The sequence below is a fragment of the Agrobacterium sp. 22-214-1 genome (assembly GCF_053522465.1).
Map to the genome: position 1 here is coordinate 227,844 of NZ_JBNWCK010000003.1, position 113,724 is coordinate 341,567.

106 protein-coding genes (2 of these 106 running past the window's edge) are annotated in these 113,724 nt (G+C 60.4%); 48 read left to right on the forward strand and 58 right to left on the reverse strand.

Annotation, left to right across the window (positions count from 1 at the left end; genetic code table 11):
- Positions 1–272, forward strand: the end of a protein-coding gene (locus tag ACQZ5G_RS14065) for a ribose-phosphate pyrophosphokinase (protein ID WP_003522877.1). Its footprint begins 661 nt before the window's first position; 272 of the gene's 933 nt are visible here — the last part of the coding sequence; its start codon lies beyond the left edge, outside the window; it ends in the stop codon at positions 270–272.
- Between the two features lie 250 nt (positions 273–522).
- On the opposite strand, the gene ACQZ5G_RS14070 is transcribed toward ACQZ5G_RS14065, so the two are convergent.
- Genes ACQZ5G_RS14070 through ACQZ5G_RS14085 form a run of 4 tightly spaced genes read right to left on the reverse strand, consistent with a single transcriptional unit; the run spans position 523 to position 3,991 of the window.
- Positions 523–1,371 (reverse strand): phosphatase PAP2 family protein, encoded by an 849-nt coding sequence (locus tag ACQZ5G_RS14070; protein ID WP_448736545.1) that lies wholly within the window; start codon positions 1,369–1,371, stop codon positions 523–525.
- Complete coding sequence (locus ACQZ5G_RS14075) at positions 1,361–2,869, reverse strand: ArnT family glycosyltransferase (protein ID WP_448736544.1); 1,509 nt, start codon at positions 2,867–2,869, stop codon at positions 1,361–1,363. Before ACQZ5G_RS14075 ends, ACQZ5G_RS14070 begins: the two co-directional genes overlap by 11 nt.
- Complete coding sequence (locus ACQZ5G_RS14080) at positions 2,844–3,131, reverse strand: lipid-A-disaccharide synthase N-terminal domain-containing protein (RefSeq protein WP_031233742.1); 288 nt, start codon at positions 3,129–3,131, stop codon at positions 2,844–2,846. Before ACQZ5G_RS14080 ends, ACQZ5G_RS14075 begins: the two co-directional genes overlap by 26 nt.
- Positions 3,132–3,151: 20 nt before the next feature.
- Positions 3,152–3,991 (reverse strand): glycosyltransferase family 2 protein, encoded by an 840-nt coding sequence (locus ACQZ5G_RS14085; protein WP_448736543.1) that lies wholly within the window; start codon positions 3,989–3,991, stop codon positions 3,152–3,154.
- Positions 3,992–4,179: 188 nt separating this feature from the next.
- Between ACQZ5G_RS14085 and ACQZ5G_RS14090 the strand changes: the two genes are divergently transcribed.
- On the forward strand, positions 4,180–6,444 hold the full coding sequence (locus tag ACQZ5G_RS14090) for a methyl-accepting chemotaxis protein (protein WP_448736542.1): 2,265 nt from the start codon (positions 4,180–4,182) through the stop codon (positions 6,442–6,444).
- 132 nt (positions 6,445–6,576) lie between these two features.
- Here ACQZ5G_RS14090 and adh read toward each other — a convergent pair whose 3' ends face one another.
- The 3 genes from adh to ACQZ5G_RS14105 form a co-directional block, all read right to left on the reverse strand.
- The gene (adh, locus tag ACQZ5G_RS14095) at positions 6,577–8,094 is read right to left on the reverse strand and encodes an aldehyde dehydrogenase (protein ID WP_059757421.1); all 1,518 of its coding nucleotides are present in this window, start codon (positions 8,092–8,094) and stop codon (positions 6,577–6,579) included.
- Positions 8,095–8,267: 173 nt separating this feature from the next.
- Positions 8,268–9,227 (reverse strand): helix-turn-helix domain-containing protein, encoded by a 960-nt coding sequence (locus ACQZ5G_RS14100; RefSeq protein ID WP_003522885.1) that lies wholly within the window; start codon positions 9,225–9,227, stop codon positions 8,268–8,270.
- 105 nt (positions 9,228–9,332) lie between these two features.
- Positions 9,333–11,417, reverse strand: coding sequence for a putative bifunctional diguanylate cyclase/phosphodiesterase (locus tag ACQZ5G_RS14105; protein WP_448736541.1), 2,085 nt, complete (start codon positions 11,415–11,417; stop codon positions 9,333–9,335).
- Between the two features lie 306 nt (positions 11,418–11,723).
- On the opposite strand from ACQZ5G_RS14105, the gene ACQZ5G_RS14110 reads away from it, so the two are divergent.
- The 5 genes from ACQZ5G_RS14110 (at position 11,724) to ACQZ5G_RS14130 (ending at position 17,043) form a co-directional block, all read left to right on the forward strand.
- The gene (locus ACQZ5G_RS14110; protein WP_004430287.1) at positions 11,724–12,332 is read left to right on the forward strand and encodes a 50S ribosomal protein L25/general stress protein Ctc; all 609 of its coding nucleotides are present in this window, start codon (positions 11,724–11,726) and stop codon (positions 12,330–12,332) included.
- 297 nt (positions 12,333–12,629) lie between these two features.
- Positions 12,630–15,017, forward strand: coding sequence for an EAL domain-containing protein (locus ACQZ5G_RS14115; protein WP_448736540.1), 2,388 nt, complete (start codon positions 12,630–12,632; stop codon positions 15,015–15,017).
- A 17-nt stretch (positions 15,018–15,034) separates the two neighbouring features.
- On the forward strand, positions 15,035–15,748 hold the full coding sequence (locus ACQZ5G_RS14120) for a substrate-binding periplasmic protein (RefSeq protein WP_035260425.1): 714 nt from the start codon (positions 15,035–15,037) through the stop codon (positions 15,746–15,748).
- Between the two features lie 118 nt (positions 15,749–15,866).
- On the forward strand, positions 15,867–16,583 hold the full coding sequence (pth, locus tag ACQZ5G_RS14125) for an aminoacyl-tRNA hydrolase (protein WP_448736539.1): 717 nt from the start codon (positions 15,867–15,869) through the stop codon (positions 16,581–16,583).
- Positions 16,584–16,590: 7 nt separating this feature from the next.
- Positions 16,591–17,043 carry a GNAT family N-acetyltransferase gene (locus ACQZ5G_RS14130; protein WP_448736538.1) on the forward strand — a complete coding sequence of 151 codons (453 nt, stop codon included), beginning with the start codon at positions 16,591–16,593 and terminating at the stop codon, positions 17,041–17,043.
- A gap of 3 nt (positions 17,044–17,046) precedes the next feature.
- Here the strand turns inward: ACQZ5G_RS14130 and clpS are convergent, their stop codons facing one another.
- Entirely contained in the window at positions 17,047–17,358 is a 312-nt protein-coding gene (gene clpS / locus ACQZ5G_RS14135) for an ATP-dependent Clp protease adapter ClpS (protein WP_035260429.1), read from the reverse strand.
- 241 nt (positions 17,359–17,599) lie between these two features.
- Between clpS and ychF the strand changes: the two genes are divergently transcribed.
- The 3 genes from ychF to ACQZ5G_RS14150 all read left to right on the forward strand — a co-directional run bounded on the left by ychF (position 17,600) and on the right by ACQZ5G_RS14150 (position 19,932).
- On the forward strand, positions 17,600–18,703 hold the full coding sequence (gene ychF, locus ACQZ5G_RS14140) for a redox-regulated ATPase YchF (RefSeq protein WP_035260423.1): 1,104 nt from the start codon (positions 17,600–17,602) through the stop codon (positions 18,701–18,703).
- A gap of 291 nt (positions 18,704–18,994) precedes the next feature.
- Positions 18,995–19,468, forward strand: coding sequence for a MaoC family dehydratase (locus ACQZ5G_RS14145; protein ID WP_269829134.1), 474 nt, complete (start codon positions 18,995–18,997; stop codon positions 19,466–19,468).
- Positions 19,465–19,932 (forward strand): MaoC family dehydratase, encoded by a 468-nt coding sequence (locus ACQZ5G_RS14150; protein WP_065655709.1) that lies wholly within the window; start codon positions 19,465–19,467, stop codon positions 19,930–19,932. The genes ACQZ5G_RS14145 and ACQZ5G_RS14150 overlap by 4 nt, the downstream gene beginning before the upstream one ends.
- Before the next feature lie 43 nt (positions 19,933–19,975).
- Here ACQZ5G_RS14150 and ACQZ5G_RS14155 read toward each other — a convergent pair whose 3' ends face one another.
- From ACQZ5G_RS14155 to petA, 5 genes are all read right to left on the reverse strand, one after another.
- Positions 19,976–20,518, reverse strand: coding sequence for an adenine phosphoribosyltransferase (locus tag ACQZ5G_RS14155; protein WP_003494623.1), 543 nt, complete (start codon positions 20,516–20,518; stop codon positions 19,976–19,978).
- 92 nt (positions 20,519–20,610) lie between these two features.
- The gene (locus tag ACQZ5G_RS14160; protein WP_448736537.1) at positions 20,611–21,003 is read right to left on the reverse strand and encodes a GFA family protein; all 393 of its coding nucleotides are present in this window, start codon (positions 21,001–21,003) and stop codon (positions 20,611–20,613) included.
- An 84-nt stretch (positions 21,004–21,087) separates the two neighbouring features.
- Positions 21,088–21,999 carry a cytochrome c1 gene (locus ACQZ5G_RS14165; RefSeq protein WP_127757800.1) on the reverse strand — a complete coding sequence of 304 codons (912 nt, stop codon included), beginning with the start codon at positions 21,997–21,999 and terminating at the stop codon, positions 21,088–21,090.
- 22 nt (positions 22,000–22,021) lie between these two features.
- Entirely contained in the window at positions 22,022–23,344 is a 1,323-nt protein-coding gene (locus tag ACQZ5G_RS14170) for a cytochrome b (RefSeq protein ID WP_080816276.1), read from the reverse strand.
- Positions 23,345–23,358: 14 nt separating this feature from the next.
- Positions 23,359–23,937, reverse strand: a complete 579-nt coding sequence (gene petA / locus ACQZ5G_RS14175; RefSeq protein WP_080816272.1) for a ubiquinol-cytochrome c reductase iron-sulfur subunit — start codon at positions 23,935–23,937, stop codon at positions 23,359–23,361.
- A gap of 309 nt (positions 23,938–24,246) precedes the next feature.
- On the opposite strand from petA, the gene ACQZ5G_RS14180 reads away from it, so the two are divergent.
- Positions 24,247–25,179: an endonuclease/exonuclease/phosphatase family protein gene (locus ACQZ5G_RS14180; protein ID WP_448736536.1), complete on the forward strand. Its 933-nt coding sequence runs from the start codon at positions 24,247–24,249 to the stop codon at positions 25,177–25,179.
- 9 nt (positions 25,180–25,188) lie between these two features.
- On the opposite strand, the gene ACQZ5G_RS14185 is transcribed toward ACQZ5G_RS14180, so the two are convergent.
- The 3 genes from ACQZ5G_RS14185 to ACQZ5G_RS14195 form a co-directional block, all read right to left on the reverse strand.
- Positions 25,189–27,057, reverse strand: a complete 1,869-nt coding sequence (locus tag ACQZ5G_RS14185) for an ABC transporter ATP-binding protein (RefSeq protein ID WP_448742670.1) — start codon at positions 27,055–27,057, stop codon at positions 25,189–25,191.
- Positions 27,058–27,399: 342 nt separating this feature from the next.
- Positions 27,400–29,250, reverse strand: coding sequence for an ABC transporter ATP-binding protein (locus ACQZ5G_RS14190; protein WP_003523098.1), 1,851 nt, complete (start codon positions 29,248–29,250; stop codon positions 27,400–27,402).
- A 380-nt stretch (positions 29,251–29,630) separates the two neighbouring features.
- A complete protein-coding gene (locus tag ACQZ5G_RS14195; RefSeq protein ID WP_448736534.1) occupies positions 29,631–30,506 on the reverse strand; it encodes a phosphodiesterase in 876 nt (291 codons plus the stop codon).
- A 234-nt stretch (positions 30,507–30,740) separates the two neighbouring features.
- On the opposite strand from ACQZ5G_RS14195, the gene ACQZ5G_RS14200 reads away from it, so the two are divergent.
- Together ACQZ5G_RS14200 and ACQZ5G_RS14205 are read left to right on the forward strand one after the other, a co-directional pair.
- A complete protein-coding gene (locus tag ACQZ5G_RS14200) occupies positions 30,741–31,202 on the forward strand; it encodes a tRNA (cytidine(34)-2'-O)-methyltransferase (RefSeq protein ID WP_448736533.1) in 462 nt (153 codons plus the stop codon).
- Between the two features lie 172 nt (positions 31,203–31,374).
- Positions 31,375–33,027 (forward strand): Na/Pi cotransporter family protein, encoded by a 1,653-nt coding sequence (locus ACQZ5G_RS14205; protein ID WP_448736532.1) that lies wholly within the window; start codon positions 31,375–31,377, stop codon positions 33,025–33,027.
- 61 nt (positions 33,028–33,088) lie between these two features.
- Here ACQZ5G_RS14205 and ACQZ5G_RS14210 read toward each other — a convergent pair whose 3' ends face one another.
- Entirely contained in the window at positions 33,089–33,364 is a 276-nt protein-coding gene (locus ACQZ5G_RS14210; RefSeq protein WP_003523094.1) for a hypothetical protein, read from the reverse strand.
- Between the two features lie 129 nt (positions 33,365–33,493).
- Between ACQZ5G_RS14210 and hemF the strand changes: the two genes are divergently transcribed.
- The 3 genes from hemF to ACQZ5G_RS14225 all read left to right on the forward strand — a co-directional run bounded on the left by hemF (position 33,494) and on the right by ACQZ5G_RS14225 (position 35,209).
- Positions 33,494–34,405, forward strand: a complete 912-nt coding sequence (hemF, locus tag ACQZ5G_RS14215) for an oxygen-dependent coproporphyrinogen oxidase (protein WP_003523093.1) — start codon at positions 33,494–33,496, stop codon at positions 34,403–34,405.
- A 123-nt stretch (positions 34,406–34,528) separates the two neighbouring features.
- Positions 34,529–34,795: a hypothetical protein gene (locus ACQZ5G_RS14220; protein WP_003523092.1), complete on the forward strand. Its 267-nt coding sequence runs from the start codon at positions 34,529–34,531 to the stop codon at positions 34,793–34,795.
- 228 nt (positions 34,796–35,023) lie between these two features.
- The gene (locus tag ACQZ5G_RS14225) at positions 35,024–35,209 is read left to right on the forward strand and encodes a DUF1059 domain-containing protein (RefSeq protein WP_003523091.1); all 186 of its coding nucleotides are present in this window, start codon (positions 35,024–35,026) and stop codon (positions 35,207–35,209) included.
- 24 nt (positions 35,210–35,233) lie between these two features.
- Here the strand turns inward: ACQZ5G_RS14225 and ACQZ5G_RS14230 are convergent, their stop codons facing one another.
- Genes ACQZ5G_RS14230 through ACQZ5G_RS14240 form a run of 3 tightly spaced genes read right to left on the reverse strand, consistent with a single transcriptional unit; the run spans position 35,234 to position 37,745 of the window.
- Positions 35,234–36,490, reverse strand: coding sequence for a CCA tRNA nucleotidyltransferase (locus ACQZ5G_RS14230; RefSeq protein WP_003523090.1), 1,257 nt, complete (start codon positions 36,488–36,490; stop codon positions 35,234–35,236).
- Positions 36,487–37,119: an NUDIX hydrolase gene (locus ACQZ5G_RS14235; RefSeq protein WP_003523089.1), complete on the reverse strand. Its 633-nt coding sequence runs from the start codon at positions 37,117–37,119 to the stop codon at positions 36,487–36,489. Before ACQZ5G_RS14235 ends, ACQZ5G_RS14230 begins: the two co-directional genes overlap by 4 nt.
- Positions 37,116–37,745, reverse strand: coding sequence for a DUF1285 domain-containing protein (locus tag ACQZ5G_RS14240; RefSeq protein ID WP_003523088.1), 630 nt, complete (start codon positions 37,743–37,745; stop codon positions 37,116–37,118). Before ACQZ5G_RS14240 ends, ACQZ5G_RS14235 begins: the two co-directional genes overlap by 4 nt.
- 175 nt (positions 37,746–37,920) lie before the next feature.
- Here ACQZ5G_RS14240 and ACQZ5G_RS14245 point away from each other — a divergent pair, with 175 nt between their 5' ends.
- From ACQZ5G_RS14245 to ACQZ5G_RS14265, 5 genes are all read left to right on the forward strand, one after another.
- On the forward strand, positions 37,921–38,931 hold the full coding sequence (locus ACQZ5G_RS14245; protein WP_003523087.1) for an AAA family ATPase: 1,011 nt from the start codon (positions 37,921–37,923) through the stop codon (positions 38,929–38,931).
- Between the two features lie 25 nt (positions 38,932–38,956).
- Positions 38,957–39,883 carry a DUF58 domain-containing protein gene (locus tag ACQZ5G_RS14250; protein WP_003523086.1) on the forward strand — a complete coding sequence of 309 codons (927 nt, stop codon included), beginning with the start codon at positions 38,957–38,959 and terminating at the stop codon, positions 39,881–39,883.
- On the forward strand, positions 39,880–42,690 hold the full coding sequence (locus ACQZ5G_RS14255) for a DUF4159 domain-containing protein (protein WP_448736531.1): 2,811 nt from the start codon (positions 39,880–39,882) through the stop codon (positions 42,688–42,690). Before ACQZ5G_RS14250 ends, ACQZ5G_RS14255 begins: the two co-directional genes overlap by 4 nt.
- Position 42,691: 1 nt before the next feature.
- The gene (locus ACQZ5G_RS14260; protein WP_448736530.1) at positions 42,692–44,776 is read left to right on the forward strand and encodes a hypothetical protein; all 2,085 of its coding nucleotides are present in this window, start codon (positions 42,692–42,694) and stop codon (positions 44,774–44,776) included.
- Between the two features lie 89 nt (positions 44,777–44,865).
- Entirely contained in the window at positions 44,866–45,279 is a 414-nt protein-coding gene (locus ACQZ5G_RS14265) for a GNAT family N-acetyltransferase (protein ID WP_448736529.1), read from the forward strand.
- On the opposite strand, the gene ACQZ5G_RS14270 is transcribed toward ACQZ5G_RS14265, so the two are convergent.
- Complete coding sequence (locus ACQZ5G_RS14270) at positions 45,276–46,229, reverse strand: LysR substrate-binding domain-containing protein (protein ID WP_142845435.1); 954 nt, start codon at positions 46,227–46,229, stop codon at positions 45,276–45,278. The genes ACQZ5G_RS14265 and ACQZ5G_RS14270 overlap by 4 nt on opposite strands.
- Positions 46,230–46,316: 87 nt before the next feature.
- On the opposite strand from ACQZ5G_RS14270, the gene ACQZ5G_RS14275 reads away from it, so the two are divergent.
- Positions 46,317–47,282: an MBL fold metallo-hydrolase gene (locus ACQZ5G_RS14275; protein WP_448736528.1), complete on the forward strand. Its 966-nt coding sequence runs from the start codon at positions 46,317–46,319 to the stop codon at positions 47,280–47,282.
- Between the two features lie 57 nt (positions 47,283–47,339).
- Here the strand turns inward: ACQZ5G_RS14275 and ACQZ5G_RS14280 are convergent, their stop codons facing one another.
- Both ACQZ5G_RS14280 and ACQZ5G_RS14285 read right to left on the reverse strand, forming a co-directional pair.
- Positions 47,340–48,653, reverse strand: coding sequence for an MFS transporter (locus ACQZ5G_RS14280; protein WP_448736527.1), 1,314 nt, complete (start codon positions 48,651–48,653; stop codon positions 47,340–47,342).
- A gap of 320 nt (positions 48,654–48,973) precedes the next feature.
- Positions 48,974–49,543 (reverse strand): GNAT family N-acetyltransferase, encoded by a 570-nt coding sequence (locus ACQZ5G_RS14285; RefSeq protein WP_035220162.1) that lies wholly within the window; start codon positions 49,541–49,543, stop codon positions 48,974–48,976.
- A gap of 296 nt (positions 49,544–49,839) precedes the next feature.
- Between ACQZ5G_RS14285 and ACQZ5G_RS14290 the strand changes: the two genes are divergently transcribed.
- Positions 49,840–50,832, forward strand: coding sequence for a glutathione S-transferase family protein (locus ACQZ5G_RS14290; protein ID WP_448736526.1), 993 nt, complete (start codon positions 49,840–49,842; stop codon positions 50,830–50,832).
- 16 nt (positions 50,833–50,848) lie between these two features.
- Here ACQZ5G_RS14290 and ACQZ5G_RS14295 read toward each other — a convergent pair whose 3' ends face one another.
- Positions 50,849–51,340: an NUDIX domain-containing protein gene (locus tag ACQZ5G_RS14295; protein WP_448736525.1), complete on the reverse strand. Its 492-nt coding sequence runs from the start codon at positions 51,338–51,340 to the stop codon at positions 50,849–50,851.
- A gap of 66 nt (positions 51,341–51,406) precedes the next feature.
- Between ACQZ5G_RS14295 and ACQZ5G_RS14300 the strand changes: the two genes are divergently transcribed.
- Positions 51,407–52,357 carry a metallophosphoesterase family protein gene (locus ACQZ5G_RS14300; protein ID WP_448736524.1) on the forward strand — a complete coding sequence of 317 codons (951 nt, stop codon included), beginning with the start codon at positions 51,407–51,409 and terminating at the stop codon, positions 52,355–52,357.
- Between the two features lie 213 nt (positions 52,358–52,570).
- Here ACQZ5G_RS14300 and leuA read toward each other — a convergent pair whose 3' ends face one another.
- From leuA to ACQZ5G_RS14320, 4 genes are all read right to left on the reverse strand, one after another.
- Positions 52,571–54,280, reverse strand: coding sequence for a 2-isopropylmalate synthase (leuA, locus tag ACQZ5G_RS14305; protein ID WP_448736523.1), 1,710 nt, complete (start codon positions 54,278–54,280; stop codon positions 52,571–52,573).
- Between the two features lie 317 nt (positions 54,281–54,597).
- A complete protein-coding gene (brnA, locus tag ACQZ5G_RS14310) occupies positions 54,598–54,840 on the reverse strand; it encodes a type II toxin-antitoxin system BrnA family antitoxin (protein WP_020808480.1) in 243 nt (80 codons plus the stop codon).
- Complete coding sequence (locus ACQZ5G_RS14315; RefSeq protein ID WP_448736522.1) at positions 54,797–55,090, reverse strand: BrnT family toxin; 294 nt, start codon at positions 55,088–55,090, stop codon at positions 54,797–54,799. The genes brnA and ACQZ5G_RS14315 overlap by 44 nt, the downstream gene beginning before the upstream one ends.
- 36 nt (positions 55,091–55,126) lie before the next feature.
- A complete protein-coding gene (locus ACQZ5G_RS14320; RefSeq protein ID WP_448736521.1) occupies positions 55,127–56,305 on the reverse strand; it encodes a benzoate/H(+) symporter BenE family transporter in 1,179 nt (392 codons plus the stop codon).
- Between the two features lie 277 nt (positions 56,306–56,582).
- On the opposite strand from ACQZ5G_RS14320, the gene ACQZ5G_RS14325 reads away from it, so the two are divergent.
- Positions 56,583–57,665, forward strand: coding sequence for an esterase-like activity of phytase family protein (locus tag ACQZ5G_RS14325; RefSeq protein ID WP_448736520.1), 1,083 nt, complete (start codon positions 56,583–56,585; stop codon positions 57,663–57,665).
- A gap of 63 nt (positions 57,666–57,728) precedes the next feature.
- Here the strand turns inward: ACQZ5G_RS14325 and ACQZ5G_RS14330 are convergent, their stop codons facing one another.
- Positions 57,729–58,373, reverse strand: coding sequence for an NrsF family protein (locus ACQZ5G_RS14330; protein ID WP_448736519.1), 645 nt, complete (start codon positions 58,371–58,373; stop codon positions 57,729–57,731).
- On the reverse strand, positions 58,370–58,918 hold the full coding sequence (locus ACQZ5G_RS14335) for a sigma-70 family RNA polymerase sigma factor (protein WP_120357025.1): 549 nt from the start codon (positions 58,916–58,918) through the stop codon (positions 58,370–58,372). The genes ACQZ5G_RS14330 and ACQZ5G_RS14335 overlap by 4 nt, the downstream gene beginning before the upstream one ends.
- Positions 58,919–59,103: 185 nt before the next feature.
- Between ACQZ5G_RS14335 and ACQZ5G_RS14340 the strand changes: the two genes are divergently transcribed.
- Complete coding sequence (locus ACQZ5G_RS14340; RefSeq protein WP_448736518.1) at positions 59,104–59,373, forward strand: pentapeptide MXKDX repeat protein; 270 nt, start codon at positions 59,104–59,106, stop codon at positions 59,371–59,373.
- Between the two features lie 72 nt (positions 59,374–59,445).
- Here ACQZ5G_RS14340 and ACQZ5G_RS14345 read toward each other — a convergent pair whose 3' ends face one another.
- Positions 59,446–60,027, reverse strand: a complete 582-nt coding sequence (locus ACQZ5G_RS14345; RefSeq protein ID WP_003523060.1) for an ATP-dependent Clp protease proteolytic subunit — start codon at positions 60,025–60,027, stop codon at positions 59,446–59,448.
- Positions 60,028–60,263: 236 nt separating this feature from the next.
- On the opposite strand from ACQZ5G_RS14345, the gene ACQZ5G_RS14350 reads away from it, so the two are divergent.
- The gene (locus ACQZ5G_RS14350; RefSeq protein WP_448736517.1) at positions 60,264–60,854 is read left to right on the forward strand and encodes a HupE/UreJ family protein; all 591 of its coding nucleotides are present in this window, start codon (positions 60,264–60,266) and stop codon (positions 60,852–60,854) included.
- Between the two features lie 100 nt (positions 60,855–60,954).
- Positions 60,955–61,710, forward strand: a complete 756-nt coding sequence (locus tag ACQZ5G_RS14355) for a DUF2076 domain-containing protein (protein WP_003523057.1) — start codon at positions 60,955–60,957, stop codon at positions 61,708–61,710.
- 24 nt (positions 61,711–61,734) lie between these two features.
- On the opposite strand, the gene queF is transcribed toward ACQZ5G_RS14355, so the two are convergent.
- The 4 genes from queF to ACQZ5G_RS14375 form a co-directional block, all read right to left on the reverse strand.
- Entirely contained in the window at positions 61,735–62,199 is a 465-nt protein-coding gene (gene queF, locus ACQZ5G_RS14360; protein ID WP_003523055.1) for a preQ(1) synthase, read from the reverse strand.
- 16 nt (positions 62,200–62,215) lie between these two features.
- Entirely contained in the window at positions 62,216–63,118 is a 903-nt protein-coding gene (locus ACQZ5G_RS14365) for a cation diffusion facilitator family transporter (protein ID WP_035239589.1), read from the reverse strand.
- Between the two features lie 155 nt (positions 63,119–63,273).
- Positions 63,274–63,675 (reverse strand): glyoxalase superfamily protein, encoded by a 402-nt coding sequence (locus ACQZ5G_RS14370; protein WP_003524063.1) that lies wholly within the window; start codon positions 63,673–63,675, stop codon positions 63,274–63,276.
- A 68-nt stretch (positions 63,676–63,743) separates the two neighbouring features.
- The gene (locus ACQZ5G_RS14375) at positions 63,744–64,850 is read right to left on the reverse strand and encodes a branched-chain amino acid ABC transporter substrate-binding protein (RefSeq protein WP_003524064.1); all 1,107 of its coding nucleotides are present in this window, start codon (positions 64,848–64,850) and stop codon (positions 63,744–63,746) included.
- 285 nt (positions 64,851–65,135) lie between these two features.
- Between ACQZ5G_RS14375 and ACQZ5G_RS14380 the strand changes: the two genes are divergently transcribed.
- Positions 65,136–66,311: a DUF3095 domain-containing protein gene (locus ACQZ5G_RS14380; protein ID WP_003524066.1), complete on the forward strand. Its 1,176-nt coding sequence runs from the start codon at positions 65,136–65,138 to the stop codon at positions 66,309–66,311.
- A 130-nt stretch (positions 66,312–66,441) separates the two neighbouring features.
- Here the strand turns inward: ACQZ5G_RS14380 and ACQZ5G_RS14385 are convergent, their stop codons facing one another.
- From ACQZ5G_RS14385 to ACQZ5G_RS14400, 4 genes are all read right to left on the reverse strand, one after another.
- Positions 66,442–66,762, reverse strand: coding sequence for an ArsR/SmtB family transcription factor (locus ACQZ5G_RS14385; protein WP_003524068.1), 321 nt, complete (start codon positions 66,760–66,762; stop codon positions 66,442–66,444).
- Between the two features lie 544 nt (positions 66,763–67,306).
- A complete protein-coding gene (gene choV / locus ACQZ5G_RS14390) occupies positions 67,307–68,353 on the reverse strand; it encodes a choline ABC transporter ATP-binding protein (RefSeq protein WP_003524070.1) in 1,047 nt (348 codons plus the stop codon).
- On the reverse strand, positions 68,350–69,201 hold the full coding sequence (gene choW, locus ACQZ5G_RS14395) for a choline ABC transporter permease subunit (RefSeq protein ID WP_080857067.1): 852 nt from the start codon (positions 69,199–69,201) through the stop codon (positions 68,350–68,352). The genes choV and choW overlap by 4 nt, the downstream gene beginning before the upstream one ends.
- Positions 69,202–69,486: 285 nt before the next feature.
- Positions 69,487–70,389 (reverse strand): choline ABC transporter substrate-binding protein, encoded by a 903-nt coding sequence (locus ACQZ5G_RS14400; RefSeq protein WP_448737054.1) that lies wholly within the window; start codon positions 70,387–70,389, stop codon positions 69,487–69,489.
- Between the two features lie 387 nt (positions 70,390–70,776).
- Here ACQZ5G_RS14400 and ACQZ5G_RS14405 point away from each other — a divergent pair, with 387 nt between their 5' ends.
- The 3 genes from ACQZ5G_RS14405 to ACQZ5G_RS14415 all read left to right on the forward strand — a co-directional run bounded on the left by ACQZ5G_RS14405 (position 70,777) and on the right by ACQZ5G_RS14415 (position 73,314).
- The gene (locus ACQZ5G_RS14405) at positions 70,777–71,358 is read left to right on the forward strand and encodes a thymidine kinase (RefSeq protein WP_080851141.1); all 582 of its coding nucleotides are present in this window, start codon (positions 70,777–70,779) and stop codon (positions 71,356–71,358) included.
- A 113-nt stretch (positions 71,359–71,471) separates the two neighbouring features.
- The gene (locus ACQZ5G_RS14410) at positions 71,472–71,924 is read left to right on the forward strand and encodes a pseudoazurin (protein WP_003524080.1); all 453 of its coding nucleotides are present in this window, start codon (positions 71,472–71,474) and stop codon (positions 71,922–71,924) included.
- Between the two features lie 238 nt (positions 71,925–72,162).
- A complete protein-coding gene (locus ACQZ5G_RS14415) occupies positions 72,163–73,314 on the forward strand; it encodes a DUF2333 family protein (protein ID WP_059754200.1) in 1,152 nt (383 codons plus the stop codon).
- A gap of 30 nt (positions 73,315–73,344) precedes the next feature.
- Here ACQZ5G_RS14415 and ACQZ5G_RS14420 read toward each other — a convergent pair whose 3' ends face one another.
- Both ACQZ5G_RS14420 and ACQZ5G_RS14425 read right to left on the reverse strand, forming a co-directional pair.
- Positions 73,345–74,061: a helix-turn-helix transcriptional regulator gene (locus ACQZ5G_RS14420; RefSeq protein ID WP_448733628.1), complete on the reverse strand. Its 717-nt coding sequence runs from the start codon at positions 74,059–74,061 to the stop codon at positions 73,345–73,347.
- A gap of 100 nt (positions 74,062–74,161) precedes the next feature.
- Positions 74,162–74,683, reverse strand: a complete 522-nt coding sequence (locus ACQZ5G_RS14425) for a TIGR00645 family protein (RefSeq protein ID WP_003524933.1) — start codon at positions 74,681–74,683, stop codon at positions 74,162–74,164.
- A 359-nt stretch (positions 74,684–75,042) separates the two neighbouring features.
- Between ACQZ5G_RS14425 and ACQZ5G_RS14430 the strand changes: the two genes are divergently transcribed.
- Positions 75,043–77,283 (forward strand): TonB-dependent hemoglobin/transferrin/lactoferrin family receptor, encoded by a 2,241-nt coding sequence (locus ACQZ5G_RS14430; protein ID WP_448736516.1) that lies wholly within the window; start codon positions 75,043–75,045, stop codon positions 77,281–77,283.
- Between the two features lie 56 nt (positions 77,284–77,339).
- On the opposite strand, the gene ACQZ5G_RS14435 is transcribed toward ACQZ5G_RS14430, so the two are convergent.
- Complete coding sequence (locus ACQZ5G_RS14435) at positions 77,340–78,263, reverse strand: extensin family protein (RefSeq protein ID WP_448736515.1); 924 nt, start codon at positions 78,261–78,263, stop codon at positions 77,340–77,342.
- A 336-nt stretch (positions 78,264–78,599) separates the two neighbouring features.
- Between ACQZ5G_RS14435 and ACQZ5G_RS14440 the strand changes: the two genes are divergently transcribed.
- Both ACQZ5G_RS14440 and ACQZ5G_RS14445 read left to right on the forward strand, forming a co-directional pair.
- Entirely contained in the window at positions 78,600–80,789 is a 2,190-nt protein-coding gene (locus ACQZ5G_RS14440; protein ID WP_127757767.1) for an anthranilate synthase, read from the forward strand.
- Positions 80,786–81,298, forward strand: a complete 513-nt coding sequence (locus ACQZ5G_RS14445) for an N-acetyltransferase family protein (RefSeq protein WP_448736514.1) — start codon at positions 80,786–80,788, stop codon at positions 81,296–81,298. The genes ACQZ5G_RS14440 and ACQZ5G_RS14445 overlap by 4 nt, the downstream gene beginning before the upstream one ends.
- Here ACQZ5G_RS14445 and ACQZ5G_RS14450 read toward each other — a convergent pair.
- Positions 81,295–82,239 (reverse strand): HD-GYP domain-containing protein, encoded by a 945-nt coding sequence (locus tag ACQZ5G_RS14450; protein ID WP_448736513.1) that lies wholly within the window; start codon positions 82,237–82,239, stop codon positions 81,295–81,297. The genes ACQZ5G_RS14445 and ACQZ5G_RS14450 overlap by 4 nt on opposite strands.
- Before the next feature lie 278 nt (positions 82,240–82,517).
- Between ACQZ5G_RS14450 and ade the strand changes: the two genes are divergently transcribed.
- Positions 82,518–84,212: an adenine deaminase gene (gene ade / locus ACQZ5G_RS14455; RefSeq protein WP_448736512.1), complete on the forward strand. Its 1,695-nt coding sequence runs from the start codon at positions 82,518–82,520 to the stop codon at positions 84,210–84,212.
- A gap of 66 nt (positions 84,213–84,278) precedes the next feature.
- Here ade and ACQZ5G_RS14460 read toward each other — a convergent pair whose 3' ends face one another.
- The 3 genes from ACQZ5G_RS14460 to bglA all read right to left on the reverse strand — a co-directional run bounded on the left by ACQZ5G_RS14460 (position 84,279) and on the right by bglA (position 87,256).
- Entirely contained in the window at positions 84,279–84,830 is a 552-nt protein-coding gene (locus ACQZ5G_RS14460; protein ID WP_448736511.1) for a hypothetical protein, read from the reverse strand.
- Positions 84,831–85,136: 306 nt separating this feature from the next.
- Positions 85,137–85,595 carry an aminoglycoside 6'-N-acetyltransferase gene (gene aac(6') / locus ACQZ5G_RS14465; protein WP_448736510.1) on the reverse strand — a complete coding sequence of 153 codons (459 nt, stop codon included), beginning with the start codon at positions 85,593–85,595 and terminating at the stop codon, positions 85,137–85,139.
- Entirely contained in the window at positions 85,592–87,256 is a 1,665-nt protein-coding gene (gene bglA / locus ACQZ5G_RS14470; RefSeq protein ID WP_448736509.1) for a beta-galactosidase BglA, read from the reverse strand. Before bglA ends, aac(6') begins: the two co-directional genes overlap by 4 nt.
- 154 nt (positions 87,257–87,410) lie before the next feature.
- Between bglA and ACQZ5G_RS14475 the strand changes: the two genes are divergently transcribed.
- A complete protein-coding gene (locus tag ACQZ5G_RS14475; RefSeq protein WP_059754223.1) occupies positions 87,411–88,331 on the forward strand; it encodes a sugar kinase in 921 nt (306 codons plus the stop codon).
- A 172-nt stretch (positions 88,332–88,503) separates the two neighbouring features.
- Complete coding sequence (locus tag ACQZ5G_RS14480) at positions 88,504–89,553, forward strand: bifunctional monoglucosyl/glucuronosyl diacylglycerol synthase (RefSeq protein WP_035240305.1); 1,050 nt, start codon at positions 88,504–88,506, stop codon at positions 89,551–89,553.
- Positions 89,554–89,740: 187 nt separating this feature from the next.
- On the opposite strand, the gene ACQZ5G_RS14485 is transcribed toward ACQZ5G_RS14480, so the two are convergent.
- The 5 genes from ACQZ5G_RS14485 to ACQZ5G_RS14505 all read right to left on the reverse strand — a co-directional run bounded on the left by ACQZ5G_RS14485 (position 89,741) and on the right by ACQZ5G_RS14505 (position 94,246).
- Entirely contained in the window at positions 89,741–90,352 is a 612-nt protein-coding gene (locus ACQZ5G_RS14485; RefSeq protein ID WP_162935833.1) for a hypothetical protein, read from the reverse strand.
- 121 nt (positions 90,353–90,473) lie between these two features.
- Positions 90,474–91,082: a DUF2026 domain-containing protein gene (locus ACQZ5G_RS14490; protein ID WP_137003879.1), complete on the reverse strand. Its 609-nt coding sequence runs from the start codon at positions 91,080–91,082 to the stop codon at positions 90,474–90,476.
- Positions 91,083–91,272: 190 nt separating this feature from the next.
- Positions 91,273–92,703 carry a ribosome biogenesis GTPase Der gene (der, locus tag ACQZ5G_RS14495; protein WP_448736508.1) on the reverse strand — a complete coding sequence of 477 codons (1,431 nt, stop codon included), beginning with the start codon at positions 92,701–92,703 and terminating at the stop codon, positions 91,273–91,275.
- 131 nt (positions 92,704–92,834) lie between these two features.
- Complete coding sequence (locus ACQZ5G_RS14500; protein ID WP_142779591.1) at positions 92,835–93,506, reverse strand: tetratricopeptide repeat protein; 672 nt, start codon at positions 93,504–93,506, stop codon at positions 92,835–92,837.
- A gap of 155 nt (positions 93,507–93,661) precedes the next feature.
- On the reverse strand, positions 93,662–94,246 hold the full coding sequence (locus ACQZ5G_RS14505; RefSeq protein WP_448736507.1) for an NnrU family protein: 585 nt from the start codon (positions 94,244–94,246) through the stop codon (positions 93,662–93,664).
- 150 nt (positions 94,247–94,396) lie between these two features.
- Between ACQZ5G_RS14505 and ACQZ5G_RS14510 the strand changes: the two genes are divergently transcribed.
- A complete protein-coding gene (locus tag ACQZ5G_RS14510) occupies positions 94,397–95,380 on the forward strand; it encodes a polysaccharide deacetylase family protein (RefSeq protein ID WP_448736506.1) in 984 nt (327 codons plus the stop codon).
- A gap of 53 nt (positions 95,381–95,433) precedes the next feature.
- On the opposite strand, the gene sbmA is transcribed toward ACQZ5G_RS14510, so the two are convergent.
- The 4 genes from sbmA to ACQZ5G_RS14530 all read right to left on the reverse strand — a co-directional run bounded on the left by sbmA (position 95,434) and on the right by ACQZ5G_RS14530 (position 100,260).
- The gene (sbmA, locus tag ACQZ5G_RS14515; RefSeq protein WP_035240299.1) at positions 95,434–96,702 is read right to left on the reverse strand and encodes a peptide antibiotic transporter SbmA; all 1,269 of its coding nucleotides are present in this window, start codon (positions 96,700–96,702) and stop codon (positions 95,434–95,436) included.
- A 181-nt stretch (positions 96,703–96,883) separates the two neighbouring features.
- Positions 96,884–98,074 (reverse strand): MFS transporter, encoded by a 1,191-nt coding sequence (locus ACQZ5G_RS14520; protein WP_448736505.1) that lies wholly within the window; start codon positions 98,072–98,074, stop codon positions 96,884–96,886.
- A gap of 317 nt (positions 98,075–98,391) precedes the next feature.
- Positions 98,392–99,144 carry a type I methionyl aminopeptidase gene (map, locus tag ACQZ5G_RS14525; RefSeq protein ID WP_065655656.1) on the reverse strand — a complete coding sequence of 251 codons (753 nt, stop codon included), beginning with the start codon at positions 99,142–99,144 and terminating at the stop codon, positions 98,392–98,394.
- Positions 99,145–99,198: 54 nt separating this feature from the next.
- Positions 99,199–100,260 (reverse strand): LLM class flavin-dependent oxidoreductase, encoded by a 1,062-nt coding sequence (locus tag ACQZ5G_RS14530; protein WP_448736504.1) that lies wholly within the window; start codon positions 100,258–100,260, stop codon positions 99,199–99,201.
- 232 nt (positions 100,261–100,492) lie between these two features.
- On the opposite strand from ACQZ5G_RS14530, the gene ACQZ5G_RS14535 reads away from it, so the two are divergent.
- The 5 genes from ACQZ5G_RS14535 (at position 100,493) to ACQZ5G_RS14555 (ending at position 107,246) form a co-directional block, all read left to right on the forward strand.
- Positions 100,493–101,269, forward strand: a complete 777-nt coding sequence (locus ACQZ5G_RS14535) for a 3-hydroxybutyrate dehydrogenase (protein WP_003524233.1) — start codon at positions 100,493–100,495, stop codon at positions 101,267–101,269.
- A 138-nt stretch (positions 101,270–101,407) separates the two neighbouring features.
- On the forward strand, positions 101,408–102,877 hold the full coding sequence (gene xdhA / locus ACQZ5G_RS14540) for a xanthine dehydrogenase small subunit (RefSeq protein ID WP_448736503.1): 1,470 nt from the start codon (positions 101,408–101,410) through the stop codon (positions 102,875–102,877).
- A 3-nt stretch (positions 102,878–102,880) separates the two neighbouring features.
- On the forward strand, positions 102,881–105,220 hold the full coding sequence (xdhB, locus tag ACQZ5G_RS14545) for a xanthine dehydrogenase molybdopterin binding subunit (protein WP_448736502.1): 2,340 nt from the start codon (positions 102,881–102,883) through the stop codon (positions 105,218–105,220).
- A gap of 10 nt (positions 105,221–105,230) precedes the next feature.
- Entirely contained in the window at positions 105,231–106,079 is an 849-nt protein-coding gene (gene xdhC, locus ACQZ5G_RS14550) for a xanthine dehydrogenase accessory protein XdhC (RefSeq protein ID WP_448736501.1), read from the forward strand.
- A gap of 237 nt (positions 106,080–106,316) precedes the next feature.
- Complete coding sequence (locus tag ACQZ5G_RS14555; RefSeq protein WP_020810938.1) at positions 106,317–107,246, forward strand: LysR substrate-binding domain-containing protein; 930 nt, start codon at positions 106,317–106,319, stop codon at positions 107,244–107,246.
- Here ACQZ5G_RS14555 and ACQZ5G_RS14560 read toward each other — a convergent pair.
- A complete protein-coding gene (locus ACQZ5G_RS14560; protein ID WP_162936601.1) occupies positions 107,222–107,560 on the reverse strand; it encodes a hypothetical protein in 339 nt (112 codons plus the stop codon). The two genes, ACQZ5G_RS14555 and ACQZ5G_RS14560, sit on opposite strands and share 25 nt — an antisense overlap.
- A 506-nt stretch (positions 107,561–108,066) precedes the next feature.
- Between ACQZ5G_RS14560 and puuD the strand changes: the two genes are divergently transcribed.
- From puuD to ACQZ5G_RS14580, 4 genes are all read left to right on the forward strand, one after another.
- Positions 108,067–109,329, forward strand: coding sequence for a urate hydroxylase PuuD (gene puuD / locus ACQZ5G_RS14565; RefSeq protein WP_080835594.1), 1,263 nt, complete (start codon positions 108,067–108,069; stop codon positions 109,327–109,329).
- Positions 109,326–110,636, forward strand: coding sequence for a guanine deaminase (gene guaD / locus ACQZ5G_RS14570; protein ID WP_448736500.1), 1,311 nt, complete (start codon positions 109,326–109,328; stop codon positions 110,634–110,636). Before puuD ends, guaD begins: the two co-directional genes overlap by 4 nt.
- A gap of 303 nt (positions 110,637–110,939) precedes the next feature.
- Positions 110,940–111,659 carry a sulfite exporter TauE/SafE family protein gene (locus tag ACQZ5G_RS14575; protein WP_448737053.1) on the forward strand — a complete coding sequence of 240 codons (720 nt, stop codon included), beginning with the start codon at positions 110,940–110,942 and terminating at the stop codon, positions 111,657–111,659.
- Between the two features lie 79 nt (positions 111,660–111,738).
- Positions 111,739–112,872: an alpha-hydroxy acid oxidase gene (locus ACQZ5G_RS14580; RefSeq protein WP_059754267.1), complete on the forward strand. Its 1,134-nt coding sequence runs from the start codon at positions 111,739–111,741 to the stop codon at positions 112,870–112,872.
- Positions 112,873–113,081: 209 nt separating this feature from the next.
- Here the strand turns inward: ACQZ5G_RS14580 and ACQZ5G_RS14585 are convergent, their stop codons facing one another.
- Both ACQZ5G_RS14585 and ACQZ5G_RS14590 read right to left on the reverse strand, forming a co-directional pair.
- Positions 113,082–113,426: a DMT family transporter gene (locus ACQZ5G_RS14585; protein ID WP_003524247.1), complete on the reverse strand. Its 345-nt coding sequence runs from the start codon at positions 113,424–113,426 to the stop codon at positions 113,082–113,084.
- Positions 113,423–113,724 carry the 3' portion of a TetR/AcrR family transcriptional regulator gene (locus ACQZ5G_RS14590; protein WP_448736499.1) on the reverse strand. The gene runs 271 nt beyond the window's last position, so 302 of the gene's 573 nt are visible here — the last part of the coding sequence; its start codon lies beyond the right edge, outside the window; the stop codon is at positions 113,423–113,425. The genes ACQZ5G_RS14585 and ACQZ5G_RS14590 overlap by 4 nt, the downstream gene beginning before the upstream one ends.

The following is a 113,724-nucleotide window of genomic DNA, read 5'->3' on the forward strand; positions in this document are numbered from 1 at the left end:
CCGGCGGCACGCTCTGCAACGCCGCTGAGGCGCTGCTGAAAAAGGGCGCCACCAGCGTCACCGCCTATATCACCCACGGCGTGCTTTCCGGCGGCGCGGTTGCCCGTGTTGCCTCCTCGAAGCTGCGCGAACTCGTCATCACCGACAGCATCCAGCCGACCACCGGTGTCCAGTCCGCGCATAATATCCGCGTGGTCAGCACCGCAGGCCTGCTCGGCGAAGCGATCAACCGCACCGCGCAGGAACAGTCGGTTTCCGGCCTGTTCGACTGAGAAGCTGCGGAAACCTCGGCAATCATTCTGGGGCTTGGCGAATTGCCGCCCGGTTTAGATTTCCGGGCAGGTTGCGCTCCATCTTGAAATCGCTGGTTCCCTCGACGTCATCCTCGGCCCTGTGCCGAGGACCTAATCATGTTGAATAAATCAACAGGTCGCAGATCCTCGGGGACAAGCCCGAGGATGACGCAGGAGTGTCTGGCGTGCTTCGCCATTCACCTCATTGAAGCGAGCTCCGAAGTTCCTCTTAAGACGAAGCCGCACCCGCATCCGGCGGCCGTTGCAGACGTGAGGCTGCGGCCTTGATTTTCGGCCACCAGCGCCGAACCCGGGTCAGAACAGCATGACGACCGTTACGCCAGATACTGACCGTATCGGCTGTGACCGCATCGCCGGTAAACAGATGGCGATGACGTCCGATCACCAGCGCCCGGTAGAGAAACAGGGTCGTGAGGGCGGAAAACAGGATGGACATCACCACATCGCTGAGGAAATGCCCACCGGCCGCGATGCGCAAGCCGGACATGAGGACGATCATGCCGGCGGCGATGCCTCCCATCGCCAACCGTCCGCGCCGTTGCAGCCGGGGCCAGGCGAGCACGCAGAGCGGCAGGAAGAAACTGGCGATCAGCGCGGTTTCGCCGGAAGAAAACGAGCAGTTCGAATAACATTGCGCACTGTACTGGAAAGGCGGCGTGAAAAGCTGCTGCCCACCGAATTCGGTGACGCTGAATGGGCGCGCGCGACCGATGGTCGCCTTCAGCACACCATTGACGAGAAGCCCGGCGCAGAGGATCACCGGCCCGCACAGGAAGGCCCACACCCGCCAGCCGGTTCTTTGCAGCGTACCCAGCCGAAGATTACCGACAAGGATCACGAAAGCCAGAAGGGTGGCAAGCTCCGTACCTTCGCGCAGCGTATCCCGCAACCATTCGGGAAACGGCTCACGGCCGGACCATGGCTGCTCGACGGGCGAGAAAAACAGGGCGGAGAATCTGAGATCGATCGAGGGAAAGGTCGCGAACAGGATGACGAGCGCCAATGTGGCGAGTGTCACCCAGATCGTGATCCGCATATGCGAAAGATCATTGTCCATTGCTGCCCTCCGGCATGCATCGCGGCAGCAGGCGCCAGAGTCCGATTTCCCTGCCTTCGAGGAAACCCGGCCCGGCGGTCCAGCGAGCGACCGGCGCCTCGCCGGCAAGGCAGGCCGGCAGGCCATCCGCACTTGCCAGGAACAGGGGACTTTTCGCCTCGCCGGGTTTCAGCGGGTAAAGAAGCGCATAGTGACTGGAAGGCACGCCGGTTTCAGGCAGAGCGCGCGTCATCACCTGCTTCTCATCCCGAAGCTGATAAAAAAGCTCGGCAAGTATCGAACGGTCGGTAGCGACGATGGCGTCCGCACTCGCCTCGCGCGCCCGTAACAGACCGGTCGACACCAGCTCGGCGCGCCCGAGATACCGCGCCATCGCCAGTTCACCTTTCGGCAGGCGCAATTGCGTTCCGGCAATGGTCATCAGCGGCAGCGCAACGGCCACGATGCTACCAAGTACAAGCGTGGACACGGTAAGCCAGCGCCGCGACGCCAGGACCGGCACCGCCAGAAGCACGCCGGCCGCATAGGCCCCGACCGCCCAGTTGGCGAGCGCCCGTGACATCAAACCCTGCGCGGTAATCAGCAGAACGATCGGCACCGAAAGAGCGACCAGCGCCCGGGTTTCGGCATTCTTCGCACGAATAGTTGCGACGATCATGCCGACGAAAACGAACGGTCCGACCACGCCCGCCTGCGAAAAGAAGAACTCCAGCGCGGAGCCGATCTTCAGCTGGACGCCATGCCAGTTCGCATTATCCGCCGTATGGCGTGCGGTCATGAAATCATGCGCCGCGTTCCACCACAGATTGGGTGCGATGACGGCACCACAGACCAGCGCCGCAATCGCCGCGTCACGCAACCGGATACGCCACGCCTCGCAAAGCCAGCCGGCGGCGATGAAGCAGGGCAGAAAATAGATCATCGCATATTTCGACATCAGCCCAAGGCCGAAGCAGAGACCGAGGGCGATGCTCCAGCCCAACGCCGCCCTGCCCTCGCGGCGGGCGAGCGCAAGCTTCCGCACGGAGATCATCGACAGCACGATGAACAGCATCATCGGCGTATCGGTCGAGATCAGCAGGCTGCCGAGCGTTACGGCCGGCAGGGTCAGATAGATAAGGGCGGCCAGGGATGCCAGCCTGACATCGTAGATCATGCGGCCGAGCGCAAGGATGGCCGCCGCCGCCACGCCATGCACCACGGGTGCGGCCAGCCGAACCTGAAACGTGCCCTCGCCGCCGCCCAGAACGGTTGCCGCGCGAATGAGCCAGCCGATCAGGGGTGGCTTGGAATAGGCGCCGAGCGCCATCTCCCTGCCCCATAGCCAATATTGCGCCTCATCGACGAAAAGGTCTGTGCGGTTGAAGGCCAGCCCAAGGACGCGCAGCGCGGTGACGAGGACGATCGCCACGAATGCAAATGTCAGCCATCGGCGCTCATCGCCTGCCTGCGCATAAGGCAGGGTCGCCGCCTCATGCATGCTGGCGGCGTTCTGCATGAATCAACCAGAGATTTCGGGCATAGATGAAAAGGCCGGACGCCTGGCCCAGAATGAAGACCGGATCGCGCCGCCAGATGGCGTAGGAAAGCAGCACCAGACCGCCGAGAACGGAAAAATACCAGAAGGCCACCGGAATGACCGAGCGGTTTGCCCGTTCCGAAGAAATCCATTGAACCAGAAAACGCATGGTAAACAGCATCTGACCCATGAAGCCGGTGCAGACCCACAGAAATTCCTTCCAGCTGTTCACATGCAGCATGGACCATAAAGCCGGTGCATTCACGGCGATGTCTCCGTTTTGAAAGTTTCAGCCCAGCTTGAGCGCTTTCGCCGGCGCAGCAGCCAGGCGACGCCGATCAGGTCGTGGATGCCGACAAGCGCGCGGCCGATATTGGTGTAATGGGAATTTCCGTGCAGCCGCGCCCGGTGCGTGACGTCGACATGGGTGACCTGCCAGCCGTCGCGATTGAACAGCGCCGGGAAATAGCGGTGGTGATGATCGAAATAGGGCAAGGCGAGGTAGGCGTCGCGGCGGAAGGCCTTGAGGCCGCAGCCGGTGTCGCGCGTGCCGTCCTTCAATATCCGCGCCCGAAGCCCATTGGCGAATTGGGAGGAGAGGCGTTTTCCAAGCGTATCGCGCCGGCCGACACGCTGGCCGGCCACGAGGCCAAGCCGGCTGGGAGCGCTTATGGAGAGAAGCGGCGCGAGAAGAGCCGGCAGATTGTCCGGCGGGTTCTGCCCGTCTCCATCCAGCATGCAGATAACAGGCGCACGCGCCGCCTGCACACCGCTGTGGATCGCCGCAGACTGTCCGCCCTGACGATCATGGCGCACCAGCCGCAGCATCGGGTAACGATCGCTAAGCGCAAGCACCGCATCGACCGTGCCGTCCGAAGACGCGTCGTCCACCACCACGATCTCGAAGACGCCGACAGGCTGGCAGGCGGCAAAAATCTCCGCCACGAGCGTTTCCACACTCGCTTGCTCATTGTGCATGGGCACGACAACGGCGAAATCCGGCCTCGGTTTCACGCTGGCTCCGTCATATCCGTCCGCATTCAGTCCGCAGACATCATTGATAGTGGCGAGAGAAGGAGCGCGGAAAGCTTGCATGAACATGAACAGCCGTTGAACTTCACTCGATATGCGCCCGTTCTATTGCAGTTTTATTACGGGAAACGCGTCAGTGGCGGCCGGCTATTTTTTCACGGCATGCGGGAAACAATCGTACAATTCCCAGCACTTTTAACGCGGCCGTAAACAATTTTTGCCACGGTATGGCCACGTTTTTTGGGGGGGGAAACAGGATGCCGGGTGTAAATCCGACTGCTGTCAAAGCTAAATCATTGTCGATAAAGGCCAAATTTGCAGCGCTCGTCACGGGCGCGACGCTGGTTTCATGTCTTTCCGTGGGGTTGTTGTCCTACGAAATGGGGAAGTCGGGACTGATCGACGCCAGCGAAATCAGGCTCGAAACGGTTGCAGGCAACCAGTCCAAGCAGCTTGACGCCTATACTTTGCGCGTCGAACAGAGCATTTCCGAGCTGTCGCAGAACGCCGCGGTCGCACAGGCGCTGGAAACAATGACCACCGTTGTACCGACGGAAAGGGATGCGATCATCCAGGCTTTCCGCCGCGAGGGCGTCTCCGAAGAGGAGCGCGCCTCCTTCAACGGCGAAGGCCTGCGACTGCTTTACGCCATTCGCCACGCCACCATCAACGCCGCCATCGCCAGCGTCTGGCGCAACACCCGTGTCAGCGACATCTATGTGATCGACAAGACCGGCCTCATTATTTACACCGTGACCAAGGGGAAGAACTTCCTCACCAGCGTGACGGAACCGCAGAACGCCGCGATCAAGGAGCTGTTCGACCGCATCGAAGCCGGCAAGGACGGCGTCGTCAGCACCACCGGTTTCACTGGCGGCGAAAATGATTCGGCCATGATCGGCATGCCGCTCGCCGTCTCCAACTGGGGCCAGCTTCAGCGCAAGGGCGCCGTCATCATGCGCATCGCCGCTGATCGCATCGGCGCGGTGGTGACGCCTGAGGAAACCGGCAAGACCATCGATGACGCCGTTCTCCTGAGCGCCGACGGCAAACGTCGGGCCGGCGTACTCTCGGGCGGCGCTGACGCTGCGGTTTCCGAAAGCCTCGCCGCCCTTTCCAACGTAAACAACGCCGGAACGGTGATGGCGCAGACACCTGCGGGCAACATCTTCTATGCCTATCGTCCGGTCTCCGTCTTCGGCCAGAAACATCTTTTGGCCATCGGCCAGCAGGAAAGCAAGGTTCTCGCCGCCGCCAACGATCTCGCCTTCTGGGCAACGGTTGCGACGCTGGCCGTGCTTGCGATCATGACGCTGATCGGCATTTTCGTTTCCGCAAGCCTGACCAAGCCGCTGACCGGCCTTGCGGGGCTGATGGAGCGCCTGAACGGCGGTGAGAACAACATCGAGATCAAGGCCGTTTCCCGTGGCGACGAGATCGGCACCATGGCGCGCGCGCTGGAATCCTTCCGTCAGGGCATTCTGGACAAGCAGCGCATGGAAGCCGAATCCCATCGCAAGAGCGAAGAACTGGACGAAGAACGCGCCCAGCGGGAAATGGAAAAGGCAAGAAGCGCGAAAGAACTGGAAGAGGCTGTCGACGCACTTGCCACCGGTCTTGCCAATCTCGCGGCCGGCAGGCTCGATCTCCGCATCGACAAATCCTTCGTGCCGTCGCTCGATCATCTGCGCATCGACTTCAACAACTCCATGGCGGGCCTAGAAGCGACCATCTCCAACATCGGCGAAAGCGCCAATGCCATCCGCTCCGGCTCCGGCGAACTGAAAAGCGCATCGGAAGACCTGTCGCGGCGCACCGAACGTCAGGCTGCGGCACTTGAGGAAGCGGCCGCAGCACTCGGAGACATGACGCAGGCCGTCAATCTCTCGCTGTCGCGCTGCAATGTCGCCGTCGAGGCGACGGCGGGCACGATGCAGGATGCGCACAAGTCCACGGCTGTCGTTAAAGAAGCGATCGTGGCGATGGAACGCATCGAGACCTCATCGGCCAAGATCCGCCAGATCATCGATGTCATCGACCAGATCGCCTTCCAGACCAATCTGCTGGCGCTGAATGCCGGTGTGGAAGCCGCCCGCGCCGGCGAAGCCGGCAAGGGCTTCGCTGTGGTGGCGCAGGAAGTTCGCGAGCTTGCCCAGAAATCGGCAGCCGCCGCCCGGGACATCACGACGCTGATCGCCACTTCGGCGGGCGATGTGGAAAGCGGCGTGGCGCTGGTACTGAAGACGGGTGAAAGCCTCGAGCAGATTCAGAAACGCATCCAGTCGGTCAACGACCAGATCGGCGAGATCGCCACCGCATCGCGCGAACAGTCCGGCCGCCTCAGCGAAATCAATGCCTCCGTCAACGAACTCGACCATGTAACGCAGCAGAATGCGGCCATGGTGGAGGAAACGACGGCCGCCGCCTTCTCGCTATCCGGCGAGGCGGACGGCCTGACCGAACAGGTGGGGCAGTTCTCGGTCGGCGCCCCGCGCCAACGGGACCAGCGTTACGCGGCATAAACCGCAACGAAAAAAGGCCGGAGGCGAAACCTCCGGCCTTTCTGTTTGAAGCCGGGCTCCCAGGGGCCGAAGCCCCTGGGAACACGCCGGCGATCTGGCACCACAGCCCCTCGCCGGCTTCCGGGGAGGACCTCAGAAGAAACCGACCTTGTTCGGGCTGTAGGACACGAGCAGGTTCTTGGTCTGCTGGTAATGGTCGAGCATCATCTTGTGGGTCTCGCGACCGATGCCCGACTGCTTGTAACCGCCAAAGGCAGCGCCCGCGGGATAGACGTGATAGCAATTCGTCCACACGCGGCCCGCTTCGATGCCCCGGCCGGCCCGATAGGCGATGTTGGTGTCGCGGCTCCAGACGCCTGCGCCCAGACCGTAAACCGTGTCATTGGCGATTTCGAGCGCCTCTTCCACCGTCTTGAAGGTGGTGACGGAGACAACCGGTCCGAAGATTTCCTCCTGGAAAATCCGCATCTTGTTGTTACCTTCGAAGACGGTCGGCTGGATGTAATAGCCATCCTTCAGATCGCCCGTGAGCGTCTTGCGGTCGCCGCCGGTCAGAACCCTGGCGCCTTCCTTCTTGCCGATCTCCAGATAGCTCATGATCTTGTCGAACTGTTCCTGCGAGGCCTGCGCGCCCAGCATGGTCGACGGATTGAGCGGATCGTCCTGGCTGATCGCCTGAACGCGCTTGATCGCCTTTTCCATGAAGCGGTCATAGATCGATTCATGCACCAGCGCACGCGACGGGCAGGTGCACACCTCGCCCTGATTGAGCGCGAAGAAGGCGAAACCTTCGAGCGCCTTGTCGAGGAAGGCATCGTCCTCGTTCATCACATCGGCGAAGAAGATGTTCGGCGACTTGCCGCCCAGCTCCAGCGTGATGTTGGTGACGTTGTCGGCCGCATAACGCATGATTTCCTTGCCGACCGAGGTGGAGCCGGTAAAGGCGATCTTGGCGATGCGGTTGCTCTGCGCCAGCGGCTTTCCGGCTTCGAGACCCGTGCCGTTGACGATGTTGAGGACGCCGGGCGGCAGCAGGTCTTCGATCAGTTCCATCACGATGAGAATCGAGGCCGGTGTCTGTTCCGCCGGCTTCAGCACCACGCAATTGCCGGCGGCAAGTGCCGGTGCAAGCTTCCACGCGGCCATCAGGATCGGGAAGTTCCACGGAATGATCTGGCCGACGACGCCGAGCGGCTCATGGAAGTGATAGGCGACCGTATCGTTGTCGATTTCGCCGATCGTGCCTTCCTGGGCGCGGATGCAGCCCGCAAAATAACGGAAATGGTCGATGGCGAGCGGAATATCCGCATTGGTGGTTTCGCGCAGCGGCTTGCCGTTATCCCAGGTTTCGGCACGGGCGATGAGATCGAGATTGTCCTCGATCCGCTGGGCGATCTTGAGCAGGATGTTGGAGCGCTCCGTCACGCTCGTCTTGCCCCATTTGTCGCGGGCCTTGTGGGCGGCATCCAGCGCGAATTCGATGTCGGATGCGTCCGAGCGCGGCACTTCGCAGATCTTGTGGCCAGTGACCGGCGAAAGATTATCCATGTAGCGGCCGGATTTCGGCTCCACCCATTTGCCGCCGATGTAATTGCCGTATTTCAGCTTGAAGGGCGCTTCGCCCGCTTTCTGCTGAACCTGAATGTTCATGATTTCATCCTCCCTGATGAAAACGATCCGCAGCGGATCGCATGGGAGGAAGGTGGGCCTAGATGGCGCGGTTCGGTAGAGGGGCGGCGCGGTTCCGCAGCGCACATTGTCTCACATCTGCGACAAAGGCGCCTCGATCCGGCATGATGGGCCGGATCGCACCCGCACGCACCTCAATGCACGTCGAATTTCTTCATCTTGCGGTGAAGCGTGGCGCGGCTGATGCCGAGCAGCGAAGCAGCCTGCGTGACATTGCCGTTGGTGCGCGACAACACGCGCCGCAGCGCCGAGCGCTCCGCTTCCGCAAGATCGGAACCGCCATCGTGGCGCTGTTCCTGAAGAACATCGGCGGCGGGCAGTCCCTGCGCGATGCGGGCATCGTCCAGCTTCAGTGCAAGGCGTGCGGCACGGGTCGCACCCAGCACGAGATCGTCCTGATCCACGGCCAGCAGCGAAAGCGCAGCTCCGAACCCGCTCGGCACGACGACGATGCGCGCACCGGGAAAGGCGCGGCGGAAAAGATTGCCCTCGATGCGCTGCGCCGCATCCTTCACCGCCTGGGTGACGAAGGAGAAAGTCATCTCGTTGATGTCGTCACGGCAGGTGGAAATATCGAGCGCGCCCGTCACCCGGCCGGTGTGATCGCGGATGGGAGCCGTGGTGCAGCAGAGTTCGGTATTTGACGTGAAGAAATGCTGATCGCGGTAGACCACCACCGAGCGCTCATCCACCAGCGCCGTACCGATACCGTTGGTGCCCACGCTTTCTTCGCTCCAGACCGCCCCGGACCAGAGGCCAAGCGCCCGGAAATCGCGATCATCGCCCGAGGCGCCGCGCCGCTCCAGCGCAACGCCCTGCGCATCGGTCAAAAGCAGGCAGCAGCCGGATTTGCCGACGCTTTGGAAAATGCGGTCGAGTTCATCCGTGCTTTCGGCGATCAGGCCGGCCGCACTTTCACGGGCGCGGCGGAATTCATATTCGCTGAGAAAGATCGGCTTGCGGTTTTCCTCCGGTGCAAGATGATGTTTGACCATGCAACGACGCCAGGAGGCGACAATCGGAGAACTTGCGGCGGCGGAACGATGGCGCGCGGTTTCATACACGCGTTCCGCATGGGCGATGTCTGTCGGCATACGCTCCTCCCAAAGCTTTTCGGCGATGGTGCGCTGGAAGCGGCCATGTTTCAACAAAAAATTTCGCGACCGGCCTTGCCGGGCGCAGCCGCGGGCTGCGCCAGACTATCGGACCGCCTTGAAATAACGCCGGCCGGCGGTCACGTCCGTTTCATCCTCTGCCGAAAGGAACGTATCGTCCACGAGATTTGCGATGGAAGTCAGCGGACCGGGCTTGCCGAAAAAGAAGCCCTGCACCTGCAGGCAACCTTCACGCCGCAGGAACTCGATATGGGCCTTGGTTTCGACCCCTTCCGCAAGCACCGGAATATTGAGGCTGTGCGCCAGAATGAGCGTCGAGCGAACGATCGCCTCCGACTGTACGTTGGTCGACAGGCCATCGATGAAAGCGCGGTCGATCTTGATCTTGTCGAAGGGGAAGCTCTGCAGCGTCGAAAGCGAGGAATAGCCCGTGCCGTAGTCGTCCATGGCGATCTTGACACCGAGCGACTTGAGTTTGCGGATGGTGACGAGCGCGTGGCGATGGTCGGCGATGATGCTACCTTCGGTAATTTCCAGCTCGAGCCTTTCCGGCGCAAGCCCCGTCTCGGCGAGAATTTTCTCAACCTTGTCGGGGAAATCATTATCCGCAAGCTGCTGCGGCGCGACGTTTACGGCAATGGCGAGCGATTTTTTCCACTGAGCGGCCTGCACGCAGGCTTCTCTCAGAACCCATTCGCCCAGTTCGACGATAAAGCCGGTCTGTTCGGCGATCGGAATGAATTCGGTCGGCGAGACCATGCCCCGTTCGGGATGGTTCCAGCGCAAAAGCGCTTCGAAACCGACGATGCTGCCGCTTTTGGTGTCGTTCTGCTGCTGGTAATAAAGCTCGAACTCGTTATTGGCGAGGCCGCTGCGCATGGCGACGGCAAGCACGTTGCGCTCACGCGCGGCCTCGTCCATGGATTTGTCGTAAAAGCATATGGTGTCCGAAGTACCGCTTTTTGCCCGGTACATGGCGACATCCGCCTGGGCCATCAGCGTATCGGCATCGATGGAGCCGGTATTGCGAACCGATATGCCGACGCTTGCGCCGACCGAAAATGTCTGTCCGTTCCATTCCACCGGCTTGCTGATCTGCTCGATCAATCGCTGGGCGAATTCCGCGCCGTCGGCGCGGGTGTAATAGGAATGGGTCATCGCCACGAATTCATCGCCGCCCATACGCGCCAGAAACTCTCCGGTCTTCAGCACGGAACTCGCGCGGTCGGCGATGGCGCGCAGCACGGCGTCGCCCGCCGCATGGCCATGCACGTCATTGATTTCCTTGAAACGGTCGAGATCGATGGACAGAAGCGCCGTATGCGCGCCCATCGAGACATGGCGTGTGCGGCGATTGAGATGTTCGATGAATGCCGCCCGGTTGGGAATGCCCGTCAGCGGATCGTGCAACGAGAGATGGCGATAGCGGGCAACCGCCTGCTGGGTGGACTGGGCGTCGATGACATAGGTGGAGAGCCCGAGCGCCAGAAGCAGAAGCGTCACCGCAATGGCGCCTCCGCCCATGATGGCCGGCGGCAGCAGGTTTTCCGGAATGACGATACGCGGGTCGAAGGCGAAGGACATCGACGCCATGCCGGTATAATGCATCGAGGCAATGGCCAGGATGAGAAACGCCACCGCGCTATACTGGCAGAAACGGTTGAGAGGCCGGGCAATGCGATTGACCGCAATGGCGCCCAGCACCGCCCCCAATATCAGCGAGGCGATGACATAGGCCTGATTCCAGAAAATCATGCCTTGAACATTGTAGGCGGCCATACCCGTATAATGCATCGCCGCAATGCCGAGGCCGAGGATGACGCCACCGGCTTCCACCAGCACGCTGCGTCCGCCATAGGCGGAAATGCCCAGGCCGGCAGTCGTTGTGGTAATGGCAATCAGAAGCGACAGCCCGGTCAGATAGGGATCGTATCCGACATCGCCCGCCGCGACATAGCCCAGCATCGCCACGAAATGGGTGGTCCATATCGCCGCCCCGCCATTGACGCCCGCCAGAAACAGCCAGTTGACCTTCTGCACCCCCGTCGCCAGACGTGCTTTCGAAAAAAGGCGCATCGAGACGAAACTGCCCAGCATGCAGACGAAGACCGCTGCGGCGGTGTATCGATAGTCGTGATCGATGGTGAGGCACTGGAGAACTTTGAGCATTGTCATCTACGCAATTGGAATTTTGCGTAGCCTTATCATTCGCCAAGTTTTCACCCGGTTTATATGAATGGATAAGCACACATTAAAAGTTGCAACACGTAAGTGAATTAGTGCAACCTAATGAAACCGGAGAGGTATGCAGACAAGAAAGTGGTCCTCTCTTGTCTTTGTGTCCCGTTTGTATTATAGCGCCCGCACCCGTGTAGACACCCTTGGAGGCAACGCGGGCGGGATGGCCTTTGGCCTCTCCGGTTCAGGCCGCTTCGTTCGGCGTGAACTCTCCATATAACCTCGAAAGGAATTGCCATGAGCAAAGAATCGTATGAGCTCAAGGCCGAGGCGCGCGAACGAGTTGGTAAGGGGTCCTCTCGTGAACTTCGCCGCAACGGTTTGATTCCCGCTGTCATCTATGGTGACAAGCAGGCCCCCATTTCCATCGCGCTCTCGACCAACGAAGTCACCAAGCGTATCCACGCCGGCGGTTTCATGACGACGGTTGCGATCATTGACGTCGACGGCAAGAAGATCAAGGTTCTCCCGAAGGACTACCAGCTTGATCCGGTCCGCGACTTCACCATGCACGTCGACTTCCTGCGCGTTTCGGGCAACACGCTCGTCAACGTCGAAGTTCCGGTTCACTTCGTCAACGAAGAAAAGTCGGACATCAAGATCGGCGGCGTTCTGAACATCGTTCGCCACACGGTGGAATTCCACTGCCCGGCCAACGACATTCCGGAATTCATCACGGTCGATCTCGCTGGTCTGAAGATCGGCGACAACGTCCACATTTCGAATGTGAAGCTGCCGAAGAACATCACGCCGGTTATCGCCGACCGTGACTTCACGATCGCAACGATCGTCGCTCCGGCTGGCGGCGTTGCAGAAGAAACGACCGAAGAAGCTTCCGAGGAATAATCGGCGGCCGCAAGGCCGGACAGCTTTGAACAATGAGGCCCGTTCCGTTTTCGGAACGGGCCTTTTAGTTTTTATGAACTTTAAAACCAGAAAGCTTGCCATCCTCACCTGATACGGAACCCGTTTCAGTGTCGATTAACACTTCCATGAAACGATACCCTCGCGCTGTCGTGGAACACCGGCCGGGCTGAGGAAATGCGTTGGAAAACAGGCTTTTGCCGAAAACCCTCGCAAAACCCTCCGGGCGGACGAAACGGGGCGCAGCAAGTCTGGGGCAAAGGGTAGCTGCAATCGAACATGGCTCATTCCGTCGAAAGTCGCTTTATCGCGATTGTTTCCGGCGCACTTCTTACAGTGGTCGCCCCGCTATTCACGCTGTTGCTGACGCTTTCCTACAACGAAGCCATCCGTAGCCAGCGCAATCATATTGAAATTCTGCTGTCGACCAATACTCAGGCGCTTGCCCGGCCCCTGTGGGACCTTGATGACGACACGATAAACCAGATTACCGGAACTCTCGTTTCCGATCCCATGATCCGCATGGTCGAGGTCAAGGATACATCCGGCCAGCTTGATGTCGTCCAGACTGCCGGCAGCGACATCATTCAGGATGCCGCCTCGATGACCCGCGAGGTCACCTACAAGACCACAAAGGGCACCGTCACCGTCGGGCAACTGACGGTCTATTACGACGATGTCGGCCTTCTGACTTCTCTCAGCCGCACCGAACTGGCCTTCATCACGATTTTCATCCTCGCCGTCCTCACCATCGTTCTTGCCGCCATCGCCGGCAACCGCTTCATGGTCATCCGCCCGCTAATGCGGCTCGCGGCCGCCATCGAGGCGACGCGGCGTCTCGGCTCGCGCCACCACGTCGACTGGCGTTCGAAGGACGAAATCGGCCGGCTGGCGAAAAGCTTCAACGAAATGCAGACCCAGCTCGAAAAGGAAGAGCTGGAGATCAAGAACGCGCACGAGCGTAAGACGGAAATCTACAACCGCACGCCCGCCATGCTGTTTTCGCTCGACAGGCACGACCGCATTGCCGCCGTCAGTGACTATTGGGTGCAGGCGACCGGTTACGACCGCACCCGGATACTCGGCCTGAATTTCGCCGATCTCATCCATCCCGATGACCGGCTTCTGTTCCAGCAGCGCAAGACGGCTCATCCCCTGCCCGATGCCTCGCATAGCGGCATTACCGTGCGCTTCCACTGCATGGATGGCAGCGTCATGGATGCGCTCATCCTCGAAAAGGCCCTCGATTCCGGCGATGCGGCCCATCAGAGCACCTGCCTCTGCGTCATGACGGACGTGACCGAACTGCGCCAGTCGGAAAAGCGCAACCGCCAGCAGGCCATTTCCGACCACCTGACCGGCCTTTTCAACCGGCAGGGCTTCGAGGCCATTCTCGACCTGCAGATCCGCGATGCGGACCGCAATGGCAGCGAGCTGGCCTGCCTGTTCATCGACCTCGACCGGTTCAAGGCGATCAACGACAATCTCGGCCATGCCGCGGGCGACGCCGTTCTCAAACAGTTCACGTTGAAGCTCGAACCGCTGCTGACACCGCTGGACAGCGCATCGCGGCTTGGCGGCGACGAATTCGCCATTCTTCTGGCCGGCGACAAGGTGGAAGAGCGCGCCCTGCAATTCTGCGAGCGCATCTGCGCCATGCTCGACACGCCCTTCGATATCGAAAGCAACAGCATCCGCCTCAGCGCCAGTATCGGCATGGCGGTCTATCCCCTGCACGCCGCCAGCGCCTCCGAGCTTTTGCAGAATGCCGACATGGCCATGTATACCCGCAAGCGCACGGGCAAAAACGGCTCGCAGGTCTTCGACAGCTCGATCATGGACCGTGCGCGCGAACATGCGGAGCTGGAACGGGATATCGCGCAGGCGCTTTCCGAAGACTGGTTCGAGGCCTATTTCCAACCGATTCAGAACCTCGCCACCGGCCAGACGGCGGGTTTCGAGGCGCTGCTGCGTCTCAACCACCCGGACAAGGGCCTGCTTTCCCCGGCCGCAATCGTCAGCCTTGCGGAAGAAAACGGCACTATCCACCGCATCGGCAATGTCATTCTCGATCAGTCGATCGCCAATCTCGCCCGGCTGTCGCGCCTGCCGGGCATGGAGCAGACCTATGTGGCGGTGAATTTCTCACCGTTGCAATTCGAACCGGGATTGCCGACGCGCATCGCCGGCGTTCTGCACCGCCATGGCATTCTTCCCAGACGGCTGGTCATCGAGATCACCGAAGCCGTTATCATGAAGGACGATCCGCAGGTTTGGGCGATCCTCAATGCCATCCACCAGCTGGGCTGCCGCATCGCGCTGGATGATTTCGGCACGGGTTATTCCTCGCTTAGCTATCTCAGCCGTTTTCCGGTCGATATCGTCAAGATCGACCAGTCCTTCACCCGCTCGATCTGCGACGACAGGATGGACATCAGGCAGCGCAACCGCATGCTGGTCGAAGGCATCGCGGCCATCTCGCACAAGATGAACTGCGCCGTCATTGCCGAGGGCGTCGAGACGGAAGAACAGAAGGCGCTACTGAGCGATATAGGCGCGGATTTCGGGCAGGGTTATTTCTTCGCGCGTCCGCAGCCGGTCGAAAGGCTGATCTCCTCACTCGACACGGCGTCCGGGCAAAACCGCGCCGCTGCGCGGCAAGCATGAACCGGCAGGGGGCAGCCATGGGATTGATCCGCTTTTGCCTGATCTTTCTTGCACTCGCCACTCCGGCCAGCGCGGCCAAGCTCTTCCTGACCACCGAGGTTTATCCGCCCTATAATCTGCAGGCCAGCGACGGCAGCGTGCGAGGGGTCTATTTCGACCAGCTCAGAACCGTGCTCGAAGACACCGGCACCAGTTACGAGGTCGCCGTCATGCCCTGGGCGCGGGCCATCGCACTGGCCAGAACGCAGGCCATGCACTGCGTCTTCGCCGCTGCGAGAACGCCGGAGCGGGAAAAACAGTTCAAATGGGTCACGCCGATCCATATCGACCGCAACATTCTCGTGGCGCGCCGCAACGCGAATATCGAAGCCTCCAGCCTTGAGGAAGCCAAGAAATATCGGGTGGGAACCCAGCGTGGAGATTACACCGAAGCGCTTCTCGAAAAGCTCGGTTTCCCGCAGGTGGATGTCGGCGCGGATTTCGAGATCACGCTTCACAAGCTGAAGGCCGGCCGCATCGACCTGATGCCCATGTCTGAAAGCACCTTCAAAAGCCTGCCCGCCGACACGTTTAGCGAAGTGATAACTCTCTCGCGGCAACAGCTTGGGCTTGCCTGCAACAAAAGCGTGCCCGATGAGGTCATCGCGAAATTACAGGCCCGGCTGGACAGGCTGATCGCCGATGGAACGCAGCAGCGAATATTCGACCGCTATAATCTCGTCAGCCCATAAGCGGCCGGTTCGGCGTTCCCGCAAAACTCATAAAAAGCAAAACTCATAAAAAGATTGACAGCCGGCGGTTTTCGGGGTGGTGACAACAGCATCATCAGGCAAAACGCGGACATGCCCCATGAAGATCATCGCAGGACTTGGTAATCCCGGCGCGCAATATGCGGTAAACCGTCACAATATCGGCTTTATGGCCGTCGATGCGCTGCAGCGCCTGCCGTCCTTTGCGCCCTGGTCGAAAAAATTCAAGGCGGAGATTTCCGAAGGCGAAATCGGCGGTGAAAAGGTCCTGCTGATGAAGCCGCTGACCTATATGAACCTTTCGGGTGAATCCGTCGGCGAAGCCATGCGCTTCTTCAAGCTTGCACCGGCAGACCTCATCGCCATCCATGACGAACTGGATTTGCCGGTCGGCCGCGCCCGCATCAAGACCGGTGGCGGCCATGGCGGCCATAACGGCCTGAAATCGCTCGACGCCCATTGCGGCAAGGACTATCGCCGCCTGCGTCTCGGCATCGGCCACCCCGGTGACAAGGAGCGGGTGCACGGCCACGTGCTCGGCGATTTCGCCAAGGCAGACCGGGTCTGGCTCGATCCGCTTCTGGACGCCATTGCCGACAATGCCGCCATGCTGGTGAAAGCCGAGGATTCACAATTGATGAACAAGCTGGCACTGGCCACGGGCAGCAAGCCGGAAGCCGAAAAGCCGGCCAAGGCGGCCAAACCCGCTGCACAGTCCCATATCCATCAGGCACGCAACAGCGCCCAGCCGAAAAAGCTGCCGGAAACCGGCCCGATGGCCGAAATGCTGAAGCGTATGTTCAGCAAGAAGGACTAGATCGCGAATGTCTTCCGAGCCCATCGTCCTGCGCGCAGCCGGAGCCGGCGATCTGGCCGGATTGCTTGACCTTTACCGGGCGCTCAATCCGTCCGACCCTGAAATGACGGCAGAAGAAGCGAACACGGCTTTCGCGACCATGCTCGCCCAGCCGGGCCTGTCCGTGTTTCTTGCGACCGAAGACGAAGAAGCGGTCGCCACCGCCACGCTGCTGATCGTTCCGAACCTGACGCGCGCCGCCCGCCCCTATGCCCTCATCGAAAACGTGGTGACGCTGGAAAACCGTCGCGGCCGCGGATATGGCCGCGCGGTGGTGCGCCATGCCGTCGAAGCGGCTTTTGCGGCGAACTGCTACAAGGTGATGCTGCTGACCGGTCGGCAGCGTCCGGAGGTTCACGCCTTTTACGAAAGCTGCGGCTTCGTACAGAACAAGACGGGTTTCCAGATCCGGCAGGATTAACGCTCACTCCTCCGGCTCGGTGGTGAACATCAGCGGAAATCCCGCTTCCTTGCCGAGATCGGTCGCTTCCTTGGCCTTGGTCTCGGCGATATCGCGCTCGCAGACAACGACGACCGCGCTGCCGAAGCGGTGCGCCGTCATCATCACCCGGTGGCCGGTTTCCTCGCTCATGCGGAAGACGGCTTTCAACACCACGGTAACGAACTCACGCGGCGTATAGTCGTCATTCAGCAGAATGACCTTGTAGAGCTTCGGCCGCTCCAGCTTCGGTTTGACTTTCGGTTTCGGCTTGAGATCGACAGGACTGTCACTCATCATGGTCGCTCGTGCCTGTCGCTCATCGCGGTTGTTCATGGGAAAACCCCGTTGATGACGAAAGATCGATCGCTTGACCGGCTTATATTGCGCCGCAACCGCAGCATCGGCAACCCTGCCCGAAATTCCGCACCATTAAAGGTGCTTTGCCCGCACAAATCGGCCCGCGGGCTTGACCTTGCCCTGCCCTTTCCGCAAAAGGCTCCTCAACGAATTCTTTCAAACGGACAGGTTTCAAGCCATGGGCTTCAAATGCGGTATCGTTGGATTGCCAAATGTCGGCAAGTCCACTCTCTTCAACGCGCTGACGAAAACGGCAGCGGCGCAGGCGGCCAACTATCCCTTCTGTACCATCGAGCCGAATACCGGCGAAGTGGCGGTTCCGGATGCGCGCATGAAAATCCTCGCCGACATTGCCGGCTCGAAGGAAATCATCCCCACCCGCATCTCCTTCGTGGATATTGCCGGCCTGGTGCGCGGCGCATCGAAGGGCGAAGGCCTCGGCAACCAGTTCCTCGCCAATATCCGCGAAGTGGACGCCGTGGTTCACGTTCTGCGCTGCTTCGAAGATGACGACATCACCCACGTCGAAGGCCGCATCAACCCCGTGGCCGATGCCGAAACCATCGAGACCGAGCTGATGCTTTCCGATCTCGAAAGCCTTGAGCGCCGCACGGAACAGACCCGCAAGCGCGCCACCGGCAAGGACAAGGAATCGCTGGCGCAGCTGCCGCTGATGGAAGCCTCGCTGAAGCTTCTGAACGAAGGCAAGCCGGTCCGCACCCTGCTCTCCACGCTCGATGCCGAGGAACTGCGCATCCTTCAGGGCCTCAACCTCCTGACCGCGCATCCGGTTCTCTACGTCTGCAACGTCGCCGAAAGCGACGCCGTCGACGGCAACGAACACACCAAGGCCGTTGCCGAAATGGCCAAGGCCCAGGGTGCGGAATCCGTCGTGATCTCCGCGGCGATCGAATCCGAAGTCGCACAGCTTCCCGATGAAGAGGCGAAGGAATTCCTCTCCGCCCTCGGGCTTGAGGAAGCAGGCCTCGACCGCCTGATCCGCGCCGGCTACAAGCTGCTCGATCTCATCACCTATTTCACCGTCGGCCCTAAGGAATGCCGCGCCTGGACCATCGAGCGCGGCACCAAGGCCCCGCAGGCCGCCGGCGTCATCCACTCCGATTTCGAACGCGGCTTCATCCGCGCCAACACCATCGCTTACAACGACTATGTCGCCTTCAAGGGCGAAGTCGGCGCGAAGGAAGCCGGCAAGGCTCGCGACGAAGGCAAGGAATATGTGGTTCAGGACGGCGACGTCATCCACTTCCGCTTCAATACCTGATCTGGGTTGAGGTGAGGACGGCCGGGGCGTAGTCGCCCGGACATCGCAGCACGGTTTCTTCTCCCCGCCGGGGAGAAGGTGGCCCGAAGGGTCGGATGAGGGGCTAGCTCTCCAAATGTCTCGATCCTCGCCCCCTCATCCCGCTGCCGCAACCTTCTCCCCCTCGGGGAGAAGAAACAAACGGCACCCGCTCGCCCCATTCCTTCGCATCGCACCCTCGATTTGACCTTTACGTAAAGGGAAAAATCATTTTAGATGCCGCCGATATTGACTGTGCGAAGGGAGGAAACCATGACGCCGGTCGCGCCATATGCCTATGAGGATTTTTCCGTCGGTCGGGAATTTCCTTTAGGCCCGCAATCGATTTCCGCAGAGCAGATCATCGCCTTCGCCAGCGAATTCGACCCGCAGCCGATGCATCTTTCCGAAGAGGCTGGCCGCCAAAGCATTCTCGGCGGGCTGGCGGCTTCCGGTTGGCACACCTGCAGCCTGCTGATGCGGATGATGGCGGACAGCTACATCTCGAACTCGACCTCGCAGGGCAGCCCCGGCATCGATTTCGTCGACTGGAAAAAGCCGGTTCTGGCGGGCGATACACTTTCGGGAAAATCCATCGTGCTGGAACAGCGGCCTTCCGCCTCGCGCCCCGGCATCGGCCTCGTAAAATTACGCCACGAGCTTTATAACCAGCGCGGCGTTCTGGTGTCGCACGGCGAAAACACCGTGATGTTCCTGATGCGCGGCAATGGAGGCGTTGCAGCATGAAACTGGCGGAACTTTCTCCCATCGGCGAACGCGTCACCCTCGATACGCTGCATTTTTCCGCCGAAGACATCATCCGTTTTGCCCGCGATTTCGATCCGCAGCCCTTTCATCTCGATGCGGAAGCCGCAAAGAACAGCGTTTTCGGCGCTCTCTGCGCTTCCGGCTGGCACACCGGCGCAGGCTGGATGAAATGCTTCCTCTCTCACTGGGCCAAAGAGGTGAAAAGGTTGAAGCTACAGGGCCTTGAGCCACCCAAACTCGGCCCCTCCCCCGGCTTTCGCGAACTCAAATGGAAAAAACCGGTCTTCGCCGGAGACGATGTCACCTATTTCGTGACCCTGCTCGACACCCGAGCGCTGGAATCCAGAGCCGGCGTCTGGCTGAACACCACATTTAACGAGGGCGTCAACCAGTCGGGAGAAACAGTGATGACCTTCCAGAGCGGGGTTCTGGAATTCGAATAGAAAAGCGTCGGGGCAATAGCGTCACCATTGCCCCGTTACCATCTCAATGGCCGGAAAACTCCACCAGCGTCCGCACCTCGACACCGAGGTCTTCGAGCTTCTTGCGGCCACCGAGATCGGGCAGGTCGATAACGAAACAGGCGGAAACGATCTCCGCGCCCATCTGCCGCAAAAGCTTGACCGCGCCTTCGGCAGTGCCGCCGGTAGCAATCAGGTCATCGACCAGAATGACCTTTTCGCCCGGCTGAACCGCATCCACATGCATTTCCATTTCGTCGACGCCGTATTCAAGGCTGTAGGCGACGCGGACGGTGGTGTGCGGCAGCTTGCCCTTCTTGCGGATCGGCACGAAACCGGCCGATAGCTGATGCGCCACCGCACCGCCCAGAATGAAGCCGCGTGCTTCCATGCCGGCGATCTTGTCGATCTTCGTTCCGGCATAGGGCTGCACGAGTTCGTCCACGGCACGGCGAAAAGCGCGGGGGTTGCCGAGCAGTGTCGTGATGTCCCGGAAGATGATGCCCGGCTTCGGATAGTCGGGAATGGAACGGATGGCAGCGGAAAGCTCCGAAGCGATAACGGTCATGGTATTTCCAGTTGAGATAAGGGAAATGGATCAGAAGGTTCGGGCCACCCTATCAACTTGACGGCTGCGGACCAACAAAAAAGGGCCGGCGCTCATTCCGCCGGCGACATTCCCTCGATCCGCGCCCACACCGGGCAGACATCCTCGAAGGAATGCGACAGGGGCCGCAGCGCCTCGTCGTCCCTGTCATCGAAACTTCCCGAGACCAGCGCAACCGTCGGCGCGTCGTCGATGGCGCCAAGCGTGCTGCCGCAGATCGGGCAGAAGGCCCGGCTGGAATAATCGGAGGATCGGAAAGTCGAAGGCGCGCCGCCCTCTCCCGTCCATGTCACCGCATCCTTCTCGAACTCCACCCAGGCAAGGCTGGGGGCGCCAGAATGCCGCTGGCAGATATCGCAGGAGCAAGTGTGCGGATTACCGGGCTCGCCCTTCGCTTCAAAGCGGATGGAGCCGCACAGGCAGCCGCCGTTACGAATTTTCGTCATTTCCACCATCCCTCTCGACACATGAAAAGGCCCCCACGGAAGACCGTGGGGGCCAATGACTGACAGGCATCTTCTGGATGCCGATCAATGTTCCTTGTTGGCGTAGACCGATTTCTTGGTGAGATAGATCAGCGCCGTGAAGATGAACAGGAACACCATGACCATGAAGCCGGTGCGCTTGCGCTCTTCCAGATGCGGTTCCGCCGCCCACATCAGGAACGCAGCAACGTCCTTGGAATATTGGTCCACGGTCTGCGGTGCGCCGTCGTCATAGGTTACCTGATCGGCACTGATCGGCGGCGCCATCTTTAAGGAAGTGGCGCTGACGAAGTACGGATTGAAGTGCGTGCCTTCCGACACCTTGTACTCCGAACCATCCGGGTTTTTTATGCCGGCCGGCGGATCCTGATATCCGGTCAGCAGCGCATGGATGTAATCCGGGCCGCCTTCCTGGTAACCACCGACGATCGGGATCATGTCGATGATGAATTGCGGAAAGCCGCGCTCCACGCCACGCGCCTTGGCGAGCAGCGACATGTCGGGCGGGGCCGCTCCACCGTTGGCGGCAGCGGCCGCCTCATGGTTGGGGAAAGGCGAAGGGAAATGATCGGAAGGCACGGCCTTGCGATTGTACATTTCACCATCGGCGTTCGGCCCGTCCTGCACTTCATATTCCGCGGCGAAAGCCTTCACCTGCTCGTCCGAATAACCGAGATCCTCCAGCGTGCGGAAGGAAACGAGGCTCATGGAATGGCAGGCGGAGCAGACTTCCTTATAGACCTTCAGGCCGCGTTGCAGCTGGCCCTTGTCGTATTTGCCGAAGGGTCCGGCAAAGGACCAGCTCTGTTCCTCGGGCTTGATGACCGGGAAGTGATTGCCGGCGATCGCATGCGTGGCCTGGGCGGCGAGATCGTGGCTCTCCTCCGCCGCCGAAGCGACGGTGACGGAACAGCCGATGGCGGCGAAAAGCGCGATGCTCGTGAGAAGCGTCTTCATTGTCGTCATCCTTCCTTCGCGCTCAGACTTCGGCAGCCGCAGATGCGGCACCCGTCTTGGCGGCGTTCTTTTCGAGAACGGCCTCGGTAATCGAATTCGGAATACGCCGGGGCGTTTCGACCAGACCGAGGATCGGCATGATGACGAGGAAGAAACCGAAATAATAAAGCGTGCCGAGCTGCGAATAGCCGACATAATTGCCTTTCAGCTCGCCGGTGAGCAGGCCGATCAGGCCGGTTCCTTCCGCCGGGCGCGAACCCAGCCAGCCGAGCATGATGGCATTGACCACGAACAGCCAGAAGAACATCTTGTACCAGGGGCGATAGACGGCGGAACGCACCTTCGACGTATCGAGCCAGGGCAGGAAGAACAGCACGACGATCGCGCCGAACATCACGAGAACGCCGCCCAGCTTGGAATCGATGATCCAGATGTTGAAGGTGATGGCGCGCAGCATGGCGTAGAACGGCAGGAAGTACCATTCCGGAACGATATGCGCCGGCGTCTTCAGCGGATCGGCCATGATGTAGTTGTCGGGGTGGCCAAGGAAGTTCGGCATGTAGAATACGAACCAGGCGTAACCGATCAGGAACACGGAAACGCCGAGCGCATCCTTCAGCGTCGCATAGGGCGTGAAGGGAACCGTATCGGTCTTGCTCTTCACTTCAACGCCGGTCGGGTTGGTCTGGCCGGTCACATGCAGCGCCCAGATGTGCAGGATCACGACGCCTGCGATCATGAAGGGCAGCAGATAGTGAAGCGCAAAGAAGCGGTTCAGGGTCGGCTGGTCCACGGCAAAGCCGCCGAGCAGGAACTGCTGGATCCATTCGCCGATGGCCGGGAAAGCCGTGAAGAAACCGGTGATGACGGTTGCGCCCCAGAAGGACATCTGGCCCCAGGGCAGAACGTAGCCCATGAAGCCCGTCGCCATCATCAGCAGGAAGATCACGCAGCCGAGAATCCAGAGGATTTCGCGCGGCGCCTTGTAGGAGCCGTAATAAAGGCCGCGGGCGATATGCAGGTAAACCGCGATGAAGAAGAACGACGCACCGTTGGCATGCATGTAGCGCAGCAGCCAGCCGTGGTTGACGTCGCGCATGATCTTTTCGACGGAATTGAAGGCCACCGTCGTTTCGGCCGCATAATGCATGGCCAGCACGACGCCGGTGAGGATTTGCACCAGCAGCATGACGGAAAGCATCGCGCCGAAGGTGTAGGCGTAGTTCAGGTTACGCGGGACAGGATAGGCAACGAAGCTGTCATAGATCATGCGCGGCAAGGGAAGCCGCGAATCGATCCACCTTTCGATGCCGGTGGACGGCTGATAACTGGAATGACCACTCATGAATATCTGTCCCCTTATCCGATCTTGATCACGGTATCGGATGTGAATGCAAATGTCGGGATGGCGAGGTTTTCCGGCGCCGGACCCTTACGTATGCGGCCCGCCGTATCGTAGTGCGAGCCATGGCAGGGACAGAACCACCCGCCGAAATCGCCGGCCTGGCCGAGCGGAACGCAACCGAGATGGGTACAGGAACCGACCATGACGATCCAGTTTTCCTTGCCCTCGCCGGCGGAGCGGTCGATATCCGTCGCCTGCGCGTCGACGGCGATGTTGGCATTGCGCGCCACGGGATCCTTCAGATCGCCGAGAGCGACGGCCTTGGCTTCCTCGATTTCCTTCTCCGTGCGGTTGCGGATGAAAATCGGCTTGCCGCGCCACTTCACGGTAAGCGACATGCCCGGCTCGACGGCCGTGACATCCACCTCGATGGAGGCGAGCGCCAGCGTCGATGCATCGGGACGCATCTGGTCGATAAAGGGCCATGCAACTGCGGCGGCACCGACAGCGCCCGCCATTCCCGTCACTAGGTAAAGAAAATCGCGACGGGTCGGTTCACCCGAAGCGTCGTGATTGGTTACGTGCTCGCTCACCGCTACACCATCCTCTGCGCTGTTTTTGCCGTAAATCGCATGAGTCCTCCCGCTATGATTTGATCCAAGACAAACTCCGTCCCATCGTCCTGGTCATTCTCGCGGCATTTGAGAAACCGCGTCATGTGTTTGATCGCAAAATATTGACTGACTTGGCAAGAGCAAAGCACACAAAGCTGCCGTAATTCTGCCGGAGGGGGCCGATTTGGCTCGCATTTTTTCGCCGTCCTTGGCAGGCGGGCAACATTGTGCGCATCCATGCACCATGTTAGGAGACTTCAAGGGAGAGCGCGGAAAGCAGGGATTCGGATGACGGCGAAGCTCTCTTGCATGGTCTCCACGGCGGTGGCTGCCGTTCTTTTCGTCGCCAGCCTCCGTTATGTGACGGATTTCTGGCTTCTCGCCTTCGTCACCAGTTTCCAGCTCCACATCGCCATCGTCTGTATCCTGCTGGCATGCCTCATTTTCTGGCTGACGCGCGACGCGGTTTCGGCGCTCCTCGTCGTCTGGTCGCTTGCGCTCGCCATCCATGCCATTGCCATGCTTCTGGAATTTTCCACATCCGCCACCCCGGCGCCGGGCGCCAAACCATTCCGGCTGCTGTCCCTCAACGTGCTAATGGACAATGCCGCCAATGCGGATGCAATTGCCGACACGATTCTCGAATCGGGCGCGGATGCCGTCTATCTCTTCGAGGCGGCGGCGCTGAAATCGGCCCTGCCGCGTCTGCAGCAAACCTATCCGCACAGGCTTGGCTGTTACACCGGAACGCCCGGATGCGATCTGGTCATCCTGTCAAAAAGACCGTTGCTGGAAGGCCGTTTCCATAGTCTCAGCGATCTTCGGCGGGATCGGTTCGCCATAGCCCATATCGATCTCGACGGCACGGAACTGACGCTCGCCGCCGGGCATATCACCAAGCCCTATTTCGACGATTATCATCGCGACGAACTCGATGAAATGAGTGAAATTCTCTTTCGCGTCACCGGGCCGCTCATTCTGGCCGGAGATTTCAATTCGGCCAGCATCGCCCCTGACATGCGCGCTTTCCTCGCCGCCAACGATCTGAAGAAAGCGACCTTCGAACCCGCCACATGGCCGACAGAGGCCGGCCGCTTCGGCATCGCCATCGACCACATCTTCGCCCGCGAACCGGCGACGCTGATGAAAACCACCCGCCTGCCCGACAGCCTCGGTTCCAATCATTACGGCCTGATGGCGGATTTCATGATCGGGAAATAGCCGAAGGCCTTATTGCGCCGCTTCGTCCGCGGCGAGGAAACCGCCCGACTGCCGCGCCCAGAGTTCCGAATAAAGACCGCCCTGCATGACCAGATCGGAATGGCTGCCCTGTTCGACGATGCGTCCCTGGTCCATCACGATCAGCCGGTCGAGAGCCGCGATGGTTGACAGGCGGTGGGCGATGGCCAGAACCGTCTTGCCCTGCATCAGCTCGTCCAGATTGCTCTGGATCGCCGCCTCCACCTCCGAATCGAGCGCCGACGTCGCCTCATCGAGCACGAGGATCGGTGCGTCCTTCAGCATCACGCGGGCGATTGCGATGCGCTGGCGCTGGCCGCCGGACAATTTCACGCCGCGTTCGCCCACATGCGCGTCGAACCCCTTGCGACCACGCTGATCTTCGAGCCTGGCGATGAAGTCATCCGCCTTGGCGCGCCGCGTCGCCTCCTGCAATTGCGCTTCGGTGGCGTCGGTGCGGCCGAACAGGATGTTGTCGCGAATGGAGCGATGCAGCAGCGACGTATCCTGCGTGACCATGCCGATATGAGCGCGCAGCGATTCCTGCGTCACTCTGGCGATGTCCTGCCCGTCGATCAGGATGCGGCCTTTTTCGACATCGTAAAAACGCAGGAGCAGATTGACGAGAGTGGATTTTCCCGCCCCGGAGCGTCCGACGATGCCTACCTTCTCGCCCGCCCTGATTTCGAGATTGAGATGGTCGATGACGCCGTTCGCCCGCCCGTAATGGAAGCTGACATTTTCGAAACGGATGCCCGGCCTCTTGACCTCCAGCACCGTCGCCTCTGGCGCATCGACGAGACCGATCGGCTGCGAAATCAGCTCGGCGGCATTCTGCACCGTGCCGAAATTGCGCATGATGCCGTTGAACTGCGTCATCAACCGCCCGAGCAGGAAGTTGAGACGCAGCACCAGCGCCAGCGTGAAGGCCACCGCACCGGAACTGATCTTGCCGGAAAGCCACAGATCGATGCAGAGCGCCGCCATGGAGGTGATCATCACGCCTGACAATAGCGCCATGGAGGCGCGCACGCCGGTGATGAACCGGGTGAATGTCATCGTCGCATGCTGGAAAATGTCGAAACCCTGCCGCATGTAGCGGTCATTGGCATCATCTCGCCCGAACAGCCGGAGCGTCTGGATATTGCTATAGGCATCCACCATGCGGCCGGAGAGCATCGAGGCGGCTTCCGCCGTTTCCTTGGAATGGTAGCGGATGCGCGGCACGAAATACCGCGCCAGCAGCGAGAACATCCCCACCCAGACGACGACGACGACCGCAAGCCGCCAGTCCAGCCCGCCAATCAGAAACAGCATGGAAACGGAATAAATGCCGACGAACCACACGCTTTCCATCAGCGAGGTGACGAGATCGCCCGCCGCCTGCCCGCCCGACCAGACCTTGGTGACGATGCGGCCGGAAAAATCGTTCTGGAAGAAGGTCAGCGATTGCCGCGCCACATGCATATAGGATTGCCAGCGCACCAGATTGTAAAAACCGGGCGTGATGATCTGCTGATCCACCAGCGCCGTTACCATGGTGACGATAAAACGCACGACGCCGATCAGCACCAGCATGCCCACCAGCTCGCCGCCATGGGCCGCAAGCAGCCCCGCCCAGCCCTCTTCCGGCTTCACGGTGGAGAGAATATCCACCAGCCGCCCGACGAACCAGAACAGCGCCGCCTCGATGGCCGCCGTCAGCCCGCCCAGCACCAGCATGGCGAAAAACGGCGCCTTGGCCTGCGAGATGTAGAACCAGATAAAGGCGAACGTGCTTTCAGGCGGCCGCAAATCGTCCTTGCGGGCGAAGGGCTTTATCCAGTTCTCGAAAAACTCGAAGATGCGGGTAATAACCATGATCCGGATATAGGCGGATTCCCGGAGCGGGAACAGCCGCGAAGGCTTCGGGAAGAGATTATATTTCGGTAACATTCGTGAAATGAAAAAGGGCGGGGAATGTTCCCCCGGCCCTAAGATCGACACGACTAGATTTAGCGCATTCGTAGCATCCGCACGCCGTCACCCCGGACTAGATCCGGGGTCCAGCGCGATCAAGTCCTTGATCGCAAAAGACTCCTCTCACGGCGCAGACGCGCCGTGGCTGGATGCCGGATCTAGTCCGGCATGACGGAGGAGAGGTTAGCGCACATATCATAGGCGAGAGGGCGGGAAACCATGCTTGCCGCCCTCCGTCTTTCCTTACTCTGCCGCCACTTCCGCCTCGTGGTCGGCAATGAAGCCACCGGACTGGCGCCGCCACAGGTCGGCATAGATACCGCCCATCGCCACCAGTTCCGCATGGCTGCCCGCCTCCACGATCCGGCCCTTGTCGAGGATGATGAGCCGGTCCATTTCCGTCAGCGTCGAAAGGCGGTGGGCGATCGCGATCACCGTCTTGCCTTCCATCAGCGAGAACAGGTTTTCCTGGATCGCCGCCTCGACTTCCGAGTCGAGCGCCGAAGTCGCCTCGTCCAGCACCAGGATCGGCGCGTTCTTGAGGAAGACGCGGGCGATAGCGATACGCTGGCGCTGGCCGCCGGAGAGCTTCACGCCGCGTTCGCCCACCTGCGCATCGAGGCCCTGACGGCCATGCATGTCGACAAGCGTTTCGATGAAGTCCCAGGCATTGGCCCGCTTCGCCGCCGCGATCACCTGCTCGTCCGTGGCCTCGGGGTGACCATAGGCGATGTTGTCGCGGATCGAACGGTGCAGCAGCGACGTATCCTGCGTCACGACGCCGATCAGCTCGCGAAGGCTGTCCTGCGACACCTTCGAGATGTCCTGCCCGTCGATGGTGATCCTGCCGGCTTCGAGGTCGTAGAAGCGCAGAAGCAGGTTCATCAGCGTCGTCTTGCCCGCACCTGAACGCCCGACCAGACCGACCTTTTCGCCCGGTTTGATGTCGAGCGTCAGCCCGTCGATCACGCCCTTGTTCTTGCCGTAGTGGAAACGGACATTGTCATAGCGGATCGCGCCCTGCGGGGCGGCAAGCTCAGGCGCCTTCGGAACGTCGACGATGTCGTGCGGCTTCGTCATCATCGACATGCCGTCATAGACCGTGCCGATATTTTCGAATAGCGAGGTGACTTCCCACATGATCCACTGCGACATGCCGTTGACGCGCATGGCAAGGCTGATGGCGATGGCGACCGAACCGGCCGTGACCGAACCCTGCATCCAGAAATAAAGACCGAGCGCCGCCGTGGAAAACAGCACCAGGGCGTTGTTGAGGTCGATCAGGATGTTGAAGCCGGAAATCTTGCGCATCTGGCGGTGAACGGTTCCGAGAAACACATTCATGCCCTCACGCGCATATCTTTCCTCGCGCCCCGCATGGGAAAACAGCTTGATCGTCGAGATGTTGGTGTAACTGTCGACGATACGGCCCGTCATCATCGAGCGCGCATCGGCCTGTTCCTGCGCCAGCCGGCCGAGCTTCGGCACGAAATAAGCGAGAATGGCCATATAGATACCGAGCCAGACCAGCAGCGGAATGACCAGCCGCCAGTCCGCCGCCGCGACCATGAACAGCATCGAGACGACGAAGCTGATCGCATAGACGAAGACGTCGATCACCTTCAGCGCCACTTCGCGGATCGCCAGCGCCGTCTGCATCACCTTGGTGGAAACGCGGCCGGCAAACTCGTTGGCGAAGAAGTTCATGGAGTGGCGCAGCAGGAAACGGTGCATCTTCCAGCGCGCAATCATGCCGAAATTGCCGGCAAGCGTCTGGTGCATCGTCATGGTGTGGATTGCGCCCATCAGCGGCAGCACAAAGAGCACGAGCGCCGCCATGCCGATCAGATGCCAGCCCTCATCGGCAAAAAACGTCTCGCGATTGGCCGTGGAAAGCCAGTCGACGATATTGCCGAGGAATTTGTAGAGCATGGCTTCCGCAATCGCGATACCCATGGACATCAGGCCGAGCAGCAGGAGCCATGGCCATGCGGGCTTCACATAATGCCACAGGAACGGCAAAAGCTTCTTTGGCGGCACGGAGGGCGCCGAAGAGGGAAAAGGATCGAGGCGTTTTTCAAACCAGCCAAACATAGGCCAAGCTCCGGCAATCAATCGCTCCATCGTGACATGGTGAGCGGACACAAATATGGCTCACGACGGAACGGAAAAGTCTTTGGACATGGCCGTGACAGCCACATGACGAATCGAAAAATGGGAAACGCGGGCGAACCGCAGAGTAACACCTAAGCCAGCAGCGGCACGACTGGGGCCGGGAGGCGGATGCGAATGTCATTTGGCATGAGAACCTCCCTTGGCTGGTGTTGAAGATATGGCCTTGTAGCGCAAAATTTAGTCAATGACCAGTCGGAAAGACACCGAATACGCGAGAAAACGTGCAGGTGCCGCCCAAAGGCGAACGGGCGGAGATGACCCCGCGAGGTCTCCGCCCGTTAAGCGATGCGCACGTCGCCTTATTCGGCCGCGTCCTGCGCCTCTGCGCTTTCATAGCCCGCGATCAACTCGGCCATTCCGGCCTGCGTATGCCGCTTCAATTCCCGGCGATCGCTGGGCTGCGGCGCGAAGGTGACGGTCAGCCCCGTGTCCCTTATCGTGCCGATGGCGAAGGACGCACCGGACAACATGCGCACGCCCTCATGCAGCCAAAGCGGATCGGTGGCGAAATGCTGGCCGATGCCGACCACGACGGGAATGCCCTGCCAGTGCGACATGCGGTCGTAGTGAATATGGCCCGCAAGAATGCCGATGACATCATGCTCGAACAGCACCTCGTCCAGAGCCTCGGTATCCGCGAAGGAAAGCGATTCCCACTCCGCATCCGGACGGTCGAAATCGAGCGCCGGCGCATGGTGCATCACCAGCAGCTTCGGCAGTTCGGGGTGGTTTTCCAGCTCATCCTCCAGCCATTCGATCTGCCCCGGCTCGAAAGCGCCGCCGACCTTGCCCGGAACGCTGGTATCCATGACGATGATGTGGATGCCGGCAATGACCTCGGCATGGTCATAGGGCTCATCCAGATCCTCATGGCGGTCGAGCATGACCGGGTAGAAACCATCGCGGCGGTCGTGATTGCCGAGTGCAAAGAGCACCGGCATATCGAGTTCCGCTTCCGCCATCAGCCGCTTGAGTTCCTCATAGCTGCCGGCATCGCCCCTGTTGGTCAGATCGCCGCTGGCGACGATGAATTCAGGCGGCGGCACGAGCGCCTTGATCTGCGCAAGCGTCGCGGAAAGCGTGGCCGAGGTCTCGGAATAAAGATCATCGTCCTGCACTTGCGGATTGCCCACATGCAGATCGGTCAGATGGACGAAATTCACCCGTTCGGACATGGTGTCCTCCTGTTGTTGCGTGCAGAAAACCCGGCTCGAAACGGCCTGTCCCGACCATTCACGATGGTCCGGGCAAACCCGACGATGTTCTGGTGAATGGGTAGCCGCCCTGTGTGTCACGCGAATGAACATCCGGCCGGGGACGGCGCCTCAAAGGGACTTTTCACAGCATAGCTGTCGCCCGGCCCCTGCCCGTGATAATCGGGCGGGCAGACCAACCGCAGCGAGACGTCCATGCCCGAAATCAGGATCGCCCTTTACCAGCCCGATATTCCCGGCAATACCGGCACCATCCTGCGGCTGGCCGCCTGTCTCGGCCTCGGCGTCGACATCATCGAGCCGGCCGGTTTCGATATTTCCGACCGGAATCTGAAACGGGCGGGCATGGATTATATCGCGGCGGCGGCGCTGACGCGCCATGTCAGCTGGGACCGTTTCGAGGAATGGCGGGCAACCACCGGCCGCCGTCTCGTTCTCGCCTCCACCAAAGCCGCCCTGCCCTATACGAAGATCGCCTACCGCACGGATGACATCCTGCTTTTCGGCCGCGAAAGTGCGGGCGTACCGGACCATGTGCATGAAAAGGCAGAGGTGCGAATCATCATCCCCATGATGGCGGGGCAGCGCTCCATCAACGTCGCCATGTCGGCGGCGATGATCGCCGGCGAGGCTTTGCGTCAGGTGGCATGGGTCTAGGCGTCATTTTTAACGCCAATTTTTCGGGCAAAGACAAAATTTGACCGTTTTTACTTCAAAACTGTCGCAACCCGGCCTGTACCGAGGGCATCGAGGCTCCTATACTGATTAGCCGGACAATAAAAATCGTGCTCGCCGGAACCATCCGCCGGCGGGTGTGAGGAGACGTCGCATGCAATCCACCATTGTCATCGTCAACCTTCTCGGCGCAGTCGCGCTGCTGCTCTTCGGCCTTTCCCAGGTCAAGGATGGCGTCACCCGCGCCTTCGGCATGAAACTGCGAAGCGTGCTGGCCACCGGCACCCAGAACGGTCCGCGTTCCTTCTTTTCCGGCTTCTTCGCCACCGTCGCGCTGCAAAGTTCGACGGCGACAGCCCTCACCGTCGCCTCCTTTGCTGAACGAGACCTCATCAGGTCGCGCATGGCGCAGGTGGTGCTGCTGGGCGCCAATGTCGGCACCGCCGTTACCGCATGGATCGTCGCGGCCGGGGTGGAATGGCTGTCGCCGCTGCTGATCCTTGCTGGCATTATTTTGAAAAAGGGCAGTTCCAATGCCCGGCAGGGCGGCGGAACGGCGCTGATCGGCATCGGCCTCATGCTTCTGTCGCTGCATCTGTTGAGCGGCGCGACAGAACCGATGCGCGCCTCGCCGGCTCTCGGCGTCTTTATCGGCCTGCTTGACGGGGCATGGCCCGTCGCGCTGATCTTTTCCGCCGTGCTCGCCTTCGTTTCGTCTTCGAGCCTCGCCGTCGTGGTGCTCATCCTGTCGCTGGCCGCCACCGGCACGCTTTCCACCGGTCTCATCATCGTGCTCATTCTCGGCGCCAATCTCGGCGGCGCCATTCCGCCGGTCATCGCCACGCTTTCCGGCCCCGCCTCGGCACGGCGCATCACCATGGGCAACCTTCTGGTGCGCACCATTGGCTGCCTCATCGCTCTGCCGCTCGCCTCCTATGGCGCGGAATTCCTGCAGCAATTGCCGCTTTCGCCCGCAAAATTGCCGGTCGACGCCCATCTGATCTTCAACGTCATTCTGGCGGCGCTGGCCTGGCCCTTCTCCGGCCTCCTGTCCGACCTGATGGCAAGGCTGGTGCCGGGCGATCCTAAAGCCGAAGACGGCCCGAATTTCCTCGATCAGCAGGCGCTGGACATGCCGGTCGTGGCGCTTGCCAACGCCACCCGCGAGGTGCTCGGCGTCGGCGACAGCATCGAGCGGATGCTGATCCGCGCCGAAAACGCCTTCAAGCATAACGATCTGGCGCCGCTTCAGGAGGTTTCCCTGCTCGAAAGGAAGGTCGACCGCCGCCAGCAGGAGGTGAAGGTCTATCTGTCGCAGCTGGGGCGCAAGGGGCTTTCCGACGAAGAAGCGCGTCGTTCGATCGCCATCATCGATTATGCCATCAACCTCGAACATATCGGCGATATCATCGAAAAGGGCATCTGCGAGCAGATCCGCAAGAAGGTGCTGAACAGCTTCAAATTTTCCGACGACGGTTATGAGGAGTTGAAAACACTGTTCGACATGACCATCGAGAACCTGCGCGCCGCCCAGAGCATTCTGGTAACCGGCGATTTCGAACTCGCCCGCAGGCTGATGGAAAGCAAGGTGGATATACGCCGGCTCGAAAAACAGTCCTCCAACCGCCATCTGGAGCGGCTGCGCGACGGGCTGGCGGAAAGCATGCAGACCAGTTCGCTGCATCTCGACATGCTGCGCGACCTCAAACGCATCAACGCCCATATCGTCACGGTGGCGCATCCCATTCTGGATGAAAGCGGCGTGCTGATCGAAAGCCGCCTGCGTTATGCCGAGCCCCGCGCCTGAAGCATTTAGAGGAAAAGCGGCCCCCGGTTCTCCGTCCGGAAATGCGAAAACGCTCTAAATTTCAATCGGCCGAAGGAAGCCGCCGCATGGTGAATTCGATGCGGTCGCCTTCCAGTTGCCGCCAGCTTTCCACTTCCGTCCAGTAGGCCGCTTTCGGAAAGCTGTCGAACCATTCGCGCGCCTTGGCGCGGGCTTCCTCGCGTCCGAGACAGAAGGTCTGCCGCACGAACATGCCATTGCGCGTCTTGTCGTCGCCCGAGCCTTCACGCGCCTTGCGGTGATTGGCGATCCTGCGCTTCAGCCCGTCGAGCGGCGGCGGTCCGGTAAATTTCGTCATGATATTCACCTCTGGCACCTACATCGATAAAGATAGTGCCCGCATGTGAACTTGGCGAGTCGAATTTGTGCGCGGGGCCTGCACCTGCTAGACGCGACAGGGAATCGACTTCACCTAAGGAGAATACGCATGGAACGGCCAATCTTGCCGAAGGGCTTGCCCGACGACATCGAGGACAAGAAGGCCCTTGCCCAAGCCTGGTTCCAGCATCTGCGCGATACCATTGTCGCCTCCTTCGAGACCCTCGAAAACGACCTGACCGGCCCTCTTTCCGATCAGGAGCCCGGCCGTTTCGTCCAGAAAGACTGGCTGCGCGACAATGGCGAGGGCGGCGGCGGCAGGATGTCGATGATGGAAGGCCGCGTCTTCGAAAAGGTCGGCGTCCACACCTCCACCGTCTATGGCGAATTCTCGCCGGAATTCCGCAAGCAGATACCGGGTGCGGAAGAAGACCCGCGTTTCTGGGCCTCCGGCCTCTCGCTGATCGCCCATCCCGTCAACCCCAATGTGCCGGCCGTGCACATGAACACCCGCATGGTCGTCACCACCAGCCACTGGTTCGGCGGCGGCGCGGATCTGACGCCGGTGCTGGGGCGCAGACGTGACGAACAGGACCCGGACACCCAGCTTTTCCACCGCGCCTTCCAGATCACCTGCAACCGCCATCCGGTCGCCGACTATCCGCGCTACAAGACATGGTGTGACGATTATTTCTTCCTGAAACACCGCAACGAGCCGCGCGGCACCGGCGGCATCTTCTTTGACTGGCTGCATCCAGAAGAAGAGAAAGGCGGCTGGGACGCCAATTTCGCCTTCGTGCAGGATGTCGGCCGCGCCTTCAATCTAGTCTATCCGAAAATCGTCCGCGCCAATTTCAACCAGAACTGGACGGAAGAGGATCGTGACGAGCAGCTCATCCGCCGCGGCCGCTATGTGGAATTCAACCTGCTTTATGATCGCGGCACGATCTTCGGCCTCAAGACCGGCGGCAATGTCGAATCGATTCTCTCCTCTCTACCGCCGGTGGTGCGCTGGCCCTAAAAAACCTCACGTAAATTTGACGCTCATCAGCCATTTGGTCGCAAATAGCGCAAATTAGGACTTATGGAAAAATCAAGGCAATGATAGTCTCCTCCTCGCAGACGTACTGGAGGAGCTATCGTCATGATTACTTCGAACAGCATGCCTATCTCTGCTTCCCCCGAGGAAGCCCAGCATTCCATTGATACCCCTGATTTGATCGATCGCCTGGCAGCGGAAATGCGTGCCACGGGTGATCGAGAACTGCCGCATTCCTTTTATGTCGAACAGGTAAAACGCACGCTGGCCGGAAAAACGGTGAAGCGGGCGGACAATGACGAAATGCCTCGTACAAAAATTCCGGCAGCCGGCACATCCTCTGTTTTCCAGTGCTGGGCGATGCCCGAATAGGGGCCTGAATAAGGTCGAAGGACGCCGCTCTGGAACATAAGCGGTGAACATTCGTTTCTTGTCGGAGGGACAGCAGGCAATTGAATTGCTGTCCCTCACTCTCGCACATTCTCCCTGTCGAAAATCGATTCCGGTTTTCGACAGGGAGAATGTGCAGACTCAAGATGTTAGAGCGTCCTTTATGCGTCCGAACGCACGCATGGCGCTCTAAAACAGGGAGGCAAGACCATGAGACTGTTTGAATGTGGAACGCTCGTGCCCGGCTGTGCCTGGCACACGCGCGCAGATGACGATGCCGAGGTTGTGCGTCGCACCGTGGAACATATGCGATCGGCGCACGGCGAAACCGTCATCCGCGAGAACATGATCGAAAATATCAAATCCCGCATTCGCGACGAGGCAAATGCGGCCTGAGCCGCAACGCCGCCGTCGCCGACCTCAATTTTCCAGCATATCCTTCAGCCGGGCGGTCAATGCTGCCCGGTCGAGCGAGAAATTGACGTCGATCCACTTTTCCTCGAGGCTTTTCAGCACTTCGCCCACCTTCGGGCCGGCCTCCACACCTGCGGCCATCACATCCGCACCGCTGAGCGGAAAGCCCGGTTTGTGGAATTTCTCCGCCCTCGTCAGCAAAGTCGAAAGCCGCGCCACTTTCTGCATGGCCGTGTCGCCGGCAGAAAGATCGGCACGGGCCGAGGCAAGCGCCAGTTTCAGCCGCGTCTTCACGCCCCCGACGCCTTGGCGATAAAGCAGCCGGTCGAGCGCCGTCTCCTTCAGCTCGGGGTCAGCCGCCGGAGCCGAAGCCCAATGGGCAAGATAAGCCGCTTCGGCTTTCGACAGCCGGAGGCGCGCGGCAAGGGCGGCCAGCCTGTCCCTGTCCGGCGGCACGATGGCGGCAAGCCGCAGCATCGGGTCCACCGCCCAGCCGAGAGCCTGCTCCGTCGCCACCAGCCCGTGAATGGCGTCGATGCCCCATTTTTCCGTCTCGGGAAGAATTTCCGCCAGAACGCCCGATTGCCGCATCCAGAGCAGGGCGCGGGAAGGATCGCGGGCGGAAAGCAGCTTTTTCAACTCACTCCACACCCGCTCGGCCGAAAGAGTGCCCAGCTTGTCCTTCGCCCGCGCGCTTGCCCGCAAGCCGTCCGCATCCGGGCGGCCGGAGCCGTAATGGGCGAAAAAGCGGAAAAACCGGAGAATCCGCAGGTAATCTTCCGAAATCCGCATCGCCGCATCGCCGATGAAACGCACCGTGCCGGTCTCGATATCGGGAAGACCATCGATAAGGTCGATGATCTCGCCCTTTTCGTCGGCATAAAGAGCATTGATGGTGAGGTCGCGCCGCTCGGCATCGGTCTGCCAGTCGGTGCCGAAGGCTACCTGTGCGTGGCGGCCATTGGTTTCGACATCGCGGCGCAACGTCGTCACCTCGAAACCTTCGCCATCGATCACCAGCGTTACCGTGCCGTGTTCGATGCCGGTCGGCACCGCCTTGATGCCCGCAGCCTTGGCCCGCGCAACAACCACATCAGGGGTTAGCGTCGTCGCCATGTCGACATCGACCACCGGCAGGTCCATCAGCGCATTGCGCACCGCGCCGCCAACGATCCGCACCTCGCCGCCATCGGCATTCAGAAGCGTAAAGATGCGCTTGAGCGCCGGTTTTTGAAACCAGTCCCGCCCGGCAAGGCTGCTCATGAATAAAACCTCTCGTAAATCGTCCTGACGATGCCCGCCGTAATGCCCCAAATGTAGCGTTCGCCATAGGGCATTTCGTAGAAAAACCGCTCCTTCCCCTGAAAGATGCGGCTGCCGCGCCCATGATTGGCCGGGTCCATCAGAAAGGATAGCGGCACCTCGAAAACCTCATCCACTTCGGTTGGATTGAGCGTCAGGTCAAAGCCGGGCCGAACGATCGACAGCACCGGCTTGATGCGGAAACCCGTCCCGGAAATATAGTCCGGCAGTCGCCCGACCGTTTCCACGAAGGACCTGGAAAGGCCGATCTCCTCTTCCGTCTCGCGCAGCGCCGCCTCTTCCGGCGTGCGGTCCTCGGCATCGATGCCGCCGCCCGGAAATGAAATCTGGCCGGAATGTTTGCGCAGGGTGGCCGTGCGCTGGGTGAAGATCACCCGCGCATCGTTGCCATCGTCAATGACCGGCACCAGCACGGCGGCGTCCTTCAGCCTGATGCCGTTTCCAGACAGCACCACGCCAGGATTGAGCACATGGTCGCCATGCTCCCGTTCCGCCACGCCTTCGCCTTCCTGCAGCACCCGGCAGCGGAAATCGGCGGCGGTAAAAGTCTTGAATGCCGTTGTCGTCATTGCGAAAGCCGTTCCAGTTCCTTGGCGGGCATCACCGGAAAAGTCACCCCGCCCGAGCGCACGGCGAACATGTCGACGCCCTCCACTTCGATCACCTCGCCAAGCGCGACGAGATCATACATCACCGCCCGCGACACGAGCGCTTCCAGCCTGCCGCGCACCAGAAGATAGGGCTTCAATTCGCGGTTCTCACCGAAAACCTCGAACCGCAGCGGATGCTCCGGCCCCGCCTTCACCACGTCGCCGACATTGGTGCGAAAGGTCAGCAGCGGCTCGCCATCATCCTCACCGGCCGTCAGCTTCATTTCCACGGCGACGAAAGGCGCGTCCGCGACGCGAATGCCGACTTTTTCCACAGGAGTTACGAGATAGGTCTTGCCGTCCTCATCCTTTCGCAGAACCGTGGAAAACAGCCGCACCAGCGGCACCCTGCCGATGGGAGTGCCGAGGTAGAACCAGGTGCCATCGGCGCGGATTTCCATGTCGAGATCGCCGCAAAAGGGCGGATTCCAGCGTTCCACCGGGGCCGGCCCACGTTTGGCGTCGCCGCTCTGTTCGGCGGCGCGGGAAATCATCGCCGCAAGCCCCGCCGCATCATCAGCCGAATTTATCGTCTCCGCTGCCATATTCGAGTCTCGCTTTGCCGATAAGGAAATACTAAGTCACGACATAGTCATTCGAATGGCGCTTGTCAGCGGCCAAGAGAGCAATAAGCTATATGCAGCGCAAAATGCGTCCCGGCCAGCGGCCAGCAAAACCGGGATGCGACTGTGACAGCGGCGAAGGTATGAGGAGAGCGACATGGGCGTGATGAATACCGGCGAAACCCTCGATGAAAAGGCCATCGTCGCCGCGGCCGAAAAGGCGCTTTCCGATATCGCGGCCATCCGCACGGAAGTCTCCAAGGTCATTTTCGGTCAGGAAAAAGTGGTGCAGAACACGCTTCTCGCCATCCTTTCCGGCGGCCATGCGCTGCTGGTCGGCGTTCCCGGCCTTGCCAAGACCAAGCTCGTCACCACGCTCGGCACCGTGCTCGGCCTCGATGCCAATCGCATCCAGTTCACGCCGGACCTGATGCCCTCGGACATCCTCGGTTCCGAAGTCATGGATCAGGACGAAAACGGCCGCCGTTCCTTCCGCTTCATCAAGGGTCCGATTTTCGGCCAGCTGCTGATGGCCGACGAAATCAACCGCGCCAGCCCGCGCACGCAGTCCGCCCTTCTGCAGGCCATGCAGGAATATCACATCACCATGGCCGGCCAGACCTATGAGTTGCCGAAGCCCTTCCACGTTCTCGCCACCCAGAACCCGCTGGAGCAGGAAGGCACCTATCCGCTGCCCGAAGCCCAGCTCGACCGTTTCCTGCTTCAGGTCGATGTCGGTTATCCCGAGCTCGCCGCCGAACGCCAGATCCTGCTCGACACGACAGGCACCGCATCGGGCGAAGCGCGCGGCGTGATCGATGCCGGGCGTCTGATGGAAATCCAGGCCCTCATCCGCCAGATGCCGGTCAGCGACAAGGTGGTGGATGCAATCCTCTCGCTCGTCCGCTCCGCCCGCCCCGGCCATGGCAACAAATTGACCGACAAACACGTTGTCTGGGGGCCGGGTCCGCGCGCCGGCCAGTCGCTGATGCTGACGGCCCGCGCCCGTGCGCTTTACGAAGGCCGGCTCGCCCCGTCGCTGGACGATGTCCATGCGCTCGCCGAACCGGTGCTGGAGCACCGCATGGCGCTGACCTTTGCGGCCCGCGCCGAAGGCATGTCGGTGCGCGATGTCATCGCAGCGCTCGTGGAGCAGGCGAAGAACTGAACGCACGTTCGCGAAAGGACTGCATGTGGCATCCATCGGCCAGATCGTAGACAAGACGCCGGGTAGCGAAGTTCTGGCGCGCGCGCGCCAGCGCGCAGCCCTGGTGCCGGACTGCATGGTCGAGGCAAAGCGCATCGCCAACACCGTCACCGCCGGCTGGCACGGCCGCCGCAAGCGCGGCATCGGTGAAAATTTCTGGCAGTTCCGCCCCTATGCCGAAGGCGAGAGCCTGTCGCGCATCGACTGGCGGCGCTCTGCCCGCGACGACCATACCTATGTGCGCGACCGCGAATGGGAAGCCGCCCACACCATCTGGCTCTGGGCCGACATGTCGCCATCGATGATGTTCAAATCCACCCTCGGCTCCGTCTCCAAGGAAAGCCGTGCGCTGGTGCTGATGCTGGCGCTGGCGGAAATCCTCGCGCGCTCGGGCGAGCGCATCGGCTGCCCCGGCATCATGGAGCCGGTCTCGGCCAGAAACGCCGCCGAACGGCTGGCCGCCGCCATCATGCACGCGCCGCTGACAACGGGCATGCCGGAAACGGGCATGATCCGCGGTGCGAGCGATATCGTCCTCATCGGCGATTTTCTCGATGATGCCAAAGCCGTGATGGAGCGGATTTCGCCTCTGGCGCGGCGCGGCCTGCGCGGCCATGTGGTGGAAATCGCCGATCCGGCCGAGGAAACCTTCCCCTATTCCGGCCGTACCGAATTCACCGACCCGGAAACCGGCGAAAAACTGGTGTCCGGCCGTGCCGAAACCATTCGCGAGGATTACACCCGCGCCTATCTCGCAAGGCGCGAGGCGCTGTCCTCGTCGCTGCGCCGTCTCGGCTGGAACTTCGTGTTCCACCGCACAGACCATCTCGCTTCCGAGGCGCTCGTCGCCATGCACATGTATCTTTCCGGCGCGCCGGCACAGGGCGGTGGGCAAGGCGGTGGGCACAGATGAGCGCATTGCCTTTCGTCTTCACCAGCCCCTATATCCTCTTCGGCCTCTTGGCGCTGCCCGCTATCTGGTGGCTGCTGCGGCTGACCCCGCCGCGCCCCAAGGCGGAAGTGTTTCCGCCGCTGAAAATTCTGGCAACGGTGCTGAAACGCGAGGAAACGCCCTCCAAAAGCCCATGGTGGCTGACCCTGCTGCGCATGGCTCTCGCCGCCGCCGTGATTTTCGCGCTGGCCGATCCGGTGGTGAACCCGCGCAACAACAGCATTGCCGGCAGCGGTCCGCTGGTGCTGGTGGTCGATAATAGCTGGGCCTCCGCGCCCGACTGGGAAAGACGCGTGGCCACCGCTCAGGCCCTGATCGGCGATGCGGAGCGCGCCGACCGCCCCGTCTCCATCAGCTTCACCGCCGATGCGGAACATGACGCCGTACCGGGAACGACAGCCGTAGCACTGGAAAAACTCGCCGCAGCAAAGCCGAAGCCGCTCGTTCCAGATCGTGTCCGCACGACGGAAGCCATCACCGAGGCGCTGAACGGCACGGCTCCCGGCACGATCGCCTATATTGCCGATGGCGTTCAAACCGCGCAGGATGAAAGCGCGATGAGAACGCTTGCCAGCCTCTCCCCCGCCGAATTCCGCATCGTGAAGGGCGACGGCAAGGCGATTACAGCCATTACCGGCGCCACCAACAATGCCGATGCCATGAGCGTCACACTGTCGCGCCTCGATACCGCCGAAGCCGCCCGGCTGACCGTCAATGCGCAGGACAGCCAGGGCCGCATCCTCGCCAACGGCGTCGCAAACTTCGCGCCCGGCGCGGCCGAAACCACGGCAACGGTGGAAGCGCCCTTCGAGCTGCGCAATGATTTCGCCCGCCTATCCCTCGAAGGCGTGTCTACGGCGGGTGCGGTGCATCTTCTCGACGACGGCTTCCGCCGCCGCCGGGTGGCGTTGCTGGCCGGCGAAACCGGCAATGATTTCCAGCCGCTGCTGCAGCCGCTTTATTATATCAGCCGCGCGCTCCAGCCATTTGCCGATCTCATCCCGCAGCGGCAGGCCGATCTGGCGCAGGCGATCCCGGAAATCCTGCAATCCAATCCTTCGGTCATCGTCATGGCCGATATCGGCCGTCTGCCGCAGGAAACCTATGAGCCGATGCAGCGGTGGCTCGCCGGTGGCGGCACGCTGATCCGTTTTGCCGGACCGCGCCTTGCGGCAGCACCCGCCGATGACCCGCTGGTGCCTGTAACACTCAGACAGGGCGAACGTGCGCTTGGCGGCGCGCTCTCCTGGGCCGAGCCGCAGCCGCTTGCCGATTTCCCGAATTTCGGCGCCTTTGCCGGCATGCCGAAGGCCGACGGCGTGCTCGTCAAGCGTCAGGTTCTGGCCGAACCGACACCGGATCTGGCCGAACGCACCTGGGCAAGCCTTGCCGATGGCACGCCCCTCGTTACCACCCGCACTGTCGAGGCGGGCCGCATCGTGCTCTTCCACGTCAGCGCCGAGGCGAGCTGGTCCGACCTGCCGATCTCTGGCCATTTCGTCGATATGCTGCGTCGTATCGTGCAATTGTCGAAGGCGGGCGGCGCTTCCGCCAACGCAAACGCCCCGGCCGCTGCCCTTCCGCCCTTCCGGCTGCTGACGGCGGAAGGCGCGCTTTCAGCAGAAATCGGCACTGCCCGGCCGCTGGAAATGCGCGCCGGCCAGCCGCCCCGCACCGGTTTCGACAATCCCCCCGGCCTCTATGGTACAGAGGATGGTTTCGTGGCTCTCAACCTCCTGCCGGCAGGCGCGACGCTGCGCCCGCTCGACACCTCCGCCGCCGGTGTCAGCACCACCAGCGAAGCCCTGATCGGCGAAACGGCGAAATCGCTGCGCCCGGCGTTGTTCATCGCCGCCTTCCTGATGTTGATTGCCGACAGCCTGATCGTGCTCTTCATGAACGGCGCCTTCGCACGCCTGCCGAAAGCCCGCAGCGCCACGGCCGCCACCGTGCTTCTGGCGTTTGGCGCCTTTGCCGCCATGTCGCCAACCGACGCCCGCGCCGACGATCCCAAACCCGGCGACGAGCAGATTTTCGAGCGGCTGGACACGACGCATCTCGCTTATGTCCGCACCGGCGAAGACGATGTCGACCGCATTTCCGAACAGGGCCTGCAGGGCTTGAGCGAATTCCTGACCTGGCGCACAACGCTGGAACCCGGCCAGCCTGTTGGACTCGATATCTCCAAGGATGAATTGTCCTTCTATCCCATCATCTACTGGCCGGTTTCCGCCACGGCACCCATGCCATCGAGCGCCGCCATTTCGCGCATCGACGCCTATATGCGCGCCGGCGGCACCGTGCTGTTCGACACCCGCGACCAGTTCTCTTCGCTCGACACCGGCGCGACCAGCCCTAACGGCGAACGCCTGCAGGCGATCCTCGCCAATATCGATATCCCACCGCTGGAGCCCGTGCCGGAAGATCACGTTCTGACGCGCTCCTTCTACCTGCTCACCAATTTCCCCGGCCGTTACAATGGCTCACCGCTCTGGGTGGAATCGCGGCAGGGAGCCGCCAAAACCACCTCAGGCCTCTCCTCCTCCGGCGATGGCGTGACGCCGATCATGATAACGGGCAATGATTTTGCTGGTGCATGGGCCGTCGATCCGCAGGGCGCGCCGGTTCTGCCAACAGTGCCGCCGGACGAGATGCAGCGCGAGCATGCCTTCCGCTCCGGCGTCAACATCATGATGTATATGCTGACCGGCAACTACAAGGCCGATCAGGTCCACGTTCCCGCACTTCTCGAACGGTTGGGGCAGTGACATGACATTGACCTTCTCCCCCTTCCTGCCGTGGATCGTGATCGCCGTTCTGGCCGTCGCCGCCCTTCTCCTCTCCTTCATCGGCCTGTGGCGCGGCGTGCGCGGCGCATGGCTGCGCGGGCTGGCGCTTGCCGCTTTGCTTGCGGCCATCGCCAATCCGCTGCTGACGCAGGAGGAGCGCGAGCCGCTCTCCACCATCGTGCCCGTCATCGTCGACCGCTCGCAGAGCCAGGACGTGCAGGACCGGCCGCAGATGACCGATACGGCACTGGAGACGCTGAAAGACCGGCTGTCACGCTTCCCGCGCATCGAGCCGCGCATCGTCGAAGTGCGCGACGATGGCGAGAGCGATTCGCCCTCGACGCAGCTATTCTCCGCACTTTCCTCCGCCGTTTCGGATGTCTCGCCATCCCGCGTCGGCGGCGCGATCTTCCTCAGCGACGGCCAGATTCACGATATCCCGAATGCCTTGCCCAATGCCGAACAGGCACTGGGCTTCCGCGCCCCCGTGCACGGCCTGATCACCGGCAAGGCCGATGAATTCGACCGCCGCATCGAGATCGTCCGCGCCCCGCGCTTCGGCATCGTCAACGAGGAACAGCAGCTCACGCTGCGTGTCTTCGATGACGGCCGCCCCGCAGGCGGCGGTTCGGCAGAAGTGACGGTGAAGATGAATGGCGAAGAAATCGCCACGCTTCAGGCCACACCCGGCCAGCCGACGCCGTTCAACTTCAAGGTTCCGCGCGGCGGCAACAATGTCATGGAATTTTCCGTCGCCGAGCTTCCCGGCGAAGTGACGGCTGCCAATAACCGCGCCGTTCATCTGATCGAAGGCATACGCCAGAATCTCCGCGTGCTGCTCGTCTCAGGCGAACCCCATGCCGGCGAACGGGCGTGGCGTAACCTCCTGAAATCCGATGCTTCGGTCGATCTTGTGCATTTCACCATTCTGCGCCCACCGGAAAAGCAGGACGGCACACCGATCAACGAACTCTCGCTGATCGCTTTCCCTACCCGCGAATTATTCGTCGAAAAGATCGAGGATTTCGACCTCATCATCTTCGACCGCTACCAGCATCGCGGCGTGCTGCCGATCCTCTATTACGATTACATCGCCCAGTATGTCGAAAAGGGCGGCGCGCTCCTGATTGCCGCAGGCCCGGAACATGCCGGTCAGGATTCGATCGCCATGACGCCGCTCGCCTCCGTGCTGCCGGCCCAACCGACCGGTCAGGTGCATCAGGCCGCCTTTTATCCGCGCCTTTCGGAAGCGGGCAAGAAACACCCCGTCACCCGCGGGCTGGAAGGTTCGGGCAACGAGCCGCCGCAATGGGGCCGCTGGTTCCGCACCATCAGCGTCGACCCGCCGCAGGGCCAGACGGTGATGCTGGGCGACGGGCAGGACCCGCTTCTGGTGCTGAACCGTCAGGGCGAAGGCCGTGTCGCCATGCTTCTGTCCGATCAGGGCTGGCTGTGGGCGCGCGGTTTCGAAGGCGGCGGCCCGCATGTGGCGCTTTACCGCCGCATCGCCCACTGGCTGATGAAGGAGCCCGAGCTTGAGGAAGAAGCGCTGACGGCCCGCGCCAATGGCCGCACCCTGCAGATCACCCGCCAGACCATCGGCGACGATCCCGGGCAGGCCAGCGTGCGTTTCCCTTCCGGCAAGACCGAGAACATGGCCTTCACCAGCACGGAGCCCGGTCTTTACAGGATCGAGCGCCGCATGGACGAAACCGGCCTGTTCGAGATCAAAAACGGCGATTTCACCACCCTCGTCCATGTCGGCGCGGTGGATGCGCCGGAATTCAAGGCGATGATTTCGACCACCGAAACGCTGAAACCGCTCGCCGATGCCACCAGAGGCAGCGTGCACCGTGTCACTGACAATTCCGGCCGTATCGCGCTGCCCGATATATTGCCCGTGCGCGGAGATATCAGGGTTGCCGATGAGGATCGCATGCTGATACGCATGACCGACGAGACGGTGCTGAAAGGCGTCAACACCCTGCCGCTCTTTGCCGGTTTTGCCGGGCTTGCCGCCCTGCTGCTCGCCTTCTCCGCGCTGTGGTGGCGTGAGGGCCGGTAAGGGCGTTTCCAGCGAAGAGCTTAAGGCGCTTCACGTCTCGGATTGGAAACGAGGAAACGGCCGCCACCCGGCGGCCCGGGAAGATCAACATGAATTTCATTTTGAGCGACGTCGCGGATGCAGAGGCCGAAAAGGCCATTCGCGATCCGCTGGTGGCCTATAATCTCGCCCGTTTCGGCGAAAGCGACAAACGCGAACTCAACATCACCATCCGCGATGACGACAATACCGTCACCGGCGGTCTGGTGGGCCACACCGCTCGCGGCTGGCTTTACGTCCAGCTTCTTTTCGTGCCGGAGGTCATGCGCGGTCAGGGCACAGGCCCGAAGCTGCTTGCCATGGCGGAGGAAGAAGCCAGAAAGCGCGGCTGCATGGGCGCCTATATCGACACGATGAACCCGGATGCCCTGAGAACCTATGAGCGCTACGGTTTCACGAAGATAGGCTCGCTTGGTCCCCTTTCCAGCGGCCAGTCGATCACCTGGCTCGAGAAGCGGTTCTAGGCGGCAATCCCCGAGACCCCACCGTCGACCGTTCGGCCCATGGCCTCGCGGATTTGCTGGCGAAGCCATACGGCTCCGGCATCCGCGTCAGTCTGCAATGTCCAGACCATGGCGACGGGCGGGAAACTCAGCGTCACCGGCACCGGGCTTATTTCCAGCCCCAGCATTGGCGCATAACGCAGCGCGATGCGTGAAGACACGGTCGCCAGCACCGCCGAGGATCGCGCCGTTGCCAGCACCGAGAGGAAATCCGGCGCGGCCGCAACGACGTCGATTTCCAAGCCGCTCAGTTCCAGCGCATCCTTGATGCAGCCATGGAGGCTGTCCGTCTGCGATATGACCGCGTGTTTCGCCTCCATATAGGCGTCCAGTCCGACGGGATTGGGCAGATCGAGCAAGGCCGGATTGAAACAGCAAAGCACGCTGGAGGAATAAAGCGGTTCGCAATGGTGGCGCTGCTCTTTCGAGTAGGTGCATCCGACCGCCATGTCGATCACACCCGTATCCAGCATCGCGGTAATTTCCTGCTCCTGCCCGCTGCGGGCCAGAATGCGAATACCGGGCGCGATCTCCCGCAGCCGCGCCGTCAGATCCGGCAAAAGCAACAGCTCCACCTCGCTCGACATGCCCAGCCGGAAGGTGCGGCGCTCCGTCGCCGGATCGAACACGTCCGCCGTCAAAACGGCCGCCTGCGCCTGCCTGAGTGCCTGCCGCACCGGGCCGGCCAGATGGAGCGCCCGCGCCGTCGGCTTCATCTCCTGCCCCACGCGAATAAAAAGCTCATCCTGAAACAGGGTCCGCAAAGTCGAGATATTATGGCTCATGGCCGGCTGCTGGATTTTCAGTCGCCGCGCGGCGCGCGTCACGTTCATCTCCTCCATCATCGCATCGAAGGCGATCAGAAGATTGAGGTCGAAAGAACGGAGATTGAAATGATCGATAGTTTGCATAAGTCACATCGATTTGATTGCTGACGTCCCTACACTTAGCTGGAGTGCGGAAAGTTTCAAGACGTTCCCCTAACTCAGGAGCCTTTAATGCCATCACGCCGCTCACTTCTCAAAGGCGCCGCCAGCGCCATCTTTGCAGCCCCTTTCATTGCGCCCTCCCTCGCCTTTGCCAAAGCACCGCTCGCTGCCACCCAGGCACCCGGCTTCTACAGGCTGATGGTCGGCAAGGTGGAAGTCACCGCGCTGTCGGATGGCGTCGTCGCGCTGCCGCTTGCAAAACTTTACACCAACACGACACCGGAACACGCATCCAAGGTTTTGCAGGATGCCTTCCTGCCGGACGAGACGCCGACCTCCGTCAATGCGTTTCTGGTCAATACCGGCGACAGGCTGGTGCTGATCGATGCCGGCACCGGCACCTATCTTGGCGCGAGCCTTGGCAAGCTCGTCGCCAATATCGAAGCTTCGGGCTACAAGGCCAGTGACATTGACGACGTCATCCTCACACACATCCATACCGACCATTCCGGCGGACTGTCGGCGAATGGCAAACGCGTTTTTGCCAACGCGACCCTGCACGTCAACAAGCGCGAAGCCGCTTTCTGGCTGGATGAGGCAAAGGCGAAGGCAGCGCCCGAAGCGATGAAAAAATATTATGCCGAAGCGAGAGAGAGCATCCAGCCCTATATCGATGCCGGCAAGTTCGAGACATTCGGCGACAATGTCGCACCGGTTCCCGGTCTCGGCTCTATCCTTTATGCCGGCCACACGCCCGGCCACAGCGCTGTCGTTCTGGAAAGCGAAGGCCAGAAAATCGTCTTCTGGGGCGATATCACCCATGGCGATATCCTCCAGTTTGATGAGCCTGACGTGGCTATCGAGTTCGATGTCGACCAAAAGGCCGCCGTCGTGGCACGCGATCTGGCATTTAAACAGGCGGTAGAGGGCAGATATCTGGTGGCCGGCGCTCACATCGCTTTCCCCGGCATCGGCCATGTGCGCACCGACAGCACCAATTACGACTGGCTTCCGGTCAATTATACGACGCTGTAAGTGCAGAACAGAATGGCCTGATCGTGGATCAGATCAGGCCATCACCCTTGGCGGCAACTAAGTCAGCGCCACCTGCCGCGTTTCCGCATTGATCATCGTGGCCGCAATGGCAGCCAGCACCAGCAGCCCGGCAAATATGCCGATCGCGACACCAAAGCCCTGCGCAATGGCATAACCGAGCAGCGACGGCGCCAGCAGACCTCCAAGCCTTGCCATGGCGCCTGCCGCACCCATTCCGGTTGCCCGCGACTCGGTCGGGTAGAGTTCCGGCGTAAAGGCATAAAGCGCGCCCCAGGTGCCGAGCAGCGCAAAACTCATGATGAGAAGCGAGGCGGCAATCATCGCACCGCCGGAAGCCAGCGTAAACAGCAGGCAACCAAGCGCGGAGAGCAGGCAGAAGCCAATCAGCGTCGGCTTGCGGCCCCATTTTTCAACGCCATAGGCGGCAAGCGCATAACCGGGGATCTGCGCCAGCGCCACCAGCACCAGGAAACCATAACCCCGCACGAAGCCGAAACCGTCGCCCGCCAGTTTCGCTGGCATCCAGGTAAAGACGCCGTAGTAGGAAACGGAAACGAGGAACCAGATGGCGAGGATCATGATGCTTCGCTGCCGGAGCGCCGGTGAAAATATCCCCTGTCCCTTGCCTACGTCAGGCTGGAAAAGCCCGGTCCCGGCATCGAGAGGCGCACGCCCATTCGTCACCAGCATGCGGTTGACGACGGCCTTGGCTTCCTCCAACCGCCCGCTGCGCAGCAGGTAAAGCGGCGATTCCGGCACCAGAAAGCGCAGACCAAGGCCGAGAACCGCCGGAAAAGCCGTCACCGCGAATATATACCGCCACGCATCGGCAACGCCGGCAAGGCTGGCGCCCCAGGCCGCCAGCGCCACGATCAGCGTTCCGACAGCCCAGAAGCCCTCGAGAAAGACCAGCCAGCGGCCGCGATTTTTGGCGGGCAGGAATTCGGCCATCATCGCATAATCCACCGGCAGCGTGCCGCCCACGGCGGCCCCGGTGAGAAAACGCAGGACGAGCAGAATAGTGAAATCAGGCGCGAACACCGAAAGCACGCCGAACAGCGCATCGCAGGCCACGGTGACGATCAGCACACGGCGACGTCCATACCGATCCGCCAGCCGCCCGAAACCGGCAGCACCCAGCAGCATGCCGAAAAAGAACGCCGTGCCGGTCTGCAACGCCTGCGGCACCGTCAGCCCGAAGGTTGCGGCAATCGAGGCGGCGGTGAAGCCAACTGCCAGAACCTGCATGGCATCCGCCGCCCAGACGAGGCCGAATATGCCCATCAGCCTGCGCTGATAGGCGCCTGCGCCCGCGCGCTCCAGCGCATCGTTCATGGTAATCGCCGTCATGCCCCGCCCCTTTGCAGAAATCGACTTTGACTTGCTATCGTATAGGGGGAGGAAACGGAATTGAATTCTGTGGAGGGAGACGCGTTGTTTCGAGACAGACACCCCTCAAGGTTTCATCCCGCGAGGATTGGCACGGCAGTCTCGATGGTTCCCGTAATGCGTAACATCCCTTCCGTCACCCCGGACTAGATCCGAGGTCCAGCCAGCCCAAGTCCTTGGGCTGAAAAGAGATTCTTTCGCCGCGCCGACGCGCGTCGGCTGGATTCCGGCTCAAGGCCGGAATGACGGACGGGATAGTATCATGGCGAGAAGAAAAACCCTCAGCCGTAAACCCTGAGCGGCTCCTCAAAACCCTCATCTTCCGCCGTGGCGGCCGGCATCACGGCCTCGCATTTGCGCCAACCGATCTTGCCCTTCAGCCGCTGGTGCACGTCGTCACCAATCGGCACCACCAGCACCCGGTTCGGGTCGACCGGACCCGGAAAATCGAGCGCCGCATAAGCGACCTTCTCGAAACCGAGCGGCATGTAATAGGGCGGATCGCCGATCAGGATCACCGCTTCCGAGCCCTTCCGCCGGGCGGCGGCAATGGCGATACGGACGAGTTCCCGGCCGATGCCCTTGTTCTTGTGCGAGGGCCGCACCGCAAGGGGCCCGAGCATATGGCCCTTCACCCCGCCCGCCAGAACCGGCGTCATGCGCACCGAAGCAATGGTTTCGCCATCATCGGCGCAGACGAAGGACAGCGACCGGTCATGCGGCCCCTGCTCACGAATGCGCGCTGCGGCACGGGTATGCCTGCCGGGACCGAATGCTTCTTCGTTGATGACGTCGATGATGGCGTCGTGCGACGCGTCCTCGGTGAGGTAGACAAGATCGTGCTTGGACATGAAGAGACCGAAACTTCCAGAATGCGGATGCGACAATAGATGACGGCTGCGCCAGTAAGGGCGTTCAGGAGCGTCAGCGTCGTCGGAGCATCCGTGGTTCGATCATAGTCAGCAATTTCCTCAGATTTGTGAAAATTGCAGTTATCAGGAAAATTCCCACCCGTCCAGAACAAATCTCTGCGCTATCCCATTCAGTTCCCACAGGATCGGAAACGCATTGTTCAACGCCTTGCGGGTTCGCGGGAGAGTGCAGAACGGTTAGGATCGCTCAAAAGGAAACAATCAAGGAGACCGTCATGGGCATGCTGGTGGAAGGCGTATGGAAAGACGTCTGGTATGACACCAAGGAAACCAAGGGGCACTTCAAGCGTAGCGCCTCGCAATTCCGCAACTGGATCACAGCGGATGGCGCACCCGGCCCTTCCGGAGAAGGCGGGTTCGAGGCCGAAAAGGATCGTTACCACCTCTATGTCTCTTTCGCCTGCCCCTGGGCGCACCGCACCCTGATTTTCCGCAAGCTGAAAAAGCTGGAGGACCTGATTTCCGTCTCCGTCGTCGATCCGCTGATGCTGGAAAACGGCTGGGAATTCAAGCCTGAGGGCGAGCGCACGCCGGGCGCGACCGAGGATCACCTCTTCGGCTCGTCCACGCTCTGGCAGGTCTACACCAAAGCAGACCCCAAATATTCGGGGCGCGTCACCGTGCCGGTGCTCTGGGACAAAAAGCGCGGCACCATCGTCTCCAATGAATCGGCGGAAATCATCCGCATGTTCAACTCCGCTTTCAACGATCTCACCGGATCGAAAGCAGATTATTACCCTGAGGCACTGCGCGCCGAGATCGATGCACTGAACGACGTCATCTACGACACCGTCAATAACGGCGTCTACAAGGCCGGTTTCGCCACCACGCAGGATGCCTATCAGCAGAATGCCGTGAAGGTGTTCGAAACGCTGGACATGCTGGAAGACCGCCTGAAGGACCGGCGCTTCCTGTTCGGTTCAGAACAGACGGAAGCGGACTGGCGCCTGTTCACCACTTTGGTGCGGTTCGACCCCGTCTATGTCGGCCATTTCAAATGCAATATCCGCCGCATCCACGACTATCCGTACCTGACGGGTTACCTGCGCGATCTCTACCAGACGCCGAGCGTGCCGGAGACGGTGGATATGCGCCACATCAAGGAACATTATTACCGCAGCCACCGCACCATCAATCCCACCGGCATCGTACCCGTCGGCCCGGAACTGGACCTGACCATGGCCCATGGCCGCGAGGCGCTCTCCTGACGGAGAGCCGCCGCCGTTACCAGTGGTCGGCGATCGCCGCTTCGCCGGCAAGTTCCGCGAGGCGGCGGCGGGTGGCGGCTGTCACCCCTTCCGGCAAAGCCGAAAGATCGAAAAAGCCGCTTTCGGCAATTTCGTGATCCGGCTTTTTCGGTTTGGTCTGGGTGACGTCAAGCCGGTAGAGCGCGACATGATCGCGATTGCTGCCCTCCAGATTGAGATAGACGTGGAAAAGCTCAGGCTTTGAAGCCGCTTCGAGATTGCCTTCTTCGCGGATTTCCTTGTGCAGCGCCACGAGCAGCGTTTCACCACGTTCCACCCCGCCGCCCGGCAGATACCAGCCCGGCAGATAGGTGTGCCGCACCAGAAAAATCCTGCCCTTTTCATCGAAACAGGCCGCACGCACGCCAAGGGTGGCGCCGCGCGTGAACAGAAAAACGAAATGCAGAAAACGGATGAAGACACGCATATGGAACGGACGGGCCTGCCGCCCGGTTGTTTCGTCATTCACCCTGGTTTCTCCCCGCCTGCCGGCTTTTATTGGACGCGCGGCATATCATAGGTTATCTCTGCCGCCATGTTCAAACTTGCCCATATTTCAGACGTCCATTTAGGGCCACTGCCAAAACTCACTTTCCGCGAACTTGCATCCAAGCGTATCACCGGTTTTGTCAACTGGCACCGCAACCGCCGCAAGCATCTCTTCACCGATACGCTGGAAAAACTGCTCGACGATCTCGAGACAAAGTCACCGGACCATCTGGCTATTACCGGCGATCTCGTCAATCTTGCGACCGGCATTGAAATCCGCGCCGCCGCCGACTGGCTGGAGGAAGTGGGCGATCCCGAAAAAACCTCCGTCGTTCCCGGCAATCACGACGCCTATGTTTCCGGCGCGCACGACAAGGCCATGCAGGCCTGGTATCCCTATGTTCGTGGCGATGGCGATCCGCAGGAATGGGACGACGACCGCAAGATTTTCCCCTATATGCGCGTGCGCGGTCCCGTCGCACTCATTGGCTGCTCCACCTCGATTGCGACACCGCCCTTTTCGGCAACCGGTTATTTCGGCAACCGGCAGGCGCGCGCCACGGCGGAGCTTTTGAAAAAAGCCGGTGAACAGGGGCTGTTCCGGGTGGTGATGATTCATCACCCGCCGATCCGGGGCGCTTCCCCCACCCACAAGCGCATGATCGGCATCCGCCGTTTCGCCGCGGCGCTGGGCGTCGGCGGAGCGGAGCTGGTGCTGCATGGCCATACCCATCTCAACACGGTCTACTGGCTGAACACCCACCACGGGGAAGACCACATCCCGGTCGTCGGCATTTCCTCCGCCAGCCAGGGACCGGGCGGTGAAAAACCGCGCGCGGCCTATAATCTCTTCCATATTTCCGGTGGCCCCGGCACCTGGAATGTCGCCTGTGAACGCCATAGTCTGAATGAGACGGGGACGGGTATGGCGCTGGAGGATGTGCGGGTGTTTTATGAAAACGGGCGGCCGCTGGGGTTTTCGCTGCTGGGGGAGTAGAGTCCGGAGCGGTGAGGTTGAAGCGTGTGGCTTCACCCCCCTCTGCCCTGCCGGGCATCTCCCCCTCAAGGGGGGAGATCAGCAGGGAGCACTATCACCGCTCCATTCTTAAACATCGAGATAGCCGGGGGTTAGCCTCGGGTCGATCTCCCCCCTTGAGGGGGAGATGCCCGGCAGGGCAGAGGGGGGTAAAGCCCCACCCTCAAGGCAAACTTACTTCGCCCGCTCTTCCAGCACCCGATTGGCCGCCGAAACAATCGCCTCCAGCGACGCCGCCACGATATTCGTATTGACGCCTGCCCCGAACAGCTTACCGCCCGGATGCTCCATCTCGACATAGGCAATGGCCGAAGCATTCGAGCCATGTTGCAGCGAATGCTCGGAATAGTCATTCACCGACAGGTCGATGCCGAGATAGACCGACAGCGCATTGATGAACCCGTCGATCGGGCCGGTACCCTTGCCCTCGATACGCTTCACCTCGCCATTATCGGTGATTTCGGCGGCGACGATGCGCACGCCCTTGAAATCGCCCGCCGGATAGGTGTGGTGATCGACGAACTTGATGCGCGCCTTCGGCTGCGTCACGTAACGCTCGATAAAGCGCTCGTAGATGCGCTTGGCCGGCAGCTCGACGCCTTCTTCATCGGTGATGCGCTGGATATCCTCGCGGAACTCCACCTGCAGGTTGCGCGGCAGGTTGATGCCGTAATCCTGCTGCAGAATATAGGCGATGCCACCCTTGCCGGATTGCGAGTTGATGCGGATGATCGCCTCATAGGAGCGGCCGACATCCTTCGGATCGATCGGCAGATAGGGCACTTCCCAGACGGGATGGTTGGCGACCTTGATCGCCTTCATGCCCTTGTTGATCGCATCCTGATGCGAGCCGGAAAAGGCGGTGTAAACCAGCTCGCCGACATAGGGATGACGCTCGGGGATCGTCATCTCGTTGGAATATTCATAGACCGCCTTGATGCGCTCGATATCGCGGCAATCCAGCTCCGGATCGACACCCTGCGTATACATGTTCAGCGCCAGCGTCACGACGTCGACGTTACCCGTGCGCTCGCCATTGCCGAACAGCGTGCCTTCCACGCGGTCAGCACCGGCCATCAGGCCCAGCTCGGTCGCGGCGATGCCCGTGCCGCGGTCATTATGCGGATGCAGCGAGATGATGACGTTTTCGCGATTGTCGATGTTGCGGCACATCCATTCGATCTGGTCGGCATAGATGTTCGGCGTCGCCATTTCCACCGTCGAGGGCAGGTTCAGGATCAGCTTGTTGTCGGCCGTCGGCTTCACCACCTCGACCACGGCGTTGCAGATTTCCAGCGCCACTTCCAGCTCTGTGCCGGTAAAGCTCTCTGGCGAATATTCGAAACGGTAACCGCCGCCGGCCTTGGCCGCCATATCGGTGATCATCTTGGCGGCATCGACGGCGATCTGCTTGATGCCGTGCACATCCTTGCCGAACACCACACGGCGCTGCAATTCCGAGGTGGAATTGTAGAAGTGGATGATCGGCTTGTTGGCGCCTTCCAGTGCCTCGAAGGTGCGGGTGATCAGCTCCGGGCGGCACTGCACCAGCACCTGCAGGGAGACATCGTCAGGCACATTGCCCTCTTCCACGCACCAGCGGGCGAAATCGAAATCCGTCTGCGAGGCGGAAGGGAAACCGATCTCGATTTCCTTGAAGCCCATTTCGAGCAGCAGCTTGAACATGCGGGCCTTGCGGTCGTGACCCATGGGGTTGACCAGCGACTGGTTGCCGTCGCGCAGGTCCACCGAACACCAGATCGGGGCCTTGTCGATGGTCTTGCCCGGCCATGTACGGTCGGGGATATTGATGGTCGGGTAAGGGCGATACTTCACGCACGCGTCAGCCATGCCCTTGGAAATATTGGTGATCTTGCCGTCCATTTCGCTTCCTCCTTGCGCAGTCCGCGGGCGTCTTTCGCCATCGGCGGATGCGCGGCCCTTTAGAGCCTAAATCCAGTATAAAATGAGATTTCGAGATGAGGAGCGTTTGCACCAGCGGGCTTTCGGCCGCCGGGCGCTCCTCACTGGACCCGGCAACCGCGTGTAAGGTCGAGGCTAAGAAGCGAGAGTGCACCGCACGGCGAGGCCTTCGCAGAAATCTGCGCGCTCATGCCAAAAATGGTTGCGATGCTGTTGCTCATGGCGATGTGTATAAACAGCGGCTGGCGGTCTGACAAGTGATCTTGTGATGCGCAGGCTTATTTTGCTTGACGGCCAGTCTCCAGCCTTTCAGCGATCCACAATTTGACTAGCGATTGCCGGGTCACACCGAGACGACGTGCTTCGTTGTCGAGATCGTTGACGACCCACGTCGGAAAATCGATGTTCACGCGCTTGGGTTCGATGTTCAGATGGCGCGCCGTCGACCAGTCGAGATATTCGCTGATGTCTTCGCCGTCATCGGCCATCCTGTCGAATTCTTCTGCGCTTATTGTCTTCATAATGATACCTCTCTAATTCTCGGACACGTCGCACGGAAATGATGCGAATACGGCCACCCCGCACGGTATGGACAGCCAACCACAACTTCTCCCCGAGAAGTGCGATGAGGGCGAACCGCTCTTCTCCAATATTGTGCGCTGTAACCGTCAAACCGTATTTATCGTGCCACAATGCCTGTGCATCGACAAAATCGATGCCGTGTTTGTTTTTATTGCCAGCGCTCTTTATCGGGTCAAATTCGAATACCATGAGAATATAATATAAAAACTATACCATTTCCACCATCTAACCACGCTTCACCACCCGCTGCAATGCCATCATCAGTCCGCCGCCGATCAGCCCCCAGAAGGCCCCGGAAATGCCGCCGAAGGAAAGCCCGGAGGCCGTGATGAGGAAAGTGATGGCCGCCGCCTCGCGGGTTTCCGGCTCCCTGAAGGCTGCGACAGCGGAGCCGGAAAAGGCGCCGACCAGTGCCAGCCCCGCCACCGCCTGAATGAGAATGGGCGGCGCCAGCGCCACGAAGGCGGTGACCACGCCCGCCAGCAGGCCGAAAATAATATAGCCGACACCGCCGATGATCGCCGCCCAGTAACGTCGCTTTGGATCGGGATGGGCGTCCTCGCCCGCGCACATGGCAGCCGTAATCGCTGCGAGATTGACGGCATGGCCGCCAAAGGGTGCGGAAAGCAGCGAGAAAAAGCCGGTCGAGGCGAAAAGCGGTCCGGGCTGCGGATCGTAATGATTGACCTTCAGCACCGCGATGCCGGGAATATTCTGCGAGGCCATGGTGACGATGAAGAGCGGCAGCGCGATGGAAACAACCGCGTGGAGACTGAAGACGGGCGTTACCCATTCCATCGGCGGTGTCAGCGATTGCGCCACGCTATCAAGTGCACCCGCCGGAATTTCAACGCCGAAAATCATCACCAGCACGAAGGCGGCAAGGGCCGCCGGCACGGCGAAAAGCCGCCGGAAAGCGCCCACCACGATCCAGGCGAGGATGATCGGCAGGCCAAGCGCCGGGTTGAAGCCGATCGCCTTGATCGGTGCAAAACACAGGCCGATGATGACGCCGGAGAGCATGGCATTGGCAAGCGGCGCTGGAATGGAGGCGACCGCCTTTCCCAGCGGCCGGAACAGGCCTGCGATGATGATCAATATCGCGCAGATGATGAACCCGCCGACGGCCGCCGGAAAGCCGCCCTCAATGACGCCGGTGGTCGCAAGCAGTGCCGCACCCGGTGTCGACCAGGCGATGCTGATGGGTAGCCGGGTGGCGGCGGAGAGAATAATGGCGCAAAGCCCCATCGCCACTGAAAGCGCCATCAGTCCCGACGCCGCCTCGAAATCCGTCGCACCGACAGCTTTCAGGCCCTGCAGCACGACGGCGAAGGAGCTGGCGAAACCGACAAAGGCGGTGAGGCAGCCCATGAACAGGCTCTGGACGGAAAAATCTTTCAGCATGAAGCACTCTGCGGCCTGCTGTCTGTCGCAAACAACCGCAGCGGTCCGCATTGGCGACAGGCAGAAACAAAACTGAAGCGTGACGCGCGAATCCGGGGATGGCGACACGCTTTGGATGAAGCGTGATTATATTCAGGATCAAAAAAGACGCCGCTTGGCAAGATGAGCCGCCAGACTTCAGGTACGGCGGCATGGAAAACGTCATCAAAGTTTAGCGGCACGGCGCTAATCCTCCCTGCATCGCAACCGGTCATCCGCCACAAGAGGGACCCTCGCCATGCTCCGCATCGTCACCATCGTCGCCTGCTGTTTTGCGGCTCTGCCCGCCGCGGCCCAGACCCCGCCGCCGCCGGCCTTTCTCGGCCAGATCGTCGTTCCATCGGGCCTCTCCATCGATGGCGTCACCTTCGGCGGTATTTCCGACCTCGCCTTTGACAGCGAAACCGGGCGTTATCTCGCAATTTCCGATGACCGCGTGGAAAAAGGGCCGGCCCGTTATTACGAGCTGGAGCTGACTGTCGCGGAAGGCGCCGCCACGCTCAACATCGCCGCCACGCGCGAATTGAAGGACGAGACCGGCGCTGCTTTTGCGCCGAAGGGCATCGATGCGGAAGGCATCGCGCTCGACCGCAAGGGCGGCAAGCTCTACTGGTCCTCCGAACGCGACCTGAAGAACCAGCCGGCGCTTTACGTCTCGGGCCTCGACGGCAGCAATGTGAAGCGGCTGGAACTGCCAAACGCCTATCTCGTCGATGACGCCAAGACCAGGGGCGTACAGAACAACCTCGCTTTCGAAGGCCTGACGCTGATGCCCGGCCGGCTGATCGCCACCACTGAAAATGCGCTCACCCAGGACGGCCCCAAGGCGACGCCGCAGGCGGGCAGCCCGGCCCGCATCCTCGTCATCGACACGGCGACGCTGAAGCCGGTCGCCGAGCATGTCTATGTCACCGAGGCGATCTCGAAGACGCCGACGGCCGCCGAGCCGAAATATAACGACAACGGCCTTTCCGCCATCGCGGCCCTGCCGGATGGCCGTTTCGTCGCCGTCGAGCGCAATTTCGCCTCCGGCGTCGGCAATCACATCCGCTTCTTCATCGCCGACATGTCCCGCGCCGACAATATTCTCGGCAAGGACAAGATCGATCCGGCATCCGTGGCCGCCGTATCCAAATCGGCCTGGTTCGAAATCAACGAAGGCGATTTCGGCCTCGATATCGACAATATCGAGAGCTTCGCCTTCGGCCCGGTGGTGGATGGCAAGCAGCTCTTCGTCATCGCCTCCGATGACAATTTCAACACGGGCAAGCAGTTCACCCAGTTTGCGGCATTCGCAATTCCCGCCAATCTGGGTCAGTGAAATCCGCATGAAGCAGAATGCCGGCTCTGGACCATGTCCGGGCCGGCATCGGCAATCTTGCCTTCACCAGCGGAGCAGACGGGAACCGGCAAAAGCGCCGATGATGCCGGTCAACAGGATGCCCAGAGAATACCAGATCAGCACGAAAGCCATGCCGTTTTCGGTGCAGAACCACGAATAGACCCACGCCCCGGCCGCACCCGCGGCGATGCCCGCGACAAAACCCGCAAGCATGGGATCAGCGGGAGCCGAACGCTTGAGAACCGCGAAATTCGCGATAAACAGCGGCAGTGCGAAAGCAACGATCAAAAACGGGCAATGCAGCGCCGACGATCCGACAATGAGGGTCCTGTAGGTGCCGGGCACGGCAAATCCAAGCTGGACGAGCGCGATGACCGCCATGGCGACGAAAATCACCGCAAGCCACGCAAACAGGCTACCCCTGTCGCCCTCCGGCCGCGCAAGACGCATGAGGGCGAAAAATGCGGCCACGGCCAGCAGGGCATTATAGGCGGATTTGACCCAGAAACCCGGTTCGGTCATGGCGTCATTCATATCGCTGCGAAGCCCCAGAATGACGACCATCAGCAGCAGCGAAAGGCCGAGCGCGGGCAAGGCCACGAACGCCAGCCTCCGCTCCAGCGCAAAAGCTCGTACGGGTTTCAGATCGCCCGCCAGTTGGTCGATGATGTCTTCCGTCTTCCTCACGTGTCCCCCCGCAACTTTGCCGCCAGGACTTTCAGCGTTCTGTGAATACCGACCCTCGCCGCAAGCTCGGTCTGGCCGGATTTTTGCGCCGCTTCGGCAATTGAGTGACCTTCGAGCTTCACCCTTCGAATGAGATCCCGTTGCCGTTCCGGCAACTCGTCGAGCAGCCGCTCCACATCCATGCGGGCCGTGACCGCATCGACGGACGGTTCCGCCTCCAGCGTTTCATCGAGTTCCACTTCCGCCAGCAGGCGCGCACCCCGGCCCCGATAGTGATCGATGAGCTTGTAGCGCGCTATCGAAAAGAACCAGGCTGTAAAGGGTCGCGCACGGTCATAGGTCTCCCGCTTGGCGTGAAGCGACAACAGGGTTTCCTGCACAAGATCTTCGACATCGCCTCTGGCGGCAGCAGCCATGCGCCGGCCGTAATAGGCGATCAGCAGCCGTCTCAGGGCATGAAGCAAATGCCTGTAGGCGCCTTCGTCCCCATCGAGGGAACGCAGCATCAGCATTTTCAGTGTTTCTTCCGAAGGGCTGCCTGTCATCGTCACTATCGGGTTATTCGCAATCGGCAGGATATTGTTACATAGTGGCTTTAAAAAAATCTCGCCCGAACTTGTCGTCACAAGCGCGTGAAGATGTAACGGCCGGCCTTTCCCGGCCGAATGGACAATCGTGAGCCCCGGCACGATGCCGGCGGACATTCAACGACGTCCAGAGGAGACCCTTCATGACCCGCATTTTCACCGCCATTGCCGCCGCTTCCCTTCTGTCCGCTCTTTCCTTCGCAGGCATCGCCCATGCCGATAGCATGAAAACCGATACGATGAAGAAGGATACCATGCATAGCGACACCATGAAGACGGAGACGATGAAAAAGGATGGCATGTCCATGGCCGGCAAGAAGGCCAGCAAGAAAGATTGCATGCACAAGGCCGGCATGGAAATGGACAAGATGAAAAAGGCCGACATGATGAAGGCCTGCGACATGATGAAATAACACCGGCCTGAAAGGAAAAAGCCCGCACCGGTTTTCACCGATACGGGCTTTCTCAACTGAAAAATCGAAAACTCAGAGTTCCGACTGGCTCTCGACGATCTTGCCGACGAGGCCGTAATCCTTGGCCTCTTCCGCGCCGAGCCAGTAATCGCGATCGATGTCCTTGGCGATCTTTTCTTCGCTCTGGCCGGTGGCCTTGGAGAAGATCTTGATCAGGCGCTGGTTCATCTTGATGATTTCGCGGGCCTGGATTTCGATGTCGGATGCCATGCCGCGCGTACCGCCGGAGGGTTGGTGCAGCAGGAAGCGGGTGTTCGGCAGGCAGAGGCGACGTTCCTTCGGCACCGAAACGTAAATCAGCGCGCCGGCGGAAGCGACCCAGCCCGTGCCGATGATATAGACCTTCGGCTTGATGAACTTGATCATGTCGTGGATGGAATCACCCGATTCGACATGGCCGCCCGGCGAATTGACGTAAACGCGAATGTCGTCGTCGCTAGCGGCGGCGAGAGCCACGAGCTGCGTGCAGACCTTCTGCGCCAGTTCCTGCGTGATGCCACCATAGATGAAGATCGAACGCGACTTGAAAAGATTCGCTTCCGTTTCCTTGCCGATCGGCAGTTCCTTGCTCTTGTCGTCTTCGTCTTCGTTCATCAACGGCTCTCTCCAGCAAAATTCATGCATGCCCTTCGGACATAGTGCGACTTGTTACGTAAGGCAATGAGAGAAAAAGGCAAGGTTTGCCCGCCAACAATAAACAGCACCCCCGGCAGATGACGCATGGACAGCCTGTCGGCCTTCGCGATATCGTTGACGCCTCATTGCAGCGCCGCCTGCCGCGGAAAGCCCCAAGATTCCGTTGCGGACGGCCATAATTTCAAGAGGGAACCATGCTGAAAAGACTAAGCCTCACTGCCGCCGCGCTGGGCGTTACCGCCCTGCCCGCTTTCGCCCATTTGAACCCGGAAGAACACGGCTCCTTCATGGCCGGCGTCTCCCACCCGTTCTTTGGTGCGGACCACATTCTGGCGATGGTGGCCGTCGGCATCTGGGCCTCGCAGATCGCCGTGGCGCAGGGCGACCGCAAGGCGTTGTGGATCGTGCCTTCCGCCTTCGTCGGCACCATGACCGCCGGCTTCCTGATGGCGGTTTACGGCATCGACCTTCCCTTCGTTGAACCGGCCATTCTCGCCTCCGTCATCGGTCTCGGCCTGCTCGTTGCCATGGCGGCAAGGCTTCCCACGGCAGCGGCGGCGGCCGTTGTCGGCGCTTTCGCGCTTTTCCATGGCCATGCCCATGGTGGGGAACTCGGCAGCGCCGGCGCGCTTCAATTCGGCATCGGCTTCATGATCGCCACCGCCATCCTGCATGCGGCCGGCATCGCGCTCGGCCTCGGCATTGCCCGTTTCGGTTCCGCAGCCAGCCGCACCGTCGGCGCCTTGACGGCGATTGCGGGTCTCTCGCTCGCCTTCGGCGGCTGAGGATCATTACCGAAATTTAAAATTCGGGCCGCTTTGAAAAGCCGGAATTGAGGCCTACCTCCTTATCGTGGATTTTCGCTTCACGGTAAGGAGGCATCATATGTCACCGGAAGAAAGCCAGCTTCTCAAGGCCCTGTTCGACAGGACCAGAACCGCATCCGCCACCCCGCGTGACCGCGAGGCGGAAACATTGATCGCAGACGCCGTGCGCGATCAGCCCGCAGCCCCCTATTATCTCGCCCAGGCGGTCATCGTTCAGGAAAAGGGTCTGGAGGCGGCGGCAGCCCATATCAAGCAGCTCGAAGACCGTATCCACGCGCTGGAAAGCGGCAACAGCGCCCCGCAGGCCGCAGCGCAGGGCGGCTTTCTGAGTTCCATCTTCGGAACCGGCCAGTCACAGCCGTCAGCACCGACGCCAGCGCCGACACCCGCCCCTGCCCCGCAAACCTCATGGCGCAACGATACCGCCGGCCAGACGGCCGGTCCCTGGGGTTCGCCCGCCGGTCAGCAATCCGGCGGCCCCTGGAGCCAGCAGCCCGGCGCGGTCGGACGTTCTTCGGGCGGTGGTTTTCTGCAGGGTGCGCTTGGGACCGCTGCGGGTGTCGCCGGCGGCATGTTGCTCGCCAATTCGCTGAGCGGCATTTTCGGCAGCCACATGTCATCGCTCGGCCTTGGCTCGCCCTTCGGCGGCGGCAATGCTGCCGGTAACGCGCCTGTCGAGGAAACCGTTATCAATAATTATTACGGCGACAACGCCAGCCCCCAGAACAACGACGACGACGATATCCAGCAGGCCGATGACGACAGCGCCGACGACGCGGATTTCGATTCAGGCGACGACGGTTCGTTCGCCTGAACCTTTAATCTCGTGGAAGCCGGATCAGCCGCGACCGCGATAGGTGGGAACGCCCTGATCCGGCAGCCACACGCCTTCGGGCGCCGGTCCGGTCTGCCAGAAGACGTCGATCGGAATGCCGCCGCGCGGATACCAGTAAGCGCCGATGCGCAGCCATTTCGGCTGTAACAGGTCCACTAGCCGCTTGGCGATATAGACCGAGCAATCCTCATGGAATGCGCCGTGGTTGCGGAAGGACTGCAAAAACAGCTTCAGCGACTTTGATTCCACCAGGAAATCGCCCGGAATATAGTCGATGACGATATGGGCGAAATCCGGCTGGCCGGTCATCGGGCAAAGCGAGGTGAATTCGGGCGCGGTGAAGCGCACCACGTAATCGGTGCCGGCATTGCCGTTCGGCACCTTTTCGAGAACGGCCTTTTCCGGGCTCTCTGGCGTATCGACCTTCGTGCCCAGTTGCGACAGGCCGGAAACATCCGTCACGGACATGGAAAACTCCTGTTTTTCAAACAATCACTTTGACGCCATGCGCCTTTTCGCCTTCCGGCTCGACGTGAATGGCAAGGCTGGCGCCCGGTATGACGTCCCTTATGGCATCTTCAAGGCGGTCGCAAATATCATGCGCCTCGCGCACCGTCATGACAGCAGGGACCACGACGTGAAAATCGATGAAGGCGGCCGAGCCGGCCCGGCGTGTCCTCAGATCATGGACGCCAATGACGCCGCCGGAATGTTCGGCGATGGCCTTCTTGATCGCCTCGTCCTCTTCCGGCTCCACGGCCCGGTCCATCAGCCCGCCAAGCGAATGCAGAATGACCTTGGAACCCTGGAACAGGATGTTGATGGCCACCAGGATGGCGAGCAGCGGATCGAGAATGGCATAACCCGTCAAAAGCGCCAGAACGAGGCCGACGAGAACGCCTGCCGAGGTCACGACATCGGACATGATGTGATGGCCGTCCGCGGCCAGCGCCGGTGAGGCGTGTCTTTTGCCGACACGGATCAGGATCGTCGCCCAGATGGCGTTGATGACGCCCGCCGCCGCATTGATGGCAAGACCAAGGGCCGGCGCTTCCGGCAGCCTCGGGTTGAAAAGACCGCCCCAGGCCTCCTGGACGATCAGCAGCGCGGCAACGACGATCAGCACTCCCTCCACGACGGCGGAAATATATTCCGCCTTGTGGTGGCCGAACTGGTGGTCGTCATCGGCGGGCTTCTGCGCATAACGAATGACAAAATAGGCGATGAAGGCCGCGACCACGTTGACGGTCGATTCCAGACCGTCCGATAAAAGCGCGACCGAGCCCGTGACCCACCAGGCCACGAGCTTGAGGCCCAGCACGCCGAAAGAAAGCGGAATGCTCCAGAATGCGAGCTTCCGGACCAGCGTATTGCCTTCACTGTTCATTTTTGCCCCCGTGCGGATGCGAACGAATTGCATGACCGATTGCCAAAACGCACGAACCGCGCGCACGGGGTCTCCGTGCGCGCGGTTCGCTGTTTGCGCGTTCTATCGTTCAAACGGAGAACAAGGTCAAGGGCCTTGCGCTCACGCGTAAAACATCACTCTTCGCTTTTCTGCTCGCAGAAACGAATGCGGTTGCCGAACGGATCGGTCACTTCCATCACATCGCCCCATGGCAGTTCTTCGACGCCCGGCTTCATGAAGCGATAGTCTTTCGCCGCCAGTTCCTGCTGATAGGCGTGAACGCCGTGCATGGTGGCGAAGATATTCGAACCCGGCGTCGCATCGCCATGATGACCGCTGAGGTGAAGCCCCATTCCGGCCCGTGAAACCTGCATGTAAAGTGGGAAATTATCGCCGAAGCGATGTTCCCAGTCGACCTCGAAACCGAGAAAATCGACATAGAACTCCCGCGCCTTGGCCTCGTCGAAAATTCTGACGATCGGGAATATCCGCCCGAAGCCGATGTCTCCAACAGTCCGCTTCCCGGCATCGCCCATGCTGCCCCAACCCCTTTTCCGGCCGTAAAACGATACCGGCCGCACAAGGTGCGGCCGGTAGGATCAGCTTATTCGGCTGCGACGATCTTGCCGTCCTGCCACTTGAACAGCGAGAAGGCCTGCGAGGTCAGGTCGCCGTTTTCGCCGTAGGTCACCTTGCCGATTGCGGTCGGGAAAGCGTCACCGCTTTTCAAGGCCGTGGCGACCGCTTCGGAATCCTTGGCGCTTCCGGCCTTCTCGATGCCGGCCTTCAGCACTTCGACGGCAGCGTAAGCATTGAGCGTGAAGGCTTCCGCCGGAATGTTGGCGGCCTTCAGCGCTTCGGCAGCAGCCTTGGAATCGTCGTTCTTCAGCGCGTCGGAAGCGTTGGTGAAGATCGTGCCTTCGCCAGCCTGCGAACCGATGTTCCAGAACTCGCTGTTCGACAGGCCGTCACCGCCGATGACGGCAGCCTTGGAGCCGATATCCTTCAGCTGGCGCACCAGAAGACCCGCTTCCGGATGGTAACCGCCGAAATAGACGATGTCGGCATTGTCGGACTTCAGACGGGCCGTCAGCGCGCCGAGATCTTTTTCGCCGGGCGTCAGCGCATCGTAGAGAACTTCGGTCACGCCGCCGGCATTCAGCGTGGTCTTGAAGGCGTCCGCCAGACCTTTGCCGTAAGCACCCTTGTCGTGAATGATGGCGACCTTCTTGTCCTTGAGGTTGGCGAGAACATATTTCGCCGCAACCTCGGCCTGCTGGTCGTCACGACCGCAGGTACGGAAAACGTTGGCAAGGCCACGGTTGGTCAGGCCCGGCGCGGTCGCCGTCGGCGTCACCATCAGCACGCCGTTTTCGGCAAAGACATCCGATGCCGGAATGGCGACGCCGGACGTCACCGGACCGACGACGAAGTGGATGCCTTCGGCAACCAGCTGGTTGGCCGCGGAAACGCCCTGCTTCGGCTCACCGCCGTCATCGGCAAGCTTCAGCACGACCTGTTCGCCGAGGATGCCGCCCTTCTTGTTGATTTCATTGACTGCCGTCTGGGCGCCGTTCTTCACCTGGTCGCCATAGGCGGCGACAGGACCGGTGAGCGGCGCAATCAGGCCGATGACGATTTCGGCATGAGCAAGGGGTGCGAATGCGAAGGACGCTGCAAGCGTCACGCTGGTCAATGTCTTCAGTTTCATCCTGGTGTCTCCTTAAAGGGGGTCGCGGGACCCGGTGAGCGCCATGGGGCGCCGACCGAATGAAACTATCGGACGCCTCCCGGCGAAAACTCGTTCCATTTTTGAATTCCGAGCCTTCCACTCAACTCATACGGAAGGTTTGATGATTTATGCAAGTCACTTTGCTGGATTAGCTCTATTCGCGGTAAATCAATCGCCGGATCGGCCGTGATTGCGCCGCCTGAATGGACGCATCGACCTTCCGTAAACGCTTGGCGTTTGGCCGCCGCTGGAGGATAATACGCCATGATCGCAGCAGACGAAGAATTTCTGACGGGCCTGCCCGTCTTCCGGCATTTTGAAGACGTGGCCGACCCGGCGCTTTATCGCGCCCTGCCGCCGGGATGGGGGCTGGCCATCGCCGATATCATCGATTCGACCTCGGCAATCGGCACCGGCCGCTACAAGGCCGTCAACATGGCCGGTGCGGCGGTCATATCGGGCGTATCGAACAGTCTAGGACGTCACGATCTGCCCTTCGTTTTCGGCGGCGATGGCGCCGCTGTCGCGGTGCCGCCACAGGGGCTGTCTGTCGCACGCACTGCGCTTTCGAATGTGCAGCGCTGGGTGAAGGACGATCTCGATCTTGCCATGCGCGTGGCGCTGGTTCCCGTCGAGGATATTCGTGAAAATGGCTTCGATATTCGTGTCGCGCGCTTTCAGGCGAGCGAGGATGTTTCCTACGCCATGTTTTCGGGCGGCGGCAACAGCTGGGCGGAAGCGCGGATGAAGGAGGGGCAATATGCCCTGCCCGCAGCCGAAACGGGCGAGCGTCCCGATCTCACCGGTCTTTCATGCCGCTGGAACCCCATTCCGGCCACGCATGGCAAGGTGGTGTCGATCATCGCCGTGCCGGGGCCATCGCGGGACATGCCGGCATTTCGCCAACTGGTCGTCGATCTTGTCGATCTGGCCGAACAGGACGCGAGGCACGGCCACCCCGTGCCCGAAGATGGGCCGAAACTCGGTTTCGTGCGCGAGGGTCTCGGCCTCGAAGCCCGTGCCGGCGCTGCCTATCACGATGTCTGGGGCAAGATGCGCCGCTCGTTTCGCATTCTCGGCGAGTCCCTGCTCGTCAATCTCTTAAGCGTGACGGGGCTCTCGTTCGGACCGTTCAATGCGATACGCTACCGGCGTTCGGTCGCGAGCAACACCGATTTCAGGAAATTCGACGACGGCCTGAAGATGACGGTGGATATCGACGCTGCACGGCTCGAAAAAATCCGCGCGCGGCTGGAACAGGGCCGCGTCTCGGGAAGCTGTTATTACGGCCTGCACGAACAGGATGCCGCATTGATGACCTGTATCGTTCCGTCTCCGCTTTCGAGAGACCATATGCATTTCGTGGATGGTGCCGACGGCGGATATGCGGCTGCGGCAAGCCGTCTCAAGCAGCAGATGCAGCTTGCTGCGCCGGCCTGAAAACCGCGCCAATACGCAGCCACCGATCCCTGTGCCGGATGCACACAGCCAAGGCCGCTGAAAAGAAAAACCGGCGTCGTGCGCCGGTTTCAATCGAGTGATGCTGCCGGGCCTTAACAGGGCCGTGGGATCACGCAGCGGTCTTGCTGCTCTTCTGCGCCTGGCAGTAAATTTCCTCGAGGGAGGCGAGGATCTTTTTCACGGATTCGGAATTGCTGGAATAATAGATGGTCTGCGCATCCCGTCGTGTCTTCACCAGCCGCTGGGCACGCAATTTCGAAAGATGCTGCGAGAGAGCGGACTGGCTGAGACCAACCTGTGAAGCGAGAACACCAACCGGCACTTCCGTATCCACCAGCGTGCACAAGATCATCAGGCGCTTGGGATTCGCCATGGCTGAGAGCAAGTCTGCAGCGGCGATGCTATGTTCCGACAGAGATTGGTTATCCATACGCTCAAGTCTCCTGATGACAGTCGAAAAAGACGGTCATGGTGGCTATTATAGGTGTTCCAAAAGGTGTTTTTATAATTCAGTCGATACGTTGTATATACCTAAATCTTGCTTATATCGTGTCCCTTTCAAAGACTATTCTTCACCGGTTATTTACTTAAAATATTGTGACCAAATTATCAGCTTTTTGCCTGTTTTTTGTCAATTTAATGATAAACGCATGTATTAGCAGCAGTATTTATAAGCAATAAACGATCAAAAGTTGAGCGCCTCAATCTTAACACCCGATGCCGGATTTTGGGGTGACAATCTATTACCACCTTAAATTTAGCAGCGAGCTAAAGAATCTAGATTAACTTTGCGCAATTTTCTCTAAGTTTGCAATATGATTTTTATTAGTAATTATTTTCCTGCATAACTTGTGATATCAAAAATATTCTTTGCTACCGTGGGAAGGTATAACTTGCGCCGCAAAGACCTTGCCGGAAAAGAAAAAGGGCCCTCCGCGCGGGAAGGCCCTTTCTCTTTTCAGACAGGCGAATCGTTATTTCTTGCGGTGACGCGTCAGCCCCGCCACGACTTCATCGGCGGAAATCGTGCCGACGATCGCACCGTTGTCGACGACGCCGATCGCGCCGGAATGTTTTGACAGCGCATCGAGAATATCGATCAGCGGCGATGACGGACGGGCGGTGGCGGCGACTGTCATCTGGCCGTTGCGTTCGTCCACCCCACGCTTCATCACATCCGCGGCGGTCAGCATGGAGATCGGGTTCATGTTCTGCACGAAATCCGCGACATAGGGCGTGGCCGGCTGCTTGACGATCTGCTGCGGCGTTCCGCACTGGATGATGCGTCCGCCCTCCATCATGGCGATACGGTTGCCGATGCGGAAGGCCTCGTCCAGATCGTGGCTGACGAAGAGGATAGTTTTCTTCAGCCGGCTCTGGAATTCCAGAAGCTCGTCCTGCAGCCGGCTTCTGATGAGCGGGTCGAGCGCCGAGAACGGCTCGTCCATCAACAGGATCGGCGCGCCCGTGGCAAAGGCTCTCGCCAGCCCCACACGCTGCTGCATGCCGCCGGAAAGCTCTCCCACCTTGCGGTCGGCCCAGGCGGAGAGATTGACCAGTTCCAGCTGCTCGGCCACCATGCGCTTGCGCTCGGCTTCCGGCACGCCGGAAAGCTCAAGCCCGAAGCCGACATTGTCGGCCACATTGCGCCAGGGCAGAAGGCCGAATTGCTGGAAGACCATGGAGACCGTGTGCATGCGCAGATCGCGCAGCGATTTCGCCGTTGAGCGATAGGGATCGACATAGCCGGACTTGGTCTTCACGCCGACATTGCCGCGCACCACGGGCGCAAGCCCGTTGACGGCCCTCAGCAGGGTCGACTTGCCCGAGCCGGAAAGCCCCATGAGCACGAGTATCTCGCCCTCGCTGACCGAGAGCGAGGCATTGGCGACGCCGAGAACCAGTCCCGTTTCGGCATTGATCTCGTCACGCGTGCTGCCCTTGTCGATCAGCGGCAGCGCCGCATCGGGCCGGTCGCCGAAAACGATATCGACATTTCCGAAGATGATGGCGTCACTCATAGATCATCCTCCGCGCCGGGAAGGCGGAAAAGCCGGTCGAGAACGATCGCCAGTACGACGATGCACAGTCCCGCTTCGAAGCCCATGGCGATATTGACGGTATTGAGCGCGCGCACCACCGGCACACCCAGACCATTGGCGCCCACCAGGGCGGAAATGACCACCATCGACAGCGACAGCATGATCGTCTGGGTAAGGCCGGCCATGATCTGCGGCGCGGCGAAGGGAAGCTCCACCTTGCGTAATACTTGCGACGGCGTGGCGCCAAACGCGACGGCCGCCTCCACCAGCGCCGGCGGCGTCGACACGATGCCGAGGCGGGTGAGCCGCACGGGAGCCGGAATGGCGAAGATGACGGTGGCGATGAGCCCCGGAACCATGCCGAGACCGAACAGCACCAGCGCCGGGATGAGATAAACGAAGGTGGGGATGGTCTGCATCAGGTCCAGCACCGGGCGCATGCCGGCATAGATCCATTTGCGCCGTGCCGCCAATATGCCGAGCGGTATGCCGATGATCATGCACACGGCGCTGGCGGCAATGACGAGCGCCAGCGTTTCCGTCGTCGCCTTCCAGTAGCCCAGATTGATGATGAGCAGCAGGCCGAGCGCCGTGAAGACCGGCATGCCGACGGAGCGGCGCGTCCAGGCGGAAAGCGCCGTCAGGATCGCCACGATGATGAGCGGATGCGGCGCCTGCAGCACATAAAGCAGGGCGTTGATGACGCTTTGGAAAATGAAGGAAAGCCAATCGAAGAAAAAAGCGAGATTGCCGGTCAGCCAGTCAATGGCCTCCTTGGCATATCGGCCGACGGGCAGGCGGTTTTCAGGAGCGCTGAGCCATTCCACGGTAAGAAAAGACCTTTCGTGAACTAAAACAATTCCGGCAAAAGTGCAGAGCGGTTTTGCGTCCGGAATTGCGCAGACAACAAAGAAATAGAGCATCGTCATCCCGTTTCACCGGGCTTGCTCCAATGCAGAAATGACGGCCGGCAGCGGAACTGCCGGACGCGGTGCTGGCGCATGACCTTCAATGTCTGAAAATTCACAGGCAAGGTCATGCATGGGCATCGTTATTTCCCGCTGATCCGGCCTGCCGCGCAGGCCGGAAACAGTCATGCATCGTCTTGCGGCTTAGAGGCCGAGAGCCTTCTTGGCGGCAGGCAGGGCATCAGCACTGCCGTCCTTGGTCTTGACGTTGGCGAGCCAGGGCTCGATCGCCGTCGGATTGGCCTTCAGCCAGGCGGTTGCAGCCGCCTCGCCCTCAAGGCCGTCATTCAGGATCTTGCCCATGATCTCGTTTTCCATGGGCAGGGAAAATTGCAGGTTCTTGAGGAAAGCGCCGACATTCGGGCACTCCTCGACGTAACCCTTGCGGACATTGGTATGGATCGTCGCGCCGCCGAGATTGGGGCCGAAGACCTCGTCGCCGCCGGTCAGATAGGTCAGCTTGAAATTCGCATTCATGGGATGCGGTTCCCAACCGAGGAAGACGATGGGCTCGCCGGATTTTTCAGCGCGCGCCACCTGGGAGAGCATGCCCTGTTCGGACGACTCGACCACCTCGAATGACTTCAGACCGAAACTGTCCTTGGCCACCATGTCGAGAATCAGGCGATTGCCGTCATTGCCCGGCTCGATACCATAGATCTTGCCGCCGAGATCGGCGCTGTGGGCGGCGATGTCCTTGAAATCCTTGATGCCGAGTTCGGCGCCCTTGGCGTTGGTCGCCAGCGTGTATTTCGCGCCGGTCAGGTTTTCCCGCAGCGTTTCCACGGATTTGTCTTCGCGATAAGGCGCGATATCGCCTTCCATGGTCGGCATCCAGTTGCCGAGGAAGACGTCGATGTCCTTGTTTTTCAGGGATGTGTAGGTAACGGGTACGGAAAGAAGCTTGACGTCGGTTTCATAGCCAAGGCTTTTCAGAAGCACGGTGGCGGTGGCCGTCGTGGCGGTGATGTCGGTCCAGCCCACATCGGAAAAGCGCACTGTGCCACAGCTTGCCGGTTCCACAGCACCGGCCGCACTGAACGTCATGGAGGAGATTGCTGCGGCCAAGGCCAGACAGCGGCTTCTATTTGCAAACATATGGCTTGCTCCCTGTTTTTTCGTTCCCTTGCCATTATCAATATCTGCCGGACACAATCAACTCGCGCGCATTTGCGTGCTTTGGCGCACCGTTTGCGACAAAATCGTGAAAATCACCGGGTTTCAACGCCCGAATGCGACAAACAGTCCGGTTGCGGAAATCTGTGTTTTTCCCGCTGCGGCACTTTTCAATCCGCTTCTCCGCCGTCAAAAGACGCTGGCTGCAGCATCGGCATAAACGAGAATCGGCTCCGTGAGTCGCGATGTGCCGATTCAACAGGTTGGAGCATTGTTGAGAAGCGTCCGAAGGACGCAAGGGCGCTCCGGGAGTGGATAATGGCAAAACTCTATTTCAATTATTCGACGATGAATGCCGGCAAATCGACCATGCTGCTGCAGGCATCCTACAATTATCAGGAGCGCGGCATGCGCACACTGATCTTCACGGCCGCCTTTGACGACCGGGCCGGCGTCGGCCGTGTCGCCTCGCGCATCGGCCTCTCCTCCGACGCCCTCACCTTCGATGACAATACCGACCTGTTCGCCGAGGTATCGGCCCTCACTGCCGAAGCACCGGTCGCCTGCGTTTTCATCGATGAAGCCAACTTTCTCTCCGAACACCATGTCTGGCAGCTTGCCGACATTGTCGACAGGCTGAACATCCCGGTCATGACCTATGGCCTGCGCACGGATTTTCAGGGAAAGCTCTTCCCCGCCTCGAAAGAACTGCTCGCCATTGCCGACGAGCTTCGCGAAATCCGCACCATCTGCCATTGCGGCCGCAAGGCGACGATGGTGGCCCGCTTCGACAATGAAGGAAAGGTCGTGACGGAAGGCGCGCAGATCGATGTCGGCGGCAACGAGAAATATGTTTCCTTCTGCCGCCGCCACTGGGTGGAGACGTTCAAGGGCGAGTGAACATCTGCGTCCGGTTGCCGCATTTGATTTTCCGCAAAGATGGCTCCCCCGCTCCTGGGCTAAGACGACGGCGACACATTCGCGTGGATGTGCTTTCTCTCAGGAGCAAAACTATGCAGAACAGAACTGCCAAATTCGCCGGCCTCGCCATTCTCGCAGGTCTTTTCGCCTTTCCCGCCCTTGCTGCCGAAATCGAAGTGAAGATGCTCAACAAGGGCAGCGACGGTCAGGCGATGGTCTTTGAGCCCGCAACCGTCAAGGCCGCCGTCGGCGACGTCATCACCTTCGTCCCGGTCGACAAGGGCCATGATGCGGCAGCCGTGAAGGACATGATCCCCGAGGGTGTCGCAGACTTCAAGGGCAAGATGAACGAGACGGTGAAGTTGACGGTCGAGAAGGAAGGCGCCTACGTCGTCAAATGCACACCGCATCTGGGCATGGGCATGATCGCGCTCGTTGTCGTCGGCGATGCCGCGCCGGCCAATCTCGACGCCGTCAAGAACGGCAAACTGCCGAAAAAGGCACGCGACCGGCTGAACGACGAGATCGCCAAGCTCGGCCTCTAGGCGCATATCCCTTCTGTTCCGCGGCGGCTGTTGCTCCACAATCGGTGTGGAAAGCCATAATGGCCGGCGCGGACCGCAGGTTGAGAAAAGTTTCGCAATCATGTTGTATCCCGGTTGACCGGGACATATCTGGAAGACAGTAAATGACCGCGGTTTATACGAAGCGCCGAAGGGCGCGGGTGGGCCGCGTGTTTTTCTTCCGGCGTCCAGCCCCACGGGCAGAGGAGACTATGACGACATGATCGACCGGATCACCGCTTTGATTCAGGCAGCCTTCAGCGCCATCGGCAGGGCCGCCGGTCTTCTCGTCGCCTGGCTTCTGTGGCCCTTCATGGCCGCCCACGGCTGGTACAGCGGCCGCAACTGGCTCATCAAGGGCCCGATTGCCCTCATCGTCATTCTTCTTGCCGGCTTTTACGGATATTTCATCTGGCAAACCCAGGTCTGGACGAATTTCGACCCGGATTACGTCGCGCGCTACAAGCTTGAAGAGCGCACCGTGCCTGCCGGGCAGGAATTGCCCGCCGCCGCCCCGGCGGGTGGCGCAACGGGTGCCGCCGCAAACACATCGGCGCCGGTCTGCCAGCGTTCGGCCATCGTCGACGCGGCCGCCGATCTCACCGATTTCAACGTCAACCAGAACGCATGGATTTCCTCCATGCTGCTCTATCGTCTCGGCCTTTTCGGCATGGACTGGGACAGCACGCCGTTTCTGGACAACAAGGCGTCATTCCAGCGCGGCGTAAACCAGGCCGTGCGCCGCACCTCGGTGGAACTTGTGGATACGCTCGGTCGCGTGCGCGGAACCTCCGGCATCAACAACAATCTCCAGGAAGCACGCGGGAACATGCAGTTCAGCGAATATTCCTGGTATTTCGGTCTCGATCCTTTCGGCCCGAAGACGCCGACGCCGGCCTATTACCGCGCCGCCATCCGCAGCTTCCAGGCCTTCAACGGCGAGCTCGCCGCCTGCAAGGCCGTCTTCGATACCCGCGCCGACAACCTCATCCAGTTCATCGACCGTATCGCCGGCGATATCGGCTCCACGTCTGCAATTCTGCGCGAGCGTTCGGAAAACTATAATGGCGGCTGGTTCGATACGCGCGCCGACGACCGCTTCTGGTTCGCCTATGGCCAGCTCTACGGCTATTACGGCGTGCTTTCCGCCGCCGGATCGGACTTCGCGCAGGTCATCCGCGAGCGTAACCTGACCAACCTGTGGAACGACACGCTGTTGCAGACCCGCGCAGCCCTGCGCATCCAGCCGGCGATCATTTCCAATGGTGAGGAAAGCGGCTGGATCATGCCCTCGCACCTCGCCACCATGGGATTTTACGTTTTGCGGGTTCGCTCGAATCTCGTCGAGCTTCGCTCGGTTCTCGACCGGTAAGGCGCGGCCTGCCGGGAACGACAGGGTCGATCAGTCTATCAGGCCAAGGCGTATGGTCTTGGCCACCAGCTGGGTGCGGTTGACGCAGTCGAGCTTGCGGATGGCGTTGTTCATATAGGCATTGACGGTATGTTCCGAGATGGACAGAAGCTCGGCGATCTCCACGGAGGTCTTTCCCTGCGCCGTCCAGCGCACCACATCGAGTTCCCGCTTCGTCAACGGCGACGGACCTTTTGAGTTGGTGCGGCAAAGCCGGTCATAAACCTCCAGCGCATGCAGCACGATCATGCTCAGCTCGTTGAGCGCGGCTTGCGGCAGGATATCGCGATCGCCCGCGAAATTCATCAGATGCCGGTTGCCGTACATGCCGTGTACCGGCACCATCAGACCGGACGTAATGCCCATGCTGCTCAGCGAGGCCGCCGCATCCACCAGCGGTCCGCAGGCAATATCCGGATCCTGCAGCGACCAATATTGCGGCATCATCGACGACGCCCCGCGCTTGATGACGGGACAGTCCCCAAGCGCGCCGTCCCTGGTCATCGCATTCACGACCCAGATGGGCAGGCTGCTTTCGACAACCGTCGGCAAGGCATAGGCATTCTGGCCGCCGGGCAAGCGCAAAAGGGTCACATAGGCGTAACCGAAGGCGCGCATCACTTCCCGCAGCGCCTCCAGCCATTGGGATTTGTCGGCCGCAGCCGACAGATCGTCGCAAAGTCTGGCCTGACGCTCCGTCTTCACCATTCACGCACCCTCGACACGCCGGGACGCAGCGCCCGGAGCGAGAAACATGCGGCGTGGCCAGAACGGGGTTGCGACCTTCATATCGGCTGGACCATCCTGATCAAAGCACCGGCTTTTCGGATTTGTCCTTCGGCTTGGCCATCAGTTTTTCCAGGAAACCGAGCATGACCGCCGAGACGACAAAAGCCAGATGAATGATGGTGAACCACATCAGCTTGCTGTCCGAATATTGACTGGCGTTGAGGAAGATTTGCAGCAGGTGGATCGACGAGATCGCCACAATCGACGACGCGACCTTGATTTTCAGGCTACCGGAATCGAGCTTGCCCAGAAAGGAAACCTCGGCATCGGCATCGTCGAAGCGGCTGACGAAGTTCTCGTAACCGGAAATCATCACCATGACGATCAGGCTGGCGACCAGCGCCGCATCGATCAGACCCAGCATGGCGAGGATCATGTCCGCTTCGTCGTAGGTGAAAACGTTTTTCGCAACTTTCAGAAACTTGAGCGCAAAGGAAAACGCATAAACCGCCAGTGCCGCGACGAGCCCGAGATAAAAAACGACGAGCAGCCAGCGGCTGGAGAGGATGATCCGCTCGACGAGCAGTTCAAGAGACTTCATTTCCGTATCCGATTAATAATCTGTTTATTGTTGGGGCATGGTTTGTTTCGCCATGTAAACTGGCTGCGAATATCCTAGCAAGCGGCAATGTCGGGACTTTGACCGTACCGTGGCGTTTTCACACCCCATTCGCCAGTCAGGTTCGAGAGCGGATAAGCGTCATATTTTTGCAACACACTGTTATGCTTTAAAACATGATGCGAAAAGTCATATATAATAATGTTGACAGTTATAATCATGTTTTTTAGTCCTCGCTTATCGGCTCGCCCGTAACAATCAAAACAGTTTCAGCCGCGGCGGCAAGCGCGGCGTGCTTTCGCACGCCGTGGCCCATTCGCGCGCCTACCTGGGGGTACTTAATGTCCATTTCGCGCACGCATTCCGCGCTGCTTCTGTGCACTGCCATCTCTTTTCTGCCGCTTGCCGGCCCCGCGCGGGCACAGGATGCCGCGACGCAGGCGGACGGCGCCACCACGCTTGAAAGGATCGTCGTCAAGGGCAAGCGCGTCAAAAGCGCCAATGCCGCCGCCGACACGCCGCTGGCGAGCCAGACCACGGCGGAAGACATCCGCAAGAAGGATATCGGCAGCATCAAGGACCTCGGCAACAGCACGGAGCCGGGCGTCGATTACGTCGATGCCAAGCCCGGTCGGCCCGGCGGCCTGTTCATTCGCGGCCTCGGCGGCGCACGCGTCGTTACCTTGATCGACAATATTCCCGTTCCTTACTTCAACAATTTCGCCCGCCAGGGTCAGGCAACCACCACCCTCAGCGACACAAGCTCAAGCTTCGATTTTTCCTCGCTCTCGACGGTCGATGTGGTGCGCGGCGCAGATTCCAGCCGTATCGGCTCCGGTGCTCTCGGCGGCGCGCTGGTGCTGCGCACGCTCGAGCCGGAAGACCTGATCGGCGAAGGCAGGGACTGGGGCGGCGTGGCCAAGACCACCTATGACAGCGAAGACAGAAGCGTGGGCGGATCGCTCGCCGTCGCCAGGAAAATCGAGAACACCTCGGTCCTGTTCCAGGGCTCCTACAAGCGCGGCAACGAGACGGACAATAAGGGCACGGCCGATATCTACGGAACGCGCCGCACCAAGCCCAATCCCGCCGACACCTATGAAAGCAACCTGATGTTCAAGATCCGTCAGGATCTTGAAGGCGGTCACCGCATCGGGCTGACGGCCGAGCGTTATTCTCTGAGAAACCGCAGCGACATGAAGACCCTGCAGGGCGTCAGCGTTTCGGGCTCGACCTACCGGATCGGCGACTACCGGGGCTACGAGGATACTGAGCGCGATCGCGTATCGCTCGACTACGAATACGAAGCGCCCTCGACCGACGGCTTCATCGACGCCGCCAATCTCTCGCTCTACTGGACGCGCCTTTCCAAGGAATCCGGCGCGGGTGACCGCCTCACCAACAATTCGCTCTATATTCGCGAAGACAGCATGCGCAACAGCGCATTCGGCATCGTCGGCGGCCTTGAATCCGGCTTCGAGCTTGGCGGCGTGCAGCACACGGTCCGTTTCGGCGGCAACGCCATGACGACCGATTTCAGCCAGGAGCTTTACGCCAACACGGCCGGCGTGACGTCTTCGTCCCAGTCCGACATGCCTGATGTGAGCGGCAAGAGCCTCGGTCTTTATCTCGATGACGAGATCGCCTTCGGCAACGGCTTCCGCCTGACCCCCGGCCTGCGCTTCGATTCCTACGACTACGACCCGGATGGCTCGGTTTCCAGCAATGGCGGCTACAGAACCTTCGGCCTGCCGACCGGCAACAGCGGCTCGCGCTTCTCGCCGAAGCTTCTCGCGACCTATGACGTCACGCCGGAACTGCAGCTCTTCGCGCAATGGTCGATGGCCTATCGCGCCCCGACGATCAACGAACTGTACCTGAACTTCTCCAACATCAGCTCCGGTTACGCGGTGGTCGGCAATTCCGCCCTCAACCCCGAGACCAGCAACGGTTTCGAAATCGGCGCGAACTACGCCTCCGGCGACCTCACGGGAAGCCTGACGCTGTTCCACAACAAGTACAAGAACTTCATCGAGCAGTACACAACCTCGACGACGCTCTTCCCCGGCTTCGGCGGCAGGGGCAACGGATCGCTCTTCACCTATCGCAACCGTAACAATGTCGAAATCTCCGGTGTCGAAGCCAAGGTCCGCAAGGATCTCGCAAACGGCTTCTTCGCCCATGCTTCGCTCGCTTACGCCTATGGCAAGGACACCGACACCAACGAATTCATTCGCACGGTCGCGCCCTTCAAGTCCGTCGTCGGCATCGGCTACGAGCAGGACGTCTGGGGCACGGAATTTACCGGTGTCTTCTCCTCCGGCATGCGTGACGACAGGGTGGCCAACACCTTCGACGCCCCCGGCTATGGCGTCTTCAACCTGACCGGCTGGTGGGAACCGGAACAGACCAAGGGCCTGCGCATCCAGGCCGGCATCTACAATCTGTTCGACAGGAAATACTGGAATGCCGTCGGCGTTCGCGACGTGAACCCGAATTCCGTCAGCACCGTCAACCAGCCGGCCGACTTCTATACGGAAGCCGGACGCACCTTCAAAATCTCTCTGACCCAGAAATTCTAAAACCGGGCAGAAACATCATCTCCAGTCGGGGCGGCCTTCGGGTCGCCCCTTTTTTATTAGCGGCAATAGAGATAACCGCTCTTGCGCTCCAGCACGTCGAGATGCAGGTGATCCTGATGGGTGGCGTCGCTGCCGGGCGAAAGAACCGTGCGGAAGAACAGACAGGCGGCGGCGGTGATGGTGCGCTGGAAAGCGCCTTCCGGCGTTCCATCCTCACCCCGCGGCTTCATCACCAGCGGCTCGCCCTTATCGAAGGCGATCGTGGAAATATCGACGGCATTGCCCTTGGCATGTTCGGAAATCTTGCCGTTTTCCGCGCTGTTGCGGTTGCGGCAGATATAGGTCGAGGCATTGGCGATGGCCGTCACCTTTTTCTCCGGCATAGCCAGAGCCGCCGCCGGCAGCATCATCTCCTTTGTCCAGCGGGAAAGCGCCAGCGCGGTTTCGCAACGCATGGTGCCCGATGGTTCCAGCTTGATGCCGGGCAGAACCACGGAAAGCTCGACAGGCGCTTCGATGCCGCAGCCCTGCTCCGCATCGCGGATCGGTTCGAGCTGTTTGAATTCCGCGCCGATCTCCTTCAATGCGCCAAGGCATGCCTGAAGCGCGGCCGGATCTTCCGGCTTCACCGGCTCGGGCGGCTTCTCTTCCGGTTTTGCAGCGTCAACATCCGGTTTCCGTTGTTCGCCCTCCTCTTTACCCTCACCCGCCTTGCCTTCGACGCCTTTCTTGCTGTCATCGGACCCCTTGTCTGCCGGCGTCTTGCCGTCATCCGGTTTCCCCTCTTCCGGGACCTGCGGTTTCGGGGCCGGCTTTGGCGCTTCCGCCGGGCTTTGCGGCGGCTCGTCCGATGGCTTGTCCGAGGGGGTGGTGGATTGCCCCTCGCCCGGTTTCGGTTGCGGCACCGGCACCTGCGCCGGCGGTTCAGAGGCGGAAATCAATGCGATGGTGGTTACCAGAAGACACAGGCGATGAAGCATTTTTCGGGGCACTCCTGACCGTTTCGGCAGGAGTGCAACGCCGCGACGGCCCGTAAGGTTCATTCCCTCACCGAAATCCGCTTGCCAAGGCGGATCGTGCGCGCTAACAATTTTCCCATGAACATCGTGTCTAAGAACATTGCTAACTGGTGGTGGGGCAGCTTTTCGCGGCCTTGACCAGTCATGTCTTCAGACAAAGTCCAAGCCGCCCGAATTTTCAGGCGGCTTTTTTGTTATTTTGCCGCCTGTCATCGGGCTTGAACAACAGAAAGCATGCGCGCAAAAGTGCTTGACGGTTTTGCGATAACGACATGCGAAAAAACGAGTGCGAAAGAAATGGTAACGATCATTCAGGATGACGGAGCGGAAACCTACGAGACGAAAGGCGGCATCAAGGTCAGCCGAAAGCGTCGGCCCGCCGATTACGCCAGCGCCATCGATAATTATATCGAAAAGCTCGATTCCCATCGCGGCGCGGTTTTTTCGTCCAACTATGAATATCCGGGCCGTTACACACGCTGGGATACGGCCATCGTCGATCCGCCGCTCGGCATTTCCTGTTTCGGCCGCAAAATGTGGATCGAGGCCTATAATGGCCGCGGCGAAGTGCTGCTTTCCTTCATTACCGAGAAGCTGAAGGCGACGCCCGATCTCACGCTTGGCGCTTCCACCACGCGCCGTCTCGATCTGACCGTCAACGAACCGGACCGCGTTTTCACGGAAGAAGAACGCTCGAAAATCCCGACCGTCTTCACGGCGCTGCGCGCCATCGTCGACCTCTTTTATTCGAATGCGGATTCGGCCATCGGCCTGTTCGGCGCCTTCGGTTACGATCTCGCCTTCCAGTTCGACGCAATCAAGCTGTCGCTGGCGCGCCCGGAAGACCAGCGCGATATGGTGCTGTTTCTGCCCGACGAAATCCTCGTCGTCGACCACTATTCCGCCAAGGCCTGGATCGACCGCTACGACTTCGAAAAGGCCGGCGTGACGACGGACGGCAAGTCCTCCGACATTACGCCCGATCCCTTCAAGACCACCGATACGATCCCGCCCAAGGGCGATCACCGTCCCGGTGAATATTCCGAACTGGTGGTGAAGGCCAAGGAAAGCTTCCGCCGCGGCGATCTGTTCGAGGTCGTTCCCGGCCAGAAATTCATGGAGCGTTGCGAGAGCAATCCGTCGGCGATTTCGCGCCGCCTGAAGGCGATCAACCCCTCGCCCTATTCCTTCTTCATCAATCTCGGCCATCAGGAATATCTGGTCGGCGCGTCGCCGGAAATGTTCGTGCGCGTTTCCGGCCGCCGCATCGAGACCTGCCCGATTTCCGGCACCATCAAGCGTGGCGACGATCCGATTGCCGATAGCGAGCAGATCCTGAAACTGCTCAATTCGAAGAAGGACGAATCCGAACTGACCATGTGTTCGGATGTGGACCGCAACGACAAGAGCCGCGTCTGCGAACCGGGTTCGGTAAAGGTCATCGGCCGCCGCCAGATCGAGATGTATTCGCGCCTCATCCACACGGTTGACCACATCGAAGGCCGCCTGCGTGACGACATGGACGCCTTTGACGGCTTCCTCAGCCACGCCTGGGCCGTCACCGTCACCGGTGCGCCGAAACTCTGGGCCATGCGCTTCATCGAGGGCCATGAAAAGAGCCCGCGCGCCTGGTATGGCGGCGCCATCGGCATGGTCGGCTTCAATGGCGACATGAATACCGGCCTGACGCTGCGCACCATCCGCATCAAGGACGGCATTGCCGAGGTGCGTGCGGGTGCAACGCTGCTCAACGATTCCAATCCGCAGGAAGAGGAAGCCGAAACCGAACTGAAGGCATCCGCCATGATCGCCGCCATTCGCGATGCGAAAGCCACCAACGCCGCTTCCACCAAGCGTGATGCCGCCAAGGTGGGCACCGGTGTGAAGATCCTGCTCGTCGACCACGAAGACAGCTTCGTGCACACGCTGGCGAATTATTTCCGCCAGACTGGCGCGACCGTCTCCACCGTCAGAACGCCGGTTGCGGCAGAGGTGTTCGATCGCTTCCAGCCCGATCTTGTCGTGCTCTCTCCCGGACCGGGCAGCCCGACGGATTTCGACTGCAAGGCGACCATCAAGGCCGCCCGCGCCCGCGAATTGCCGATCTTCGGCGTCTGCCTCGGCCTTCAGGCGCTGGCGGAAGCCTATGGCGGCGAGCTTCGCCAGCTTGCGGTGCCGATGCACGGCAAGCCCTCACGCATCCGCGTGCTGGAACCGGGCCTCGTCTTCTCCGGTCTTGGCAAGGAAGTAACCGTCGGCCGTTACCACTCGATCTTCGCCGACCCCTCCACCCTTCCGCGTGATTTCATCATCACCGCGGAAAGCGAGGACGGCACGATCATGGGCATCGAACACGCCAAGGAACCGGTGGCCGCCGTTCAGTTCCACCCGGAATCGATCATGACGCTCGGCCAGGACGCCGGCATGCGCATGATCGAAAACGTCGTGGTGCATCTGACCCGCAAGGCGAAGACAAAGGCGGCATGATGGCTGCTGCCGACGCCATCGGCATCGAACCCATCCGGGCGGAGCACGTTGAAAGCTTTCACCGTGCTCTCGATGCGGTGTCGCGCGAGCGGAAATATCTGAGCTTCCTGGAGGCGCCGCCGCTCGATTCGGTCCGCGCCTTCGTTCTCGACATGATCGAAAACGACCATCCGCAATTCGTGGCGATTGCGGATGGCAAGGTGGTCGGCTGGTGCGATATTCGCCGCGAGAGCAGGCCCACCCATGCCCATCGCGGCACGCTTGGCATGGGCATCCTTCCGGCCTATCGCGACAAGGGGCTGGGTGGACGGCTGATGCGGCAGACGCTCGATGCCGCGCGTCAATTCGGGCTGCATCGTGTGGAGCTGAGCGTGCATGCGGACAATGCCAGAGCAATCGCGCTTTATGAAAAGATCGGCTTTGTGCATGAAGGCCGGGGCCGTGACACCGTTCTGATCGACGGCCGTTACATCGACAGCCTGAACATGGCGATCATCTTCGGCAACTAGCCCCTCGGCAGCGAGGCGGAAATGCACAGCGCGAATTTCTTCAGCAGCTGCATGTCGAAATGCCCTTCCCGCCGCAGCATCCAGGTCAGCGCGTCATTCGCCGTCCACGGCTTCTTGTAGGGCCTGACCGAGGTGACGGCGTCATAGACGTCGCAAATCGCCGCGATACGCGCATAGAGGCTGATCTGGCTGCCCGCACGGCCGCTCGGATAACCGCCGCCATCCATGCGCTCATGATGATTGAAGCAGACATCGAGCACCATCTCCGGCATCTGCGCGTTGCGCGACAATATATCCCGGCCGAATGCGGGATGGAGATTGATGATTTCCCGCTCGCTGGCGCTCAACCCTTCCGCCTTGTTAAGGATCGATGAGGGGATTTCCACCTTGCCGATATCATGCAGCAACCCGCTGATGCCGAGCAGATTGACCGTTCCCCTGTCGAGCCCGAGATAATTACCGAAGAGGATCATCAGCCCGCTGACGGAGACCGAGTGCACGAAGGTCGTTTCATCTTTCGATTTCAGGCGGGTAACCCCGATGAAAATCGCCGGGTTCGACTGCACGGCATCGGAAATCTTGCCCGCCGCCGCAGCCATGCCCTTCAGCGAAACAACGCCGCCGGCTTCTGCGGAGGCAAAGGTCTCGGCAATCGTATCGGCGGCCGAGCGTACGGCATGGGTGACGGCGGCGACGGTTTCCGGGCAATTGCCCGGTTGCGGCGAAACGGCCGCAGAACGCGCGCTGCCTTCGGTATCGTATCCCCTGGCCGTATTGATGACGATGCTTTCGGCGCCGCTTGATTTCAATTGACGCATTAATTCCTCGTGCCGCAAAAGAAAGCGGTGCCGTTTTAAAAATCCCTGGTTCGAAAGCGTTCCTTCGACCGCTTCGATAAACATGCCAATCGTCAGTTGCTGGGTGGAAATTCGTTTGAGCATCAGATGCTTTTATTTTCCTTCCCGGGAATGATAACCTGAAACCGTAATTCGTAAAAATGTCGGCACGCAACCGGCTAAACTATAAAGGTGAAGTCAAGCCTTCCCAAACCTGCCTAAACTTGCACCCCGGAAGATTAGATAACACAAATATGAAAATTTTTTACTCTGGATATATTTAAAACTCAAAGAATCAATCCGAATAGACCAAGAAACAACCGTAGAATGTAAATAGTGAAAATTCTCGCATACGACGTAAATCAGGAGCCGAAGAGACCCGCATGAATTCCAGACTTGAAACGCGCATCGATCAGGGTACGGGCCGTGAACCGGCGGACATGGTTCTCAAGGGCGGACGCTTCTTCGACCTCGTCACCGGCGAACTCGTCGCTTCGGATATCGCCATCTGTGGCGACACCATCGTTGGCACCTGCGAGAACTACAAGGGGCGACAGGAAATCGACATTTCCGGAAAGATCGTCGTTCCGGGTTTCATCGATACGCATCTCCATATCGAATCGTCGCTGGTGACACCGCACGAATTCGACCGCTGCGTTTTGCCCTATGGCGTTACCACCGCCATCTGCGACCCGCATGAGATCGCCAATGTTCTGGGCGTGGAAGGACTTCAGTTCTTCCTCGACAGCGCCATGGAAACCATCATGGACATCCGCGTGCAGCTCTCCTCCTGCGTGCCCGCCACCCATCTGGAAACCGCCGGCGCCGATCTGCCCATCGAAAAGCTGTTGCCGTTTCGCAATCATCCAAAGGTCATCGGCCTTGCCGAATTCATGAATTTTCCGGGCGTCATCCACAAGGATCCGGTGTGCATGGCGAAGCTCGAGGCGTTTCAGGGCCAGCATATCGACGGGCATGCACCGCTTCTCTCCGGCACGGCGCTGAACGGCTATCTCGCCGCCGGCATCCGCACCGAACATGAATGCACGAGCGTGACTGAGGCGCTGGAGAAAATCCGCAAGGGCATGCATATTCTGGTGCGTGAAGGCTCGGTCTCGAAGGACCTGCACGCCCTGATGCCGATCATCACCGAACGCCTGTCGCCCTATCTGGCCCTCTGCACGGACGATCGCAACCCGCTCGACATCGCCGAACAGGGCCATCTCGACTATATGATCCGTACCGCAATCGCCAGCGGCGTGGAACCGCTCGCCATCTACCGCGCCGCCTCCATTTCCGCCGCAAAAGCCTTTGGCCTGCGGGATCGCGGCCTTGTCGCACCGGGCTGGCGGGCCGATCTTGTGGTCATCGACAGCCTGCAGAACTGCAAGGCGAGCATGGTGCTTTCCGGCGGCCGGATCGTCGACGACGCCCTTTTTGCCACGCGTAAACCGGTCGCACCCGTTGGTCTTGACAGCGTCAAGGCAAGACCCGTGCTCGCTTCCCATTTCGGCGTGCCGGTTACGGAGGGCGAAAGCCCCGTCATGGGCGTGCTTCCCGGCAAGATCATTACCGAGCACCGCCGCTACAGGCTGCCGACGGATGGCAACCAGACCACCGTCGATCTTGAAAACGACATCATCAAGGTCGCCGTCATCGAACGCCACGGCAAGAACGGCAACCATGCCAATGGTTTCGTTCAGGGCTTTGGCCTGAAAAAGGGCGCCATCGCCTCCACCGTCGGCCATGACAGCCACAATATCTGCGTTGTCGGCGTGAGCGAGGACGACATGGCGCTGGCCGCCAACCGGCTCGGCGAAATCAAGGGCGGCTTCGTGGTGGTGGAAGACGGCAGGGTGACGGGCGAGATCGCTTTGCCCGTCGCAGGGCTGATGAGCCTCGAACCTTATGAGATCGTTCGCGATACGCTGCACACGCTCAGAAAAGCAGCCTATGCGCTCGGCACGACGCTGGAAGAACCCTTCCTGCAGGTCGCCTTCCTGCCCCTGCCCGTCATCCCGCATCTGAAGATTTCCGATATGGGCATGGTGGATGTGGACCGGTTTGCGCTGATCTGACGGTGGCTTGCCGACCGGAGGCAGCGGAAAACGCTCAATCCGCGTTTTGAGGCCGCGAGAGCGGCCTCATGCTTTCGTCTCCGAAGGCCAGGTGACGTAATAATATTTGCCCGCGACCCTGCCAAAATAGGCGTGTTTTCCCGTCGCCTTGTCGACATAGCTGCCGCTTCCATCCCTGGAAAGCTCGCCGTCTTCGCTGCGCTTCAGCTGCGTGTTGAGAAAATCCACCCAGTTGGTCTTGGCGATGTCAGTGGCTGTCGTCGGCTTGGCGTTTTTCTGGTTCGGATCCCACGCATTGATCGTTTTGCCCTGGGTGGGGTTCGAAACCTGCAGCGCCCCACGCTCGAGAGCACTCATCATCGACCGGGCGCGCAGATATTGCGCCGGATCGTCCCCCGCCAGAGAAAGCTTGGCCCTCAGATTCCGCATGAAGGCGGGCGATGCGATATAGTCGGCTGACGAGGTTTTGGGGGCTGGTTTCGGTGTGGATGCGCGGGCTGCCGATTGTCCGGAAAGGAAGACCTCTCGGATGGATGGAAGGGCGGCCTTAGCTTTGGCGTGCGGCGATGTGGAATTCGCGGTATTGGGCTGATTGAAATTCTTGATTGAAACGGACATGACAATCCCTGCTTCACTTTATGGGTGGAGACCGAAAAATCTGTAGGTTTCAATGATTAATACTGGAAGCTTGTCCAAAGCTCGCCAATAACGAAGTAAATATGAAAAAATTAATGAGAAATATTTATTATTACGAATATACGTAAGTTTTAATCATGAATTAATTCAAAATTTAATACATTATAAATTCATCAATACCTAAATAGCACTATTCAACATCCAAGACGCGATCATGGCGCCGCATTTGATCGGCGAAAGGCGCCCGCGAAGACTGACATCATCCACTGGCTGAACAATGCCGGGAGGTCATGAACCCAAAGGCAGAGACTTGCGAAAATAAACCACCCGCTGCGTTTCCTCAAATCCCAGCGCCGCATGCATGCGATGTGAATCGACATTGGAAATATCGGCATCGGAAGCAAGTTCGCTCACACCCTTGCTCGTCGCCCAACGGGTTACTTCGGCAATCAATGCAGCCGCAACGCCCTGTTTGCGAAAGGCCTCCTCCACATAAACGCCTTCGAGAAACGCCACTGGCGAGGTGTCGCATCCGTTGACATAATCGTGCCGCAGGCTGGCTTCAGCGAAACCGATGGCCATGCCCGCCGGATCATAGGCAATAAATCCAACCTCATTGTCGGAGACGTCCTGCAACTCCACCCGGTGTTCGGCGGGTGAAGCATCCGGCCACAAGCGGTGCCGCAGAAGCGACCACTCATCGAGCGATGCTTCGCCAGCCGTCTCGATGACAAATTGCCCGCTCATGCAACGACCCCGCAAAACACATCCAGCCCCTCGAGCTTCACGATCCCCGCATCGAATAGCGGCGCGAAACCCGGCACCGGCAGTATATCGGTGACCCGCATGGCCTTCGGTATCGGGAATTCCACCGCCTCACGGGTGAGGTTGAAAACGAAGAGCAGTTTTTCATCCCCCTTCTGGCGCGTGAAGGCCAGCACATCGAGATTGGTCTTGATAAAATGCATGTCGCCATCGCGCAGCGCGCCGTGACCTTTGCGGAAGGACAAGACGGCGCGGTAATGGTTCAGAACCGAGTCCGGCTTGCGCTCCTGCGCATCCACAGCCTGCATGGCATGGACATAGGGCACCGGCAGCCAGGGCTTTTCAGCGCTGGAAAAACCGGCATTCGGCTTGCCGGTTTCCCACACCATCGGCGTGCGGCATCCGTCCCGCCCCTTGAAGGCGGGCCAGAAGCGGATGCCGTAGGGATCGCGCAGATCCTCGAAGGCGAGTTCCGCCTCGGTCAGACCCAGTTCCTCGCCCTGATAGAGACATATGGAACCGCGCAGGCTGGCGAGAACGCAGATGGCAAGCTTCGCCACCCGCACCTGCTCCTCTACACTTTCGGAAAAACGGCTGAGGTGGCGCACCACATCGTGGTTGGAAAAGGCCCAGCACACCCAGCCATCCGTCACCACCTTGCCGAAGGTCTCGACCGAGGAGCGCAGATGCTTCGCGCTGAAATCCGGACCCAGCAGGTCGAAAGTGTAGCACATGTTGAGCTTGTCATTGCCGGACGTATAGGCCGCCACCGTCTTCAGCGACCGCGCCCCGTCTCCCACCTCGCCCACCGTGGCGCGCCCCTCATACTCGTCGAGCAGCGCGCGAAAACGCTTCAGGAAAGCCACGTTTTCCGGCCGCGTCTTGTCGTAGAGATGGTCCTGCATGCCATAGGGATTGACGTCGGAAGCATCGAGACCGAAACTTTCCTCGTCGAAAAGCGGCGGGTTGTCGCGCAAAAGCTTGTCATGGAAATAATGGTTGACGGTATCGAGCCGGAAACCGTCCACCCCGCGATCCAGCCAGAACCGCACGGTTTCGAGAAGCGCATCCTGAATCTCGCGATTGTGGAAGTTCAAATCCGGCTGTGAGGCGAGGAAGCTGTGCATGTAATATTGCTTGCGCACGCCGTCCCATTCCCATGCCGGGCCGCCGAACACGGAAAGCCAGTTGGTGGGTGCCGTGCCATCCGGCTTGGGGTTGGCCCAGACATACCAGTCGGCCTTGCTGTTGGTGCGGCTCGCCCGGCTGTCCACGAACCAGGGATGCTGGTCCGACGTGTGCGAGATGACCTGATCGATGATGACCTTCAATCCCAAACGGTGCGCCTCGGCCATCAGCGCGTCGAAATCGGCAAGCGTGCCGAACATCGGATCGACATTGCAATAATCGGAAACGTCATAACCCATATCGGCCATGGGCGAGGTGAAGAAGGGCGAGAGCCAGATGCCGTCGACACCGAGCGAGGCAATATAGGGCAGGCGTTTCGTCACCCCGGCAAGATCGCCGTAACCGTCGCCGGTCGTGTCCTGAAACGAGCGCGGATAGACCTGATAGATCACCGCTCCCTTCCACCAGTCCGATTGCACTTGGGGTTTGTGGACCGGGGCATGGGTTAGCGGCATGGGCGATCTCCTGATGTGTCTGGCAGGAGAATATAAAGCCATCGCGGCGGCGTAAACCGGAACTTCGCACATGCACAAACGGCCACAACCGCCCTTGTCAGCGGCGCGCACTCGTCGTAAGCCGCATGGCTGGAAAAAACGGGAGGATGACGGCGTGGGCGGACGGTTTCTGTCGATTGGCGAATGCATGGTGGAACTGTCGCAGGCCGGCAACGGGCTGCTGCGCAAGGGTTTTGCCGGCGATACGTTCAATACCGCCTGGTATGCCCGGGCCTGCCTGCCAGGCGACTGGTCGGTCGATTATTTCACCGCGCTTGGCGACGATCCTCTGTCTGAAGACATGCTCACCTTCATCGCCGATGCCGGCATCGGCACGGAGAAAATCCGCCGCATCAAGGGCGGCACGCCCGGCCTTTACCTCATCAACCTGAAGGACGGCGAGCGCACCTTCAGCTACTGGCGCAACGCCGCCGCCGCAAGGCAGCTCGCCGCCGATGCGGATCATCTGCGCAGGACGGTGGAAAGCGCCGATGTGGTCTATTTCTCCGGCATCACGCTCGCCATTCTCGCCTCCGCCCATGATGTCGATACGTTCCTCGCCGAACTGCGCCGCGCCAAGGCGGCGGGCAAGCTGGTGGTCTTCGACCCCAACATCCGTCCGCGCCTGTGGGCCGACAGAGATACGATGCTCGAGACCATCTCCAACGGTGCTCGCGCCGCAACGCTTGTCATGCCGAGCTTCGATGACGAGGCGAGCCATTTCGGCGATGTCTCCGTGGAAGCGACCATCGACCGCTACCGTTCGCTTGGCGTCGAAAACATCGTCGTGAAGGACGGCGCCAAGGGCGCGACGCTCGATTTCGGCGGCAGCCGCAGTCACGCCCCGGCGGTGAAAGCCGTGGACGTAGTGGATACGACAAGCGCCGGCGACAGCTTCAACGGCGCTTTCCTCGCCCGTTATGTGACCGGCAGTTCGCCGGAGGAAGCGGCCACCTTCGCGGCAAGGGCGGCTGCAACCGTCATCGGTCACCACGGCGCGCTGATCAGCCCCGAGCTGCTGCCGCTGGTGGGATAAGGCTCCGCCGCACCGGGGGAGCGCCGTGGACAACCGCAAACTTCTGCGCACAAACCACGCTTCCCCGCCTTCACACACCCTGACATGATCCTGTAACACGCACGCCGCATATACGGGCAGAAGCCGGGCAATGGGGATTCGCCCGCGCGCAGATGAGCAGGATCAGTGTTTCATGACGAGAATCACGATTGTCACAGATGCCTGGCACCCGCAGGTCAACGGCGTGGTTCGCTCCATAGAAAACACCAACACCGAACTCGCGCGGCTCGGCGTCGATGTGCGCATGGTCACGCCGCAGAGTTTTTACAGCATCCCCTGCCCCACCTATCCGGAAATCCGCCTCTCGGTTGCCGGTTATCGCCGTGTGGCGGCGGAGATCGAAAAAAGCCAGCCTTCCTTCGTGCATATTGCGACGGAAGGGCCGCTGGGCTTCATGGCGCGGCGCTGGTGCGTGAAGAACCGCATGCGTTTTTCCACCAGCTATCACACCCGCTTTCCCGAATATGTGGCGGCGCGTTTCCCTGTGCCGGAAAGCTGGCTTTATGCCTTCGTGCGCTGGTTCCACAATGGCGGCAACACCTGCATGGTGGCGACGCCGAGCCTTGAGACCGAACTGGAAGCGCGCGGCGTGCGCAACCTGAAGCGCTGGAGCCGCGGCATCGACGCCGAGCTTTTCCATCCCCGCCCAAAAGCAAAGCTGCCTTTCGACCTGCCGAGACCAATCTTCATGACGGTGGGACGTGTGGCGGTGGAGAAGAACCTGCCGGAATTTCTGGAGCTGGACCTGCCGGGTTCGAAGGTCGTTATCGGCGACGGCCCCGCCCGCCATGAATTGCAGGAGAAATATCCGGACGTTTTGTTCACCGGCGTCAAGACCGGCGAGGAGCTGGCCGATGCCTATGCGCAGGCCGATGTCTTCGTTTTCCCCTCGAAGACCGATACGTTCGGCAACACCATTCTGGAGGCGCTGGCAAGCGGCGTGCCCGTGGCCGCCTTCCCCGTCACCGGGCCGATCGATATTCTCGGCGGCAACCCGGCAGCCGGTGCGCTGGACGATAATCTTCGCGATGCCTGTCTCGCGGCGCTTCATTGTTCGCCGCAGGAGGCGCTGGCGCTTTCCAGAAGCTACAGCTGGGAAAAGGCTTCGCGGCAGTTCCTCGACAATGTCATTCACGCGGCGGGAAAATCCCTGCCGCTGCTGTCGCGTTCTCAACTTGCTTGAGGCGATCCCCGGGATTCTGTTCGGGAACGGTGGACGAAACGAAGCGGGAATGTCACAAGGCAATCAGGACGCGACTGCCGTTATCTTTAGAACGGGGTCGGGCTGCTGATTGACGTCAGGCGGCTGCCGCGAGAACACGCTGGCCGTCCTCTGTTTCCGGACGATACCGCCATTTTCAGATGCCGCTTCAGGATAAGGGAAGAAGCTCTTTCTGCTGGGCTGCGCACCAGTGATTGATTTTCTCGATGATGTCCTTTGCAGCAATCGGCAGGGCGCTGTTGGGTATGACGGCCACCGTCCCGTGGAAAACCAGCACCAGACTGTCGGGCGGCGTGAGTGCGAGATGGTAGCGTGCCCAGCTCAGCTGCACGGTGTCCAGTCTTGTGACCTGCTTGTAACCCTCGGGTCCTATCTCGACCTCCGTGTGAGGCGAATACATCCGATCATTGGCAATATTCCAATGTGCCAGGACCTCGTAATAGGATTTCATCTCCTTTCTCGAGCCTCGCGCGATAATGAACCATATGGCGAGGGCCACAAACGGTGCGGGTGCAAACACCCAATAACCGACCACCGGCCAGACGCCCGGAAACCACGGCAGGCTTAAAGAATAGATGAAACCGGCAGCAAGTCCCGCAAACGAGGATAGATGCGCTCTGGCCGAGGCAAAATGGCGCTTCCAGGACTTGTCACAAATCATGCTGTAATTTTCATAGGCCTGATTTTGATAGCCGTGGACATAGTCGGGCACATGTTTCGGATCGGGCGTGAAGCTTATTGAAATGGTGTCATCGGCCATAGGAACACGTCAATCCCGTCGCTGTTGAAGCCCAGCCTGCGTAGCAACATTGGCCTTATAAATCAAAAGACCTTTTGCTGACAAAAGCTTCGGGATCGACGCCCTGCGGCTTAACCTGCCTTCACCATGCTCCGGTGAGCATCTGGCCGGAAAGCGGTACGGTCCGCGCCTTGCCGTCACGATCCGTTACCGAAAGCGATGCGGCCATCTGTTTCGGCGACTTGCGGAACCAGTTGGCGGCAACGCTCGCCATATCGCCGATCATCGCCTGCCTGTGCCAGTCGGCAAAGCGCTTGGCCGTGGCTTCGGGTTCGGAGCGATAGAAGAAATCGCCGGATTGTCCGAGATCGTTGATGGATGCCGCCATGGCGACAAGCGGTCGCTGGAACATTTTCGCCGGCACGGAAAGCCCATCGGCGCCTTCCGAAAATGCCGGCGCCATGAAATCGATCGCCCAGCCATCCGCCTCCACCCAGCAGTGGAAGTTCTCGCCCGCACCCGTCACATAACCGTCTTCACGGTGATCGGCGAATAGCAGCACGGTGCCGCCGAGATTATAGGCCGCAAGCCCGCCCTTCGGTACCGCCTTCACCTTGTAATGCTGCTGCAGGATGAAGGCGCCGAAGGTGCTGAAATACATGGAGGCCGAAGCGGGATCGGCATTCTGGCTGATGAGCAGGCTGTTGATGACGCGGTAAATCCGGTGATAGTCGGTCTGCTTGATCAGCATGGTCTTTTACTCTTCAAAACCGTGAAATTGGGACGAGCGGGCGCCCCTTGTTTCTTCTCCCCGAGGGGGGAGAAGTCCGCGGCAGCGGGATGAGGCCAGCGATATGCGGAGAGCTTGCCCCCTCATCTGCCCCTTCGGGCCATCTTCTCCCCGGCGGGGAGAAGAAAGTTGCCGCAATGCCCGCGTCAGATCACCGCCGCTTCTTCGCCTTGCTCTCAAACGGATTGTCCGAACCCCGATAATGCACACGGATCGGCACGCCCGGCATGTCGAAATCCTTGCGCAGACCGTTCACCAGATAACGCGTATAGCTTTCCGGAATAGCTTCCGGCCGCGTGCAGGAAATCATGAAGGCCGGCGGGCGGGCCTTCACCTGCGTCATATATTTCAGCTTCAGGCGGCGGCCGGAAACGGCCGGTGGCGGATGCTGCGTCGTCTGCGAATCCAGCCAGCGGTTGAGGCGGGCGGTGGAGATGCGGCGGTTCCAGACCTTGTCGGTATCGATGATGTTCTGCATCAGCCGGTCGAGGCCATAACCCGTCTGGCCGGAAATCGGCACGGCGCGAATGCCGCGCGCCTGCGGCAGCAGACGCTCGGTCTTTTCACGCAGATCGGCCAGATAGGCCTGCGGGTCTTCGACCAGATCCCATTTATTGAAGGCGAGCACGGCGGCGCGGCCTTCGCGGATGACGAGATCGACGAGCTGCAAATCCTGCTTTTCGAAGGGGATGGTGCTGTCGAACACGATCACCACGGTTTCGGCAAAACGGATGGAGCGCAGCGAATCCGCCACCGAGAGCTTTTCCAGCTTCTCCGTCACCTTGGCCTTGCGGCGCATACCGGCCGTGTCGAACATCTTGATGGTGCGGCCGCGCCAGTCCCATTCGACCGAAATACTGTCGCGGGTAATGCCGGCTTCCGGGCCGGTCAGCAGGCGGTCTTCACCGAGGAAGCGGTTGATCAGCGTCGACTTGCCCGCATTCGGCCGGCCGATAATGGCGACGCGCAGCGGCTTGGTCTCGTCATAAACCGGCTCTTCGTCTTCCTCGTCCTCGCTGCCCGGTTCGCTGCGCGGCAGAACGATATCCGTTTCCGCCTCATCCACATCAGGCGGGAAAGCGACGTCTTCGCCGATTGCCTCGACAATGGCGTCGCGCAGGTCGATCATGCCCTGACCGTGTTCGGCCGAGATCGGGCAAGGGTCACCGAGACCGAGCGTGAAGGCATCGTAGAAACCGGCATCTGAACCGCGCGCTTCGGACTTGTTGGCCACCAGCACCACCGGCTTGCCGCGACGGCGCAGCATTTCGGCCAGCGTCTCGTCGGCCGGCGTCAGACCGGCCTTGGCGTCCACGACGAACAGCGTCACGTCGGCATCGTCGATTGCCGCTTCGGTCTGCGCCCACATGCGGCCCTGAAGCGTTTCCGGCCCGGATTGCTCCAGACCGGCGGTATCGATGATGGTGAAACGCAGGTCGACCAGCTTCGCCTCGCCGGGGCGGCGGTCGCGGGTCACACCCGGCGTATCGTCCACCAGCGCCAGCTTCTTTCCGACGAGACGGTTGAAAAGCGTGGACTTGCCGACATTGGGGCGCCCGACTATGGCGACGGTGAAGCTCATTGATCCTGGTTCCTTAAAGCACGTCTGCCCAAAACGTTACCTGTTTTGGGCAAAGGACATGCGTAAAATAATGAGTTGGATCGCTTTGGCAATGCGGAGAATGCCGGCGCGATCTTTGTCGGGCAGCCGTGTTAGGCAGCCTTGCCCGAAGCGGTGATGTTGTCGAGCATGATCTGCGCGCGGTTCGTCACGTTGCGCGGCGCCTGCGCGTCGCTGACGATCTGCTCGAACCATTGTTTGGCCTTGACGAAATCGCCGGCCTTGTAAGCGGCAAGACCCAGAGCTTCGCGGGCGGAAGCGCGCATGGTCTGGCCCTCAGTGCTGAGCGGCTCCGCCAGTGCGACGACCTGGTCATAGGTGCCGTTATCCACCAGCAGCCAGGCCGCGCGCACCTTGGCGGTATCGCGGAAGACCTGCGGTGCGGATGTGTCGTTGCCGATGGCGGTGAAGGCGGCGATGGCGCCGGCCGCATCGCCCTTCTGCGACAGCAGCGTGGCCGAGCGGAACTTCGCCAGAACCGGATAATTGCCATGACCGGAGGTTTCGAGATCGGCGAAGGCCTTCAGCGCCTCATCCGTCTTGTTGTCCGAAGCAAGCTTCAGCGCCGCAAGGAACTGGTCGCCGGAATTCGAAGCGCGGCTGGTGTTCCAGTATTCGTAGATGCCGGCACCGGCGGCACCGAGAACCACGAGAACGGCCGCACCCACGACCACGATACCGTAACGGCCCCAGAAGCGCGACAGCTGCTCGGAACGGATCTGCTCGTTCACTTCGCGGATAAAGGTATCATTTTCGTTTGCCATCAAATTCTCCGTTACCCGCGCGGAGATCGTCGCCGATCCATCCGTTCGCGGACATACCAAGCCGCTTACCCGGGTCAGCAAAAGCCAGACCGACCGGGTCATGGTCGGCCTTCTAGCCTATTTTGCCTGATATGTAAGGGGGAAACGTTGATTTCCTACAGGACGATGGGCTGAACGCCGATCAACCATTCGTGCAGTTTCAGGATGAAAGCACCCCACAGGACGATGCCGCCGAGGATGGCCACCAGATCGTAGCGGCCTGAAACGAAGTCCCGGACCACTTTTTCGCCCACTCGTTCCCGGCGCTTCAGCGAAATCCGCATCACCACGCCCCAGGCAAGGAACGATGCGAAAAGAAGGATCGAAGACGTCTCACCATTGGCCAGAAGATGCGCAAGCGCCCAGATTTTAACCGAGAGGATGAGCGGATGTTTCGTCTTCACTGCGATGTGGCCAGCCGGTATGAGGCTGGCGATAAGACAGATCATCGCCGGCAGCATCAGGGTCACGGCGAGATGGCTCGTCCAGACAGGCGGATACCACAACATTCCGGTTTCCTGCCGCGCTTCGCCGAAGGCATAGATGACGAGGCCGAGCGTGATGAGGCTGACGAGGGAATAGACGCCCTTGAAGGGGCCTTCCCCCATCGCCGCGATCATCCGCGCGCGAAATTGCGGTGCGACCACCTTCAAAAGATGCGTCAGCAGGAACAAGGCAAGACAGAGTGCGAGAAAAAGCATGAAACACGGTCCCCCGGGTGGAACGAAGCGGCCCTATCACCGCAAGCTGCAACAGGAATTAGGCCGAAAGTCACGAAAACGCCAGACTATTCAAAGCTTCGCCTTATTCCACCCGCAAAAGGCCACGGTGTTTCATATGACGGATAACTGATGTTTCGCCCTTTTGCCGCTTTTTCCCTGTCGCTTCTCGCCGCCCTGCCCGCTCTTGCGCAAGAGGCTGAGAAGCCGAAGCAGCTCGTCATCGTCTCCTTCGACGGCGCCGGCGACAATATGCTGTGGGAAAGAAGCCGCGCGACGGGCAAGCAAGTCGGCGCGCATTTTACCTATTTCCTGGCCTGCACGCTGGTGATGGACAGGAAGACCAGCGCCAAGACCTATCAGGGACCCGGCCAGAAGGCGGGTCGCTCCAATGTCGGTTTCGGCCAGTCGCCGGAAGAGGTGGAGGCAAGGCTCAGAAACATCTGGGCCGCCTATCGCGAGGGTCACGAGATCGGCAACCACACCTGCGGCCATTTCGATGGCGGGCAATGGACCGCCGAACAATGGGACGGCGAATTCACCACCTTCACCAGCACGCTGGAAAATGCCTGGCAGATGATCGGCAAGAAGGGCGAGGAGCCCGAAGGCTGGCGCGAGATGGTGAAAAAGATCAATGGTTTCCGCGCGCCCTATCTCTCGCAGGGGCCGGCGCTGACCGAAGCGCAGAAAAAGCACCGTTTCGTCTATGACGCCACCAGCATTACCAAGGGACCGGAATGGCCGGTGGAGCGCGACGGCATAGAGCATTTCGGCCTGCCGCTCATTCCCGAAGGTCCGGAAAACCGCCCGATCATCGCCATGGACTACAATCTCTTCATCCGCCACTCCATCGGCGTCGAGACGCCGGATCGTTCGAAGGAATTCGAGGACCGCGCCTATACGGCTTTCCGCAATGCATTCGACAGGCAATATAATGGCGAGCGCATTCCACTACAGATGGGCTTTCACTTCGTGAAGATGAATGGCGGCGCCTATTGGAACGCCTATGAACGGCTGCTGCGCGAAGTCTGCGGCAGGCAGGATGTCGCCTGTGTAAGCTATGCCGAGGCGATGCCGATGATCAAGGCGCGGAAGAAACAGAAGACCGAGGGCTGAATCTTCTCAGCTTATGAAAAAGGCGGCCAATCGGCCGCCTTTTTTGTTCTCCATCAGGGTTTGTTGGCCGCCAGCTCGCCGGCTTCCGCTTCCCGCTGAAGATAGCGCTCGTCGATATCCGGCAGGGGCTTGTCGTCGATCGCGGCCTCGAAGGCCACAAGACGTTTGTGGATGGACAGCAGCTCGATGATCGTGGTCCATGAATTGACCAGATACTGGAACGAATTGCTGACCTGACCGAAGGCCGTGGCGATCTGCTGGTAGATACCGTAGGTGATCTTGCCCGCCACGATGGTCGGAACGAGCATCAGAAGCAGGAACACCGCATCGGCCTGAATGTAGAAATACCGCGCGACGTTGAAATAGAGATAGTGCCAGTACATGCGGAAATAGTTTTTCCGCACATTGGAGTAGAGTTCCTTGACTGTCGGCGGCTGGGCGCGGTCGGCGTGGTCCTCGCCATAGACGAGTTCCTTGCGATAGGCGGCTTCCACACGCTGGTTGCGGAAGTTCAGGCCGGGCAGTTTGATGCCGACTGTCGCCAGAAGGACCGTACCGAAGATGGACCAGACGATTGCCAGCCAGAACAACGCATGCGGCACTTCACCGAGGATCGGCAATTCCGAGACATAAGACGACAGCGCAAACAGGATCGGCAGGAACACGACGAGCGTCATCACCGAATTGATCAGCGTGATGCCCAACCCTTCGAGCGTTGAGGAGAACCGCATCGTATCTTCCTGAACGCGCTGGGAAGCACCTTCGATGTGACGCAGCTTTTCCCATTTCGACATGTAGAAGTCGTTCATCGCGGTTCGCCAGCGGAAGATATAATGGCTGGTGAAGAAATCCGTCAGGATCGAAACCGCCATGCTGAGAAAGGCGATCTTGGCGAAGACGATCTGAAGGCTGTAGAAATCCCAGACCTCGATACCCGGCTGTTTCGAAAGGGCATTTTGCAGAAGATCGCCGAAAGGCCGCCGGAAATTGTTGATCACGACGGAAATCTGAACGCCGAAATAAGTCACCGCGATAATCAGCAACGATCCCCAGATGGACCAGTATTTCCAGGGATGATCCTTGGCGATAACGGTCCACACGCCGCCGAACGCCGCCAGACACAACGCGAGATAGGCGTAAAAGAACAGGTTAGCCGGGACCAGGAAGTAGCTGAGATCGTAGGGTTCCTGTTCAGGCATTACATAGCCCCAAGACCGACCTAACCCTTCAACGATGAAGTACCATCCGAGAATGGCGAAAAAAGCCCAGATAATGGCCGACGTGAAGAAGATTTTCGGTTTGGGAAAGAAGGAATGAAACACGTTTCGAACTCACGCGCGTTTGAAATCAGCCATTATTGGCGAAGCACTTATTGGCCCGAACCTAGGGCAGAAATTTGTGCACAGCAATGAAGAAGCGTCGACCTTAACAAGATGTAAGGCGCGTGCGACGGACAATCCCCAAGGGAAACACCGGATGAAAGGCAGGAAAGACGGCCCCAGCCTAGCGCCGCCGCTCCGTCGCGAGCACCGGCAGCATCAGCAGAATGCTGACGACGAGCACGGCCGAAGCGAGAATGCTGGGCGCGGTAAAACTTCCCGTCACCTCGGCAATCCAGCCGGCGGCAAGCGGCCCAACAATCTGGCCCGTGCCGAAGGCAGCCGTCATCAGCGCAAAGGCGCGGCGCGGGCTCGGCCCGGCAAATTCCCGGCCGAGCTGCAGGCCATAAGCGGTGATGACCATGAAGGTCAGCCCGAGAAGCAGGCCTCCGGCGAGAACACCCGGCACCGGCGGCAGCATGACGGAAGCGAAAACACCGACGGCTTCGACGGCAAGCACGATGACGAAGGCGCGTTTCAGCCCCTGCGATTTCAAGACCGGTTTCCAGAGGAAAAGCGAAATGGCGGCGGCGCAGCCGGTGATGAACCAGACCAGAAACTCCACGAAAGCACCGGCTGCGGCCATGCGGGCAATCGCCACGATGAAGGTGGCGGTGATGACGTAACCGAAACCGAAAAGCCCATAGGCCAGCGTCGTAAGGAAGAGCGGCCGCGTCCAGTGGAGCGGCGGCTCCGCAACAGAGGATGCATGTCGCGGCGGGCCTGCGGGCAGCACCCGCCAGACGAGAATGAATGTGATGAAGGAAAAGACAGCGCCTGCAATCCATTCCTCCCGCCATGAGGAACCGCCGCCGTCAAAAACGACGCCGATCAGATAGACCGCAAGCGAGGAGATCGCGATGCCCGCACCGACACCGCCATAATGCAGCGCCTGAATGCTGTCCTTGCCCGCCTTGACGGCATGGCCGATAACGATCTGCGAGGTAAAGATCATGGTCAGCGCGCTGGCGACACCGGCCAGAAACCGGATGACGGTGAAAGCCGCGACGGAATTGAAAGCCGCCATGGCAAGCAACAATGCCCCGGTGGCAAACAGGCCGCAAAGCGCCACCAGCCGTTCCCGCCCCGAACCCCACGAATAGGCCGCCAGAACCGCCCCCGCCAGATAACCGGCGAAGTTACCCGCCGCCACGATCCCCGCATCCCCCGCCGAAAGCGGAACATCCGCCATCATGCCGGGCAGAATGGGGGTGAAAGAAAAGCGGCCGAAACCCATGGCGGAGGCCATCATCAGCGCCCCGGAAAATCCAAGTGCGGTCAGATGTCTGGCGGAAAGTGGCTTGTCGATGCTCATGCATGGCTTATCGCAACGGGGCGGATAAGGGACAAGCGAGTTATTTTGATCGGCGTTATAAGCGGTCGTTATCGGTTCAAGACCTAAGGTGAAGGATACCGCGCCGCGCCTTCCAACCCTCATTCCTGTGCTTGTCACAGGAATCCAGCCGACGCGCGTCCGCGCGGCGAAAAGACTCCTTTCAGCTCAAGGACTTGGGCTGGCTGGATCCCTGCGACAAGCACAGGGATGAGGAGATGGAAGAGTTTTGAATACGGCAAGTCCGCACTGCTGGGCGGGCTATGCGTCCGGCATCGCAAACGTCTGCAATGCTCTCCTCACTCAGCCAGCGTCAGCACCAGCGGCCCGTTCTTGGTCGCAACCACGGTATGCTCATACTGCACCGTCGGCGCGCTCGGATCGCTATAGAGCGTCCATGGATCGTCATCGCCGTCCTCGGCCCAGTAGGCGCCCGTCGAGAGAAACGGCTCGACGGTAAACACCATGCCTTCCTGCATGATGCGCCGCTCGTCCTTGTCCGGCCAGGTCGCCAGTTCCTTCGGCTCCTCGTGCAGCGAGCGGCCGATACCGTGGCTGGCGAGATTGGTGATCAGCGTATAGCGGTTCTTCTTGGCAAAGGCGCCGATGGCATTGCCGATATCGGCGAAAGGCCGGCCGGTTTTCACCTGCTGCAGGCCCGTCCACATGGCGCGTTTGCCATCGCGGCACAGCCGCTCGATGTCCTTCTTCACCGGCGGCACGGCGAAAGACGAGCCGGTATCGCCGAAAAAGCCGTTCTTCACCGCCGAGACATCGATATTGACGAGGTCGCCCGCCTTGATGATGCGGGGGCCCGGAATGCCGTGAGCCACTTCCTCATTGACGCTGATGCAGGTCGCGCCGGGAAACTTGTAGCAGAATTCCGGCGCCGATTGCGCACCGTTATCCTCCAGCACCTTACGGCCGATGGCATCGAGCTCGGCCGTGGTGATGCCGGGTTCCAGCGCGTCCGCCATGGTCTGCATCGCGACGGCGCACAAACGGCCGATGTCCTTCAGCAGAACCAGTTCTTCTTCGGTGGAAATGACCATGTCTCTGTCCGTCGTTCTGTATGGCGGGTCTCAAAACGCCCGCCTTGGCAATCATCAGGCCGTGGCTTTCACCGGATCGGCGCTCCCCGTCAATTCTTTTCTGACGATCGGGGCGACTTTCGTACCATAAAGCTCGATGCCGCGCATGATCTGATCGTGCGGCATCAGGCCGATGGCCATCTGCAGCAGGAAGCGGTCATTCCTGAACACGCCATGCGCCTTGATAATCTTTTCCGCCACCAGCTCCGGCTCGCCAAGGAAGAGATTGCCCTCCGGCCCGCGCGCGGCGTCGAAATGCGCGCGGTTCGTCGGCCCCCAGCCACGCTCGCGGCCGATGCGGTTCATCACCTCCGCCTGCGGTCCGTAAAACTGGTCCGCCGCCTTGTCGGTGGTGTCGGCAATGAAGCCGTGCACATTGATGCTGGTGCGCAGCTTGGTCTTTTCCTGCCCGGCGCGGCGCGCGGCCTCATGATAGAGATCGAACAGCGGCGCGAAGCGGCGATATTCGCCGCCGATGATGGCAAGCGCCACCGGCAGACCCATGGCGCCTGCCCGCGCTACCGATTGCGGCGTGCCGCCAACCGCGATCCACACCGGCAGACGCTCCTGCAGGGGCCGCGGATAAACGCCGCGCCCGCTAATGGCTGGGTGCTTGGTGCCGGACCAGGTGACGATTTCCTGCTCCCGCAGCGCCAAAAGCAGATCGAGCTTTTCGGCAAAGAGCACGTCGTAATCCTCAAGATCATAACCGAACAGCGGGTAGGATTCGATGAAGGACCCGCGCCCCGCCATGATTTCGGCACGGCCGTTCGAGAGAAGATCGACGGTCGAAAACTGCTGGAACACCCGCACCGGATCGTCCGAACTCAGCACCGAAACGGCGCTCGTCAGGCGAATATTCTTCGTCTTCACCGCCGCCGCCGCGAGCACGGTGGAGGGCGAGGAGACGACATAATCCGGACGGTGATGCTCCCCGAGGCCAAAGACATCGAGCCCGACCTGATCGGCAAGTTCGATCTCTTCGATGAGTTCCCGCAGCCGGCGCGCGCCTTCCGGCCCACGGCCATCGGCGGGGTTGGGATTGACATCCGCGAATGTGTAAAGACCGAGTTCCATAGATGATACCTCTGTTTGCTTGCCTCAGAGATAGAGACGGAAGCCCCGGCAGGCAAATGCAGAATCTGGCGCAAAATCTGGATGCTTAGCTTCGAAAAAATGGATGGACGCGGCCTGTTTCACCGCGCAACCGAGCTCCCCCGAAATGGCGCCCGAAATGGCGATTGCCAGCCCGCCCCCTTTGGGCATACCTTGCTTAAACATGTGCGAAGTAATGCAAAAAGGGGAAAGCATGCATCGGACAGTTATCGTGACGGGCTCTACAAGCGGTATCGGCCTTGCGATTGCGCAGCGATTTGCGCGGGAGGGCGCCAATATTGTGCTGAACGGTTTCGGCGATGAGGACGAGATCGAAAAACTGCGCCTTTTGCTGGAAGCGGAAAGCGGCGGGCGCGTGCTTTATCACCCTGCGGATATGACGAAACCGGACGAGATCGCCGATCTCATTCAATCCTCGCACGAAAAACTCGGCTCTGTGGATGTGCTCGTCAACAATGCCGGCATCCAGCATATCGCGCCCATCGAGGAATTTCCGCCGGAGAAATGGGACTGGATCATCGCCATCAATCTGACCAGTTCCTTTCATACCATGCGCGCTGCGATACCGCTGATGAAGAAGGCCGGCAAAGGCCGTATCATCAACATCGCATCCGCCCACGGTCTCGTCGCCTCGCCGTTCAAATCGGCCTATGTGGCGGCCAAGCACGGCATCATGGGCCTGACGAAGACGGCGGCGCTCGAGCTTGCGCAGACCGGGGTTACCGTCAACGCCATCTGTCCGGGTTATGTGCTCACACCGCTCGTCGAAAAGCAGATACCGGAAATGGCGAAGGTGCGCGGCATCAGCGAAGAGGCGGTGAAGAACGATGTGATGCTGGAACTGCAGGCGACCAAGCAGTTCGTCACCGTCGACGATGTGGCCGCCGCCGCACTGTTTCTGGCAAGCGACGCCGCAAGCAACATTACCGGCACCCATATTTCCGTTGATGGCGGCTGGACGGCGCAATAATTGCCGAACTTTCTTTCCGTTTTGGAAACAATGAATTGCCAAAACGGAAATCGATATACGCCTGCGGGCGTGCATATGATGCGCAGGGACAATGACAAGAAACCGGCTCGGCAGCCGGTCAAAAAAGCAGGGCATTGCATGAACGACGCGATCAGCTTCATCCTCAACAGCGAAACCATCTCGCTGAAGGATTTCGGACCGACAGACACGCTTCTCGATTATCTCCGCATCAGCAAGCGGTTGACCGGGACCAAGGAAGGTTGCGCCGAAGGCGACTGCGGCGCCTGCACGGTGCTGGTCGGGCGGCTGCTGGATGGTTCCTTGCGTTATGAAAGCGTCAATGCCTGCATCCGCTTTTTAGGCTCGCTGCACGGCACCCATATCGTGACGGTCGAGCATCTGGCCGCGCGCGACGGCACGCTTCACCCCGTGCAGCAGGCGATGGTGGATTTCCACGGCTCGCAATGCGGTTTCTGCACGCCGGGCTTCATCATGTCGCTTTACGGCCTCTGGCTTTCCAGTGAAAACCCCGGCCGCGCCGACATCGAAAAGGCGCTGCAAGGCAATCTCTGTCGATGCACGGGTTATGAGCCGATCGTGCGCGCCGCCGAAAAGATCGCCGCTGCCCGCCCGAGCGCGCTGTTCGACCCGCTGCAACGGGACCGCACCGATATCATGGCAAGGCTCTGGGCGATCCGCGCCAATGAAACGATCACCGTCACCCACGGCGAGGACCGCACCATCATTCCAGCGACACTGGCCGAGCTGACCGAGATTTACGCTGCTGAACCGAAGGCGACCATCGTTGCCGGCTCCACCGATGTCGGCCTGTGGGTGACGAAGCAGATGCGGGCGCTGAACCCGGTCATCTTCATCAACAATCTCGGAGATCTGCAGACCATCACCGTGGATGAAGAGGGCGTGACACTCGGCGCAGGCGTCACCTACAGCCAGGCCTTCAAGACCATCGCAGACCATTTTCCGCCGCTTGCCCGACTGTTCGACCGCCTCGGCGGCGAGCAGGTGCGCAATATGGGCACCATCGGCGGCAATATCGCCAACGGTTCGCCCATCGGCGATACGCCTCCGGCGCTGATCGCGCTTAACGCGACGCTGACCTTGCGATCCTCCTCCGGCAACCGCAGCCTGCCGCTGGAAAGCTATTTCATCGATTACGGCAAACAGGACCGGCTGAGCGGCGAATTCGTCGAAAAGCTCTTCATTCCGTTCCGGAAGCCGGAAAGCCTCTACGCCGTCTACAAGATTTCCAAACGGCGCGACGAGGATATTTCCGCGCTCTGCGGCGCTTTCAACCTGACGCTCGATGCCGATGACACGGTCGAAGACATCCGCATCGCCTTCGGCGGCATGGCCGGCACGCCGAAACGCGCCGCGCATCTGGAGGCAGCCCTTCTCGGCAAGCCCTGGCGCCAGGAAACCATCGATGCGGCGCGCGATGTGCTGGACGAGGATTTCACCCCGCTGAGCGACTGGCGGGCGACTGCCGAATATCGGCAACTGACGGCCAAAAACCTGCTGACGCGGTTTTTCCTCGAGACTTCGGGGCAAAAGCAGGAACTTGTACGTTTTGCACTGGAGGAGGCTTGAACCATGGACACCACAAGCTTCGACAAGACCAAGACCGAAATCGATGGCCCGATGCACACTTCGCTCCGGCACGATTCCGCCCATAAACATGTGACGGGCAGCGCCGAATATATCGACGATATTCCCGAACCCGCTGGACTGATCCACGGCGCGCTCGGCCTTTCCGACCGGGCACATGCCGAAATCGTCTCGATGGACCTCTCGGAAGTGGAAAAAACACCCGGCGTGCTCTGGGTCATGGTTGCCAAGGACGTACCCGGCGAAAACGACATCTCTTCCGGCAGCCGTCACGACGAGCCGCTGCTTGCCGAAACCAAGGTGGAATTCCACGGCCAGCCGATCTTCGCGGTTTTTGCCGAAACCCGCGATATCGCCAGAAAGGCGGCCCGCAAGGCGAAGATCACCTATAAGGACCTGCCGCATTTCACCGATATCGACACGGCGATTGAAAATGGCGGCGCGCTGGTCATCGATCCGATGACGCTTAAGCGTGGCGATGCCAAGCTGGAAATGGATGTCGCACCACGCCGCCTTACCGGCACCATGCGGATCGGCGGACAGGAGCATTTTTATCTCGAAAGCCACATCGCCATGGCCGTGCCGGGCGAGGATGACGAGGTGACGCTATGGAGCTCCACCCAGCATCCGAGCGAAATTCAGCATATCGTCAGCCACATATTGCAGGTGCCGTCCAACGCCGTCACCGTGCAGGTGCGCCGCATGGGCGGCGGTTTCGGCGGCAAGGAAACGCAGGGCAACCAGTTCGCCGCCCTCTGCGCCATCGCCGCCAAGAAGCTGAACCGGGCCGTTAAAATCCGCCCGGACCGCGACGAGGATATGAGCGCCACCGGCAAACGCCACGATTTCCGCGTCGATTATGAACTGGGCTTCGATGAGGAAGGCCGTATCCACGCCGTCGACGCCACCTATGCCGCCCGCTGCGGTTTTTCCTCCGATCTCTCCGGTCCGGTCACGGATCGCGCGCTGTTCCATGCGGATTCCAGCTATTTCTATCCGCATGTGCACCTCACCTCGCGACCGCTGAAAACCCACACGGTCTCCAACACCGCCTTTCGCGGTTTCGGCGGCCCGCAGGGCATGCTGGGCGCGGAACGTTTCATCGAGGAAATCGCCTATGCGGTGGGCAAGGACCCGCTCGATATCCGCAAGCTGAATTTCTACGGCGAGACCGGCTCGGGCCGCACCACGACGCCCTATCATCAGGAGATCGAGGACAACATCATCGCCCGCATCGTCGAGGAGCTGGAAACCTCCAGCGACTATCGCGCGCGACGCGAGGCGATCATCGAGTTCAACAAAACGAGCCCGATCATCCGCAAGGGCATCGCGCTCACCCCTGTCAAATTCGGCATCTCCTTCACCATGACCGCCTTCAATCAGGCCGGCGCGCTGGTGCATATCTATAATGATGGCTCCATCCACCTGAACCATAGCGGCACAGAAATGGGCCAGGGCCTTTATACCAAGGTGGCGCAGGTGGTGGCCGATGCCTTCCAGGTGGATATCGGCCGGGTGAAGATCACAGCCACGACAACGGGCAAGGTGCCGAACACGTCGGCCACCGCCGCCTCCTCCGGCACCGACCTCAACGGTATGGCGGCCTATGACGCCGCCCGCCAGATCCGCGAGCGGCTAGTCAAGTTCGCCGCCGAGAACTGGAACGTCCCCGAAGAGGAGGTCGTTTTCCTGCCGAACCGGGTGCGCATCGGCCTTGAGGAAATCGCCTTCAATGATTTCATCAAAAAGGCCTATTTCGCCCGCGTGCAGCTTTCCGCCGCCGGTTTTTACAAGACGCCGAAAATCCACTGGGATCGCGCCGCCGGCCGCGGCACGCCGTTTTATTATTTCGCCTATGGCGCGGCCTGCTCGGAAGTGTCCATCGATACGCTCACCGGCGAATACTTGATGGAACGCACCGATATCCTCCACGATGTCGGCAAGTCGCTGAACCCGGCCATCGATATCGGCCAGATCGAGGGCGCTTTCGTGCAGGGCATGGGCTGGCTGACGACGGAAGAATTGTGGTGGGATGGCAAGGGACGGCTGCGCACCCATGCTCCCTCCACCTACAAGATTCCGCTCGCCTCCGACCGGCCGAAGAGCTTTAACGTCAAGCTGGCGGAATGGGCGGAAAATGCCGAACCCACCATTGGCCGCTCAAAAGCCGTGGGCGAACCGCCCTTCATGCTGGCGATCTCGGTTCTCGAAGCCCTCTCCATGGCCGTCGCCTCCGTCGCCGACTACAAGGTCTGCCCGCGCCTCGATGCACCGGCAACGCCGGAGCGTGTTCTGATGGCGGTGGAACGGCTAAAGAAGGTGTGAGGGGAGACCCATGACTTCCCTCTCCAGCTTCCTCACGCAATATCCAGCCACGATCCTCGTGGAAATCGAGGCCGTGAAAGGGTCCTCCCCGCGTGAGGCAGGAACCTTCATGCTGGTCTCGCAAGACGGCCTGTGGGAAACCATCGGCGGCGGACAGTTCGAATATATGGCCATGGACCACGCCCGGGCGATGCTGCGGAGCGGTTCTACCGAAGACCGCATGGATATTCCGCTTGGCCCGGAAATCGGCCAGTGCTGCGGCGGCCGCACCCTGCTCCGGTTCCGGCTGATAACTTCGGAAATCGCGGCAGCGCTGGAGGCGAGACTCAAGGGCGAGGCCGAGCAACAGCCCTCCGTCTTCATTTTCGGGGCGGGCCATGTCGGCAAGGCACTGGCCGAGGCGCTGTCGCTGCTACCCCTGACGCTGACAGTGGTGGAAACGCGGGAAAACGAACTGCACGATCTTCCAGTGAACATCGCATCCGTGCTGACCCCCATGCCGGAGGCGCTCGTCGCGAAAATTCCGGCAAACGGGGCTGCCATCATCGTCACCCACGATCACGCGCTCGATTTCCTCATCGCGAAGGAAGCGCTTGCCCGCGACGATCTCGCCTATGTCGGCATGATCGGCTCGAAGACCAAACGCGCCACCTTCGCCCATTGGCTGGAGCGGGAAGGAGAGCCCATGTCCCGCCTTGCAAAGCTCATCCTGCCCATCGGCGGCAACAGCGTCAGGGACAAGCGGCCTGCGATCATAGCGGCCCTTGTGGCAGCCGAGTTGTTGCAAGCATTTTCCGCTGCCGAAATCCGTCGCAGCGAAAATCGACACGGCCATCCTCAAGGCCAAGATCACGCCTGAGCCCGTCCGGCAGGCTTTCATCCGCCAGATTGTCCGGTGCAAGGCTTTCAAGGGTAAACCGTTCCGCTGTCCGCAGGCCCGCACGCAGGCGGGACCACGCGCGCAAGAGTGCTGTGCGCATGTTCGTCTCCATTCAAAAATATCAGAAGCTCAGTTGATGAATTGAGCTAAAAATGCTCTGTTTTCCGGAGAAAAACCAATGAAACCTTCGGCAATTGGCATAAAGAGAACTTATCCATGAAAATGTCCCGCCAGTTTCCCCTGAACGCCCTGCGGGTGTTCGAAGCTGCCGCAAGGCATCTGAGCTTCACCAAGGCCGGCGAAGAGCTGGGCATGACGCAGACGGCGGTGAGCTATCAGGTGAAGCTGCTGGAGGAGAATATCGGCGAGCCGCTCTTCATCAGAAAGGCGCGGCAGGTCTCGCTGACCGAGGCCGGGCAGAAACTCGCGCCGAAAGTCGCGGAAGCCTTCAACAATCTGCGGGAGGCCGTCGACAATGTGCGCGATACGTCCGACGCGACCCTGACAATCCATTCCACCGCCACCTTCGCCTCGCGCTGGCTTTCGCGGCATCTGGGTGCTTTCCAGCTTGAACATCCCTCGATTGCCGTGCGGCTCGACACATCAAGCGCTTTGATCGATTTTTCCCAGTCGGACTGCGATGTCGCCATTCGCTGGAGCAAAGATAACGGCAAAGGGCTGATCTATCATCAATTGCTGCGCGGCGTTTATACGCCGATGCTGCATCCGGGCCTTGCCGAAAGCATCGGCGGATTGCACAAGCCGGAAGACCTGCTGCGCCTGCGCATCATCGATCCCGGCGACATCTGGTGGAGCCAATGGTTTCGGGAAGTGGGTGTTGAAAATCCGGGCCTCGACCGTTATCCCCGCAGTCGCCTCAATGTGCAGGCCTTCGAAGCCGCCGCCGCAATCGCCAGCCAGGGGGTGGCCATGCTCACCCCTGAACTCTATGCCGATGAGATTGCGCTCGGCCGCCTTTATCAACCCTTCGAGCACCTCAGCAGCGAAGGCAAGAACTATTGGCTGGTCTACCCCGAAAACCGCAGGAACATCCGCAAGATAAGGCTGTTCCGCGACTGGATATTGAAGCGGATCGAGGAAAGCCGGCCGCAGCAACTGCCTCAAAACCCCATGTCCGGCGCATAAAAACAGCGCGGCGTGTCCTCATCCGGAAACAGACAGAGATGATATTCGCCGTCCTCGGATCGTCTTGCTTCGCGCTGCGACCAGTTGAAGACATGGCGTCGCGTGACCATGCGGTGATCGCCGGGTGCGAGCGAGACCTCGTAACCGTCAGGCGTGACACGAACACTGCGCGTGGGAATCATCTGGCAGTCGCCGGTTTCGGCGTCGCCATTGCAGCAATAGCTTTCATATTTGAACCCCTTGTGGGATTCATGGGCAAGCGCGGTGGCGCTGAACGCCAAAAGCAGGAAGAGGACCGTCAGAACAAGGCGCATCGGCATGGTCTCCGTTGAAACAACGGCGGCTGCCGGAAGATCATTGCGTCCCTTTATTCAAATTTCACATCAACACCCACCCGGACACAACGGCGCCGGGAACTGCGATACCTGCCCCCTGATCTACCCCCACCCAGGGTTCGCAGCGCCCGCTTTCGGAAGAACCGCCAGCGAAACATGTCATGGAAGCCCTGCGCATCGGCGTAAAACCGGAATGGATTTCCGGCAAGGCGCCCCGCAGGACTCCGCAGCCTTATATTTTAGCACATCGGCAGACTGCACAAAGGATAATAGCTGAGTCGCGTTAGCCAGCTAAGCACAAACTATGCGACAGGAATGAGCGGCTGCAACTTTACCGGGCCAACCCACATACACGGGTGAACTGAAACGAGATTGCGGACACAAAGGCGTCAGATTGTGAACAATCACCTCCCACCCTGTGCTTTTCCCTTTCCTAAAGGTCAAATTTCTCGCAAGGTGCGCTGCACAAGGATCAGGGGAACCGCATGTACGAATATGCCATTGCGTGGGAATGGATGGCCTTTGCCGTCCGCTGGCTCCACGTCATCACCGCCATCGCCTGGATCGGCTCGTCCTTCTATTTCATCGCGCTCGATCTCGGGCTGGTCAAACGGCCGCATCTGCCGCCGGGGGCCTATGGCGAGGAATGGCAGGTGCATGGCGGCGGCTTTTATCACATCCAGAAATATCTGGTCGCGCCTGCCCAGATGCCCGAGCACCTGACATGGTTCAAATGGGAAAGCTACGTCACCTGGCTTTCCGGCTTCGCCATGCTCTGCATCGTTTATTATGGCGGCGCCGATCTCTTCCTCATCGATCATTCCGTGCTGGCGCTCACCCAGTTCCAGGCCATCTGTCTGTCACTCGCCTCGCTTGCCATCGGCTGGCTGTTTTACGATTTTCTCTGCAAATCGCCGCTCGGCAACAATACCTGGGGCCTGATGATCGTGCTCTATGTCGCGCTGGTGGCGATGGCATGGGGTTATACGCAGGTCTTCACCGGCCGCGCCGCCTTCCTGCATCTCGGTGCATTCACCGCCACCATCATGTCGGCGAATGTGTTCTTCATCATCATTCCCAACCAGAAGATCGTCGTGGCCGACCTGATCGCCGGGCGCACGCCGGACCCGAAATATGGCCGCATCGCCAAGCAGCGCTCGCTGCACAACAACTATCTGACGCTGCCCGTCATCTTCTTCATGCTGTCGAACCATTATCCGCTGGCCTTTGCGACGCAGTTCAACTGGATCATCGCAGCGCTGGTCTTCCTGATGGGCGTCACCATCCGCCACTGGTTCAACACCACCCATGCCCGCAAGGGCAAGCCGACATGGACCTGGCTGCTGACCGCGCTGATCTTCATCGTCATCATGTGGCTTTCCACCGTGCCGAAGGTGCTGACCGGCGAGGAGGAACAGAAGGCCGCCACCCTTTCGCCGATGCAGCAGCAATTCGTCGCCGACGCCCATTTCGCCAAAGCGCGCGATGTGGTTCAGGGCCGCTGTTCCATGTGCCATGCGGCCGAGCCGGTGTGGGAAGGCGTGCCCTTCACGCCGAAATCGGTGAAGCTCGAAACCGACGAGCAGATCGCCGCCCATGCGCGCGAAATCTATTTGCAAGCCGGCCGCAGCCATGCCATGCCTCCCGGCAACATCACCGCCATCACCCCGGATGAGCGCAAGGTGCTGACCGCCTGGTACGAAAGCGCGGTTTCCGGGGCCGGAAAAGCCGAAGGAAAGACTGAATGAGCATGGTTCTGCTGCGTGGCCGCCTGCTGAGCTTCCGCCGCGCGCCGCTCGCAATCGACGATACGCAAAGCTACCTTTATATCGAAGACGGAGGCCTGCTGATCGAAGACGGCCGGATCGCCGCCATCGGCGACTACGCCGATATCCGCAAGCAGGCCCCCGAAGACATCGAGGAAAAGGATCACCGGCCGCATCTCATCGTGCCGGGCCTGATCGACATGCACCTGCATTTCCCGCAGATGCAGGTCATCGGCTCCTATGCCGCCAATCTGCTGGAATGGCTGAACACCTATACTTTCCCGGAAGAATGCCGCTTCGTCGAAAGCGCCCATGCCCAGCGCATCGCCACGCATTTCTACGACGAGTTGCTGCGCCACGGCACCACCACGGCCGCCGCTTATTGCTCCGTGCACAAGACCTCCGCCGACGCCTTCTTCACTGAGGCCATGAAGCGCAACATGCTGATGGTGGGCGGCAAGGTGATGATGGACCGCAACGCCCCGCAGGGCCTGCTGGACACGCCGGAAACCTCCTATGACGAGACGCGTCAGGTCATCGCCGACTGGCACGGCAAGGGCCGCAACCACGTCGCCATCACCCCCCGCTTCGCCATCACCTCCACCCCGAAGCAGATGGAAGCCGCCCAGGCGCTGGCGCAGGAATTCCCCGATCTCTTCATCCAGACGCATCTCTCGGAAAATCTCGACGAGATCAAATATACCTGCGAACTCTACCCGGAAGCGACCGACTATACCGATATCTATGTGCGCTACGGACTGATGGGCAACAAGACCCTGCTCGGCCACGCCATCCACCTCTCGGAGCGCGAGGCGGACGTGCTCTCGGAAACCGGCGCGGTCGCGGTGCATTGCCCCACCTCGAACCTCTTCATCGGCTCCGGCCTGTTCCCGATGAAAAAGCTGCAACGTCGCGAAAAGCCGGTGCGGATCGCGGTTGCGACCGATATCGGCGGCGGATCGAGCTATTCCATGCTGCGCACCATGGATGAGGCCTACAAGATCCAGCAATTGCTGGGCGAGCGCCTCAACCCGCTGGAAAGCTGGTATCTGATGACCCGCGGCAATGCCGAGGCCCTCTCGATGGTCGACCGCATCGGCACGCTGGAGGCCGGCACGGACGCAGACATCACCGTGCTGAACGCTTCCTCAACACCCGCCATGGCGCTGAAAATGGAAGTGGTGAACAGCCTGACGGAAGAACTCTTCCTGATGCTGACCATGGGCGACGACCGCACGGTGGTTGAGACCTATGTGGCCGGCAGGGCGATGAAGAGCACGCTTGCATAGTTCGGCTGTGGCCGAAACATTTGCTCATGGCCTCATGTATCAGTGGCCTATCAAATCGAGCGGGTGCCGCTTGTTTCTTCTCCCCGCCGGGGAGAAGTCCGCGGCAGCGGGATGAGGGGGCCAGCTCTCGATTTATCACCGACGTTGCCCCCTAATCCGACCCTTCGGGCCACCTTCTCCCCGGCGGGGAGAAGAAACCGTGTCGCACCCGCTCGTTTCAAATGACTGGCTGGCATCACCCGGCCGAAATGCGAATGACCTCTGGAGTGCCCGGTGCCGAACTTAGACACAACCACCCTGCTCATGATCCTCGCGACCTTCATCGTTGCCGGCATCGTCAAGGGCGTGACCGGCATGGGGCTGCCCACTGTCGCCATGGGCGTGCTCGGCCTCTTCATGCCCCCGGTCATTGCCGCAGGGCTGCTCATCCTGCCCTCCTTCATCACCAATATCTGGCAATTGCTGGCGGGGCCTGATTTTCGGGCCATCGTGAAGCGGCTGTGGCCGATGATGATCGCCATCGCGGTCGGCACACTCATCGGCATCCGGCTGATGACGGCGGGCACCGGCGTCTGGGCCACCTCGGCACTCGGCCTGTGCCTTGCGGCTTACGCAGCCTACAGCCTGCTTGCCAGACCGGTCTCGATTCCGGCAAGGCTGGAACCAAAACTCTCTCCCGTCATGGGACTGATAACGGGCCTTTTGACCGGCGGCACCGGAATTTTCGTCGTGCCCGCCGTGCCCTATATCCAGTCGCTCGGTTTCAACCGCGACGATCTCGTCCAGGCGCTCGGCCTTTCCTTCACCGTTTCAACCATTGCACTTGCCGCCGGCCTAGCCTCTCAAGACGCCTTCCGCGTCGAGCACCTGTCGGTTTCCGCACTCGCCGTGCTGCCCGCGCTTCTCGGCATGTGGCTCGGCCAGAAGATCCGTAACATCGTCAGCCCGGCCACATTCCGGCGCTGGTTCCTCATCTGCCTGCTTTTATTGGGAGCCGAGCTGTTTTTGCGGGCTTTCTGGTGACCCACCCAGTCGATTTTGATGTTGCAGCCGTCCCATTCATGTTATGTGAAGCCATCATTCAAATGTGAAGGCTTTATCCATGGGCAAAATCCTGACCATAGCTGACCTGAAGCAACAGGCTCAGCGCCGCGTGCCAAAAATGTTTTTCGACTACGCCGATAGCGGCGCATGGACGGAAGGCACCTACCGCGCCAATGAGGATGATTTTTCCAAGATAAAGCTGCGCCAGCGCGTGCTGGTGGATATGACCGACCGGTCGCTTGCCACCGAAATGGTCGGCGAGAAGGTTTCGATGCCGGTCGCGCTCTCCCCCACCGGCCTGACCGGCATGCAGCACGCCGATGGCGAAATGCTGGCCGCAAAAGCGGCCGAAGAATTCGGCGTGCCTTTCACGCTTTCCACCATGAGCATCTGCTCCATCGAGGATGTCGCTTCCGTCACCTCGAAACCCTTTTGGTTCCAGCTCTACGTGATGAAGGATCGGGACTTCGTCAACAATCTCATCGACCGGGCGAAGGCCGCCGGCTGCTCGGCGCTGGTGCTGACGCTCGACCTGCAAATTCTCGGCCAGCGCCACAAGGATCTGCGCAACGGCCTCTCCGCACCGCCGAAATTCACCCCGAAACATATCTGGCAGATGGCGACCCGGCCGAAATGGTGCATGGACATGGCTCGCACCAAGCGCCGCAGCTTCGGCAATATCGTCGGCCACGCCAAAAATGTCTCCGACCTCTCCTCGCTCTCCTCCTGGACGGCGGAGCAGTTCGATCCGCGCCTGTCGTGGAAGGATGTCGAATGGATCAAGGAACGCTGGGGCGGCAAGCTTATCCTCAAGGGCATCCTTGACGAGGAAGATGCCCGCGCCTCGCTCGATACCGGCGCCGATGCCATCATCGTCTCCAACCATGGCGGCCGCCAGCTCGACGGTGCGCACTCCTCGATCGCCATGTTACCGAAGATCGTCGATGCCGTCGGCGACAGGGTCGAGGTGCATATGGATGGCGGCATCCGCTCCGGTCAGGACGTGCTGAAGGCCGTCGCACTCGGCGCTAAAGGCACCTATATCGGCCGCCCCTTCCTTTATGGCCTCGGTGCCGATGGCAAGCAGGGCGTGACGACGGCGCTGGAGATCATCCGCAAGGAGATGGATGTCAGCATGGCGCTTTGCGGCAAGCGGCTGATTACGGATGTGGACCGCAGCGTTCTGGCGTGATGGTGACAAGGCAGAAGGCGCTCCGGAAATGCAGGAGCCGCATTCTCTGCCGTCATGCCGGACTTGGATACCGGCATCCAGCCACGGCGCGTCTGCGCCGTGAAAAGACCCTTCTGCGATCAAGGACTTGATCGCGCTGGACCCCGGTATCCAAGTCCGGGGTGACGGCGTGCGGACGTTGCCCTCGCGAGCGCCCTCAGCAGCCAGTCTCAATGCCCCACCGTCTTCGAAAAGACATTCACGATCACCACCCCCGTCACGATAAACCCGAGGCCGACAACGGCGGCGATATCCAGCGCCTGGCGGAACACGAAATAGCCGATGCCGGAAATCAGCACGATGCCGAGCCCGCTCCAGATCGCATAGGCCACGCCGACCGGCAGCGCCCGCAGCGTGAACGACAACAGATAAAAGGCCGCACCGTAAAACAGCGCCATCAGCACCGTCGGCAAAAGCCGGGTGAACTGCTGCGACTGCTGCAGGAACGAGGTGGCGATGACCTCGCAGACAATGGCCGCGACGAGCGCCCCGTAGGTGAAGATAGCCGCGTTCATTGTTCCATTTCCTTTTTCGTCTGGGCGATCATCCGGGCTCTGAGAGCCGCCCTGTCGCCACCTGCCCTGCCGTCATCGGCCAGAAGATCGGCAAACCAGATGCCGTCAGCCGCAAGCCTTACGAGTTCCAATACCACCCCCTCATCCGTTTCCTTATGACGGATGAGGCGCCCTTCGAACCAGCTGGTCCACATGCGCCTGAGCGACGGTTCACCGACCATCGACACCGATAACGCCGCCCATTGCCTGCCCGATTCCCGGTCGCGATCGGCGAAAACCGCGTTTACATAGGCCCTCG

Coding starts and splice junctions, on each gene's coding strand:
- ACQZ5G_RS14070 (WP_448736545.1), bottom strand. CDS start 1,371: ATGGACAATGATCTTTCGCATATGCGGATCACGATCTGGGTGACACTC.
- ACQZ5G_RS14075 (WP_448736544.1), bottom strand. CDS start 2,869: ATGCAGAACGCCGCCAGCATGCATGAGGCGGCGACCCTGCCTTATGCG.
- ACQZ5G_RS14080 (WP_031233742.1), bottom strand. CDS start 3,131: ATGCTGCATGTGAACAGCTGGAAGGAATTTCTGTGGGTCTGCACCGGC.
- ACQZ5G_RS14085 (WP_448736543.1), bottom strand. CDS start 3,991: ATGTTCATGCAAGCTTTCCGCGCTCCTTCTCTCGCCACTATCAATGAT.
- ACQZ5G_RS14090 (WP_448736542.1), top strand. CDS start 4,180: ATGCCGGGTGTAAATCCGACTGCTGTCAAAGCTAAATCATTGTCGATA.
- adh (WP_059757421.1), bottom strand. CDS start 8,094: ATGAACATTCAGGTTCAGCAGAAAGCGGGCGAAGCGCCCTTCAAGCTG.
- ACQZ5G_RS14100 (WP_003522885.1), bottom strand. CDS start 9,227: ATGCCGACAGACATCGCCCATGCGGAACGCGTGTATGAAACCGCGCGC.
- ACQZ5G_RS14105 (WP_448736541.1), bottom strand. CDS start 11,417: ATGCTCAAAGTTCTCCAGTGCCTCACCATCGATCACGACTATCGATAC.
- ACQZ5G_RS14110 (WP_004430287.1), top strand. CDS start 11,724: ATGAGCAAAGAATCGTATGAGCTCAAGGCCGAGGCGCGCGAACGAGTT.
- ACQZ5G_RS14115 (WP_448736540.1), top strand. CDS start 12,630: ATGGCTCATTCCGTCGAAAGTCGCTTTATCGCGATTGTTTCCGGCGCA.
- ACQZ5G_RS14120 (WP_035260425.1), top strand. CDS start 15,035: ATGGGATTGATCCGCTTTTGCCTGATCTTTCTTGCACTCGCCACTCCG.
- pth (WP_448736539.1), top strand. CDS start 15,867: ATGAAGATCATCGCAGGACTTGGTAATCCCGGCGCGCAATATGCGGTA.
- ACQZ5G_RS14130 (WP_448736538.1), top strand. CDS start 16,591: ATGTCTTCCGAGCCCATCGTCCTGCGCGCAGCCGGAGCCGGCGATCTG.
- clpS (WP_035260429.1), bottom strand. CDS start 17,358: ATGAGTGACAGTCCTGTCGATCTCAAGCCGAAACCGAAAGTCAAACCG.
- ychF (WP_035260423.1), top strand. CDS start 17,600: ATGGGCTTCAAATGCGGTATCGTTGGATTGCCAAATGTCGGCAAGTCC.
- ACQZ5G_RS14145 (WP_269829134.1), top strand. CDS start 18,995: ATGACGCCGGTCGCGCCATATGCCTATGAGGATTTTTCCGTCGGTCGG.
- ACQZ5G_RS14150 (WP_065655709.1), top strand. CDS start 19,465: ATGAAACTGGCGGAACTTTCTCCCATCGGCGAACGCGTCACCCTCGAT.
- ACQZ5G_RS14155 (WP_003494623.1), bottom strand. CDS start 20,518: ATGACCGTTATCGCTTCGGAGCTTTCCGCTGCCATCCGTTCCATTCCC.
- ACQZ5G_RS14160 (WP_448736537.1), bottom strand. CDS start 21,003: ATGACGAAAATTCGTAACGGCGGCTGCCTGTGCGGCTCCATCCGCTTT.
- ACQZ5G_RS14165 (WP_127757800.1), bottom strand. CDS start 21,999: ATGAAGACGCTTCTCACGAGCATCGCGCTTTTCGCCGCCATCGGCTGT.
- ACQZ5G_RS14170 (WP_080816276.1), bottom strand. CDS start 23,344: ATGAGTGGTCATTCCAGTTATCAGCCGTCCACCGGCATCGAAAGGTGG.
- ACQZ5G_RS14180 (WP_448736536.1), top strand. CDS start 24,247: ATGACGGCGAAGCTCTCTTGCATGGTCTCCACGGCGGTGGCTGCCGTT.
- ACQZ5G_RS14185 (WP_448742670.1), bottom strand. CDS start 27,057: ATGGTTATTACCCGCATCTTCGAGTTTTTCGAGAACTGGATAAAGCCC.
- ACQZ5G_RS14190 (WP_003523098.1), bottom strand. CDS start 29,250: ATGTTTGGCTGGTTTGAAAAACGCCTCGATCCTTTTCCCTCTTCGGCG.
- ACQZ5G_RS14195 (WP_448736534.1), bottom strand. CDS start 30,506: ATGTCCGAACGGGTGAATTTCGTCCATCTGACCGATCTGCATGTGGGC.
- ACQZ5G_RS14200 (WP_448736533.1), top strand. CDS start 30,741: ATGCCCGAAATCAGGATCGCCCTTTACCAGCCCGATATTCCCGGCAAT.
- ACQZ5G_RS14205 (WP_448736532.1), top strand. CDS start 31,375: ATGCAATCCACCATTGTCATCGTCAACCTTCTCGGCGCAGTCGCGCTG.
- ACQZ5G_RS14210 (WP_003523094.1), bottom strand. CDS start 33,364: ATGACGAAATTTACCGGACCGCCGCCGCTCGACGGGCTGAAGCGCAGG.
- hemF (WP_003523093.1), top strand. CDS start 33,494: ATGGAACGGCCAATCTTGCCGAAGGGCTTGCCCGACGACATCGAGGAC.
- ACQZ5G_RS14220 (WP_003523092.1), top strand. CDS start 34,529: ATGATTACTTCGAACAGCATGCCTATCTCTGCTTCCCCCGAGGAAGCC.
- ACQZ5G_RS14225 (WP_003523091.1), top strand. CDS start 35,024: ATGAGACTGTTTGAATGTGGAACGCTCGTGCCCGGCTGTGCCTGGCAC.
- ACQZ5G_RS14230 (WP_003523090.1), bottom strand. CDS start 36,490: ATGAGCAGCCTTGCCGGGCGGGACTGGTTTCAAAAACCGGCGCTCAAG.
- ACQZ5G_RS14235 (WP_003523089.1), bottom strand. CDS start 37,119: ATGACGACAACGGCATTCAAGACTTTTACCGCCGCCGATTTCCGCTGC.
- ACQZ5G_RS14240 (WP_003523088.1), bottom strand. CDS start 37,745: ATGGCAGCGGAGACGATAAATTCGGCTGATGATGCGGCGGGGCTTGCG.
- ACQZ5G_RS14245 (WP_003523087.1), top strand. CDS start 37,921: ATGGGCGTGATGAATACCGGCGAAACCCTCGATGAAAAGGCCATCGTC.
- ACQZ5G_RS14255 (WP_448736531.1), top strand. CDS start 39,880: ATGAGCGCATTGCCTTTCGTCTTCACCAGCCCCTATATCCTCTTCGGC.
- ACQZ5G_RS14260 (WP_448736530.1), top strand. CDS start 42,692: ATGACATTGACCTTCTCCCCCTTCCTGCCGTGGATCGTGATCGCCGTT.
- ACQZ5G_RS14265 (WP_448736529.1), top strand. CDS start 44,866: ATGAATTTCATTTTGAGCGACGTCGCGGATGCAGAGGCCGAAAAGGCC.
- ACQZ5G_RS14270 (WP_142845435.1), bottom strand. CDS start 46,229: ATGCAAACTATCGATCATTTCAATCTCCGTTCTTTCGACCTCAATCTT.
- ACQZ5G_RS14275 (WP_448736528.1), top strand. CDS start 46,317: ATGCCATCACGCCGCTCACTTCTCAAAGGCGCCGCCAGCGCCATCTTT.
- ACQZ5G_RS14280 (WP_448736527.1), bottom strand. CDS start 48,653: ATGACGGCGATTACCATGAACGATGCGCTGGAGCGCGCGGGCGCAGGC.
- ACQZ5G_RS14285 (WP_035220162.1), bottom strand. CDS start 49,543: ATGTCCAAGCACGATCTTGTCTACCTCACCGAGGACGCGTCGCACGAC.
- ACQZ5G_RS14290 (WP_448736526.1), top strand. CDS start 49,840: ATGGGCATGCTGGTGGAAGGCGTATGGAAAGACGTCTGGTATGACACC.
- ACQZ5G_RS14300 (WP_448736524.1), top strand. CDS start 51,407: ATGTTCAAACTTGCCCATATTTCAGACGTCCATTTAGGGCCACTGCCA.
- leuA (WP_448736523.1), bottom strand. CDS start 54,280: ATGGACGGCAAGATCACCAATATTTCCAAGGGCATGGCTGACGCGTGC.
- brnA (WP_020808480.1), bottom strand. CDS start 54,840: ATGAAGACAATAAGCGCAGAAGAATTCGACAGGATGGCCGATGACGGC.
- ACQZ5G_RS14315 (WP_448736522.1), bottom strand. CDS start 55,090: ATGGTATTCGAATTTGACCCGATAAAGAGCGCTGGCAATAAAAACAAA.
- ACQZ5G_RS14320 (WP_448736521.1), bottom strand. CDS start 56,305: ATGCTGAAAGATTTTTCCGTCCAGAGCCTGTTCATGGGCTGCCTCACC.
- ACQZ5G_RS14325 (WP_448736520.1), top strand. CDS start 56,583: ATGCTCCGCATCGTCACCATCGTCGCCTGCTGTTTTGCGGCTCTGCCC.
- ACQZ5G_RS14335 (WP_120357025.1), bottom strand. CDS start 58,918: ATGACAGGCAGCCCTTCGGAAGAAACACTGAAAATGCTGATGCTGCGT.
- ACQZ5G_RS14340 (WP_448736518.1), top strand. CDS start 59,104: ATGACCCGCATTTTCACCGCCATTGCCGCCGCTTCCCTTCTGTCCGCT.
- ACQZ5G_RS14345 (WP_003523060.1), bottom strand. CDS start 60,027: ATGAACGAAGACGAAGACGACAAGAGCAAGGAACTGCCGATCGGCAAG.
- ACQZ5G_RS14350 (WP_448736517.1), top strand. CDS start 60,264: ATGCTGAAAAGACTAAGCCTCACTGCCGCCGCGCTGGGCGTTACCGCC.
- ACQZ5G_RS14355 (WP_003523057.1), top strand. CDS start 60,955: ATGTCACCGGAAGAAAGCCAGCTTCTCAAGGCCCTGTTCGACAGGACC.
- queF (WP_003523055.1), bottom strand. CDS start 62,199: ATGTCCGTGACGGATGTTTCCGGCCTGTCGCAACTGGGCACGAAGGTC.
- ACQZ5G_RS14365 (WP_035239589.1), bottom strand. CDS start 63,118: ATGAACAGTGAAGGCAATACGCTGGTCCGGAAGCTCGCATTCTGGAGC.
- ACQZ5G_RS14370 (WP_003524063.1), bottom strand. CDS start 63,675: ATGGGCGATGCCGGGAAGCGGACTGTTGGAGACATCGGCTTCGGGCGG.
- ACQZ5G_RS14375 (WP_003524064.1), bottom strand. CDS start 64,850: ATGAAACTGAAGACATTGACCAGCGTGACGCTTGCAGCGTCCTTCGCA.
- ACQZ5G_RS14380 (WP_003524066.1), top strand. CDS start 65,136: ATGATCGCAGCAGACGAAGAATTTCTGACGGGCCTGCCCGTCTTCCGG.
- ACQZ5G_RS14385 (WP_003524068.1), bottom strand. CDS start 66,762: ATGGATAACCAATCTCTGTCGGAACATAGCATCGCCGCTGCAGACTTG.
- choV (WP_003524070.1), bottom strand. CDS start 68,353: ATGAGTGACGCCATCATCTTCGGAAATGTCGATATCGTTTTCGGCGAC.
- ACQZ5G_RS14400 (WP_448737054.1), bottom strand. CDS start 70,389: ATGACGTTCAGTGCGGCCGGTGCTGTGGAACCGGCAAGCTGTGGCACA.
- ACQZ5G_RS14405 (WP_080851141.1), top strand. CDS start 70,777: ATGGCAAAACTCTATTTCAATTATTCGACGATGAATGCCGGCAAATCG.
- ACQZ5G_RS14410 (WP_003524080.1), top strand. CDS start 71,472: ATGCAGAACAGAACTGCCAAATTCGCCGGCCTCGCCATTCTCGCAGGT.
- ACQZ5G_RS14415 (WP_059754200.1), top strand. CDS start 72,163: ATGATCGACCGGATCACCGCTTTGATTCAGGCAGCCTTCAGCGCCATC.
- ACQZ5G_RS14420 (WP_448733628.1), bottom strand. CDS start 74,061: ATGGTGAAGACGGAGCGTCAGGCCAGACTTTGCGACGATCTGTCGGCT.
- ACQZ5G_RS14425 (WP_003524933.1), bottom strand. CDS start 74,683: ATGAAGTCTCTTGAACTGCTCGTCGAGCGGATCATCCTCTCCAGCCGC.
- ACQZ5G_RS14430 (WP_448736516.1), top strand. CDS start 75,043: ATGTCCATTTCGCGCACGCATTCCGCGCTGCTTCTGTGCACTGCCATC.
- ACQZ5G_RS14435 (WP_448736515.1), bottom strand. CDS start 78,263: ATGCTTCATCGCCTGTGTCTTCTGGTAACCACCATCGCATTGATTTCC.
- ACQZ5G_RS14440 (WP_127757767.1), top strand. CDS start 78,600: ATGGTAACGATCATTCAGGATGACGGAGCGGAAACCTACGAGACGAAA.
- ACQZ5G_RS14445 (WP_448736514.1), top strand. CDS start 80,786: ATGATGGCTGCTGCCGACGCCATCGGCATCGAACCCATCCGGGCGGAG.
- ACQZ5G_RS14450 (WP_448736513.1), bottom strand. CDS start 82,239: ATGCTCAAACGAATTTCCACCCAGCAACTGACGATTGGCATGTTTATC.
- ade (WP_448736512.1), top strand. CDS start 82,518: ATGAATTCCAGACTTGAAACGCGCATCGATCAGGGTACGGGCCGTGAA.
- ACQZ5G_RS14460 (WP_448736511.1), bottom strand. CDS start 84,830: ATGTCCGTTTCAATCAAGAATTTCAATCAGCCCAATACCGCGAATTCC.
- bglA (WP_448736509.1), bottom strand. CDS start 87,256: ATGCCGCTAACCCATGCCCCGGTCCACAAACCCCAAGTGCAATCGGAC.
- ACQZ5G_RS14480 (WP_035240305.1), top strand. CDS start 88,504: ATGACGAGAATCACGATTGTCACAGATGCCTGGCACCCGCAGGTCAAC.
- ACQZ5G_RS14485 (WP_162935833.1), bottom strand. CDS start 90,352: ATGGCCGATGACACCATTTCAATAAGCTTCACGCCCGATCCGAAACAT.
- ACQZ5G_RS14490 (WP_137003879.1), bottom strand. CDS start 91,082: ATGCTGATCAAGCAGACCGACTATCACCGGATTTACCGCGTCATCAAC.
- der (WP_448736508.1), bottom strand. CDS start 92,703: ATGAGCTTCACCGTCGCCATAGTCGGGCGCCCCAATGTCGGCAAGTCC.
- ACQZ5G_RS14500 (WP_142779591.1), bottom strand. CDS start 93,506: ATGGCAAACGAAAATGATACCTTTATCCGCGAAGTGAACGAGCAGATC.
- ACQZ5G_RS14505 (WP_448736507.1), bottom strand. CDS start 94,246: ATGCTTTTTCTCGCACTCTGTCTTGCCTTGTTCCTGCTGACGCATCTT.
- ACQZ5G_RS14510 (WP_448736506.1), top strand. CDS start 94,397: ATGTTTCGCCCTTTTGCCGCTTTTTCCCTGTCGCTTCTCGCCGCCCTG.
- ACQZ5G_RS14520 (WP_448736505.1), bottom strand. CDS start 98,074: ATGAGCATCGACAAGCCACTTTCCGCCAGACATCTGACCGCACTTGGA.
- map (WP_065655656.1), bottom strand. CDS start 99,144: ATGGTCATTTCCACCGAAGAAGAACTGGTTCTGCTGAAGGACATCGGC.
- ACQZ5G_RS14530 (WP_448736504.1), bottom strand. CDS start 100,260: ATGGAACTCGGTCTTTACACATTCGCGGATGTCAATCCCAACCCCGCC.
- ACQZ5G_RS14535 (WP_003524233.1), top strand. CDS start 100,493: ATGCATCGGACAGTTATCGTGACGGGCTCTACAAGCGGTATCGGCCTT.
- xdhA (WP_448736503.1), top strand. CDS start 101,408: ATGAACGACGCGATCAGCTTCATCCTCAACAGCGAAACCATCTCGCTG.
- xdhB (WP_448736502.1), top strand. CDS start 102,881: ATGGACACCACAAGCTTCGACAAGACCAAGACCGAAATCGATGGCCCG.
- xdhC (WP_448736501.1), top strand. CDS start 105,231: ATGACTTCCCTCTCCAGCTTCCTCACGCAATATCCAGCCACGATCCTC.
- ACQZ5G_RS14555 (WP_020810938.1), top strand. CDS start 106,317: ATGAAAATGTCCCGCCAGTTTCCCCTGAACGCCCTGCGGGTGTTCGAA.
- ACQZ5G_RS14560 (WP_162936601.1), bottom strand. CDS start 107,560: ATGCGCCTTGTTCTGACGGTCCTCTTCCTGCTTTTGGCGTTCAGCGCC.
- puuD (WP_080835594.1), top strand. CDS start 108,067: ATGTACGAATATGCCATTGCGTGGGAATGGATGGCCTTTGCCGTCCGC.
- guaD (WP_448736500.1), top strand. CDS start 109,326: ATGAGCATGGTTCTGCTGCGTGGCCGCCTGCTGAGCTTCCGCCGCGCG.
- ACQZ5G_RS14575 (WP_448737053.1), top strand. CDS start 110,940: ATGATCCTCGCGACCTTCATCGTTGCCGGCATCGTCAAGGGCGTGACC.
- ACQZ5G_RS14580 (WP_059754267.1), top strand. CDS start 111,739: ATGGGCAAAATCCTGACCATAGCTGACCTGAAGCAACAGGCTCAGCGC.
- ACQZ5G_RS14585 (WP_003524247.1), bottom strand. CDS start 113,426: ATGAACGCGGCTATCTTCACCTACGGGGCGCTCGTCGCGGCCATTGTC.